Source organism: Mesorhizobium shonense (assembly GCF_040545255.1).
In the GTDB taxonomy this organism is placed as follows: Bacteria; Pseudomonadota; Alphaproteobacteria; order Rhizobiales; family Rhizobiaceae; genus Mesorhizobium; species Mesorhizobium shonense.
The window spans coordinates 54,610-162,046 of sequence record NZ_JBEPLM010000001.1; the positions used below are offsets into that span (position 1 = coordinate 54,610).

Genomic DNA, 107,437 nt, shown 5'->3' on the forward strand with positions numbered 1-107,437 from the left:
TCCAAAAATCCGGCCACTCGGGCCTCTGCAGTGCAAGGTGAGACTTCAGTCGCAGAGGCGCTACGGACCGTAGCCCCCAGGCGCAACCAGTTGAGCGGGAACACGTTGACCGAGCGGCTACTCCAGCACTGGCCCGCGTCGGAAGGCGCGGGCCCTTTTTCTCGCCGGCAGCTCTCAGCCGTCCATTTCCATCGGCTTATGCCCGGGCCTTTGATGCCAGACGACCTGGCGGAAATCCGTCAGTTCGACGACCTGGTCGCAGACCGGACAAATGTAGCTGTCACAACACTGGCGAAGCGCCGGCGGGTCACGACGGGTGCCGAGGACCCGCGGATGGGTTTGCGTTTTCGGAGCCTGATGAAGCATCGGTTTCCTCCCTGTTTTTTTAGTTTGATTGCCTCCGTCCGATGATCCTCCCCACCACGGCTACGTCCCTGCCTGCCCAGCGTGCGGCGCACACTTGGCGAAGCTCGAGACTGTTCTGGTTGGGAATTGCGACAGCGGCGACGGGATCGTCCAGACCGGTTGCCGAGGATTCATCGAATTCTCCCTTTGGGGGCGAGAACGGATGGCCCCCCAACCATCGTCGTGCCGACGCTCCGAGCAGCAAATCACCGGCAGGGCATGCTTGCAATAGCCGCTGCGCGGCAAAATCGATTTCCCGCCGCGCCTCGCAATTACATTAGCAATCACTCATTGAAAGGCGTATGAATCCGGCAGCGGTCGCCGGCGATCGCGGCGTCAGGCTCCGCTTGGACTCATGGAATATGGGAGGATGCCATGGCCGAAGCTGCAATGAACGTCACCAAGCTCGAATCCAAGTCGCACAACAACCCCGATGAAGTCCGCTCGCCCGCCAAGACACGTGTCGAAATCGTGCGGCTGCCGGGCTACACGCTCGGGCGGCTCAACATGGAGCCCGGCTGGAAATGGTCCGAATGCGTGAAGCCGGTGGTCAAGACAGACAGCTGCCAGGTCTCGCATGTCGGCTATGTCGTGTCCGGGACGATCACTGTGCGCATGAACGACGGGACCGAGAAAACCTTCACCGAGGGCACGTCTTATACGATCCCGCCCGGCCATGACGCCTGGGTGGTAGGCAATCAGCCGTTTCAATGCATCGAGGTGCTCAGCGCAGAACAATACGCCAAGCCGGCGTAGGGTTGCGGCTGGCGCCGTAGCGTTGCAACAGCCAAATCCCCAAAGGGGAGATCGGCAGCTTCGGGCGTCACGCGCAACCTTTCCAATCGCTTCGGTTGCAACCGATTGTAAACGTTCTCTTGTGCAGTGCGGCGGCTTGACAAGAAACTGCTTTTGTTCTCTTTATGTTCCGATGAACGCCGCTTACAACAGCCGCTGCTAATGCTGCAATGCCAAAAGCGGATGGGATGGAAGACGGGAGCGCGCGATGCCCGCCACGAACGCCGCTTCAGCCGCCACCATCCTGCATGCCGATCTCGACGCTTTCTATGCCTCCGTCGAGCAGTTGCTCGATCCTTCGCTGCGCGGCAAGCCGATCGCGGTCGGCGGCGGCGTCGTGCTCGCCGCCTCCTATGAGGCCAAGGTTTTCGGCGTGCGCGGCGGCATGCCCGGCCGCAAGGCGCGCGAACTCTGCCCGCAGCTGATCTTCGTCGGCGGACGTTTCAGCGAATACCAGCGCCTTGGCGACGCCGCGATCAAGGTGCTCGACGATTTCACGCCGCTGGTCGAGCGCATCTCGATCGACGAGGCCTTCGCCGACGTCGCCGGCTGCACGCATCTGTTCGGGCCGCCGGAGGAAATCGCCAAGACCATCCGCGGCCGCGTGAAGAGCGAGCTGGGCCTGCCGATCTCGATCGGGGTGGCGCGGACGAAGCATCTGGCCAAGATCGCCTCGCAGGTGGCCAAGCCCGACGGGCTGGTGGTGGTCGAGCCCGGTACCGAGCTCGCCTTCCTGCACGACCTGCCGGTGTCGCTGATGTGGGGCGTCGGCCCGGCGACCAAGGCCAGGCTCGCCGAGATCGGCGTCGAGACCATCGGGCAATTGGCGCGTACGCATAGCGGCGCGCTGGAACGGCTGATCGGCCATGCCGCCGGCCAGAAGCTCGCGGCGCTTGCCTGGAACCGCGACCCGCGAAAACTCCAGACACATCGCCGCGCGATTTCCGCCGGCGCGCAATCGGCGCTCGGCCGCAAGCCCGCGCTGCCGCGCGTCTTCGTGCCGACGCTTCTGCACCTGGCCGACCGCGTCGCCAGCCGCCTGCGCGCCAAGAACCGGCCCGGCCGCACGGTGACGGTGCGGGTGCGCTTTGCCGACATGCACGCGGTCACCCGCTCGGTGACGCTGGAGCAGCCGATTTCGGCCACCACGATGCTGGCCGAGATCGCCGGGGAGCTGGTGCGCGGCGTGCTCGCCGCCAACGCCCGGGAGAAGGAGATATCGCTGCTGGCGATCTCGGTCTCGCATCTGGAAGAGCATGCCGAACTGCAGCTCGAACTGCCGCTCGGCCTGACGGATGAGAAGCTGAAGCCCGGCAGCCGCAAAGGTCTCGCCCGCTTCGGCGCCGACCGCGCCGTCGACAAGATCCGCCAACGCTTCGGCAAGGAGGCCGTCGGCTACGGCACCGTGGCGCTGGAAGCGGGGCGCTCTGTGCCCGATGAATTCAGGGAGCTGGCCGAGAAGGAGTTGTAGAGGGGGGGCGCGTAATCTCCCCCCTTGAGGGGGAGATGTCGCCGAAGGCGACAGAGGGGGTTGCCGCGCGTGAAGCGCCGGCGCTTGCGCGACGAAAGCTGAGGCCGGCGTTTTATGTGAGACGACCCCCTCTGGCCTGCCGGCCATCTCCCCCTCGAGGAGGGAGATTATGCGCTCCGCTTGCGCGCCCTCAATCGGTCTCCGCAATCTCCCAATCCAGCCGCATCTCCGCGCTCATCGTCTCCCCGTCATCCAGCGGCGTCAGCCCCTCGCCGTGATGGGCGTCGACGGGGTGCGAGACCGGCTCGAAGCAGAAGAAGCCGGCATCGGGCGACGGCGAATAGAGGATGTAGAAGTCGAGCTCCGGCGAGGCGTTGAGCGTAATCTTGATCCCGTCCTCGAGCTGCGTGATCGAGGCGCGGCCGTTCCAGCCGTCGAAGGCGTTGTTCACCCAGTCGAGCGGCAGCGGGATGGGGCGCTCGAAATCCCAACCCGGGCGCTCGCTCACCGGCACGACGCCGACCGGCAGATGGCGCTCGTCCTCCAGCCAGACGCGCTTGGCCTTCGCGTGCAGCAGGGTCGTGTCGCCGCGCGGGAACCAGGGATGGAAACCGAGGCCGTAAGGCAGCCGCATGCCGGCGCGGTTCTCCACCGTCAGCCACGCTTCCAGCGCGCCGTCGCGCAGCGAATAGGTGACGGAGGCCGCGTAGCGGTAGGGTCCGATGGCGCCGTCCTCGAGCACCAGTTCGGCCTCGGTATCGGTGCGATCGACAAGCCGCCACGGCTTCTGAAAACCGTCACCATGGATCGGAAAGGCCTCGCCAGGCACATTCGGCGCGACGGCATGGAAGCGGCCGCCGAAGGTGAAGCCGCCGCCGGAAATGCGGTTCGACCACGGCACCAGGAGCTGGCAGCCGGACGCGCCGGTGCCGTCCCCCGGCTTCAGCAGCGCGATCGGCGCGCTGCCGATGACCAGCGCGTCATAGCGGGCGATCGCCGCGCCGTTTTCCGGCGCCAAAACCAGCCTCGATTGTCCGTCGTTCAGCTCGATCGCGCCAGCCATGCTCTCACCAGCCGCCATCGATGGCGATGTTCTGGCCGCTGATCATGTCGGAAGCCGGCGAGACGAGGAACAGCACGAGCTCGGCGACGTTCTCAGGCTCGATGCGCTTCTTAAGGCTTTGGTTCTCCAGGATCCAGTCATTGTACTCTCTCAACCGGTCGCCGAAGACGCGCTCCTCGGCCTCTGAGACCACCGCGCCGGGCGACACCGCGTTGACGCGGATGCCGTGCGGCCCGAGCTCGCGCGCCAGCGATTTGGTGAGGCCAAGCATGGCGCCCTTCGATGCGACATAGGGCACGTAGCCGTCCCAGCGGCCGTTGAGCGTGATCGAGCAGAAGTTGACGATCTTGCCGTAGCCCTTGGCCTTCATGCCCGGCGCGCAGGCCCGCGCCAGCGCAAACGCCGCCGAAGAGTTGACGCGGATCTGGTCCTCATATTCGGCCAGCGAGAATTCCTCGAACGGCCGGTTGATGATCAGCGCCGCGTTGTTGATCAATATGTCGATGCCGCCTTCGCTCGCGGCCAGCGCGGCAACGGCCGCTTCCGCCTTGGCCAGCCGGTTGAGATCGCAGCCGACGAAAGCGATATCGCCCTTGGCCTGCCGGGCAAGTGCCGCCACCGTCTGCTCGGCATCGCTGATGTCGGGGCGGTCGAGCACCAGCACGCGCGCGCCGGCTCGGGCCAGCGTTACCGCCTGGGCCCGGCCGAGCGAGCCGAGGCCGCCCGTCAAAAGCACGACACGACCGGCAAGGACTTTCATTGCCGCCATTGCCGCCTCCTATTCCGATATGGAAAGCACTTCATCACAGGATGCCCTGGACCTCGTCGATCGAGGTGTCCTCCATGCGCTTGTCCAGCACCACTTCGCCGCGCGCCATGGCCACCACGCGGTCGCAGCATTCGAAGACGTGGTGCATGTTGTGGCTGATGAAGACGGTGGTGATGCCCTGTTCCTTCAGGCCGCGCACGAAGCCGATCACCTTGTTCGTCTCCTTGACCGAGAGATGGTTGGTCGGCTCATCGAGGATCATCACCTTCGACTTGAAATGCATGGCGCGCGCGATCGCGACGCCCTGGCGCTGGCCGCCGGAGAGCTCGCCGACCAGCGCATCGGGCGAGCGCAGATGCAGGTCGACATTGGCGATGGCGCGGATGCTCTCCTCGGCCATCTTCTTCTGGTCGAGAATACCGACACCGAGCACCGAAAAGCGCGTTGGCTCGCGGCCGATGAACAGGTTCCTGGCGATCGACATGGTGGGGACCATGGAGTTGTACTGGTAGATGGTCTCGATGCCGAGAGCCATCGCGTCGCGCGGCGTCGCGATGCTGACCGCCCTGCCCTCGACCTTGATCTCGCCCTGGTCGGCGCGATGGACGCCGGACAGGATGTTGATCAAGGTCGACTTGCCGGCGCCGTTGTCGCCGACCAGGCCGAGCGCTTCGCCGCGGCGGAAGTCCAGCGTGACGCCTTTCAGCGCATGCACGCCGGAATACCATTTGTGCAGATTGCGCACCGAGATGATCGCGTCGCTCACGGCTTCAGCCCTCCATCTTGATGGCCTTGGCGCGCTTGCGCATCCAGGCATTGGCGACGACGGCGAAGATGGTGAGGAAGCCGATGGCGAACTTGAACCAGTTGGCGTCGACGTGGCTCAGCACCAGGCCGTTGTCGATGACGCGGATCAGCGTGGTGCCGATGATGCCGCCCATGACGGTGCCAATACCGCCGGTGAGCGAGGCGCCGCCGATGACGGCGGAGGCCACCGCCTGAAGCTCCATTCCCTCGCCGATCGACGGCAGCGGCGAGCCCAGCCGCAGCACCTGCAGCATGCCGGCGAAGCCGGACAGCACCGAGCACAGCATGAAGCAGACGATCTTGACCCTGGCGGTCGGGATGCCCATCGAAGCGGCGGCAGGCAGGAAGCCGCCGGTCGCCTTGATCCAGTTGCCGAAATTGGTGCGCGACAGCATCAGCGAGGTCAGCACCGCAACCGCCACGAACCACAGGAACGACATGCGGAACATGTTGCCCGGTCCGACGAAGGAGGTGAACAGCCAGTTGGGCAGGTCGGCTGGCAGCAGCGGCGGGAAGCCGCCGGAGACGACGACGGTGAGCGAGCGCGCCATGAACAGCATGCCGAGCGTGGTGATGAAGCTCGGTATGGCGAAGCGGATGGTGACGTAGCCGTTGATGAAGCCGATGCCCGCGCAGACCATAAGCCCGGCAAGCAGCGCCAGCGGGAACGGGGCGCCATGCACCATCAGCACCGCCATGGTCATCGGCATCAGGGCGAAGACCGAGCCGACCGAGAGATCGAACTCGCCGCTGATCATCAGGATGGTGACGCCGATGGCGACGAGGCCGGCCTCCGGCAGGATGCCGAGGATGCCGCGCAGATTGTCCTGGTTGAGGAACACGCCATGCGAGCGGACCTGGAACAGGACGATGAGCAGCAGCAAAAGGATCAGCCCGGCCAGCTCCGGCTTTTCGAGATAGGTCTTGAACAGGCGCTTCAACGAAAGGCTCCGGGTTCGGGATTTATGCAGCGTATCGGCGGCGCCTAGAACCGTCGAAGGTACTGTGGCGCCGCGTTCCTTCACACCCCCCTCTGTCCTGCCGGACATCTCCCCCGCAAGGGGGGAGATTGGCAGCTCCGGCGCTTCGCTCATTCCTGCAACATTGACGATTGGCGAAAGCCGGCGCGACATCCGATCTCCCTGCGGGGGAGATGTCTGGCAGGACAGAGGGGGGTGCTGTCCCGCCAACGTTTCGGCGACGGGCGTTTCGGCCAATCTCCTGCGTATGCGTCTCAGCGCATCCCCTGGGCGGACAGCGCCATGATGCTGTCCGCCTCCTTCGGCCGCACGATGCCCTGGCCTGTGTCGATGTCCGATGGGGCAAGGCCGATCTTCTTGCTGAGATAGGCTTCCATCACCGGCATGAAGCCCTGCATGTAGGGCTGCTGGTCGACCAGCGCCTGGACGTAGCCCTTCTGCATCTGCTGCAGCACCTCTGGCACGAGGTCGAAGCCGCCGAGCAGCACCTTGCCCGGCGCCACGCCGCGATCGGCCAGCACGCGCGCCACGCCGGCGCACCAGAAGCCGGTGTCGAAATAGGCCGTGGTGTCGGGATGGGCGTTCAAATAGGCGCCGACGCGATCGGAGGTGATGGCGAGATCGGTGCCGCTGTCGATGCGCTCCCACGACACGTCGCGGTCCTTATGGGCGGCCTTGTATTCCTCGAGGAATTGCATCACGCCGGCGCCGCGGGTTTCCGACCAGTTCTGGCCGGGGGCGGAAATGCCGACCAGCACCTTGATCGGACCGTCCTTCGGAAAACTCTCGGAAATCGCCTTGGCGAGCGAATAGCCGGCGGGCTTGAAACCCTGGCCGACGAAGGCTTGCCGGGCATTGCCCTTGGCGCCTTCGGTGTCGTCGACATTGACGGCGATCACCAGCACGCCGGCGTCGCGCGCCTCCTTGATGACGTCGTCGAAGGCGTGGTCGTCGACGATCGAGGTGAGCAGCGCGTCGGGCTTGGCGGCAAGCGCCGCGCGCATGTTGGCGACCTGCTGCTCGATCGAGCCCTCGGTCTGGGTAAAGACCATATTGCAGGTTGCCTCGACCTTGGCGCAGCCGTCGTCAAAACCTTTCTTCACCGCCTGCCAGAAGGTGTTGGAGGCCGAGGAATGGTGGGTGAAGACGATGTTGAGCCCGTCGGCTTTGGCAGCCGACTGCCCGCCGATGAGGGCGGCGCCGAGCAATAGCATTGCGGTGAGTTTTCTCATGTCTGTTCCTCCCTTTGGATCTTTCTAAATGTCTGACCGGTCGCTGACGCGGCGGTGGACGGTGTAGGCCTTGCCAAGATCGGGACTGAGCGCCAGCCCCAGCCCAGGCCCCGGCGGCACGGTGATCATGCCGTCTTTCACCTCGGGCAGCGCCGTCACCAGGTCGCGGTACCAAGTGCGGTAGAAGGCGCGCACGCTTTCCTGGACGAGCGCGTTGGGGGCGTTGAGCGACAGATGCGTCGAGGCGGCGAGCACGACCGGACCGGTGCAGTCATGCGGCGCCACAGGCAGCCGCCAGGCCTCGGCCATCGAAGCGATCTTGCGCGCCTCCGACAGGCCACCGCACCAGGAGATGTCGAGCATGACGATGCCAGCCGCGCCGGTTTCCAACAGGTCACGGAAGGCCCAGCGGCTGCCCAGCGTCTCCGAGGCCGAGATCGGCGCCGGGCTGGCGGCGGCGTAGCGCTTGAGGTCGCCGAGGCTGTCCATGCGGATCGGGTCCTCGTGCCAGTATGTGGCGAAGGGCCTCAGCGCCTCGGCGATCTTGATCGCCGGCAAGAGCTGCCACATCGAGTGGAACTCGACCATGACGTCCATCTTGTCGCCGACGGCTTTGCGAATCTTCTCAAAGGGTTGCAGCGCCGCCTTCAGGTCGGCCGCCGAGATGTCGTTGCCGCGCATCTTTTCCGCCGCGTGGTCGAACGGCCAGATCTTCATGCCGGTGATGCCGTCTTCGAGCAGCTCCTCGGCCAGCTCACCGGCGCGGGTGAGGAAGGCATTGAGGTCGTCATAGTCCCGCCCGGCGCCGATGCCGTAATTGGCCGTGGTCTGGCCCTTGGCGTCCTTGATGTATTCGGTGCCGGCGCAGGTGTTGTAGGTGCGGATGGAGCGGCGGCTGAAGCCGCCAAGCAACTGCGCGACCGGCTGGCCGGTCGCCTTGCCGAAAATGTCCCACAGCGCGATGTCGAAGGCCGAGTTGCCGCGCACCTCGGCGCCGCTGGAACGGAAGCCGAGATAGCCGACGAGGTCGGCGGCCAAGAGGTCGATCTGCAGCGGATCGCGGCCGATAACGCGTGGCGCGACGTGTTCGTGCAGATATTCCTCGACCGTGCGCGACAGGTAGAAGGTCTCACCCAGCCCGGTGATGCCCTCGTCGGTATGGACCTCGACCCAGAGCAGGTTGGGCCGCTCCTCGATGCGGATGGTCTCGATGGCGCGGATCTTCATCAGGCAATCCCCATCTCAGGCAATTCCCGCGTCGAGCAGCGCCTTGACGCTCTTGTCGAAATGTTCGGCCATGTGCTCGGCCGCCAGCCGCGGATCGCCCTTGAGGATAGCGTCGGCGATGTCCTCATGGCCCTTGATCATCTTGAGCTGGTCCTCGTCGGAGGAGCGGGTGCGCCAGCCGATCACCCAGGTGCGTCGCGTGACGCCGCTGAAGGCGGTGACGATGAGCGAAAAGACCGGATTGTGCGAGGCCGCCGCGATCGCCTCGTGGAAGGCGATGTCATGCTCCATGACGGTCTCGGGGTTCTTGAATTTCTCGCGCATCAGCCGGGCCGACCGGGCAATCGCCGCGGCTTCCTGATCGGTGCGGCGCAGAGCCGCGAGCGCCACGGTGCGCATCTCGATCGTGCGCCGGACGTCATAGACCTGCTGCACGCTGATCTGCTGGGTCGTGATGCCGTGCTCGATCACCATCGACATGGCGCCGGTGTCGAGCTTGGCGACGGTGGCGCGGCGCCCGGCGCTCATGTCGATCAGACGCATCGCCGACAGCGAGCGGAAGGCCTCCCGCACGACGGTGCGGGAAACGTTGAGCTGGCGCGTCATGGCGGCTTCGCTGGGCAGCGGATCGCCCGGCGCAAGGCCTTCCGAGCGGATGTGCTGGGTGATCGCCTGGATCGCCGTGCTGACCAGGCCAGGATTCGGCTCATCCGGTGGGTCCGTCTGCTCCTGCATTCTGCTCCCTCGAAACCTGTATGATAGGTTGTTATTGAATTGCTCATAGTTCAGGCAAAAGATATATGTCAAGCGCATTTCCGGGGGAGGAACCTGATGAACGAAACGGAAGCCAGCCTGGTTTTCGATGCGCGCGACGTGGTCGGCGAGAGCCTGGTGTGGGACGAGCGCCGCGAAAGGCTGGTCTGGGTCGACATCATCGGCCGCAGGATCCATCGGCTGGACCCGCTGACCGGAGCGCATGAGAGCTGGCCGACGGGCGACCTCGTCACCTCGGTCGGCCTGCGCGCCAACGGCGGCGCCATCGTCGGCCTGCGCAAGGAGATCGCGCTATGGGATTTCGGCGGGCCGTTCCGGACGCTCGCGGCAATCGAGGCCGACCGGCCGGAAACGCGGCTCAACGAGGGCGTCGTCGCGCCGGACGGCTCGTTCTGGATCGGAACGATGGCCAACAATATCGGGCCGGACGACGCGCCGGTGGCGATCACGAGCGATGAGGGCCAGCTCTACCGGGTCGGTCCGGACGGCGATGTGCAGAGGCTGAGCGAAGACCGGTTCGGCATCACCAACACGATGGCGTGGACGGCGGACGGTCGCTTCGTCACCGCCGACACGACGAAGAACGCGCTCTACAGCTATAGCTGGGACAAGAAGGCGGGGCGTCTCGGCGAACCGCGTCCCTTCTTCACCGGTTTCGAGCGCGGCCTGCCGGACGGCTCCTGCATGGACGCCCAAGGCCATGTCTGGAACTGCCGGGTGGTGGGCGGAAGCTGCCTCGTGCGTATTTCGCCCGACGGCAGGCTGGAGCGGATCGTCGAGCTGCCCTGCAGCTGGCCGACGAGCTGCGCCTTCGGCGGCCCCGGCCTCGACACGCTGTTCGTCACCTCCGCGCGCTTCACGATGAGCGCGGAGCATCTTGCAGCCAGCCTCTTCGAGGGCGGCCTGTTCGCGCTTCGGCCGGGCGTGCGGGGAATAGCAGGCAACCGCTTCGGATAATCTCCCCCCTCGAGGGGGAGATGGCCGCGAAGCGGCCAGAGGGGGTCGGTCCGACTGGGCTCGACATGCTTCTGCCGATTGAGGTCGGCGCTCCACGCGAGGCGACCCCCTCTGTCGCGTTTGGCGACATCTCCCCCTCAAGGGGGGAGATCGGCGGCACTATCGCAAAAAATCTTCTACTCACTGTCGGGCTGGCCAAACCTCGTCCGTCATAGGAGCATAGACCGGCAATCAACAGGAGAAACGACATGCCCAGCACTGTCCGCCTGCATCGCGTCCTCGCTACCAAGCCCGAGAAAGTCTATCGCGCCTTCATCGAGGCGGACGCGCTGGCGAAATGGCTTCCGCCGAACGGCTTCACCTGCACCGTCCATCACTTCGAGGCAAAGGTCGGCGGCAATTTCAAAATGTCCTTCCGCAACTTCACCACGGGCGAGAGCCACGCCTTCGGCGGCGACTACGTCGAGCTCGTCCCGGGCGAACTCGTGCGTTACACGGACAAGTTCGACGATCCCAACCTGCCCGGCGAGATGCAGGTGACCGTGAGCTTGAAGAAGGTCTCGGTCGGCACGGAGATGGAGATCACCCAGGCCGGCATTCCGGACGCCATTCCGGCCGAAGCCTGCTATCTCGGCTGGCAGGAATCGCTCAAGAATCTGGCAAGGCTCGTCGAGCCCGAGATCAATCAGTAAAGGTTTCATCCACCTGTCATAATGGTGGTGCAAATTGGTAGCCGCCGAACGAAGGATCCTCGCTCGGCGTCCCATAACCTCTCCGCCCGGCTTGCGACCGGGCTTTCTTTTTCTGGAGCAGTTCCAGGAAAGATGTGAAGCGGTTTTCGTCGTTTCCAAAAGACAGATCGGTCTGGCGTTTCACCGAAACGCCACACCGATCTAGGCTTCAGCCGCTGCCAGCTTGGACCGGATAGTGCCGATGGCGTTCACGATGGCCTCGGCGGCGTGTCTGTCCAGAGCGATATCCAACAGGCCTTCCGTTGTCCGGATCGAGAGGATGCCGATAGCGCCCTTTTCATCCGTGGCCGTGCCAACGTGGATTTCGGTCGGCACAAAAGGCCGCGCCTTGTCCGTACGCTTCATCGTTCACCTATGTTGATGGGCGACAATCGCACAATTTCAGCCACGTGTTCAAGCGCGCTCAGGTGGTATCGGCCCGGTGCCGCTCCACCCGATCAAGGCATCACAGCGCTTGGATCTGGACAGGTGCCTGGTCGCTGACTTAGCTCTCCGTACGGCCACCAATCAGCGGGAGAGCAAATCGGTGAAGGGATATTGGCTAATCATCGGGACTGCGATTTCGGACCAGGAAGCGCAGGCCGAATATGGCCGGTTGTGGAAGCCGATCGGCGAAAAATATCAGGCGCGCATCAACCCATCGAAAGAACCGCCGCTGCTGATGGAAGCGCGTGATGCACAACGCTTGATCGTTGTCGAATTCCCTTCATTGGAGATCGCCAAAGCGTGCTACAGCGACCCGGCCTACGGCGAAGCGATGCGGTTTGCGCTCCAAGCATCAAAACGCGTGCTCGTCATCTTCGAAGGGGACCTCGGGTAAGAGACGGACTAGTCGCCGACGTTGGGCTCGAGAGCACGCCGCGACGGAGCCATTAGGCTTCCGCGTTTCCACCGCTTGCCAGAATAGCCGCGCTGGGCTGGATTGGGCCAAGCTCGAATGCACCGGGTGCAAAGGCGGAGGGGACTGCGATGGAGTTGCAGGCATCGTCGCAAGCTGACGAGACGGTCGAGCATTACGATCTCGGTCTTTGCCTATCGGGCGGCGGCTACCGCGCCATGCTGTTCCATGCCGGCGTGCTTTGCCGGCTGAACGAGGCCGGCCTGCTTTCGAAAATCGACATGGTGAGCTCGGTCTCGGGCGGCTCGATCGCCGCTGGGCTGCTGGCCGTTCTCTGGCCACGCCTCAGCTTCGTCAACGGCGTCGCCGTCAATTTCCGCGAGCTTTACCTGGAGCGGATCCTGGCTTTCTCGCAGGTCTTCCTCGACGCGCCCTCGATCCTCAAGGGCGTCTTCAAGCCTTTTTCGAGCGCGGCGCGTGAAGTCGCCGCTTGCTACGAACGGCATCTGTTCGACGGATCGAGGCCGATGCTGAAAGGCCTGACCAGGCGGCCCTGGTTCGTCTTCTGCTCCAGCAATCTCAGCACCGGCTCGCTGTTTCGCATGTCCAACCGCTACATTGCCGATTACCGGATCGGCGTCGCCTACCGTGCCGACCTGCCGGTCGCGGCGGCGATCGCCGCCTCCTCGGCCTTCCCGCCATTCCTCTCCCCGCTGAGGCTCGACCTTAAGTCCTTCGAATGGAAGAACGACAAGCTCGATGCGAGCGTCGGTCCGCCGGTGCCGGCCGGCCACGCGGTGCTCACCGATGGCGGCGTCTACGACAATCACGGCATCGAGCCGGCGCTGAAGCGCTGCCGCTGGCTCTTGGTAAGCGATGCCGGGGCGCCCTGGCAGGCGTCCAGGTCCGGCTACTGGAACTGGTTCTCGCAGTTGAGGCGGGTGCTCGACACCACCGACAACCAGGTGCGGTCGCTCAGGCGGCGCGATCTCGTCGCCCGCTTCCAGGCGGCCAAGGATGCCGAGCACCTGCCCAATGACGCGCCCCGCCCCGACTATGCCGCCACCCGCGGCGTCTACTGGTCGATCGCCACCAAGCCGGACGCCACCGAGCCGACCTTCGTACAGAGCGCCGCCACCGCGCCCGCCGATATCGGCACCTCGCTGCATTTCCTTGGCGCCAAGGAAACGATCGATCTCGTCAACTGGGGTTACTGCGCCAGCGACCAGGCGCTGCGCGCCTGGTACGAGCCGACAGTGCCGGCCGGCAGGGCCGTGCCGCTGCAGGCGGGCGCGGTGAAGCCGGGGCGCTGCGCGGTGGTGTCGAAGACGCTGATGAGTGCGTTCAAGGTTTGAGCTGACAATCTCCCCCCTCGAGGGGGAGATGTCGCCGAAGGCGACAGAGGGGGTCGCCGCGCGTAAAGCGCCGGCCCCCTCTGCGAGGCCGGACGAGGTTGGCGATCTATGTGAGACGACCCCCTCTGCCTGCCGGCCATCTCCCCCCTCGAGGGGGGAGATTGCGCGCTCCGGCGCTTTCGCCAATCGCCATCGTGGCGCAATCCAAACCGGTTCGTGCCCTCCCCTGTCCATGCTAACAAAGCCGCTTTCAGCAATAGGCGGCTCCCCGCCCCAACGAATGGATTGAGACATGGCAGAAAAAGTAGCTCTGGTGACGGCGGGCGGCAGCGGCATGGGCGCGGCGGCGGCGAAGCGGCTGGCGGCCGACGGCTTCAAGGTCGGCGTGCTCTCCTCCTCCGGCAAGGGCGAGGCGCTGGGCAACGAACTCGGCGGCTTCGGCGTCACCGGCTCCAACCAGTCGAACGAGGATTTGAAGCGCCTCACCGACGGCGCGATTGCGCGCTGGGGACGCATCGACGTCTTGGTCAACAGCGCCGGCCACGGACCGCGCGCGCAGATCATCGAGATCAGCGACGAGGATTGGCACAAGGGCATCGACACCTATTTCCTCAACGTGGTGCGCCCGACCCGGCTTGTGACGCCGGCGATGCAGAAGCAGAAGTCGGGCACCATCATCAACATCTCGACCGCCTGGGCGTTCGAGCCGAGCGCGATGTTCCCGACTTCGGCCGTGGCGCGCGCCGGGCTTGCCGCCTACACCAAGATCTTTGCGGACACTTACGCGGCTGACAACATTCGCATGAACAATGTGTTGCCGGGCTGGATCGACAGCCTGCCCGCGACCGAAGAACGACGCGGCAGCGTGCCGATGAAGCGCTACGGCACTTCCGAGGAAATCGCCGCGACGATCTCGTTCCTGGCCTCGGATGGGGCGGCCTATATCACCGGCCAGAACATCCGCGTCGATGGCGGGATAACGAGGGCGGTTTAAGGTAAAGCCGGCGTCGCCTCAAGTCATCCGGGTCTGCGGGAATTGAGCACCCATAGAAAGGCTATCGAAGCCACCAGGACAATCGAATTGCCGACCACGATGTTCCAAAATCGCGTCGGATCGTCTGCCAGGGCGACCCAATGCGAACTGCCGCGGACTTCGCCTGTCTTGATGCCGCAGGCAATGTTGTAGATCGCCATGGCAGCGAGCGCTGCCATCAGGACAAAGATGTCGTTGTTCTTGTTGCGATCCATGAGAGCGGCTTCTAACAGCGCTTGGTGAAATTTCGCTTACCCAATGCATGTCGCCCAGAGGTGTACACGGCTCCGGGATCACGACATGCATCAAAACAAGGACCTAAAGCGCATGGAGCGAATCTGAAAGATCGCGACGCGCTTTAGGGTAAGGCGGCGGTCGCGGCACAGGCCGCCGCGCTTTCGCTGTCAAATTGTTTGCCCGACGGCTACCGTGCGGCCCTGCAACGGAGGCAAAAATGAACGCTTCATTCAAGCTCGGCATTGTCGGTGGCGCGGGCTGGCTGGGTGGCGCCATTGCGGATGCGGCCCTCTCGGCGGACGTTATGCGCCCTGAAGACCTTGCCCTCTCCTACCGGAGCGAGAAGCCCGACCGCCTCCCCGGCGCCTTCTGGACCGACGACAACCAGGCGCTCGCCGACCGCTCGGACATCATCATGCTTTCGGTGCGGCCGCAGGACTGGCCGTCGCTCAAGCTGGACGCCAAAGGCAAGCTGGTCATCTCGGTGATGGCCGGCATCCGTATCGCCGAGATCGGCGAGAGGCACGGCACGCGCCGCGTCGTGCGCACGCTGCCCAACGCGGCGGCCGAGGTCGGCAAATCCTACACGCCGTGGATCGCGAGCAGCGACGCCACCGGGGAAGACCGCGCCATCGTGCGCGCGATCTTCGACGCCTGCGGCGTTGAGGACGAGGTGGCGACCGAGCGCGACATCGACTATCTCACCGGCCTGACGGGCTCGGGCCCGGCCTTCCCTGCCCTCTTGGCCGAGGCGATGATGCGCGACGCCGTTGCCTTCGGCCTCTCGCCGGAGGTCGCGCGGCGCGCCGTCAACACGGTGCTGACCGGTACCGGCCGGCTGCTGGAGCTCAACAACGCTTCACCTGCAGACACGGTGGCGGCCTTCCTCGGCTATCGCGGCACGACAGCGGCCGCGATCGAGACGATGCGCGAAGCAGGCTTCGACGAGGCAGTGGCGAAGGGATTGGCGGCGGCATTCCTGAAGTCGATCGCGATGGGCAAGGCGTGAGCGGACGACTGTCCATCACGCCATCCATCCGCTGTTTCCGAACCGTCTCTCAGATCAGACGGCTGAGCCGCAATAAATGCATTCGTCCGCGTCGATCTGCTCAATCTTTTGGCAGAAGTTCTTGCAATATTGAGTAAAATTTACCGAGCCTCGCGTTTAAATTGTATTAGAAATCCCTTATTCTATCTGTCTTAAAGAATTGATCGCTGAAATATAATTTTTCTCTGTACTATAGGACAATTCCTTGGAACGATAACCTGAATTAGAAGTTGATCCGGAATCGACCGGTTGAACTCGCATCGACCGATTCTAGCAGACCGTGCATCGCAAGGAGGACTGTCCTATGGCCACCGTCATCAACGCCAAGGGTGTCCCTCTTCCCTATACCGGCACATCCACCCACTGGTTCTCGGCAAGCGGGGCCGGACCGGAAATGCACGGCACCTCCGGCAACGATTCCTTCTGGGGCGACACCAGCGTCAACGTCACCATGTATGGCGGCGCGGGCGACGACTATTACCACCTCTATTCGGCGATCAACCGGGCGGTCGAGTTGCCCGGCGAGGGCATCGACACGATCGACACCTGGATGAGCTACAAGCTGCCCGACAATTTCGAGAACCTCGTCGTCACCGGCAACAACCACTACGCGTTCGGCAATTCGCTCGACAACATCATCAAGGGCGGCACCAGCAGCCAGACGTTTGACGGGGGCCTCGGCAACGACGTGCTGATCGGCGGCGGCGGCGCCGATACTTTCATCATCACCAAGGGCCATGGCAGCGACCTGATCACCGATTTCGGCGCGGACGACACGGTGCGCCTCAATGGCTACGACTTCATGTCCTTCGCGGACGTCAAGTCGCATATGATCCAGGCCGGAGCTAACCTGTTGCTCAACCTCGGCTCCGACGAGGTGCTGGTGTTCAACAACACCACCGCAGACAAGATGCAGGCCAGCCAGTTCGAGCTGCCGATCGACAAGTCGGGCATGACGCTGTCCTTCTCCGACGACTTCAACACGCTGAGCCTCCACAACGGGCAGAGCGGCACCTGGGACACCAACTTCTGGTGGGGCGCGCCGAACGGCAGCACGTTGACGCAGAACAACGAGTTGCAGTGGTATATCGACGCCAATTACGCGCCGACCAGCTCCGTCCATCCGTTCAGCGTCGACAGCAACGGCGTGCTGACCATCACCGCGGCGCAGGCGCCGGCGGACATCAAGCCGCTGATCAACAACTATGAATACACGTCCGGCTTGCTCACGACGCATGACACCTTCTCGCAGACCTACGGCTATTTCGAAATGCGGGCCGACCTGCCTGAAAACGCCGGCGCCTGGCCGGCCTTCTGGCTGCTGCCGGAAGACGGCTCATGGCCGCCGGAGCTGGACGTCGTGGAAATGTACGGACAGAACCCGAACCAGCTTCTGATGACCGCGCACACGAATGAGACGGGAACCCACACCAAGGTCGGGTCGACGGTGAATGTCTCCGACACCGACGGCTTCCATACCTATGGCCTGCTGTGGACGCCGGACAAGCTTATCTGGACCTATGACGGCGTGCAGGTCGCGGAAGCGGCGACGCCGTCGGACATGAACAAGCCCATGTACATGCTCGTCGATCTCGCGATCGGCGGTCAAGCCGGCGCGCCGCCGGACCATCTGGCGACGCCGGCTCAGATGAAGATCGACTACATCCACGCCTACACGCTGGACGATCTGCAGCAGAGCAATTTGAACATCACGGGCGAGCATACGACCTAGGCGGCCGGCGCGCCATGTTCCGGGAGAACGATCCGCCAGGGAAACGCGCCGGGCAGTCGAGCCTGCGGCGGGTGTTCATGCGCGCCATCGCCGATGTCGGCGTCTTCTCGCTGCTGATCAACATCCTGCTCCTGGTGATCCCGCTCTATCTGCTGCAGGTCTATGACCGCGTCCTGCCCTCCTCCAGCGTCGAGACACTGCTTTACCTGTCGGCCATCGCGGTGATGGCGCTCGGCTTTCTCGGCTTTCTCGACGCAGTCCGCGCCGTCTACACGCAACGCGTCGCGGCGACCGTCGATAAAAAGCTGGGCGCGACGACATTTGCCGCATCACTTGCACCCAGATATGCCGGCGGCCTGTCGCCGCTGCGCGACCTCGCCTCGGTCTGCGCCTTCATCCGGTCGCGCGGCGTGGCGGTGCTGTTCGACCTGCCCTTCGCACCCGTCTTCCTCGCTCTGCTCTACCTCATCCATCCGGTGCTGTTCTGGGTGACGCTCGCCGGCACGGTACTCCTCGTTCTCCTGGTCGTGGCGAACCAGCTTGCCATTGGCAGGAACGATGCGCTTTCCGCGGAACGCTCGGCGCTGGCTGCCCAAGCCGAACAGGTCTTTGCCCGCAATGCCGAAACGCTGCGCGCCATGGGCATGGTCGAGAACGCAGCGCGGGCCTGGGGACGCCATGTCGCCGATGCGCTCGTCCTGCATGACCGCTCCGCAGGCGCCAACGCGATCTTCAGCGGCGCATCGCGGGCGCTGCGCATGGTGCTGCAGCTCGCGATCCTCGGCGCCGGTGCATGGCTGGTGCTGCAAGGCCAAATGACGGCAGGCATGATCTTCGCATCCTCGCTGGTGTCGTCTCGCGCGCTGCAGCCGCTCGATCAGCTGATCGGCTCCTGGCGGCAGATCGTCGATGCCCGGCGGGCCTGGAAGCGGCTGGAGACGGCGCTAGCGGCGCATCCGGCGCAAGCGCGGAAGCTGACCTTGCCCGATCCGTCCGGCGCGATTTCGATGCAGGACGTTTTCTTCATGGCGCCGAATGCCCAGCCCGGCACCGAACCCATCCTCAAGCGCCTGAATTTCCAAATCGGCGCCGGCGAGGCGGTGGCGATCGTCGGCCCGAGCGGCGCCGGCAAATCCACGCTGGCGCGGCTGCTTGTCGGTGCCGCCCAGCCGACCGGCGGCGCGGTCAGGATCGACGGCGCCGATCTCAGGACCTGGGACGAAAACCAGCTCGGAAGAAAGATCGGCTACCTGGCGCAGGAAGTGGAGCTCTTTCCCGGATCGATCGCGCAAAATGTCGCCCGCTTCGACGCGCATGCGGAGGACGCCGCGATCATAGAAGCGGCAAGGCGCGCCGAGGCACATGAGCTGATCCTGGCGCTGAGCGACGGCTACCAGACCAGGGTCGGCCCGTCGGACAGGACGCTGTCGGGCGGCGAGCGCCAGCGGATCGGGCTGGCGCGCGCCTTCTACGGCAATCCGCGCATCCTGGTGCTCGACGAGCCCGGCGCCCACCTCGACGGCAGCGGCGAGGCGGCGCTCGAGGCGGTGCTTGCCGCCGCGCGGGCGGCCGGCGTCACGACGATCGTGATCACGCACCGCCCTTCGATCGCCGCCGCCTGCGACCGCGTAATGCTCTTGCGCGGCGGCGTGATCGAGGCCTTCGGTCCGAGCGGCGAGCTACTCAGGCAGCCAATTGCCGGCAACCCAGCACAGCAGGGCACGGTGGTGACCGGCTCGTTCGCGCCGACGATCCGCGCCCACGGCATCCGCTTCGGGTCGTAGACGATGACGGTGGAGAGCCTCGCCTGGGATCGACAGCCACGCACCGACTTCCGGCGCGTGGCATTGGCCGGATATGCGGCAATCGCAATCTTCGTGGGTTGCTTCGGCTATTGGGCGATGAGCGCGCCGCTGTCCGGCGCGGTGATCACGCAAGGCACGATCTCGGCGACCGGCGGCAACATCCTCATCCAGCAGCCCGAGGGCGGCATCATCCAGCAACTGCTCGTCCACGAAGGCGACCGCGTGCGGCAGGGCCAGGATCTCATCCTCCTCGACCGGACGGCCGCGCAGGCCGACCTCAACCGGCTGACCAGACAGTCGATCGCGCTCAAGGCAAGCGCCGCGCGGCTGGAGGCCGAACGCGACGGGCTGGACAGGCTGGCGCCGATCGCCGACGCCGCGCCCGCGCCGTTCCAGCAAGACTTCCAGAACCTGCTTCGCGAACAGCAGAAGGAGTTCGACGCCAGGCTCGCCCGGTTCCGGTCGGAGCAATCGATCATGGCGCAGCGCGTCGCCATGCATCGCGAGTCGGTGGTGGGCTTGAACGCCCAGAAGCTCGCCATCGAACAGCAGTCCGAAGTGGTGAAGAAGGAACTCGGCATCAAGACCGGCCTTTTGGACAAGGGGCTCACCAACCGCACCGAATATTCGCAGCTTCTGCGCTCAGAGGCCGATCTCGTCGGCCAGGCTGGCGCGCTGGAGGCAAACCTCGCCGCGGCCAACAGCCAGATCGTCGAAGCTCAGGTGCAAGTCGAGCGCCTGACCACGCAGCGCGTGGAAGAGGCGCTGAGCAAGCTCGACGAGGTCCGCACCAACCTCGCCGACATCGGGGAACAGATGCGGGCGGCCGGGGCGGTGCTTCAGCGCACGACGATCAAGGCGCCGGCCGCCGGCATCGTGGTGTCGTCGACCTATAATTCCAAGGGCAGCGTGATCGCGCCCGGCGAGAAGATCATGGAGATCCTGCCCACGGCATCCGGTCTCAACGTCGATGCGAAGCTGCGGCCGAAGGACGTCGACCAAGTGCGCGTCGGCCAGCCGGCCAAGCTCAGGCTGTCCGCGCTCAACATGCGCCTGACGCCCGAGGTGTCGGCCACGGTCACGCAGATCTCCGCCGATCGGCTAGTCGACGCGACCACCCACGAACCCTATTTCCGCGCCAAGCTGAAGATCGCGGATGCCTTACCTCCCGGCGTGAAGGCAGAGCAGCTTTATCCAGGAACGCCGGTCGAAGCCTTCATCAGCACCGGCGACCGGACTTTCTTCGAGTACCTGGCACGGCCGATGATCGATTCATTCGCGCGGGCGTTTGCGGAAAGGTAGCTTATGCGCCAATTCACATAAGTCCGTTTTATGGTCTACTTCCGATTAATCTACTTTATGCGCCAAATCCGATATCTCAGTTTATCAAAGCAGTGGGCGGTCGCCACCAGCGTGCACAGCTTTCCCTCCGCAGCAGCAGCAGCGTGACGCGCTCAGACGGCGATTTGAAGCGCTCCGTAACGTTTTACTTCGGCTTCGATTTCCCTGACCAAAGTCTCCAGCGCGGGATTTCGAGCGTTGCGCGCGCGCCTGACCACATAGGCCAGGTCCGGAGGCTTGGGGAAGTCCCTGTCGACGATCTCCATGTCGGGCTGAAGGTGGCGCTGGCTCAACAGCGCGACGCCGAGCCCAGAGGTCACGCCTGCGATGATTCCGGCAGCGCTTGAGCATTCGAACACGGTCTCGAACACCGTCCCTTCGTCCTGCCCAAGATCGAGGCCCCAGCGCCGATAGAAACAGTCCTCATCGAAGGAAAGGAACGGGATCGGCTTGTCCTTCGACAGGACCAGGTCCGGAGACTTCACCCAGTGCAGCGTTTCGCGGTACAGCACGATGTCGGCGGGGCGGACCTCGTGCTGGAACACTTGCACGATGGCCGCATCGAGGGCTCCCTGGCTGAGCTGCTCCTGCAGGACGAGGCTCATGCGCACTTGCGTGCGGACGCTCACCTCGGGGTAGAGCCGGCGGAACCGGCCAAGAATGCGTGAGAGGTCCGTGCAGGTCGTATCCTCGGTCATTCCGAGTGCGATCTTGCCTTGCAGCGTGCTTTTCGAGAGGCTCAGGATCGCTTCGTCATGGATTCCCAGGATGCGCCGTGCATAACCCAGGAGATCGTGCCCGGCCGTGGTGAACATCGGCGCATTTGCCTTCCGGCTGAGGATCTCGCAGTCGAGGCTCGCTTCCAGCCTCCTCATCTTGTGGCTGACGGCCGATTGCGACAGGCCGAGCACCTCGGCCGCACGCGTGACACCGCCATGCTTCTCGATCGCGACCAGCGCCCGCAAGGCATCGACATCCAGGCGGCGACTCATAACTCCAGCCATGACAATCCTCGTTCGAAATGAAAGCAACGCGCCAACCTCTGACGCAGAACCGATATTCAGGCAAACTCATATGCCAAGTTTCATGGCTATTTCATGGGTGTATCGAAATTTGTCATGTGCAACCGCGCGTGCGTGTCGACATAAGTCAGCGCCGAAGATTGCCCGTGGTCCGCTTCCGGAACATGGACCCGCCTGAAAAAGACAACCCATGACGCTCCTCAAGAACCAGACCCATCCCCTCGCATGGCCGATCATGGCGACGGCCCTGGTCCTGAGTTGGAGTTCCGGCTTCGTCGGCATCCGCTACGCCAGCGAGAACGCCGATGTCATGCTGGTCCTGTTCTGGCGGACCCTGTTATCCGGGTTGATCCTTCTGCCATTTGCTCTCCTGATCGGGCCGCGCATCGGCGCGCGCGCGCTGATCCAGCAGATGATGTTCGGCGTGGCGATGATGTTCCTCTATCTCGGCGGCTTCGCTTTAGCGATCGGCCAGCGCGTGCCGACCGGCCTGGTCGCGCTCATTTCCGATCTCGTCCCTCTCGCCATCGCAGCCTTGTCGCAGCCGGTTCTGGGTCAGCGGTTGAGCGGGAGACAATGGATCGGAACGGCTCTCGGAGTGACCGGCGTGCTCATCGTCTCGCTGGACAGCCTGACGCTGGGGACGGCCCCGGCCTGGGCCTATGTCCTGACGGCCGCGTCGATGATGGTTTTGGCGCTGGCAACGGTGGTGCAGAAGCGACTGGGGACGATCAATATGCCGATCCACCGGAGTCTCTGCATTCAATGCCTGACCGCCTCTGTCCTTTTCGCCGCCTGTGCCGGATGGAACGGCGGGCTGATGCCGCCTCTCGACACCCGTTTCCAGTTCGGCATCGCGTGGCTGGTGCTGTTTTCGACCTTCTTCTGCTACGGCACCTATTACGCAAGCCTGCGCCTCTACCCGGCCGCGCAGGTCAGCAGCGTGATCTATCTCAGCCCGCCGGCGACGATGCTCTGGGGCTGGTCGATGTTCGCCGAGCCGCTTTCGAAGGCGATGTTCGTCGGCCTTGCGGTGACGCTGTTCGGGGTCTGGCTCACATCATCGAGGGGCGCCGCATCGAAGGACGAGCGCGTTTGGGCTCATGCGAGCAGCCTGTCGGATAATCGCTCACCATCAACAACAAGGAGGGTAATCCCATGAAGCTGACAGATTTCAAGGCCCTGACTTTCGACTGCTACGGCACGCTCATCGACTGGGAAACCGGCATGATCGACGGTCTGAAGCCGCTGACCGAGCGGACCGGCCGCAGCTTGAGCCGCAACGAGATACTCGAGGCGCACGCCCGGCACGAATCCAGTCAGCAGAAATGGACTCCGGAAAGGCGCTACAGCGACCTTCTGGCGATCGTCTACAGGCGGCTTGCCGAGGAATGGAGCGTCGTCGTCACTCGAGAGGAATGCATCACCTACGGCGAAAGCGTGAAGGACTGGCCGGCCTTTGCCGACTCCGCGAAGGCCTTGCAGTATCTCAAGCAGCACTACAAGCTGATCATCCTCTCCAACGTCGACAATAAGAGCTTTTCGTTCAGCAACGAGAAGCTCGGCGTCTATTTCGATGCGATATACACGGCGGAGGATATCGGCTCCTACAAGCCTTCCGAACGCAACTTCGACTATATGCTCGAAAAGCTCGGAACCATCGGCGTCGCGAAGGGACAGATCCTGCACACGGCCGAAAGCATGTTCCATGATCACGTTCCGGCCAGCCGCCTGGGTCTCAAATCGTGCTGGATCTACCGTCGTCACGCCGACCAGGGTTTTGGCGCCACGATGCACCCCGGCGACATGCCAAAGGTCGATTTCCGCTTCGACAGCATGGCCGACTTCGCGAAGGCGCATGCGCAAGAATTGCGTGGCTGATAGCCGAGCCGTTGAACCGGACTTTCTTCCAGTACGTCACCCGGGCAATGTTGGATTCTTTGGCGCGGGCGTTCACGGAGCGGTGGGCGCGGCGACAAGCTGCGGGCCACCGTTCTCACAGCCAAGACCATGTTCGCCATCGGCCTCGTTTCGTGGCGGTCTTCTCGCGACCGGATTCAGTCCGCAAGCCTTGGAACCAAAGGCGTGCAAGACTGTTCAGCTATAGCTTTGGTGCGACGCTGACGTGCCCGGCCGGATGGGCAAGCGGCGCTTTTGAGGAGTCTCTCATCATGAAGATTTCGTCCAGGTTCCGTTCAGCCGCGTTTGCCGTCATCGCGGCCGCGGGCGTCAGCTTTGCCGGCGCCGCGCACGCCGACAGCGGCACGATCCGCTTTTCCGTCTACAAGGCGGCCTTCTTTATCGGCGGCTCCGGCGGCGAGGGCACGCTGACCTTCCATGGTCGCCGCTATCCGATCTCGATCGGCGGCATCTCGGGCGGCCTCGCCTTCGGGGCCTCCAAGACCTATTTCCAGGGTAAGGTGCGCAATATTCGCCGCGCCCGGGATGTGACGGGGGTGTACGGCGCGGCCGGCGGCGGCGGCGCGCTCGGCCGAGGGGCGCAGGTAATTGTCATGACCAACGACAAGGGCGCCCGGCTCGAACTCACCGGCAGGCAGGTCGGCCTGCAGGTCAACGCCGATCTCAGCGGCATGAGCATCGGACTGAAGAGGTAAGGGCCGTCGCTGCGTTCGTCATCGATGAACCCGATTTGCCAAGATGAGCCGCTGGCGGCATGGTCTGCCCCGGCTCCCCCGCACTGCCTTTGGCGCAATCGCGAGCACCCGTCTGGCAGAATGGAATTTGGACCGCCGCCTGTGGACATCGCGGCGGCAATGAAACAATCTTCACCGCGGGAACACCAAGCGCTTCGAAGAAAGCGCGGACCTCCGGGTGCGCATGAAAAATCGATGGACCTTGTATGATCCACGGCTGGCCTGGATGCTGATCGCGCCGGTGCTGTTGCTGCTGATCTTCTTCCTGGTGCTGCCGATCGCCGTGATGGCGGCCTATACCTTCTTCACCTTCGTCACCGCCGGCGTCGAGACGAGCGCGCTGACAAGCGCTAACTGGCACGAATTCCTCACCGACAGCTACTATCACGGCTTCCTGTTGAAGACGCTGAGGGTCGGCGCCATCACCGCCCTTCTCTGCGGCGTGCTCGGTTATTTTCCGGCCTATTTCATCTGGGCCACGAGCTTCAAGCACAAATGGCTGCTCCTGCTTCTGCTCATCGTGCCGTTCTGGATCAGCTTCACCATCCGGACCTTTTCCTGGATCAACATCCTCGGCGAACAGGGCGTCATCAACGTCGCGCTCATGAAAATGGGCATCATCAGCGAGCCGCTGCCTATGCTCTACACCGAGGGCGCGGTCATCATGGGGCTGCTGCACTTCCTTTTGCCCTACATGATCCTCAACGTCTATGTCAGCCTGGAGAGCATCGACCGCACGCTGATTGCGGCGGCCCGCTCGATGGGCTGCACCAGCGCGCAGGCGTTCCGCGAGGTCACGCTGCCGCTCTCGCTGCCGGGCCTGGCGGCGGGCCTACTGCTCTGCTTCGTGCTGGCCGCCGGCAGCTATGTGACGCCGCAGCTGCTGGGCTCGGGCCGCGACGCGCTGTTCGGCAATCTGATCTACGACACCATCATGAGCGAGCTGAACTGGCCGATGGGCGCCACGCTCTCCATCGTGCTGTTCGTCGTGCTCGGTTTCTTCGCCGCCATCTACACCCGCTACATGGGCATGTCGCAGATCGTGAAAGGCCTTGGTGGATGATGGAAGGGACTGGTTAGATGAAAGCGGCGCGGCCGAACAAGGAAGGCAAATGGGCGTGGCGGCTCACCGGCTTCGTCACGCTCTGCGTCTATATCTTCATGTTCGCGCCGATCGCGGCGACCGTCATTTTGTCGTTCAACGCCTCGATGTTCGGCGGCTTCCCGATGACTGGATTTTCCTTGCAATGGTACGGCAAGCTGATGGCCAACGAGGCGGTGCTGGCCGCCTTCCGCACGTCGCTATGGATCGCCCTGGTCACGGCGATAGCCACAACGGCGATCGGCGTCGTCACCTCGTTCGCGCTGGTGCGCTTCGAATTCCCCGGCAAGCAGACGCTGAGCACGCTGGTGATCCTGCCGGCGCTGGTGCCGGAAACCATTCTGGGCGTCGGCCTCCTGGTGCTGATCAAGGCAGTCGACCAGCCGCGGACGCTGCTTTTGCTGGTGCTCGGCCATATCCTGCTCGCGGTGCCCTATGTCGTGCTGATCACCCAGGCGCGCATGGTCGGCATCCGGCGCGTCTATGAGGAGGCCGCCCTTTCGCTCGGCGCCTCGCGCTTCTCGTCCTTCCGCGAGATCACGCTGCCGCTGCTCATCCCGGCGGTCGTTGCGGGCGCGCTGCTCGCCTTCACCATCTCGTTCGACAACACCTCGGCCAGCCTGTTCTGGCGGCCGGCCGGAGTCGAGACCATGCCCACCCAGATCCTTTCCATGCTCAAGATTTCGATCAGCCCGGAGATCAACGCGCTCGGCACCGTCATGATCCTGGTGACCGTCGGCATCCCGCTGATCGGCGGCGTGCTCATGCAAAGCCTGACCAGATTGAAAAGACGAGGCGAACCAAAGGAGGAAGCACGATGAAACTGACCACCACCAAGCGGCTGGAACGGCTGCACGACCGCTACGTCAACGGCGATCTCAGCCGCCGCACTTTCCTGAGCCTGACCGCCGCCGCCGCGGCCTCGGCTGGCCTCTCCATGCCGTGGATGAGCCGGGCGCTCGCCGCGGTCGAGCAGGTGCGCTTCGACGGCTGGGGCGGGACGGTGCAGGACGCGATCGACAAATACGCCTTCCAGCCCTACACGGCCAAGACCAAGATCAAGGTGGTCCAGGGCACGTTCGGCGACGAGAACGAGATCATCACCAAGATCAAGACGGCGAAGCCCGGCGACTTCCAGATCGTGCATTCGTCCGGCGTCAACTACTACATCAAATACATCAACGCCGGGATGAACTCGGAAATCAACGAGGCCAACATTCCCAACATGGCGAATGTGCTGCAGCCGATGATCGAGCCGTTCCGCAAGCTGACGCCAAAACTCTCGGCCGTGCCTTACGACTACGGCACCACCGGCATCGCCTACAACACCAAGGTGATCTCGCCGGAGGAGGCGAAGGAAAAGGGTGCTGCCCTGCTGCTCGACAAGAAATATGCCGGCAAGGTCGGCGGCTATGCCGACATGACCACGCGCGTCTGGTACGCGGCTCTCGCCACCGGACAGGATCCCAACAACATCAAGGACATGGACACGATCTGGGCCAAGGTGCGCGAGACGCGCGACCTCGCCAAGAAGTTCTGGAGCTCCGGCGCCGAGCTGATGGACCTGCTCTCCAAGGGCGAGATCGTGGTGACCGATGCCTGGTCCGGCCGCGTCGCCGCGTTGCAGGATCAGGGCCATCCGATCGGCTATCTCGATCCGGCCGGCTCCTATGCCTGGATGGAGGACATGCTGATCCTGAAAGGCTCGCCGATGGCCGAGTGCGAGGAGCTGATCAACTTCATGCTCGATCCGGCGACCTCCATCGCGGTGGCCGAGGGTCAAAGCTATCCGCCGTCGCTCGACCCGACAAAGGTCAAGCTCACCGAAAAGATCGAGAAGCTGCCGGCCTTCGACAAGACCGGCTCGATGAAGGCGCTGACCTTCGCCGACCCGGTCTACTGGGCGACCAACGAGGACGCCTGGACCAAGCAGTGGGACAGGATCGCGAAAGGTGCCTGACAGCCGCGCATCGTCATCAGCCCCCCGGCCGGTCTCGGCCGGGGCACCCTCCCCCGGCGCCGTCTCCGGCGTGGGCGCGGATAAGCCGGCGGTCGAGTTCCGCGACATCGATATCGCCTATGGCAAGTTCGTCGCGGTGCGCGATTTCTCGCTGTCGATCCGCAAGGGCAGCTTCGTCACGCTGCTCGGGCCGTCGGGCTGCGGCAAGACGACGATCCTGCGCTCCATCGCCGGGCTGGTCGACATTTCGGGCGGCCAGATCATGATCGACGGAAGGCGGGTCGACGACGTGCCGATCTACAAGCGCAATATCGGGCTGGTGTTCCAGAGCTATGCGCTGTTCCCGCACAAGAGCGTGTTCGACAATGTCGCCTTCGGCCTGAAATACCGCAACGTGCCGAAGGCGGAGATTGCCCGCAGGGTCGGCCAGGCGCTCGACATGGTGCGGCTGCCGGGCAGCGAGAGGAAACTGCCCTCGCAACTGTCGGGCGGGCAGCAGCAGCGCATCGCGCTGGCGCGAGCCATCGTCTTCGAGCCGCAGGTGCTTTTGCTCGACGAGCCGCTGTCGGCGCTCGATGCCAATATGCGCGAGGAAATGCGCGTCGAGATCAAGAAGATCCAGAAGGCAACCGGCATCACCGCCATCTTCGTCACGCACGACCAGGAAGAAGCGCTCTCCATGTCGGACCGCATCGTGGTGATGAATGCCGGCTCTGTGGAACAGATCGGCACGCCGGAGGAAGTCTACGAGCGGCCTGCCACTGCCTTCGTCGCCGATTTCCTCGGCAAGGCCAACATGCTTGCCGGGACCGTCAGCAAGTCCGATGGACCGACAGCGATCACGCTTGCCGCAGGCCAGACGGTCCATGTGACGTCGCCGAGGCCGCTGACGCAGGGAAGCAAGGTCACCGTCGTGGTCCGGCCGCAAAAACTGTCGGTGGGTGCGACAGCGGGCGCCAACCGGCTGTCCGGCCGCGTCGTCTCCACCTCGTATCTCGGCGGCAGCGCCATCTACGAGATCGACATCGGCGGCAAGACGAGCGTGCGGGCCAACGCCTCGATCAACGGCCGCGTCGTCCGCGAGGGCGAGGCGATAGAGGTCGGGTTCGATCCGGCCGGCTGCGTTTTGCTCGATGAGAACGGGCAACGGATTTCGTAGAACGCCTTGCGTCCGCGCGGCTCCGTCATCGCAGGGGCGATCGGCTTCACCGCCGGGCAAGCGGCCGGTGCCATCGGCAAGCTGGCCCGGATCTGAGGCAAGCGTCACGGCCGCGACCGATCAATGCCTCGCTTTCAGAAATCGGGCTTCTCGCAGAAGCGAATGGCGGTCGTGCCCGACCTCCTTTATCAGCTTGCAGGCTTCAGCCTCCGAGATACCTGCCTTTTCCTTCAACAGAGCGACCAACTGCTTGTCATCAGTTCGGACTTGGGAACCGTCTCCTACATGTTCTCTCATATGCCGAATCCTCCCCAACAAAAACCAGGAGGGCACGCTGAACGTTGCATCAAATGTCAGTGTCCGAATTGAAATGCCCGCCGGTTGCTGCCACAAGGGCCAATGACAGGCGGAACGATTTTCGACGTTTGCGCTTTCTGGGTGCATGGCTGCGATACCGCCGATTGAACCTCCCTTGCTTTCTGAAGGCAGCCCCGATCGCGCCGTCAACTGCGAGGTCGCCCTCGAGCCCGCGTTTCGGGCATTGGTGAAGGCCTCCGTTCTTAAAGGCTGGTCGGCGCAGGAAGTCGCGGAAACGTTGCTCAAACTTGCAACAGAACATGCAGAGACGATTATGGGGCGGCAAAGAGTGGCCGTGCGATTATACCGTTGGCGCGTCGGCAGCTTGGTCGATATGTACGTTAGCCAATTCCTTGACAAATTTAGGTGAATGGCCACCGAGCAGGCGGTCAAATGCGCCTCGTCAAAGGCGCTCCGTCAGCGCCTCAGACACAATTCAGAAACACAGCAGAAAAACTCCAGAAATGGTTCAGGCGTAGAATTGCCTGGAGAGGGTCAGTCATCGGCTGCAGTGCAGCAGCACTTGTTCGGATTGGCGACAAGCGATGCAAAGGTTCTCGATCAGCTTGATGGGTGCGTTGCTCGGCGTGTCGCTCGTCACCGGCCCGGTCGAAGCTGGCGGGGCAAAGGTTGCGACCACCCGGACCGAACGCTGCACCAATCTCAGCCGCCAAGTTGACGAAGCCCTCGAAACCCATGCCGCGTCAATGCAGGTCACCGCGGCGAAAGCACTGCAAAGAAAGGGAAACCGGTTCTGCGCCAACAAGAAGCAGGCACAGGGAATCCGGATGCTTGCGAACGCTCTGAAACTGCTTGGCGTGACACCGATCGACCCGGATGCAGTGGCACCCAAACCCGACCTGCACAGCAAGGAGAAAAAACCATGAAAAAGTCCCTCCTTTCCGCCCTCGGCCTCGCCGTTGCCCTCGCCTTCTCGATGCCGGTGCTCGGCAACGCGGCCGCTACCATGACTACTGCTCCGGCTGCCACCGCACCGGCGAAGGCTGCTCCGAAGAAGGTCGCCGCCAAGAAGGTCTGCAAAGTGACCAAGACGCACAAGTGCCCGATGAAGCACAAGAAGCACGCTGCGAAGGCCGCGGCCAAGACAGCAGCTCCCGCAACGGCAGCGCCCAAAACATCTTATTGAGACTCCGCTATACCGTGAGAAGGCCGTCCCACCCGCCTGGGACGGCTTTTTTTGTTGGGAGAAGCGATCAACTTCCTATTGGACACGGGACGGAAGCTGTGACTGCGCAGTACGGTTGACCGCGATAATCAAGATACTCATCCGTCCCGCACCAAACCGCGTCGCGCAGACATGGGTTTCAGGCGACGCGCTTCAGTCTTTGTTTCGATGCATGTCGTTCTCCCAAAACCGCTGCGCACTTTTGGGCGACATGCAATAGGACCATTGCTCAGAGACAACAGACCTCTGTTGCAATTGTCGAATCGCCAGCAAACGAACACTTTGTCCCGGCGCCGGCTACCCCGCCCCCCAGCCCAACGCCGGCGCACAGCCCGGCTTGCTGCCATGTGCCGATTTTATCCGCCAAAGCAGGCCGGGCTATTTGAAGCGCGTCGCGTCGAAACGGATTCAGGCGGCGCGCTTCAAGTCTCTTGTTTTTGTGCACGTCGTTCAACGGTGCAGTTTTGGCGACATGCATCGGTCAAAACGGCGGAACATCGAGCGATGACGGCTGTTGAAAAACTGTTTTGTTTACGGGACGTATCAGAATCAGACCGAGCACAAACCAGATTCAAAACGGGTATCTCCGATCCTTTTTCCACAGCCTGTTAGGTCCTCTTCACCGGCCCTGTCTGACGCGACCGGATGAATTGCGCATTGCTTTGGGCTTGGTTGCCGTGGCGAGTACGATGCCGGCGACGATGAAGGCGGCGCCGAGCAGGTCGTAGTCATGCAGGCTCTCGCCGAGCAGCAGATAGGCGAGGATGGCGACGAACAGCGTCTGCAGATAGAGCAGCATGCTCGCCCGGCTGGCGCCGAGCGTTTCGACGCTGCGGTTATAGAGATAGTACATCAGGGCGCCGCCGGGGCCTGCCAGATAGGCGAGCGCGAGCAGGCCGTTGGCGTTCATGGCGGAGCGCTCGTCATTGAAGATCTCCCACAAATGGAAGGGCAGCGCGACCAGCGCGCCGGCGCCGAGCAGGAGCACGACCAGTGGCAGGAGCTCGATGCCGAATTTGGAACGGCGTACGAGCACCGTGTAGAGCGCCCAGCAAAAGGCGCTGCCGACGATCCACAATTCGCCGGGATTGAACTGGAGCTGAAGCAGCGCCGCAAGATCCCCGTGCGCGACGATGACCAGCATGCCGGCGAGCGCGGCCAGCGCGCCGAGCGACTTCCCAAGCCCGAGCGGCTCGCCAAGCACGAAACGCGCGAGCACCATCGTCATGACCGGGGACAGCGCCATGATGATGCCGGCCGTGGTCGCGTCGGTGGCCGCGAGGCCATGGTAGATCAGGCCCTGGCAGAGCGTCAGGCCGATCGCTCCGACGGCGACGATCTCCAGGGGCCGGGATTTGAGAAGCGCGATCATCGCGCCGTGATGGCGGTGCACGATCGGCAGCAGGATGGCGCAGGCGAGCGTCAGCCGCCAGAAGCAGAGGCCCCAGGGCGGCATTTCCGGCGCCACCCACTTGGCCGCGATGTAGACGCCGGCCGACAGAAGCCAGCACAGCACGGCGGCCGGATAGCCGGTCAGCGAGGGTATCGAGGCGAGAGCAGGTTGCTCCACGTCATGCGCTATCGGCACTGCCTGCATGTCATCCCCGGTCGATGAACGTCAGACGCGAACGTGGGCCGCAATATATCTCAATCTGCGGGTGTCACATATATGGTTCCGGATGGAGGGGTCGCGACGCGCAATGCTCCGACGTCGGGCAGTAACCCGCCTTCTTGGCCGGCGTTGCTGCTTACGCTACGATTTTCTTGCCGCTGGCGCTTGGCGGCATTGTCCAGGCCTTGCGGTCTCCGGCGCGAATCGGCCGCAGGCGAATTCCGGCTGCGATCATTTGAGAGCTGCTACTGCATGTGCCCGCCGCTGGAGCCATGCATGAACGACTGGATCTCGCCCAGGTCGACGCTGCCATCGCCGTCCTCGTCGGCAGCGTTGAATATCCTTCCGACCGCATCCTGAACCTCGCTCTGCGACAGTGCGCCATCGCCGTCGGCATCCACTATCGCGAACAGGATTTGCATCCTGGCGCCATGCATCGTGCGAGGTCCCATCCAATTGGATCTTCCAGCCATCCCGTGGCCCATATGCGGGCCTCCTCCGGCATTTCGGCGCCAACGTTCGCGGTGCCGAGGCCCTCGTTCAGGCGCACGATCTTCCTGCAGCTTTTCCTGAAGTGCTTCGTCGATCATCTGGCGGATCATGTCGCGCGTAGGGCCTCCGGCTTGACCGCTGGCCTCCGGCAGCGGTGTGGGTCCGGGCTGCTGCGTCGTGGTGGGCGCTGGCGTCCCGGTCGTCTGGCCCAAGGCCGGGATGCTCGCGAATATCAAAGCAGCGGCAGCTGCTGTCGCTCCGTGTGGAAATTTCATCGGGCTCTTCCTTGATCGGTGACTGTGCCTCAAGCTGAGGCTGCACAGCCAAACCCTGCTCTTGGCCCTATGGTTCCCATGGACTATTGCAATTTGCGAGCATGGCACGGCACGGGCAAAACCCTATTGTGTTTGTGTGAGCTGCAAGCACAAGCGGAGCCGAACACCATGACCCTGACCAATCGAGATCTCGTCGAACTGACGGCATGGCGGCGCAAGCTGCACCAGCAGCCGGAGATATCCAACGAGGAGGAGAAGACGGCACGAGAAGTCGTCGACTTCCTCGCCGAAACAAGCCCGGACAAGGTGCTGACCGGATTGGGCGGCCACGGCGTGGCGGCCGTCTACGACAGCGGGCAGGCCGGGCCGACGGTGCTGTTCCGCTCGGAGCTCGACGCGTTGCCCATCCATGAGCTGTCGGGCGTCGAGCATGCCTCGCAGGTGCCCGGCAAGTCGCATATGTGCGGCCATGACGGGCACACCGCGATCCTGGCCGCGCTCGGCCGCCAACTCGGGCGCCAGAGGCCCGCTCGCGGCCGCGTCGTTTTGATGTTCCAGCCGGCGGAGGAGACCGGCAACGGCGCAGCCGGCGTCGTCGCCGATCCGCGCTTTTCCGAGATCGCGCCGGATTTCGCCTTCTCGCTGCACAATCTGCCGGGCGTGCCGTTCGGCGAGGTGCGGCTCAAGGCCGGCGTGGTCAACTGCGCCTCGCGCGGCATGCGGATCGTGCTCGAGGGCAAGACCGCGCACTCCTCCATGCCTGAAACCGGCGTGTCGCCGATGCTGGCGATGAGCCAGTTGATGCCGCAGTTGCCGGCGCTCGGGCGCGGCACCTTCGCCGACGACGATTTCGGCATGGTGACCGTCACCCATTGCTCGATGGGCGAGGCGGTGTTCGGCATCGCGCCCGGATATGCCGAGATCTGGGCGACGCTGCGCACCCGGCGCGACGAGCGCATGACCTATCTCTGCGCTGCCGCGGAAGCGCTGGCGGCAAAGATAGCCGCCGAGCATGGCCTTTCCGCCCGCCACGACTATCACGAGATTTTCGTGGCCAGCGTCAATGCGCCGGATGCGGTGGAGCATCTGAACCGCGCGCTCGACGAGGAAGACGTACCGCGCGGCGAGGAAGCGCTGCCGATGCGCGCCTCGGAGGATTTCGGCATCTTCGGCCACAACGCCAAGTCGGCGATGTTCTTCCTGGGTGCGGGCGAGCGCTACCCGGCGCTGCACAATCCCGACTACGACTTCCCGGACGACCTGATCCCGATCGGCTCGAAAATATTCATGCGCACGGCGCGCAATCTTCTTGGATGAGGTTTGAAGGAAGGCGCGACCCTCACTCCTCCTTGCCGCCGTTCGGAGCCCCCCTCTTGCGGGGCCTGCGGAGATTATCGAAGCCCATATAGTGGTCGGCATCCGACGTGTTCCATCTGCCGGCGAGAAAGATGATTGCGATGACCGCTACGAACAGCAGCAAGGCAAAGAGCGTATCCATGCCTGCTATCTAGTGCGCGAAGGTCGGGCGGACACCTCTTGCCGCCATCAACCCGGCGCGCTCTACGCGTGCTCCATAGCGCGCCTGTGTATTGTTATGCCGGCTCAGCGCTTGTATGAGCGGGGATGACCTCGATCTCCCGTCTTGCCGCGCTCATCCTGCTTGCGGCCATTGCATTCGCCACGCTCTCACCGATCCAAATGCGGCCGCATCTTGGTGACGCGGATCTGGAACGCGCCCTGGCCTATGCCCTGTTCGGCCTTGCCCTGGCCTTCGGATTCCGCGCCCGCCTGGTGCAGGCAATGCTGTTTGTCTGCACCGTGGCCGGCGTATTGGAACTGCTCCAGGCGATCGATCCCGGCCGACATGCCCGTCTCCAAGATGCCCTCGTCAAAGCGGCGGCCGGCTTGATGGGGATTGCGGTAGGACGAATTGTCCTTGCCGTTGCCGGCAGGGTCCTGCGCCCGCAATCCAGGCAACCGCGATCGTCGTCCAAGCCCAAAGGTTTAGGGCTCGCCAGCGATTGACTTTCGGCGACGTAGGACGGGCAGCACCAGCGGTCTTGCCTGCCCTGGCAGCCATTCCTACTCTCACGCGGCAACGACAACATCACCTGGGACCGACCGAAACATCTCTTCGGAGGACGTTCGAATTTCAGCAAATCGTGCGAGCAGCGAGGAGCAATTCCAGGAAAAGCGTGTAGCGGTTTTCCGTCCGGAATTGCGGAGTAACAAGGAGCAGGCCATGGCACGCATCGTCGTCATTGGAGGCAGTGGTCACGTCGGGAGCTATTTGGTGCCTCGGCTCGTCGAAATCGGGCATGAGGTCGTGAATGTGAGCCGCGGCACGGCGGTGCCCTATCGCCCCCATTTTGCCTGGAGCGCAATCGAGAACGTCGCCATCGATCGCGCCGCCGAAGAGAAGACGGGGCGGTTCGGCACCAAGATCGCGGAGCTGCGTCCGGAGATCGTGATTGACATGATTTCGTTCGATCTGCCCAGCGCCCAGCAATTGGTCGAGGCGCTGCGCGACAAGGTCGAGCATTATCTGTTCTGCAGTTCGATCTGGGTGTACGGCCGTTTCTTCACGGTCCCGTCGACCGAGGCGGATCCCCCAAACCCCATCGACACCTACGGGACGAACAAGGCCGCGATCGAAGCCTGGCTGTTGCGGCAGGCACGCCTGACCGGCTTTCCGGCGACCTGCTTCCGGCCCGGCCATATCGTCGGAGAGGGATGGAACCCGATCAACCCGATCGGCAACGCGAATCCGGCTGTCTTTTCGTCGATCGCCCGTGGCGATGAGCTGGTTCTGCCCAATCTGGGGCTCGAGACGGTGCACCATGTTCACGCCGACGATGTCGCCCAGTGGATCATCCGCGCGATCGAGAACCGCGCGGCCTCGATCGGCGAGGCATTCAACACGGTTTCCGAGCAAGCGGTCACTCTGCGGGGTTATGCCGAAACCGTCTATCGCTGGTTCGGCAAGGAGCCGCGGATCGCGTTCAAGCCCTTCGACGAATGGATCCGCGATCTGGAAGGTGAGGATGCCGTCGGCTCCCGCGGGCACGTCATCCGCAGCTCATGCCACTCGATCGAGAAAAGCCGCCAGCGCCTTGGCTACAAGCCTCGCTATACGAGCCTCGAGGCAATCCAGGAGTCCGTCCGGGCGCTGATCGCCGCCCGGAAGGTTGCCGTCCCGGATGCCGGCTTTCCGGGGCAGGACAGCTGACTGTTCTGCTGCACGATTTCTTCGCCCGCGACGCCATCGCCGTGGCGCGCGAGCTGATCGGCGTGCGGCTTGGGCTCAACGGCGTCGGCGGCATCGTCGTCGAGACCGAGGCCTATCTGGCCAACGATCCAGCCTCGCACAGTTTTCGCGGCCGAACGCCGCGCAACGCGGCGATGTATGGCTCGCCAGGCACCGCCTATGTCTACCGGTCCTACGGCCTGCACTGGTGCCTGAACGCCGTGTGCCTGCCGGGCAGCGCGGTGCTGATCCGCGCGATCCAGCCGCAATCCGGCATCGCGGCCATGCGCGGCAGGCGGGGAACCGACGATGACCGGCTGCTCTGTTCCGGTCCCGGCAAGCTCTGCCAAGCGCTCGGCATCGACGGCTCGCATAACGGGCTGTTGCTCACCGCGCCGCCCTTCGAATTTGCGCGTACCGAAACCAATCCAGCCGCGATCCTCAGCGGACGCAGGATCGGGATTTCCAGGGGCGTGGAGGCCGAGTGGCGCTTCGGCCTCGGGGGATCGCCTTATCTCAGCCGCAGGTTCTGAGCGCGGCGCGCTGCTTAAACCGTATGAACGAAGACATTGAATGCCTCCGCCGGACCCGGAGGAACGAAATAGCTTGAAAACAAATCATATTCCGCTTCGCTTACCAGAAATTGGTGTGTGCGGCCTGCATTCCGCTCCTGGAGCCGCTGCCGACAAACAGCGTCAGGAATATCCAGATAGTGAAGCTCATGCAGCACGCCGGCGGTATCAGCCAGCGAACGCATCCAACGCCGGTACTCGACAGTATTGGCAGGGAAGTCGAGAACGACCGAAAGCCCGTGCCGAAGGATATCGACGACATGAGGTCCCATCGCCGCGCGAAGACGCGCGGAACACTCAACATAGTCCTCAATCGTCTTCAGTTCCCCGGCAAAAAGCGCCGAGGTCCAGTGATCTTCGCTGATGAGGAGGGTCGCCGGCCGGGCAGCCAGACGAGCGGCAAGGGTGGACTTTCCGGCGGCAATCTTCCCACAGAGCAGATAGAGCGTCGTCATCCGATCTTCCGAAACCTCGGTTTGATCAAGCGGCCGCGAGGCCGTCTCTCATTCAGCCATCGCGGCGGCGATTTCGAAGCCTTTGACGAGATGCTCGGTGTCTTCCGGTCTCTCGAATTCGATACTCGTGCGCAAGTGGCTTACCGGCGAGAAGCCTGGGTCCGATTTGCGGATAAGCATGACGCAGTCACGCGCTCCGGCCCTGTCGCCCGAGCGCGCCAGCGCAGCCGCAAGCAGCGACCACCGTCGAGGCCCGTAAGGCAGGCGCTGCATCGCTGTTGCGGCGTTGCCATAGTCGCGGGCGGCGTAGAGCGCGAGAGCTCGATCGCAATGGTACCATTCGGCGTGAAGAGGATTTGCGGCGACCGCCCTGTTCATCAGCTCCAGCCCGTCGAGCGGCCGTCCGCGCAACGACAGCACGTGACCCATCTGCATCATCGTGTCGGCGTCGTAGGGGTTGATGTCGAGCGCGCGCCGCATGTGATGCTCGGCCGCCCTATGGTCGCGCGCGGCAAGCCGCGCCTGTGACAGGATGCGATGGCAGCGGGGCTCGTCCGGCGCCAGCGCCACGGCAAGCGAGGCACGCTCGGTGCAGCTTGCGATGACATCCTCCGGCGCGCTTCCGTAGTCGGCAACCGCGAGTTCCACCAGCGCCATATAGGCTTGGGCGAGCCCATAGTCCGGGTCGCGTGAAATCGCTGCCTTGAGCAGGTTCAACGCTTCGCTGTTGTCGTCGGCACGATAGCCGCGGAAGCGCACGATCGCGCGCGTCACCAGTTCATAGGCCGCAAGGTCCCGCGTCGGCTTGCCGGCGCTTCGCCGCAACGCCGCCGCCTCCAGGTTTGAAACCAGCCGGTTCACGACACGATAGGCAATCTCGTCCTGAACCGCGAACAGGTCCGGCCCGGCCGCCGTGTAGCTCTCGCCCCAGACCAGCGTTCCGGCTTGCGCGTCGACCAGCTTGGCGCTGATCTTCAGCTGGTCGCCGCTACGAATAACGGAGCCTTGCACGAAATAGTCCGGCCGCACGGCGAGCGGTGGACCATATCCTTGAGCCTGGCGGAAGGCGGCGAGCGCCGTTTCCCGGTTCAGGACCGTCACCGTGTGGAAGCGGGCAAGCCTGTCCGCCACGTCGCCCGCGAAGGCGCCGATCACCGGATCAGACGTCTCGCCGGTCGCGCGGCCATCCTCGAACGGCACGACCGCGACGACCGGCTGCGATGCCGGCGACGGCTTGTGGCAGGGAGACGAGAGCACATAGCCGCGCTTGGGGACGGCCTTCAGGATCGCCTGATCGCCGTCGTCGAGCGCCTTCCTTATGTCCCGCACCGCCTGGGTGAGGGAATCCTCGGTGACGGCTATGTTTCCCCAGACCGCGGAGATCAGGTCCGACTTAGTGACGACCTTGCCGTCGTTTCGGGCCAGATATGAAAGCAGGCTGAACGCCTTTGAGCGCAGCGGCACCGCCGTCCCGTCCCGCAGCAGCAGCCCGCGCTCCAGATCAAGCTGGCAGTCGCCGAGTTGTAAGACCCCCTGCGAAGCGGATTCCGCCATGGAACAGCGACCTGCCCTTGCGCAATATCCAGTCACCCATTCGGCTACCATTCCGCGCCGGGGTCAAGATATCCATTGGACCGGTGGCGCGGTCGGCGGCCAGGCCCATCGCCGTGATCTCGAGCATTTCGATCAGCGCGCCGGGCGGCGCATAGCCGGGGTTGACCATTCCGCCGGCGACGATCTCGAAGAGTTCCTGGCGTGCAAGGGTGCGGGCTTGATCGTCGAACATGGCTGCCTCCTTCTATCGGAGCAGCATGCCTTAGATTGCCCGCACCGTACTGACGGAGTTCTGAAATTCTGCTGAAATCCGCATTTCGCCTCGTCGGCTTGTGGGAAGGAGGGTTCCTGTGTACTCCCACCTTGCTTTAGGAAAGGCTTAAGGATGAGATTCGCAATGGTCGTCGCGTTGAGCGCGGCGCTGGCTGGATGTGTGTCCTCACCGGTCGACTACGAAGCGAAGCTTTCGCAGCAGGACCCGAAGTGGGCGTCGCCGGCATGCCAGCAAGCCCGCTCTGCTGTCACGGACTATGCCCAACGCGAAAAGGACCACCCAGGCTGGGGTTTTGGCGTGCTGCTCGGGCCCTACAGCATGGGGATGGTGGCGGCGGTGAAGGAGCATGAGCAGCAGCAGCGAAGGCTTCTCGCCCGCCAGATGCATCTGCAATGCTCGAGCCAGCCCCTGCCGAAGGAGCTGGATTTCGACCCGGCGATCTATGCACCGAAGAAGGCGAAGTATCCATAGACGTCGCAGCCCGCCTCCTTCCAACCCAAGCGGGAGCGAGGCCTTCAGCCATCCTTCCACGCTGCAAGCAGCGGGCCTTCGCTGCCATAGACCGGGTCCTTCTCCGGACGGCCGACCTTGGGAATCGTTCGCAGCGCCTCTTCGTGCTGTTCGGCGCGCGTGCACAGGTCATAGGTGCCGAAGGGCGGATAGGCGCCGACGACCAGAAGATCGGATGACGAGGACAGGCGGTGGTGGCCGGTGCCGGCCGGGAGGATCGCCACGTCGCCGGCCTTGACGGTCAGCACCTTGCCCTTCTCGCCGCCGAAGCGCACCTCGGCCGTGCCGCGCGCGATGCCCAGCACCTCGTGGATGCGCGAATGGTAATGGACGTAATCGTAGATGCCGTTGCGCCAGCCGTCGCCCCAGCCGTTCGTGCTGAAGAGATCCTCGAAGACGCCCGCCGGATCGACATCGTCCGGCAGCGTCACAGCCCCGCGATAGACGATCATCGGCCAGCGTGGATGGTTAGGCACAAGGCCGTCATCGTTGAAGCGGAAGGTGAGCGGTTCGCGCTTCTCGACAAGCTTAGCAAGTTTCGCCGCTCCTGGCATGCCGTGACCTTTCCGCCGCTTTTCCCGCTCAAGGCAACCGACGCCCGCAGATAGACCCGCCGCTCGATTGCCGACCGTTCTCAACCAGCGGCGGCGCGCTTTGTTCCCGGCGATCGCGCCTTGCGGCGGAACTGCGACATCTCCCCCGCAAGGGGGGAGATTGGTGCTCCAACGCCTAGACCTCAAGCATCACCTTGATCGCGCGGCGCTCGTCCATGGCGCGGTAGCCTTCGGAAACCTCGGCCAGCGGCAGCTTGAGGTCGAACACCTTGCCGGGCTTGATCTTGCCCTGAAGCACGCGGTCCATCAGGTCTGGCAGGAAGCGGCGCACCGGCGCCGGGCCGCCGAGCATACGCTTCTGGCCAAAGAACAGGCGCTGGCCGTCGAAGCTCACGCCATGCGGCACACCGACATAGCCGATCGTGCCGCCGGGTCGCGAGCAGGCCAGCGCCTGGTCGAAGGATTCGGCCGTGCCGACGCATTCCAGAACCGAGTCCGCGCCGACGCCTTTGGTCAGCTCCTTGATGCGCGAGATACCTTCCTCGCCGCGTTCGGCGATGATGTCGGTCGCGCCGAATTCGCGGGCGAGTTTCTGGCGGCTCTCGTGCCGGCTCATCGCGATGATGCGCTCCGCGCCCATCTCCTTGGCCGCCAGGACGCCCATCAGGCCGACCGCGCCGTCGCCGACGACGACCACCGTCGATCCCTCGCGGACCTCGGCCGCGTCGGCCGCATACCAGCCGGTGCCGAGCACGTCTGAGACGGCCAAAAGGTCAGGCACCAGCTCGGCGGGCGGAACCTCGGAGGTGGCGACCAGCGTCCCGTCCGCCAGCGGTACGCGGGCGTAAGGCGCCTGCGCGCCGCTCATGAACTCGCGCTGCTCGCAGGAGGACTGGAAGCCGAAGCGGCAATGTGGGCAGGTGTTGTCGGAGAGGCAGAAGGAGCCGACGACGAACTGGCCGCGGCGGATCGTGCGCACCTCACTGCCGACCTCGACGACGATGCCGCAATATTCATGTCCCATGTGCTGCGGGGCATCGACCGGCTGCAGCCCGCGATAGGGCCACAGGTCCGAGCCGCAGATGCAGCTCGCCGACAGCTTGATGATAGCGTCCGTAGGGCGCACGATTTTCGGGTCGGCGACTTCCTCGCAGCGGATGTCGCCCGGCTTGTGAAGAACAGTTGCGAGCATTTTTGCTTCCTTTCGTTCGGGAGAAAATCAGACGCCGTATTCGGCGTCGGTGACATGTTCCAGCCAGGCCACGGCCTCGCCGTCCATGGGCTCCTGGACGGCGATGTGAACCATCGCGGTGTTGGGCGAGGCACCGTGCCAATGCTTTTCGCCAGGCGCGAACCAGATGACGTCGCCGGGCCTGATCTCCTCGACCGGACCGCCTTCGCGCTGGACGCGGCCGAGGCCGGAGACGACGATCAGCGTCTGCCCGAGGGGATGCGTGTGCCAGGCTGTCCGGGCGCCCGGCTCGAAAGTCACCTGCGCGCCCTGTGCCCGCGCGGCGTCGAAGGGGTTGAAGAGCGGATCGATCCGGACCGTGCCGGTGAACCAGTCCGCGGGTCCCCTGCCGGAAGGCCGAGAGCCTGCACGAAGAATGTCCATGGTGATCTCCTTGGCGTCGTCAAATGCGTTCGATGTGAAGCGGGAACTCGCCGGGTATGCGCAGGGCCTGCTCGCCCTCGTCGAAGCGGCCGAGCCCGGACGCGAGCTGGCCGCGCCGATTTGCGGGGGAAGATATTGCAGCGGACGCCGTTCGATTAGACGATATAATCCGCATGGACTTATCGACCTGTGATATGAATATGGCTCAGGGAGGACCTAATGCAGCGCGGGGACATGAAGGATCTGCTGTGGTTCGTGGCGGTCGCCCGGGAGCGCAGCTTCACCAAGGCGGCGGCGGAGCTCGGCACCTCGCAGTCGACGCTCAGCCACACCATCAAGGAGCTGGAGGCGCGGCTCGGCGTTCGCCTGCTCACGCGCACGACGCGCAGCGTGGCGCCGACCGAAGCCGGCGAGCGGCTCTACCAGTCGCTCGCGCCGCGCTTCGAGGAGATCGAGGCCGACCTTGCGGGCCTGGTCGCCTTCCGCGACAAGCCCTCGGGCACGGTCCGCATCACGCTGTCCGACCACGCGCTGCAGACGACGGTCTGGCCGAAGCTCGAGCCGGTGCTTCGCAATTATCCCGACCTCAGCATCGAGCTCTACAGCGACAACGGCATGCGCAACATCGTGGAGGAACGCTTCGACGCCGGCGTGCGGCTCGGCGAAAGCGTCGACAGGGACATGATCGCGGTGCGGATCGGCCCGGACTGGCGGCTGGTGGCGGTGGCCTCGCCGGAATACTTTTCCCGTCGCCCTGCCCCCCGGACGCCGCAGGATCTGGTCGGGCATGACTGCATCTGCCTGCGGCAGGCGACGTTCGGCGGGCTCTATGCCTGGGAATTCGAGAAGAAGGGCCGCGAGCTGCGAGTCCGTGTGGAAGGCCAGCTGACCTTCAACACGACCATCCCCATGGTCGACGCAGCGCTGAGCGGTTACGGCATGTGCTACGTCCCGGAAAACCTCGTCAGCCACCACATCGCGGAGGGGCGGCTGAGGCTCGTGCTCGACGACTGGAGCCTGCCCTTCCCGGGCTATCACCTCTACTATCCGAGCCGGCGGCAACTCTCGGCGGCAATGGTGGTGATCGTTGAGGCGATGCGGCATCGGAGTTGAGGTGGGCACGTTTGCGCGATACGCCTCAATCCGGCTTGCCGAGAGCTTTCAGGATGAAGCGAATCTGCTCGCGCAGGCTCGCCTCGGTGTCTTCGCCGTGTTGAACACAGTGCTCGATCAGAAGCGGATGGAAGAACGGCATGAACGCGGTCTTGACGGCACGCGCAGCCTCTGCCGGGTCCTTGACCTCGAGTTCGCCCGCCTCGATGCCCTCGCGAATGATCGCCTCGAAAATCGTCACCATCCGGTCGATGTGCGTTTTTACGATCGACCAGTTCTCCTGCATGACGGCGACAATCATGTCGTGCATGTGCTTCTGCTCGATCAGTGTCGCCTTGCCATGGTGGTGGACTGCGATGAAAAGCCGACTGAGTTTCTCGGGGGCCGTGGCGTTCGTGCGGGCGATCGCAAACGCGATGTCGGCAGCCTCGTTCAGCATCCGCTTGCAGATGAACCCGTTGATCGCATCCCTGGAGGGAAAGAATCGGTAGACGTTTGCCCGGCTCATACCGAGGTCGGAGGCGATGTCGGCCATCGACGTCTTATGATGGCCGATGCGGCGAAACTGCTCCTCCGCCACCTCCAGAATGCGCGCGCGCACCTCGTCGAGATCCGTTCGCATTCCGATCGGGTGGTTCATCCATGTCTCCGGAACTGATCAATCGGACGTGCCGGGCCCGTGCCGACGATCATCTGTAACGGGAAGATCGTCCCGCCCGCAGGACAAATCCTGCGGGCGGAAACTTGACCCTTGTCCTGCGGCAACCGAGCCCTATTCCGCGGCCATCGCCAGCCTCAGTTCCGGTTCATGCGTCAAATCCTCAGGGGTCTCATCCGCCGTCGGCTTGATCCGGAACCACGCGATATAGAGCGCGGGAAGGAAGAGCAGGATCAGCACCGTGCCGACCGCCGTGCCGCCGATCAGCGTAAAGGCCATCGATCCCCAGAAGACGGAGTGCGTGAGGGGTATGAAGGCCAGCACCGCGGCAAGCGCGGTCAGGATCACCGGCCTCGCACGCTGCACCGTGGCCTCGATGACGGCGTGATAGTCATCCAGGCCGGCGGCTTGGTTTTCCTTGATCTGCTCGGTCAGGATCAGCGTGTTGCGCATCAGGATACCGGCCAGTCCTATCAGGCCCAGAATGGCGTTGAAGCCAAAGGGCTGGTTGAAGGCAAGCAGCATCGGCACGACGCCGACGAGGCCAAGTGGCGCCGTCAGCACTACCATGAACATGGTCGAGAAGGATCGCACCTGCAGCATGATGACGATCAGCATGGCGGCGATCATGGCCGGGAAGATCTTGCCCAACGCGGTGTTGGCCTTCTCAGCCTCCTCGATCGATCCGCCCATTTCGATGCGATAACCGGCCGGAAGGGATGCGATCAGCGGCTGAAGAGCTTTCATGATCTGCTTGGAGACCTCCGGAGGCTGGGTCGCTTCGTTGATGTCGGAGCGGATCGTGATGACCGGCGTGCGGTCGCGGCGTTTCAGGATCGGCTCCTCCAGACGGATTTCGGAATGGCCGATCTGGTCGAGCGGAATCTGCCGGCCGTCCCGGCTCATCAGCGAGAAGTCCGCCAGACGCGATGGATCCAGCCGCTCGCCGCCGGCGCTGCGGGCCACGATGGGGACGTTGCGGATGTCCTCGCGGACCTGCGTGACCGGGATGCCGGTAAGCAGAAATTGCAATTGCTGGGCCGCCTCGGCCGGCGACAGGCCGATGAGGTTCAGCCGATCCTGGTCCGGAACGAAGCGAAGCACGGGCGTGCGATTGCCCCAGTCGCGGTTGGCCTGCCGCACGTCCGGGACGCCCCGCATGATGTCGAGGGCCTTCTCGGAGATGCTGTAGAGCTGCGCGGGATCAGGTCCCATGATCCGGAATTCGACCGGGAACGGCGTGTAGGGACCGAACACGAGCTGCGTGACCCGGAGGTTGGCTTGCGGCGCGAGCCCTTGCGCCACCGCCTCCCGGAGCCGATGCTTCAGCGCCTCGCGCGCCTCGGCGTTCGGGGTCAGCACAACGATCTTGGCAAAGGTGGGATCGGGCAGTTCAGGCGCCATCGCGAAGAAGAAGCGCGGGGCGCCCTGGCCGACATAGCTCGTGACGATCTTGGCCTCGGGCTGGCCATCCAGCCAGCGCTCGAGCTTCTCGACCGTGGCGGTCGTCGTCTCGATGCTGGTGCCTTCCGGCAGGCGAACCTCGACGAGCACTTCCGGGCGGTCGGAGGTCGGGAAGAACTGCTGCTTGACGGCGCCCATGCCGACAACGGAAAGCGCGAAGGCGACGGCGACGATACCGGAGGTCACGAACTTGTGGCGCACCGCAAAGGTGATGAGCCGCCGCAGGCGCCGATAGTTCGGCGTGTCGTAGATCGCGTGGTGACCGCCGTCGATCGGCTTGATCGCGGGCAGCATCTTGACGCCGAGATAGGGCGTGAAGACTACGGCGACGATCCAGGAGACGATGAGCGCGAACCCCACGACCCAGAAGATATTGCCGGCGTATTCGCCAGCCGTCGAGCGAGCGAAGCCCACCGGCAGGAAGCCCGCGATCGTCACCAGCGTTCCCGACAGCATAGGCGCCGCGGTATGGCTCCACGCATAGGCGGCCGCCCTGATGCGGTCCATGCCCTCTTCCATCTTCACCACCATCACCTCGATAGCGATGATGGCGTCGTCCACGAGAAGGCCGAGCGCCAGGATAAGGGCGCCGAGCGTGATGCGGTCGAAGAACCGGCCGGTCTCCAGCATGATGAGGAACACGGCGGCGAGCGTCAGGGGGACGGCGGCCGCCACGACGATGCCGACGCGCCAGCCCATGCTGAGCAGGCTGATCAGCAGCACGACGCCGAGCGCCATCGCGAACTTCATCATGAACTCGTCAACCGCCGAGGTAATGTTGACGGCCTGGTCGGACACCTTGTCGAGCGTCATCCCGAGCGGCAATGTCCGTACGATGGCCGCCGTCCTGTCCTCCAGCGCCTTGCCGAGCGCGCGACCATCCCAGCCCTCCTGCATGACCGCCGCGAGCATGATGGTGGGCTTGCCCTGGCGGCGGATGAGGTAGGTGGGAGGGTCTTCATAGCCGCGGCGGACCTCGGCGATGTCGGAAAGCTTCAGCGTCCGCCCCGCGGCGACGATCGGCGTGTCGGCGATCGCCTGGACACTGTCATAAGCGCCATTGACCCTGATGAAGACCTGCGGCCCCTCAGTGTCGATAGAGCCCGCCGGCGTGACTGTGTTCTGCCGCTGCAAGGCGGCAACGATATCCCGTGCCGACACGCCGAGCGTCGCCAGCTTGGCGTAGGAGAACTCGACGAAGATCTGTTCGGGACGTTCACCGAGAATGTTGATCTTCTTGACGCCGGGCACATGCAGGAGGTCCTGTCGGATCGCCTCGGCCTGCCTTGCCAGATCACGCATCGGCATGCCTTTGGCCTTCAGCGCGTAGAGGGCGAAGCTGACGTCCGAATATTCGTCGTTGACGAAGGGGCCGTAGACGCCGGACGGCAGGTTGCGGGCTTCATCCCCGAGCTTCTTGCGGGCCTGGTAGAACTCTTCCTGCACGGCGGACGGCGGCGTGCTGTCCTTCAGCGTGACCGTCATATACGCATAGCCCGGCCGCGTGGTCGTCTCCAGCCGGTCGTACCAGGTGAGCTCCTGAAGCCGCTTCTCCAACGGCTCGGCGACCAGGTCCTGCATCTCGCGCGCCGTCGCGCCCGGCCACGCCGTCGTGACCGTCAGGGTCTTGATGGTGAAGTTGGGGTCCTCCGCCCGGCCGAGCATGACGAAGGCATAGGCGCCGGCGGCCACCAGCAGGAGGATGAAGAACAGAGTGACGGCGCGTTCGCGAACGGCGATCGCGGACAGATTGAGGTTCATGGTCAGTTGCTCCCGCTTTCGGACGCAGTCCTGACGCGAGCGCCCTCCTGCAAGAGATGAGCGCCGAGCGAGACGAACCGATCGCTGGAGCTCAATCCGGAGATCACGGCGGATTCGCCCGTCACACGAACAAGCTTGACGGGTTGAAAGTGCACGGTCGACGTTGCGTTGTCCAAGACCCAAACGCCGGTCTTCTTGCCGTCGTCGAGCACGGCTCCCAGCGGCACCTGGACTTCCGGCTCGTTCGCCTGCGTTGCCAGCCGAATGGTTACCGTCGCGCCAAGCGGCGCTGCGGCTGCCTCGCCGTCAAGCACATAGCGGGCCTCATAGGTGCGGGTCTGGGCATCGGCGGAGTCGGACAATTGCCGCAGATGCGCCGCATGGCGCTGCTCATCACCGCCATATACGCTGGCGTCGACCACCGAGCCGATCGCCGGCCGGATCGTTTCGGGAAGCGCGACCACCGCTTCGCGGGGGCCCGCCTGGGCGACCCGGACCACAGTCTGGCCGGCGGAGACGACCTGGCCCGGCTCGCCAAGCGTATCGACCACCGTTCCATCGGCGTCCGCCAGCAGGACCGCGTAGGCCGCCTCATTCTCCGCGACCTTCGCATCCGCCTCGGCGGCGGCGAGCTGGGCCGTGGCCGTGTCCAGCGCGGCCTTTGCCTGCTCGTAGCGCTGCCGGGGAACCCATCCATCTTTCAGCAGATTGGCGTATCGCCGTTCATCCGGTTCCGTCTGAACGACGATCGCACGCGCGGCAACGACGGCATTGTGCTTTGCCGTGAGCGCCAGGCGAAGGTCGGTGTCGTCGATCCGCATCAGCGGCTGACCGGCTTTTACCTGCTGGCCGACATTGACGAGCCGTTCGACGATCTTGCCGGGGACGCGGAAGCCGAGATTGCTCTCCACCCTCGCCCCTATGATGCCCGTGAAGCTGCGTTCGGAACCGCTCACCAGCGCCGCCGTCGCCAGCCTGACGACGGGCGGCTCCTGCCTCGGGTCGCTCGCGGCGGAAGCCTCCTGCGCGGGATTGGCAAATGTGTCGAATGCCGTCGCCCCTGACACCGCGATCGCCCCTGACCCCGTGATGAGGATCGCACCCAGCATAATAACCGATCTCTTTTTCATGCCCATCGCCTCATATCGAAATGGATTGCGTTCACATTCTACGCTGTGGTCCTGCGCGTCGGCCGGCAGCGGCAGACTGCGATCAGTCGGACTGGTCAGTCCGGTTGCGCGTCGGCGCGCGGATGCATGTTCGTCTCAGTCGAGACCGTCACCTTCTCGCCGGACCTCGAGAACGCGTAGAGCGAGCCCCGGTAGCCCGGCATGGAGAAGGCCACGGAGTCGCGGTCGGCGAGGCCCATGACGACGCGCTGAGGATCGCCGCCGCCCTTCGGCGCGAAGGTGGCGGTCACCTCCAGGAGACCGCTGTCGATCGGGACGTAATAGACCACCATGTCGAGGCGTCCGTTGTGCAAGCTGCCGGCTTCAATGGGGCGTCCGATGGTGGCTTCCTCGGCAAGGGCCGGCGTCGCCATAACCAGCGCGGCCAGAAGCGAAGTGCCCAGGGTTCTGCGGGTCATCGTCGTATCTCCTCTTATTAGATTGTGATCGAACTCTATACCATTTAGATTTCAGGCGCAATCTAAAAAAGAGAGACATATTCACCCGCGGCAAACCACCACACCGATCACGCAGCGAGCCACCTGTTTCGCATCCTCCTCTTGATAGATTGCGTTCGGTCTCTAATTGAGGCATAGATTTAGTACGCAATCTAAATATGGAGATCGACGATGCGTGTGAGCCGCATTCAGGCTGAGCAGAACCGGCAAACCGTGATCGATGTGGCCAGCCGGCTTTTTCGGGAGCACGGTTTCGACGGCATCGGCCTCAAGGATCTGATGAAGGGCGCCGGGCTGACCCAAGGCGCCTTCTACAAGCAGTTCGCGTCGAAGGAGGACCTGGCCGCACAGGCGTCCAAGCGGGCGATGGAGAGCGCTGCCCACCGATGGGCGGCGGCGACGGCAGCCAACCCTGGCGATCCCCTTGGGGCGGTGGCCGCATTCTACCTCAGTATGGACCATCGCGAGGAAAGGATGGACGGCTGCCCGGTCGCGGCGCTCGGCTCGGATGCCGCCAGGCAGGGGACAGACGTGAAAGCGTCGTTCGAGGCCGGCATCAGGGAGCATCTGGAAATCATCGGCCGCATGATTGCCGCGACCGATGGCGAGCCCAATAGCAAGGCCATGGCCATTCTCTCGACGATGGTCGGTGCGCTGATGATATCGCGCGTCGTCAACGACCCTCACCTCGCTCAGGCCTTTCTGGATTCGGCGACCGAACAGGTTCGCGACGCCGTCACCGCTTGAACGGCGCGGTGGCTGGCGATCGAGATTGATAGGAGAATAGATGCGACGGATAGTCGTTACAGGCATGGGCGCGGTCACGCCCCTGGCCGCAGATGTCGAGACGTCGTGGTCGCGTCTCCTGGCCCGCCGCTCCGGCATCCGCAGGCTCGCGGACGAAATGGTGGGAGATTTGCCCGCGAAGATCGGCGGCGTGGTTCCCTCGCTGGAGGAAGATCCCGAAGCCGGCCTCGATGCGAATGCCTTCGTGGCGCCGAAGGATCAGCGCAGAATCGACCGCTTCATTCTCTTCGGGCTGGCCGCGGCGGAAGAGGCGCTTGCCCAGGCGCGATGGAAGCCGGTCTCGGAAAAGGATCGGATCCGCACCGCGACGATCATCGCTTCAGGTGTCGGAGGCTTCCCCGCCATAACCGAGGCGGTGCGGACAGTCGACCAGCGCGGCGTGCGGCGTCTTTCGCCGTTCACGGTGCCGTCTTTCCTGGTCAACATGGCGGCGGGCCACATTTCGATCCGCTACGGCTTCAAAGGCCACCTCGGCGCGCCAGTGACGGCATGCGCAGCCGGCATCCAGGCGATCGGCGATGCGGCCCGTATCATCCGCGCCGATGAAGCCGACATTGCCGTGTGCGGCGGCACGGAAGCCTGCATGAATGTCGTCAGCCTTGGCGGCTTTGCAGCGGCGCGCTCGCTTTCGACCTCCTTCAATCACCGTCCCGACCAGGCCTCTCGTCCGTTCGACATGTCGCGGGACGGTTTCGTCATGGGCGAAGGCGCCGGCATCCTGGTCATCGAGGAATTGAGCCATGCGCTGGCGCGCGGCGCGAAACCGCTGGCCGAGGTCGTCGGCTACGGAACGACGGCGGATGCGCATCACGTCACTTCCGGCCCCGAGGACGGCGACGGCGCGCGTCGCGCCATGGAGATCGCGATCGCCCAGGCCGGCATTTCACCGCGAGCGGTCCGCCACCTCAACGCGCACGCCACCTCGACGCCGGTCGGCGACCTGGGCGAAATCGAAGCGATCAAGAGCGTCTTCGGCGCGGATTTCTCGATCGCCGTCAGCGGAACCAAGTCGGCGACAGGGCACCTGCTCGGGGCAGCCGGCGGGCTTGGCGCGATCTTCACGATCCTGGCGCTCAGGGACCAGGTGGCGCCGCCGACCCTCAATCTGAGCGCCCCCGATCCGGCGGGCGACGGGATAGATTTCGTGGCCAACCGGGCCCGGCCGATGGAGATGGATTACGCGATCGCCAACGGTTTCGGCTTCGGAGGCGTCAACGCCAGCGCGCTGTTTCGGCGCTGGGATGGACAAGGCGCGAACGGTCGAGCCGCTCCCGGCTGACGCTTTCGCTCCGGACTTCCTGCTTCTCCAATCCAACCAAACCAAGGAAAGTGATCTCCATGAACAAGAGCAGTCCCGGCGTCGCCATCGTCACAGGCGCATCCTCCGGTATCGGCCATGCAACGGCCAAGGCCCTGCAGAAGGCGGGCTTTCGCGTGTTCGGAACCGGCCGTCGCGCGGTCTCCAAGAAATCCGACGGCATCACCATGCTGACCTGCGACGTGACCGATGACGCGTCCGTGGCGAAGCTGGTCGAGGAGGTGCTGGCCGATGCCGGGCGCATCGACCTGCTCGTCAACAATGCCGGCATGGGCCTGCTCGGCGGCGCCGAGGAATCCTCGACCGCGCAGGCCCAGGCGCTGTTCGACGTGAATGTCTTCGGCGTCATCCGAATGACCAACGAGGTGCTGCCGACAATGCGACGTCAAGGAACGGGCAGAATCGTGAACTTGAGCTCGGTCCAGGGGTTCATCCCGGCTCCCTATTTCGCACTCTATTCGTCGACCAAACATGCCGTTGAAGGCTATTCCGAATCGCTTGACCACGAACTGCGGCCGTTCGGAATTCGCGTCGCATTGGTCGAGCCGGCCTATACCCGTACCTCGTTCGAAGACAATCTGGCCAGGCCGGACCAGTTGCTCGATATCTATGACGCCGCGCGCGCCGGCATGACTATTGCCGTTAGGAAGGCGATGGAAAAAGGCGATGCGCCCGAAGTGGTGGCCAACACCGTTTTGGCGGCCGCGACCGATCCCGCTCCGAAGCGGCGCTATGCGGCGGGGAAAATGGCGCGCCAGGTCAGTCTCCTGCGCCGTTTCGTCCCCGCATCCGCATTCGACAAGAGCCTGCGAAAGCAGCTTGGGCTGCCGGTCTGACATCCGAGCCGCCGGCAGCTTTCGCCGGTGGCAGCATCTGGTGAGAACCGGCCTTCGAGCCCTGCCCTGCCGGCTCGGATCACTCCTCTAGCTTCTCTGCTTTCCAGGCGCGTAGGGCAATTTGTTTCAATTATTTCTTGAAACCCAGGCCGCCCAGCCTGTGCTTTGCTGGCGTCAGCCGGGAGGAGACATCATGGTCGATTTCATCGCTTTGCCGAAGGCCGAAGTGCATATCCATGTCGAGGGCTGCATCGAGACCGACGAGGTCGTCGGCAACTGCGAGACGGCCGGCATTCCGCTGCGCCGGCCACGCGAAAGCCTGTTCGAGGCGCATGACCTGAAGAGCTTCCTCGAGATGCTCGACTGGATCTGCGGCACCTTTCGCACGCCCGACCAACTGGCGCATACCGCCTACAGACTCTCCCAGCGCCTGGCGAAAAGCGGCGTCCGCTACGCCGACGTCATCGTCAACCCGACCCACTGGCGACACTGGCGCAGGAACATCCCCGGTATGATCGAGGCGTTCGACGAAGGTTTCGCCGCAGCCGAGAAAGATGGATTTCCACCGGCCGGGCTCTGCATCAGCCTGCTTCGCACGCAATCGGAGGCGGAAGCGATCGAGCTCGTGGGGTTGCTCACTGAGATCAGACACCCGCGCGTCGTCGCCCTGTCGATCGACGGAAATGAAGCTGCCGCCGGCCGCACCGGGCCACGCTTCGCGGATGCATTCCGTCGCGCCGCCGTGGCAGGCTTGCGGCGAACCGTGCACGCTGGCGAATCGAGCGGACCGGAAGGTGTGCGCGACGCGCTTGAATTGCTTGGGGCCGATCGGATCGATCATGGCGTCCGTGCGATCGAGGACCCTGAGCTGGTGAGCCTGCTTGCCGACAGGCAGATCCCGTTGGGCATCTGCCCGGTCTCCAACCTGACGCTTGGTGTCTACCCGTCGCTAGCCGAACATCCGATCGATCGGCTGCGCAAAGCCGGCGTTCCGGTATCCATCAATACTGACGACCCAGAGCTGCTCGGCACCACGCTCGAGGATTCCTATGCGCAATGCGCAGCGGCTTTCGCCTGGGACGGTGAAATCATCCGGCAGCTTGCCGCCACCTCGATAGAGGCGAGCTACGCCGAACCTTCGGTGAAAGCGCGCGTGATGGAGGAGCTTGCTGCATGGCAAGTCTGAGGCAATATAAGGAAAGTCGTTTCGACCGATTTCAGGTTAGGCCATGGATCAGGAAATCCGACTCTTTGGCGCTGTTGCGGTCCGACCCGCCGTCCTTGCCCTCATACCTCGGTTTGAAGCAGCGACTGCATACACGGTTGCGGTCAAGTTCGAGCTCAATCCGACAGTAAAGAAGCAGATTGAGGCCGGGGAGGCTTTTGACCTCGTCATCATCAATCAGCACATGGTTCAGGATCTGACCGCCTTGGGAAGGGTCAAGCCAGGGAGCCAGGTTGCGTTTGGCCGAATATCGATGGGCGTGGCAGCCAAGGCAGGCAGTCGACCGCTCGACATAGGATCCGTGAAAGCGTTCGAACACGCATTGAAGAGCGCCAGATCCATCGCCTACGCCGCTGACGGATCCAGCGGCGGCTACTTCTGCGATTTGCTGGAGCGCCTGGGAATAGCGGGTGAGGTCAAGCCCAGGCTGGTGGGCATATCAGGAGGGCAGACAGCGCAGGCTGTAGCCCGCGGGGAAGCCGAGTTGGGGGTCGTTCCCGTGACTTCGATTCTCGCCGCCGCTCCCGACGTCATGCTTGTCGGTCGGTTTCCGGCGGAACTCCAAAGTTACATCGACTTCGCCATTGGCATCAGCGCCGATCCAAGGGACACGGAAGCTGCCAACCAACTGTCGGAGTTTCTGATGTCGGCTGACGTCGATAGCAGCTTGGCGGCAACGGGCATCGAGCGCCGCTAAGGGCATGCTTGATATGCAGCGATCTATCGCGGAGATCGCTCAGGCAGCGCTGCCGGTTCGGCGCGACGGGAGCCCTGCGGGATCGAAGGAGGCTTTGGCCGAATTGTCGAAATGCCTCGGTTCGAAGGCAAGCGCATCGTGCATGGGAAGCGCAGCCGAGAAGAGAAAACCCTGCGCGATCGTGCAATCGAGCGAGCGGAGGATCAGGCGATCGGCGTCGGTTTCCACTCCCTCCGCCATCACCTCTATTCCCAGCGTTCGCCCGAGATCGATGACGGCTTTGACGAGAGCCTGATCTTCGACGGACTTGGCCAGATCGCGAACGAAGTCCTTGTCGATCTTGATCTTGCGGATACGGCTGTCTTTCAGTGAAACCAGGGTCGAAAAGCCGGTGCCGAAATCATCCAGCACGATCGATATGCCCGCGTCCGCCAGGCGCTCCAGCTTTTCGTCGACCCGGTCGCGATCCACGGGCGCTTCTTCCGTGATCTCGATCTCGAGCATGGCCGCGGGAACATTCTTTGTCTCCAGACCACCCAATATCATGTCGTCGACATTGCCTGCCTCGAGTTCGCGTGGCGACAGATTCATCGCAACGCGCACATCCTGGCGCCCCGTCCTTGCGAGCTCTTCGATCATCGAGCAGCAATTGAGAAATACGGTCTCCGTCAGCAAGGACAGCAGACCGGTTTCACGCGCCGCCGTGACGATCTGAGGCGGGGGAATGGCCCCGTGGACCGGGTGTTGCCACCGCAGCAGCGCTTCGAAGCCGACGACCGCATGCGTGTCCAGCCGCACGATGGGCTGGAACCATGAGCAAAGAGCGCCTGCTTCGACGGCTCCGCGCAGATCGCGCTCGATGCAGTGCTTGCGTTCGAGCCCATGGTCGAGTTCGGCATCGAAGAGGCAGTATTCGTTCCTGCCGCTGCGCTTGGCCGCATAAAGCGCGAAATCCGCGCGCAGCAGCATCTCCGTCAATTGCGGTTTCTCCGACACGTAGATACCGATCGAGGCGCCGACGCGTACCGAATTCAGCGCCGGGTCCGGATCCGCGATGGCCGCAATGATCAAGGATGCAAGTCCGTCGGTCGAATGCGGGGACCCGCTGGCGGGAAAGAGCAGCACGAACTCGTCTCCACCGATGCGCGCGATCGTTGCCCCCGGCGGAGCATGGTTCTCTATCCTGCGCGCGACCCTGACCAGCAGGTCGTCCCCGATATTGTGACCATAGGTGTCGTTGACGGATTTGAAGCCATCCAGGTCGATCAGCATGGCCACGAACGGGCCTCCTGAATGCCCGAGCCGGGAGATTGCCTGCTCGAGCCCGTACCTGTTGAGCAAGTTCGTCAGCGGATCGCGCCTGGAGTTCCGTTCCATTCGGGCAGCGAACTCCCTCGCCTCGTATTTGAGACGGCTCGTCTCCCGGAAGCGGGCCTGACCGAGAAGCGAGCTTCTGATCATTCCTGCGAGAAACAGCAGGATGGTGAAGCCAAGGACGTAATTTTCGACATTGCCCTTCACCAACACGCATCCGGCGGCGAGCAGAAGCGGCAGCGTCATGAAGTTGAGCGAAGCCGGTGCGTATGACGCGCTGTAGGTGACCGAACCGGCCGACAGGCCCGCAAGAACGATCAGATAAAGTGGCGCCTGGGGCGTGGTGTATCCATCCGACAGCACAGCCAGGAAAGACCACGCGATGCCGGACGCCAGAGCCAACAGCCCGTAAAGAGAAAGTCGGGCGGCGACCGGCTTTGGCCGACTATCGGGAATGTCCGGCTGGGCGGGAATGTCCGATTGGGCGATGGCAAGTCCTATGCGCGCGCCATTTATGACACTGACCGCCGCAAACCACAGCACCGCCACAAGGCCGGCACCGGAGAGCAGCTGAACGGCCAGGATCAGGGCCGAGAGCACCGTGCCGATGGGCATCGAGATAAAAAGCCCCATCCTCAGATCAGCGAACTGATCCCGCAGGATCCCGGCTTCCACGGATTGGCTTTGCCCATTGGGCGTGGAACCCGGGCCAGGCTGCTTGGAATGTCTCATAATGCCAAATGGCTAATGAAGCGGAATGAAAATCACGTTAAGATTTCAGCAGCTTATGGCGCATTCGCGCGATTGACGGCCGAGGCGCGTGGCGTTGAAAACGGATTCAGGCGACGCGCTTTACGCCCTTGTTTTGATGCATGCTGCAATACCTAAATAACCAACCGCCGGTTGACTGCAGCTGCCGTCGGCAATATTGATTTAGCGGGGATTAATTCGGGGTGGTGTCAAAGCAAATGCCTGCGGGGGCGGATCGTGCCAATTTTTGGCGCGATGCAGTACAATTTCTCGACTTAGCGAAAGTTGCGGCGTCGTTCGCGCGCCTACATTCGCATCAACTGCCGGATCGTCGCTCATTCATTTGGCGGCGCCTCAAAGGCTGCAATCTCGCGCGCCGGAAAGCCGATGCACCTGCGGTCTGCGGCCTCGACGAAACATTTGTCGAGTGGGACGCCGGGGATGCCCACCCCGTCTTCCGGCGACATGACAAGCGTATCACCCGACGACCCGGCGCCTGGGCGACGGAGATGCTGCCTCTTTGGCACACACCCGCTGATCGCAGTTGCGCCGTAGCGAACGACAAGATCGCGCTTGGCGGAATAGAGGCTGCTCACCTCGCAAACGGGCGGATCAGAAGGTGAATATTCCCAGGAATCTCGGTCACATCTGGATTGGACCCAGGGTCGCTCCGATGGAGTGGATGCAGACGTGGATCGACAAGCACCCCGACTGGAATTACACGCGATACGACAATGATTTCTTGAGCGGCGGGACGTTTAGGACTCGGCCTCAGATCAATGAGTACATGAAGCGGGGATGGTATGCGGGCGCCGCCGATTTGTTGCGGTATGAAATACTGTACAGGCATGGCGGCTACATCGCCGGCGCAGACAGTATTTGCGTCAATCCCATTGATGATTTGTTCGACGACGGCGGCGAACTCTACACCGTCTACGAGAACGAGTTTCTAAGGGGACAACTGGTTGCCCCCATCGTGGCGTCGGCGCCAAAGCATCCTTTCCTGAGGGAAATCATCGACCGCCTGTCGAAAATACCGCCGCAGCGGCTTGATCATCCTTGGCGCCAAACAGGCAACCTTTTCGTTGCCGAGCTTATAGAAGAACTCCGCCCCGAGATTGTTATCTGGCCGTCTCATACCCTTATTCCGGAGCATTTCCTTGGTCGAAAATACACCGGGTCAGGGAAAATATATGCCCATCAGAAATTCGGAGAAACAACAGGCGCTTATAGATTCGGATCTCTGTTTGCCAAAATTCGCGAAATTCCCCGCTCGCTCTATGCGTCTTCCGCGAGGAAAAAGCTACGGGCTCTGAAGGCATCGGCGGCCAAAGACCATGGGTAGCTCTTCTCTTCGTGCAATCGACTTTCCGAACCTAGGCGTATTCGTTCTTACCGTAGAGCCTCCAGGCGGAGCCCGCAGGACGCACGCCGCCAACGAATTGGGCCGCGTCGGCATTTCTTTTGATTTCGTGCAGGGCATCGATCAAAACAGCGCCGACATCGACCGGGCATACTCACGCCTTCTGAATTGGACTCTTCACAAGCGCTCACTGACGAGGGGCGAGATTTCCGTCTATCTCGGACATCGCAAGATCTGGCAGGAAGCGATGCGCAGGGGGCTCGATTTTGCGTTGATTTTTGAGGACGATTTCAGAATCTGCAATGACGAGCAATTCATCCAGGCGATAAACGATGCCATTTCTCATCGAGGCACTTGGAGCATCGTAAAGTTCTTCGATTTTAACCATAAGAAAGTGTTTGAGTCGGTCAAGATTGGAGCAACGCAGTTGGTCGGATACAAGTACCCGGCCTCGGGTGCGGTAGCCTATCTGATCAACAGGCAGGCAGCACAGTCGCTTCTACATCGCCGCCATTTGTTCAGGCCTATCGATGAGGATTTTTCTCATCCATGGGAGTTTTCCATGCGCGTGTGGTCGACTTCTCCCAATCTGGTCGACGAAGTAAGCTTCCAACTCGGTGGATCCATTCTGGAAAGAGAACGATGCGACCTGAGACGCAAGAGGGTTGTAATTCGGTCCATATGGGGGAATTTCCTGCAGGCGAGAAAACTCGTGCGGTCGCTTTGGTATCGCCGAGCGAGTGCGGCTAACGTGCGGGAGACTGTAAACGCAGGTAGCCGTGAACGACACGGCCAAACCTATAAAGACGCCTGACTACGGCGGTTCACACCCGGATCAGCCTGAACGGCGCGGCGACCAGACGCCTGATCTTTTCCCTGCGCCGACGTCGTTTCTCGCGGCGCCGAATTTGGCCATGTTCGTGGAAAGGGTAGGTATAGAGACCGCAATTTACACAGCCGATAGTGAAACCACATCGCTTTGTTGACAGCTCATGCGGCCCGGGCAATCGTCTTCGCCATGCTCAGCGAGGAAGAAAATCTTGAGCGCTTCGAAGTCTCCAGCCTACCTCAACGCTCTCAGGGCCTTTGAAGCGAGCGCCAGGCACAGGAGCGTTTCCGGCGCGGCCGGCGAGCTCAACGTCACCGCGGCCGCCGTCGGGCAGCTGGTGCGGGGGCTGGAGGACTGGCTTGGCGTGCCGCTGTTCCACCGCGGCGCCGGCAGATCGCGGCTTCTGGCCGGCCTCGCGCCGCAGGGCAGGCTCCTGCAACTCGCCGGTGGCAAGGATCCCCTGGCCGTTGCTCCCGGGCCGCTGATGGTGGGCGAGCGCGGAGTGCTCGGCTCGATCACCGGAACGCCTTTCGAAAACGAGAAGACGCTCGATTCAGCGTGCTGGCGGGCGTGCGCCCGCTCATTGAGACGGTGCCGCTGGAAGCGGCCGCAGATGCCGTGCGGCGCATGCGATCGGGCGACGTGAAGTTCCGGATGGTGCTCGCGATGAAGGACGCAGCTCATGCGCATCAATGACGATTTCTCCCGCCCTACAATCGTTCACGCCGCACGGCAGGACTGGGTGCCCAGCCCGGCGGCTGGCGTCGACCGGCGCATGCTTTTCAGGATCGGCGACGAGGTGGCGCGCGCCACCTCCATCGTCCGTTATGCCCCGGGCAGTGCCTTTCCGCGGCACACCCATGGCGGCGGCGAGGAGATCGTCGTTCTCGACGGCGTCTTCCAGGACGAGCACGACGACTATCCCACCGGCAGCTATTTTCGCAATCCGCCCGGAACCTCGCATGTTCCCGCATCGCGCGATGGCTGCACCATCTTCGTGCGCCTCTGGCAGTTCCGCGCAGGCGATGTCGAGCAGGTCGTCCGTCAGCCCGGAGAAGGCCGCAGCGTTCCACCCCGCGCCGGCGCGGCTTCGGCCACGGTGCTGTTCGACGACGGCCGTGAAGAGGTCCGTCTGGAAGAATGGCGAGCGGGCGAGCGGGTGACGGTCGAGAACACCCGCGGGCTCGAATTCCTCGTGCTTGCAGGGGAGCTTGGCGCCGGCGGAGAGCGGCTGGAGTCGCAGAGCTGGGGACGCCTGCCCGCGGGAACAAAGCTCGACGCTACCATCGGCCCGCAGGGTGCAAGACTCTGGATCAGGAACGCGCCCCTGCTGCACCCTGACGTTCTGTCCCTCCCCGAGCCCTGAATATGACCAGATGGCGTGATCGTTAACTCGAGGTATCGGAGAGGATCCGGTTACCTTTGCGCAGCGTGATCCGTCGCTGAGGATGCTCGTCTCTGGCGGCTTGAAAAATGGCGCGGGCAAGCTGGGCGGTGACCGCCCGGGCGAGGACCCGTTCGATGGTCTCATGACTTTCGGCATGCCAGAGTTCGACGCGATAAGGCAGCGCTTCAGCCGAGCGGGAAGAGTTGGCGCTCCGTGTCATAGACAGGCCCCTGCCTAGTTCGTCGGACCGTTCCATCTCGAAACAAAATTGTTCTTGTGCCGCAGGGTGACGTAGCGGTCTGGATGCTCGCGCGTCGCGGCGTAATAGGCTGCGTAGCCGATGCTGGCGTTTGCCGTGACGGCCAGGACTTGCTCGACGCCGTTCTTGTCGGCGTTCCACAACTCGACCCTATAGGGCAGTTCGTCGTGCTCGGCCGAACCGAGTTCGTGCGAGGCCGGATTCTCTTCATCGTCTCCAGGCTCGTTTTCCGGAGCAAAATTGTAGAGATAGCCCGGGCTTTTGAGGTTGAATGCGAGAGCAGATGAGTATGTTGCCATGGGTCCAAGCTTGTTGCCATGTCAGATCGCCACGCCTATGCTGCGAGACGTGCCGTCCGACGAACTGCTGAATGCTAGCGCACAACGCGGGTTCGACAATGCCACTGACCACAACCGACGCGCAACATCTTTCCGACAGCCATCGCCTCGAGCTTTTCATCGACGCCGTTGCTGACTATGCGATCTACACCCTCGACGCCGACGGCTACATCACAGGTTGGAATGCGGGCGCCGAGAAGATCAAGGGCTACGCCGCGTCCGAAATCCTCGGCCAGCATTTCTCCCGGTTCTTCACAATCGAAGATCAGGCGAATGCCGTGCCGGAAAGGATGCTTGCCGCGGCGCGGGCAGACGGACGGTACGAGGCCGAAGGCTGGCGGGTACGCAAGGACGGTACCCGGTTTTGGTCGAACGCCGTCGTTCAACGGGTCGTCGACCAGAACGGCGTCTTCTTGGGCTATGCAAAGATCACGCGCGATATCACGGAGCGCGTCGCCGCGCACGAGACGCTGCTGCAAAGCGAGCGGCGTTTCCGCATCCTGGTCGACGGCGTGGTCGACTACGCCATTTATATGCTCGATCCAAGCGGCATGATCACCAACTGGAATGCGGGCGCCGAGCGGCTCAAAGGCTATACCGCCGACGAAATAATCGGCCAGCATTTCTCCAAATTCTACCCGCGCGAGGAGCGCGCAAAAGGCACGCCGCTCCGTGTCCTCGAAACCGCCGCCCGGGATGGACGCTATGAAGGCGAAGGCTGGCGTGTACGCAAGGATGGCAGCCGTTTCTGGGCTTCCGCCGTCGTCCACCCGATCCGCGACGACGCAGGCCGACTCGAGGGGTTCGCCAAGGTTACCCGCGACATCACGGAGCGTCGGGCAGCGCACGAAGCTTTGCGGGAAAGCGAGCGCCAGTTCCGCCTTCTGGTGAGCGGCGTGACCGACTATGCGCTTTACATGCTTGATCTCAACGGGCTGGTGACCAGCTGGAACGCCGGCGCGGAGCGCATCAAGGGCTATACCGCCAATGAGATCATCGGTCAGCACTTCTCGCGTTTCTACACCGAGCACGACCGCGCTGCGGGTTTACCTGCACGCGCACTTTATATGGCGACACGGGAAGGACACTTCGAAATCGAGGGCCATCGCGTTCGCAAGGACGGGTCGCTGTTCTGGGCGAATGTCGTGATCGATACGATCCGCGACGAGCGAGGAGAGCCGATCGGCTTTGCCAAGATCACGCGCGACATTACAGACCGACGCGATGCGGAGATCGCGCTCCGCCAGGCGCAAGCGCAACGCGCGCATGCGCAGAAAATGGACGCTCTCGGCCAATTGACGGGCAGCATCGTGCATGACTTCAACAACCTGCTCACGGTGGTCGACAGCTACGTTCGCAAGGTGAAGAAAGCCGGTGCCGATCCCGAAATGAAGCGGGCGACCGAATCCGTCGAGCTTACGCTCGAGCGCGGCGCCGCTTTGACGCGCCAGTTGCTGGCCTTCTCGCGCAAGCAATCTGCCCGTTCCGAACTCGTATCGCTTGCGGAGCGGGTGGAAGCCGTCCGCGGGATGGTGGCCGGTTCCATCCGCAGAGCAGTGAAGCTGGTCGCGGCCGTCGGGCCCGACATCTGGCCGGTCAGCGTCGATCCAGGCGAGTTGGAGCTTGGCCTCGTCAACATCGTCTTCAACGCGCGCGATGCCATGCCCGAGGGTGGTTTGATCACGATTACCGCGGAGAACATGCAGCTTTCGAGCGACGATAGCGCGGCCGGATTGGAAGGTGAGTTCGTCACAATGCGGGTAACGGACACGGGCATCGGGATTGCGCCAGATGTGTTGCCGCAAGTTTTCGAACCGTTCTTCACGACCAAAGGGCCTGAGAAGGGCACGGGCCTCGGCCTCGCCCAGGTCTACGGCTTTGCGCAGCAGTCCGGCGGTGCGGTCACGATCGACAGCGAAGTGCGCAAAGGCACCACCGTGACGATCTATCTGCCACGAGCCGATATGGCGACCGCGCTACAGAGTGCCGAGGCGGAACAGCCGACCGTTGCCAATGTGGTGCCGTTGAGGACAAAAGGCCCTTTCGCCAATCCAAGCGGAACTGATTGAGGTTTTGGCGCCATGGGCCGAATTGAGATCGATCGGCAGTCGCCAATTGCTTACGAAAAGCATAACGACGATGAAACCTTCAGGGCTTCGTCCAGTTCAGTTGGAGGAGGATCCCACGATGACCGAACCCGGCGAAAGCAGTTCCCATAACCGCATCGACGACAAACAGCTCGTCATTCTGCTGAAAGAAAAAACAGGCATTTCGGACGCACAAGCCAAGAGGCTGATAAAGGCTGTTGGACGCGATCGCCCTACGCTGTTGCGGGAAGCCCGAATTATCAAGGCGAGGCATTCGGGCGTCTAGTCTAAGGAAACGCCGCCCAAGCTGCCCGGCGCGCGGCTGCTCTGGTCGCGATAGCATTCTTCAGCTCCGGAGGCCGGCCGCAATTGCGATCGCACCTTACAGGTCATGCGATCAGCGTTTGGGCAATCCCGCCCGGATCAAGGCTTCGACCACCTGGTCCGCCCATTCCGGCGTGTTCCGGAAGATAGGCAGCGCCCGGTATCGCTCGATCGTGAAGCCCGGCTGGGCGGCGAGCAACTTTTGCGCGGCCCAGCGGGCGGTCTCCAGGTCCCCGCTCATCGCCGACCAGGCGGCGAGGTATCGATAGGACATGATGATGTCGGGATGGGCGGCGATGACCTCGCGGGCAATCGCGACAGCCTCGGAAAGAGAGCCAGCCTTGGCCATGGCTGTGGCCATTCCCAGTTTCATGTTGAATGCGAGTGGATCCATTGGGCTCAGCGTCATCGCCCGGTGGAACCATTCCGATGCGCGGACGGCTTCGCCCCGGTAGATCGCGATCCAGCCACGGCGCGCCCATGCCCACGCATTGTTCGGATCAAGCGCGAGCGCTTTTTCGATAAAGGTGGCGGCACGCTCCTGTTCGCCGGCCATGCTCATGGCCGAGCCGGCGGCGGTCAACGCCGTTGGATCGTCGCCGATCGAGCCGGCAGCCTCAACTGCCGCGAGCGCCTTTTCCAGCTCCCTTTCCGGCTGCTCGGCCCACAGATATGCGGCATTCGAGGCGTGGCACCATGCTAGAAGCGCATGCGCGCGGCCGTAGGCAGGGTCGATGGCGATCGCTTTCGTAAGCAGCTCTGTCGCCCGGTCATTGGTGTCCTTGCGGCGACCCCAAAGGTTCGGGAAGGCCCGCATGACGAGGTCATAGGCCCGCAGGTTGGTCGGCGGCTTGCGCTTTGCCAGCTCGATCTCGGCACCGCGGATGGCCGGATGGATGGCGCCGGCCACCTGCGCAGCGATCCTGTCCTGGAACTCGAAAACGTCCTCGGTCGCGCCCTCGTAGCGCTCGGACCACAATTGTGTCCTGGTGTCGGCGTCGACCAGCTGCACAGAAATGCGCAGGCGGTCGCCGCCCCGCCGCACGGTGCCTTCGACCACGTAATTGACGCCGAGCTCCAGGCCAACCTCGCGCACATCGGCGAAGCGCCCCTTATAGGTGAAGGCCGACTGGCGCGCGATGACGAAGAAGTTGCGGATGCGCGAAAGTGCTGCGGTGATCTCCTCGACAACGCCATCGGCAAAATATTCGTCATCCGCCCCGCCAAGATTGTCGAAAGGCATCACCGCAACCGATGGCTGGTCATGCGGTCTCGCCGACGCGGCGATAGGCTGGGCGGTACCGAGCGTCGACGCCGTCTGGCGATTTCCGCTTCGCGTTTGCAGCGACGCCGCCAGTGACAGCGTCTGTGCCTCGGGTTCCACACCCAGATGCTTTTTCAGCAACGCGCGGCAGCTCTCAAACTGACGCAAGGCCGCGTTTTCATGGCCCCTCGCGGCATGGATGCGCATCAATGCCCGATGCGCCGGCTCCGCAGTCGGATCCGAGGCAAGCAGCCTTTCCGCCAGCCCTTCGCAAGCGGCTTCAATTCCGGATCCGGATTCGGGCAGCGCGAGGCTCAGCCGCTCCACCAGTTGCTGCGCCTTCTGCCGGTATTTCGCCTGATAAGGGCCGAACCATTCGTCCAGTCCGTCGGGAATGGCTTCGCCCGCAAGCACATCGCCACGGTAGAGATCTGCGGCGAAGGCGAGCTCCGCCGTCCCGCCTTCGGCGAGCTTCCGCTCGAAGAGCCAGATATCGGCTTCGTCCGGGCCGGCCGTAAGCGCAACCGCTTCCTGATCCCCGTCGATGGAAATGGCCGCGTTGCCGGCGGCGGGGAACCATCGCCTGATGTCGGCCAGCGCCTGCCGCAGGCTATTGCGCGACTGCGCATCGCCTCGTCCCGGCCAAAACCCTTCGCAGAGCCGTTCGCGAGCGTGGCCGCGGCGACCCGCCAGGACCAGGGCCGCGAAAAGAAGCGTCGACTTGCGCGTCGCGAAGCGGACGGACTGGCCTTCCGCGGATGTCACCTCGAGACCGCCAAGCAGCCGGATATGCACGAGCCCCTCTCCAGATTTCGAACGCGTCGGCAGAATAGCATCTTCGCCGGTCGATTTAACGCGGATTTAACGGCGGACCACCGGACTTCCCGCGACGGTTCACGCCCGGCTGAACAGCCGCAGATCGCGTGTGTGACAAGCTGCGACCGTAATCTGGAACGGGAGAGCAAAATGGCTCACACGGAAGTTCACGCGGAGACCCGCGCATCGAAACACCGGCTGCTTGGGGCAGCGTCGAAAAGTGCTGCGAAAGCAGTCGCTGCCTTCACAGCCTGGCGGCGCACCATTGCAGGGCGCAGGGCGTTAGCAGACCTGACGCCCGATCAGTTGAGGGATATCGGCCTTTCGCAGCCCCGGGCACCACAGTTCCTCGTTAGCGTCGGCGTCGGCCTGATGACGGACCTGATGTCAATGAGATGAGGTCGGCGACGATTCAAACGACCTGCGGCGCGATTGCCTGGGTGAGCCGGGTCGGCTGCGCGGCGCACCTGCCGCTTGATCGCGTCCCTCAACGCGGGAGCAGTCGAGAAATCTCGACCCGGGGCGCGAAAAAGCAGCGCAAATAGGGCTGATTGGTTATGACGTAATTATTCTCGCAGATATGGTATTGGCCGTCCGGCGATTCCTGCACCCGGTCTCGCGGGATGTTGAAACCATCGGGCAAATAAGTATAGCCGCCGTCAACCCTCGACTGCACCGACGACTGAGGTATGGCGCGGCAATCATGACCGCCGCAACACTTGAACTTCGTTACCGGATCAACCTTGTTTTCGTACCAATCATGGGCGTTGACGCCTGTTGCGGCGGCAATGCACACGGCTGTGAAGACGAACCTTCGCATGGCATTTCCTCGTATGCGGAGGCGCTGCTCATCGAACGTCTTGTATATTAGCGTTTGGCTGAAAATGCTATCGGTCCAGGCATGCCGACAGCCCCAGCAAGCAACGCCCGGCCTGAATCGCGGCAGTGGGTGAGACGAATTTCGAACCAGCCTGTGCCTTTCCCGCTCACACCAATCTCTGTCCGCCGTCGATGTGGATGGTCTCGCCGGTCATGAACGCGTTCTGCATCAGATAGAGATAGGCCGGCGCCACGTCGGCCGGTGTCGCGATCCTTCCCGCCGGGACGCGGGCGCCCATCTGGTCGAAATAGCCGGCTTTGGCCTCGCCGACGATCTCGTCCCACATTTCGGTGTCCACCCAGCCGGGCGAGACGACGTTGACGCGCGTCGGCGCCAATTCCAGCGCCAGCGCGCGGGCGAAATAGGTGAAGGAGCCGGCGATCGCCGAGACGACCGAGCCGCCGGGGACCGGCGGACGGTCCTTGTTGATGCCGGAGGTGAAGGTCATGGAGCCGCCCTTCTTCAGCGTGCGCACCGCGTGCTTGGCGAGCATCACGGCGCCGACCAGCTTGCTGTCGACGAACTGGCGCACGAAATCCATGTCGGTCCCGCCGATCGGATAATTGGGCGGCGGCGTGCCGGCGGTCGCCACCAGATGATCGAAGGCGCCGACTAGGTCGAACAGGCGGGCGACGTCCGCCTCGTTGGCCATGTCGGCGGCAATGCCCGTCACCCGCCCTGCCCCGGCGAGCCTTTTCTCGGCGGCCTTCAGCTTCTCCACCGAGCGCCCGACGATCGTAACTTCCGCGCCGCTTTCGAGCGCGGCCGCCGCCACGCCGAAACCGATGCCGGAGCTGCCTCCGACGACGATGATCTTGCTTCCCGCGAGCGTAGCCATGGGTGTCCTCCGTCTTCCAGCAATGGGTTGAAAATTACGCGCGGCCGGCGTGGGCCGCTTCGAGATCGGCGAGGATGATCCTGCTCATCCTGTACATCGCCTGCCGCGCCCGGTCGGCCTTCTCGCGGTCCGGGTCGCTCATCAGGCGCAGCGCCGGCTCGGGAATGACTTGCCAGTAGACGCCGAACTTGTCCGTCAACCAGCCGCAGGGCTTTTCCGAGCCGCCGCCTGCCGTCAGCGCATTCCAGTAATAGTCGGTCTCGGCCTGGTCCTTCGTCTCGATGTAGAGCGAGATCCTTTCGTTGAAGGGCGGCATCGAGCCGGCATTGAGCGCAGTGAAGCGCTGGCCTTCGAGCTCGAAGTCGAAGATCGCGTGCGGCACGGTCCTGTTGGTGCCGCCGACGAAGTCGGTGAACTCGATCGACCCAAGCGCCCGGCCGTTCCTGAAGACGGACAGATAGAAGTCGCGGGCCTCTTCGGCGTTGAGGTTGAACCAGAGGAAGGGGTGGATGGTAGCCATGGCGTCCTCGTTGATCTTTGATCACAAATCCTGTGAGGATTTTTGGTTGGAAAATGCGCAATGGACAAACCAAAATTTGGCAAGTATTTGTTACCAAATCTCACAAATAGAATTTCGCGCCATGGCCCGCAGACTGCCGCCGCTCAACGCATTGCCGGCCTTCGAGGCCGCCGCCCGGCACCTGAATTTCTCCAGGGCGGCGGACGAGCTCAACGTCACGCATGGCGCCATCAGCCGCGCCATAAAACATCTCGAGGACCAGCTCGGCGTGCAGCTCTTCGAGCGCGCGACACGCTCGGTGCGGCTCACTCCTGTCGGTGAGCCCTATGCGCGGGCGGTGCGCGAAGCGCTCGACCAGCTCTCTTTAGCCACCCAGACCGCCACCTCGCGCCTTTCGGGCTCGACGCTCAATGTCAGCACGTCCGACGGTTTTGCCGGAAAATGGCTGGTGCCCCGGCTCTACCGCTTCCACCGCGCGCACGGCGACATCGACGTGCGTGTCTCGACCACCGGCAAGCTGACAAATTTCCGCGGCGACGGCATCGACGTCGCCATCCGCTACGGCGCCGGGAACTATCATGGACTGACCTCCGAGTTCCTCACCGGCGAGGAGGTCTTTCCCGTCTGCAGCCCGAAGCTGCTGGAGGGCCCGCATCCTCTCAAGAAGCCCGAGGACCTCAAGCATCACACGCTGATCCGCGACGGCTACCGCATCGACTGGGCGGCCTGGCTTGCCAGCGCGGGGGTCGAAGGCGTCGACCCGAACAGCGGGCTCACCTTCGATTCCGCCACCTTTGCAGTTGAGTCAGCCGTGCAGGGCGAAGGCGTGGTGCTCGGCCGCACCATGCTGGTTTCAGCCGATCTCGCCACCGGCAGGCTTGTCCGGCCTTTCGACCACGCTCTGAAAGCCATTTCCAGTTTCTACCTCGTCTACCCGCCGGAAGCGATCCGCCAGCGAAAGGTCAAGGCGTTTCGGGATTGGCTGCTGTCGGAGATCGATCCGGGCTGAGTTGAGCGCCCGTCCACGCACCGCCTTGCGCGCGTGATGCCTTTGAGACTGCGCCCTCCTCCAGCAATCCAGCGCCTTCTCGCCGAAATATTAGCAATCGCTTCTTTGCAGGACAGGCTCGTGTTATCGTGGTTGCGGGAACGGCGGACGCGCCGTGAGCGCCCCCGTTTCCCTTGTGGGAGGAAACCAATGGCTCACTACGTATTACTGTCGAATTTCACCGATCAAGGTATCAAGACAATAAAGGACACTCAGAAACGGGCTGAGGCCTTCAAGGCGATGGCCAGCAAAAGCGGGGTCAAGGTTCACACTCTGTTGTGGACGCTTGGCAAACATGATGTCGTGGTGATTGCCGAAGCAGAGGACGACATTGCTGCGACCGCATTAGCCTTATCAATCGCATCAATGGGCAACATCAGAACCGAGACGCTGAGGGCATTCGACACGGCAGATATGACCAAGATATTGGCAAAGATGGCCTGACCGTTACTTTACCGACGTGCACTGCTGATCGAGGCTGGCGCCGGGCTGGGTGCTCGGCGCCTACCGCTTCCAGTTATGTCTCGTCACGCCAGATTTTGTCCGCTTCTCCCATCGGGTCTCGGCTAGGCGCGGATTAGCTAACCGCGAATGGACCGCCACGCGATTCGGCGAGGTTCCGACATGGAGCCTGCGCGATTGCGCTTTCCGCAGAAGGATACCGGCACTCGGTCCATCGACAGCGCTACCTGCTCGGCTTGGGCTCTTGGAATTCTCAAACAGGGCAACCGACGGCATGGGCGGGGGGCGTTGGGGAGCCGTCGGTCACCAGGACAGGGGGCCATGGAATCAGAAAATGCATAGGCCCTTATATAAGCATGCCAGCAATTCGCGTTCTTGGGAACTGCTTCCAGCTTAAAATTCAACCGCATATGGCCAAGAGTGCACGTTCGCGATGATCGTCATGCGGGCCGACAGGAACCAGATCGGCCGTTCCGCGTCATAGAGAGAGGCTCTTGTCGCGATCCCGGAGTGACGTCGATGGTCAGGGTCCTTCTTGTCGTTGCGATGGCGCTCGCACTCGCTTGCGGCGGGTCGCAGGCCGCCAAGCTGGACATGGACGCGGTCAATCAGGCCCAGTTCAGCGAGGGCGAGCCGAAGGGCGTCGATCCGATGCTGCTCAAGGCGCAGATCCTCCTTGATCGCGCCCGCTTCTCGCCCGGCCTGATCGACGGCCGCCTTTCCGACAATTTCGCCAGGGCCGTCTCGGCCTTCCAGGCGGCGAACGGGCTGCCGTCCGACGGCAAGCTCACGCGCGAGACCTGGGACAAGCTCGCGGCGACCTTCGCCAGGCCGGTGCTGATAAACTATGAGGTCACGGCCAAGGATGTGCGCGGGCCTTTCACCAGGCGTATCCCGGCCCGCATGGAGCGGATGGCGCGTCTGAAGCGGCTCGGCTACCGCAATGCGCGGGAAAAACTGGCGGAGCGTTTCCATGTCAGCGAACAGGTGCTGCGAATGCTCAATCCCAAAACCGGTTTCAGGAAGGCCGACATCACCTTGGTGGTGCCCGATGTCGGCCGAGGCGATCCTCCCGCGGCCGTCGGGAGCGTCGAGATCGACAAGGCGTCCCGCCAGGTGCGCGCGCTCGACCCGTCAGGCAAAGCGCTCGCGGTCTATCCCGCCTCGATCGGCAGCGAGGAGAAGCCGGCGCCGAGCGGCGCGGCGGAGGTGAAGCGCGTAGTGCACAATCCGACCTATCACTACAATCCGAAATTCGCCTTCAAGGGGGTCAGGAGCAAGCGGCCCTTCACGATCGCCAAGGGGCCGAACAATCCGGTGGGATCGGTCTGGATCGACCTCTCGATCGAAAGCTACGGCATCCACGGCGCCCCCGAGCCCGGCAAGATCGGCACCACCTTCTCGCATGGCTGCATCCGCTTGACCAACTGGGACGCCGAAGACCTCGCCGCCATGGTCAAGCCGGGCACGAAAGTCGACTTCAAGGACGAGACTGCGCAGGAAGGGCAAGTTCAGTGAGAGGCTGCCGGCTAGCGAGGCTGGCTGCATAAGCCCAATTTATCACCACGCCTAGTTTTTCAAGACGTTACATGGCCTTGCGCCGCCTGTAGCTTCGGCGGCGCGCTTTTGAAACCGGTCTGGAATTGGTGGTTCGATGCAAGCATATGCGAGAGTGGTGATCGTTGGCGGAGGCTGCGTCGGCGCCGGTATCCTGTACGGCTTGGCAAAGCGCGGCTGGACCGATGTGGCGCTGCTCGAGCGCACCCAGTTGACGGCCGGCTCGACCTGGCACGCCGCGGGCCTTGTCCCATCCTATGCCCGCAACATCAACGTCGGGCGGATGATCAAGAAGACCATCGAGATCTATGAAGGGCTGGAAGTCGAGACCGGACAGCCGGTCGGCTGGCACAAATGCGGCCAGTTGCGCATCGCCAATTCCAGGGACCGGCTCGACGAGTTCAAAAGCTACATGAGCGTCGCCGACGTGCAGGGCATGCGGGCGCATTTGCTGACGCCGGCAGAGGCCAGGGAGCTCTGCCCGCTGCTCGACAACGACCACATGCTCGGCGCCCTCTATCATCCGGATGACGGCCACATCGCGCCGGCCGACGTGACGCATGCCATGGCCAAAGGCGCGCGCGACCTCGGCAGCAAGGTCTATCTGAACACCGAGGTCACCGGGTTCAAGCGGACACCCGGGGGCGAGTGGCTGGTCGAGACCAACAAGGGCGACATCACCTGCGAGCACGTGATCTCAGCCACCGGCAATTACGCGCGCCAGACCGGCGCGCTGCTCGGCCTCGAAATCCCGGCGATCCCGATCCTGCATCAGTACTGGATCACCGAAGCCGTGCCGGAGATCGTGGAGCGCAAAAAGCAGGGACGGCCCGAGATGCCGATCCTGCGCGACGAAGGCTTCGAGGGGTATCTCCGCGAGGAAGGCGACGGCTTGATGTTCGGGCCTTACGAGCGCACCGCGAACCTGAAACTGTTCGCCGAGGACGGCGTGCCCGCCTGGTTCGGCGCCGACCTCGTCGAAGAAGATTTCGAGGCGGTGTCGTGGAACTGGGAGCAGGCTCTGCAACTGGTCCCGGCCTTGGGGCGCGTCGGCATCAAGGCCAATGTCCGCGGCCCCTTCCAGATGACCGCCGACGAGCTTCCCCTGATGGGACCGGCCTGGGGCCTGCCCAATGTGTGGCTGGCCGAGGGCGTGCCGGGCGGCATCCTGTGGGGCGGCACGATCGGTTATTATCTGTCGGAGCGGATCGTCGAGGGCGGCAACAGCCTCGACACCTCCGATCTCGATCCGCGCCGGTTCGGCGACTATGCCAACAAGGCCTGGACGCGCGAGAAGGTGCGCGAGGCCTGGGGCACGCATGCGGAGCAGAAATATCCTGGGCAGGACATGCCCGCCGCCCGCCCGCAGAAGACAGCGCCGTCCTATGACCGGCTGACCGAGCTCGGCGCCGTCTGGGGCGTGCTCAACGGCTGGGAGATGCCCAACTGGTTCGCGCGCGACGGCGTCGAGGCCAGGGACCAGTATAGCTGGCGCTGGACCCCCAAGGGGAACTTCGTCGCCGAGGAAGTCCAGGCGGTGCGCAACGCCGTCGGGCTGGTCGAGATGACGCCGATGACCAAGTTCGAGGTGTCGGGGCCGAACGCGGCAGCCTGGCTCGACAGGATCCTGGCCAACCGCCTGCCCGCGGTCGGCAAAGTGACGCTGGCGCATCATCTGACGGCGGGAGGCGGCGTGCAGGCGGAGTACATGGTGGCCCGCCTCGGTGACGACAGCTTCTACCTCATCTCGACGCCGCGCGCGGAGCGCTGGAATTTCGACGACCTCTCAAGAGTGCTTCCCGCTGACGGCAGCGTCAGCCTGAAGAACGTCACCAACGATCGCGGCTGCTTCACGGTGGTCGGGCCGAACGCCCGAGACGTGCTGCAACCCCTCACCGAGATCGATCTCTCGAACGCTCAATTCCCGTGGTTCAGCGCGAAGACCGGCAGCGTCGCTTTGGCCAGCGACGTGCGGCTGCTGCGCGTCAACTACGAAGGCGAGCTCGGCTGGGAGCTCTACCACCCCATGGCCTACCAGCGGCAATTGCTGGATGCAATTCTCAAGGAAGGCGAAAGGCACGGCATGCGCCTCGTCGGGCTGCATGCGCTGGAGTCGCTCAGGCTGGAGAAATCCTATCGCGCGATGTATCGCGACATGAACCCGGAGCTCAATGCGCTGGAGAGCGGGCTCGAACGTTTCATCCGCCTCGACAAGGCCGATTTCGTCGGGCGCGACGCGGTCCTGAAATACAAGGCGAGGAACGACCAGCGCCGCTCGGTCACGCTGAAGATCGAAACCGACGGCGCCAGCACGCTTGCCTCCGAGGGGCTCTACATCGATGGCGCGCTGGTCGGCCGTATAACGTCGGGCGGATACGGCTACACGCTCGGGCATGATGTGGCGCTGGCGCTGTTGCCGGAGCGTCTGAGCAAAGCCGGCACGAAGCTCGACGTAACCATTCTCGGGGAATGGAAGGTCGCCGAAGTTGTTGCGGATTCGCCCTACGATCCCGGAAACGAAAGGGCCCGGATGTAGCGGCTGGTCGGGGCGCGGTCGGCCCGATCATCACTTCACAATGCCACGGATCGTTCCGCCTAGCCCTGCGTTGATGACAACGCAGAGAGGAAACGGCAATGGACGACGATCGGATCGAGAAGATCAGGCAGCGCGCCTATGAGATCTTTCAACGCGAGGGCGGTATCCTCGGCAATCACGAGCGGCATTGGCATCAGGCCGAGATGGAAATCGACCGCGAGGCGGCCCTGCCGCTGACTGCGGACGATGCGCTGCCTGAGACGCGCGAGATCGACAGCGCAGATGTGCTGACGGTCGAGGCGCTTGCGATGCGCACCGGCATATCGGGCGAAGAAGCGCAGGAGTTGCTCGACAGGCTGGGCAACGACCGCGCCGCGATCGAGCAGGCAGCGCGGAGCCTTAAGGCGCGGAAGGGGCTGTAGGTTCGGAACCGCAACGCGACCGGTTGGGGGCCGGCCCTGACGCAAGCGGCAGCTTATCCACCGGGCAAGCGCCGGCGGCGCGCGGCCGTCACGCCGGCATGCGCGTCGCATTGGCCGTGATCAGGACCGTTGCGCCAAGTGTCGGCGAGGATCGTGCCCGCCAGGGGCGGCTGCGGGACGGTCGGCCGGCCGTCGTCGCCTATCGCCAGGCCGCCTCGTTCTTCTTTTCGTAGTCGCTGAACGCCTTTTTCAGCCCACCCAACACTTCGGCGGCGGTTTCGAACATTGCCTTAAGCTGAGGTTCATCCACTTTGAGGATATCGGCGCGCAGGTGGTCCATCGTCTCCTGCAGGCGGGCCTGCATATTGCGCGTGTGGTGGCGCGGGTTCCTGTCGTCTTCGCTGGCCATGTGAGTGCTCCTTTCGTTGCTGATCCAACGCACCCGCCGTTTGGCGGTTGCCAAGCCAACTCACAAGGTTATTATCGGTTCTCGATATCGAAATTCGATTATGATGAATTGCCGGCGGTGGAGAGATGCAGCATCAGGAGCTGTTGGCAGGCTTCATACGGCTTCACATCCTGCATCATGCGGCCGTGGGCGATCTCTACGGTCAATGGATGATCGAGGAGCTGGCGCGCCACGGCTATCGCGTCAGCCCCGGCACGCTCTATCCGATGCTGCACGCCATGGAGCGCAAGGGCTATCTCGAATCCCGCATCGAGCGGACCGGCCGGTCGCAACGCCGCCTCTACACCGCCACGCCCTATGGCCTCGAGGGCCTGGCGGCCGCGCAGGGCAAAATCAGGGAGCTGTTTCGTGAAGTCGTGTCAGGACGCAGCGATGGCTGAACCCGCACTGGAATCCGAGCCTCGGGTCGGCGCGGCCTGGGAGGTGCTCGCAGCGTTCACAAAACTGGGCGTGACTTCGTTCGGCGGGCCGATCGCCCATCTCGGCTATTTCCGCGACGAGCTGGTGACCCGGCGCAAATGGATCGACGAGGAAGGCTATGGCGACGTCGTGGCGCTCTGCCAGTTCCTGCCGGGCCCCGCAAGCAGCCAGGTCGCGTTCGCGCTTGGAATGCTGCGCGCCGGCCCGTTGGGCGCGGTGGCCGCCTGGACCGCCTTCACGCTGCCGTCCGCTATCCTGCTCCTTCTCTTCGCCTATGGATCGTCGGCTTTCGCGGGAACGGCCGAAGCCGGTCTGCTGCATGGCCTGAAGGTGGTGGCGGTGGCCGTCGTGGCGCAGGCGGTGTGGGGCATGGCGCGAAACCTCACGCCCGACCGGGAACGCGCCGCAATCGCGCTTGCGGCAGTTCTGGTCGCGACCTTCGCGGCCAGTTCCATCGGCCAGATCGCCGCCATCGCCTTCGGAAGCCTGGCGGGACTGTGGCTGTACCGAAGCGGTGGCACGCCGGCGATCGGCCGGTTGCATTTCCGCGTTTCGAAGGGGTTCGGCACACTGGTGCTCAGTGCCTTCGCCCTGCTGTTCCTCCTCTCGACGCTGCTTGCCGGGCAGGCTCAGGCCATTGCGCTGTTTGCCTCCTTCTATCGCGCGGGCTCGCTGGTCTTCGGCGGCGGCCATGTGGTTCTGCCCTTGCTGCAGGCCGAGGTCGTCCCACTCGGCTGGGTAAGCAACAATGCCTTCCTCGCCGGCTACGGCGCCGCCCAGGCGGTGCCGGGCCCGCTTTTCACCTTCGCGGCGTATCTCGGAGCGGCATGGGGCCGGCGCCGAACGGCGTCGCCGGAGCGGCGATCGCGCTTGTCGCGCTCTCTTTGCCCGGGCTGCTGCTGGTGGTCGGAGCGCTGCCGTTCTGGGACGATTTTCGCTCCAGGCCCACGGCCCAGGCTGCCATGCGCGGCGCGAACGCGGCCGTCGTCGGAATTCTCGGCGCAGCGCTCTACAGCCCCGTCTGGACAAGCGCCATCCTCGCGCCACGCGACTTCGCGCTGGCGCTTGCGGGCTTTCTCCTGCTCACCGTCTGGAAGGCACCCCCGTGGATCGTTGTCGTTTCGCTGGCGGCGGCGAGCGCGATCCTTTTTTGAAAGGAGCAATGCCATGACAACAGTGAATGTTCGCTACATCGTCGATGATGTGGACGCGGCAATCGCGTTCTACACCCAGGCTCTCGGTTTCTCCGTCGCCATGCATCCGGCGCCGAGCTTCGCGATGCTGGCCAAGGGCGACCTTCGGCTGCTCATCAACGCAACGACCGGACCGGGCGGCGCATCGCAGCCGATGCCGGATGGCCGCAAACCGGAACCCGGCGGCTGGAACCGGATCCAGATCGAAGTTGCGAAGATCGAGGACGAAGTCACCCGTCTGAAGACCCTCGGCGCCAAGTTCCGCAACGATATCGTGGCCGGGATAGGCGGCAAGCAGATCCTGCTCGACGACCCCGCCGGCAATCCGATCGAGCTGTTCGAGCCGCCGGCCAAATAGGGGTCCGGACCGGCCAAGATTGCGGAGTGTCGGCCACTCCAAGTTGACAGGGCGGGTACATCACTCTAAGTTCGCGTTAGTGACGACTAACGCGAACTACTGGACAGCGCTCGGAGACCCGACGAGGCGCACGATCTTCGAACTGCTGGTCGAACAGCCTTGTTCGGTCAGCGGACTCGCCCGTGCGCTGCCTGTAACCCGGCCGGCGGTCTCTCAGCACTTGAAGGTGCTCAAGGACGCCGGGCTCGTGGCCGACACGCGCTCCGGCAAGGAACGCATCTACCGGATCGATCCGGACGGCCTGGCGAGCCTGCGCGCGGAAATCGACCGGTTCTGGAGCAAGACCTTGGCCGGCTACAAACTGGCCGTCGAGCAACCAACGGAGGACCAGGCATGACCAAGCAACCTGCACCCGCGCCCGTAAGGCACTCCGTCGTCGTCGAGGCGCCGATTGCGCGCGCCTTTCAAGGTCTTCACCGAGGACTTCGGCAGCTTCAAACCCCGCGAGCACAATCTTCTCGCCGTGCCGATCGCGGAGACGATCTTCGAGCCTCGGGTCGGAGGCCATGTGTACGACCGCGGCGTGGACGGCAGCGAATGCCGGTGGGCCCGGGTGTTGGCTTACGATCCGCCCGACCGGTTGGTTCTGAGCTGGGACATCAGCCCGCGATGGCAGATCGAGACCGACCCGAACAAGACCAGCGAATGGGAAGTCCGGTTCACGGCCGAGACGGAGAACCGAACCCGGGTCGAGATCGAGCACCGGAATCTCGAGCGGCATGGCGAAGGCTGGGAAGGCGTGCGCAGTGGCGTCGACAGCGATCAGGGCTGGCCGCTGTACCTGCAGCGCTTCCAAGACCTTTTTCCCGGCAAGGCAGCCTGACCCGCGCAGCGGTCTAGGGCATCGCATCACGGAGCGAAGACAAGATGGAAGCCTATTGGCTCAGCATCCTCGGCGTGCTCGCGCTCTGCCTCCTGTCCGTGCTGCTGGCGGTCTATTCGGGCTCATCCAAGGGGTTCGCCGGAATGCTTTCAGGGCCGGTGATCCCGGCGGACGACGACAACCGGCTCTACAGGATCGACCGCGTGCACATGAATTCGGTCGAGGCGCTGGCGCCTTTTGTCGTGCCGGCGGTGCTCGCGATGATGGTTGGCGTCGGGCCGGCCACCTTGGCGACGCTCGTCTGGCTTCACCTGGCGACACGCCTCGTTCATTTGGCGATCTACCTGCGTGGCGGCAATGCGGCCAAGGGAGGCAACATAAGGACGATCCTCTACGTCTCCGGAGCGCTGGTCACGCTTGCCCTCATCGTTGTGACCGGGTGGGCCGCTGCCGTCTGATGCCGCGGCTCTTCGACTGGCACTTGTTTGTGACACCCGCCTGCATTGTACTTTCCAGGGTCGAAACAAGTAGGCACAGGAGGAACACGGCCCTCGCTGATCTTGTTGCCGCCCAGCCGCGGATGCATAGTGCGGGGTGCCTGGTTTTGAGGGCCGGCGGAAATGGCCATGAACGATGAGAAGGACAGTCCGGGCGTCGCGGTATTCCCGCCGCTGCTGTTCCTTGTGGCGCTGATCCTGATGCTGGCGCTGCGCTATGTCTGGCCGCTCACGATCGGCGGCAGGCCGCTGACCATGGTGCTGGGCATCGTGCTTGCGGCGCTTGCGATTGCCGTCATCGCCTGGGGACGCATGACGATGCAGCGCGGCGGCACCAATATCGATCCGACGAAGCCGACGCTGGCCATCGTCACCGGCGGCCCGTTCCGCTTCACCCGCAACCCGCTCTACATCGGCCTGATGGGCCTGCTCCTCGGCATCGGGCTCATCTTCGACACCTGGTGGAGCGTGCTTGCCCTCGTTCCGGTCTCCCTCATCCTGCATTCCGGCGTGGTGCTGCGCGAGGAAGCCTATCTGGAGCGCAAGTTCGGCGAGCCCTACCGCAGCTACAAGGCGAGCGTGCGCCGCTATCTTTGAATGTGGTGCGGCTCGCCTGATCCCTGTGATCGGGAATCGACGGCGAGTTGGACGTCAGCCCTTCATCGAATTGCTGTAGACCTGCACGCCGACGCGCTCGTTGCGCCGCCACCGCACGACGGCGCGATAGACGGCATCGTCGTCGGGAACAATGAGCGTGAAGCGGTCCGGCAGGTCCACATGCGAACCGACGCGCAGCTCGGCGCCATGTTCGTGCTGGTTGCGGATGGAGCACCTGATGCTGGCGTCGCCGGTGACGATCGTGGCCTCCTTCAGCACGAATTCTCGCGCATAAAGGCGACGCTCGACATGGGGAAAGGTGGCCATGGTATACTCGTCCCGAACTTCCTCGGCAGTGTTCAGCCTCCCCTGCCGCAACGTAGCACCATAGCAGCGAGGCGTTTCCGTTCCGTTAGCGTTTTCTAATCGCGGCCGGCGGACCGGTCCCGTTTCCGCACACCCGCGGCGCTTGCGATCGAACCAGAGCGGTCAGGTCTGGTCTCCAGCATTTTCATCGCCTTCAAATTTCTTCCGCAGTGCCTTCATGACGCGGCCAGCCATTCGGATGTCTTCTAGGGGAAGCCCATCCGCAAGTGCGTTGACCCGTGGGTCGTAAAAGCTGATGGCGTCGTCGAAAGTTTGCTGTCCCCTGTCGGTCAGCACGACAAGCTGCGCGCGGCGGTGATGCGGATTGGGCTCGAACCTGACGAGCCCTTCCGCCGCCAGGTCGTTGACGATGCGCTGCACGTTCTGCCGATTGGCGCCAAGATCGCGCGCGAGCCACGCCACCGGCTGTGGCCGATCCGCCGCAACGATGGCCCCCAATATTTGCCAGCGAGCGCTTGTGAGCCCCAGCGGCGCCACAAGCCTGTCGCCCCAAGTCAAGATCAGGTTGTTGACCCTGAACAGGTCGAGAATGAGGTCGGTTAAGGCATCCCCAGCGGGGGTTCGTATGTTTGCATCCATTTTGTCACCATAAAATCTGCTTGACATGATGATGTCAATATATTATGTATCGCTCATACCAGATTGACATCATATAACCAACTTACCGGAGACTGTCATGTCGCACAGGCGTCCCCTTGATCCCGCCTTCCCGATCGAACATCAGCTTGGCCTCGAAGCCGCCCCCCTCGTACTCGTGAATGTCTTCACGCTGGACAGGGCGGACGAACGGACTCTCCTCCAGGCCTGGCAGAATGATGCGAACTTTATGAAGCGGCAGCCGGGTTTCATCTCAACCCAGCTACACCGAGCGATCGGACAGAGCCCGACTTATCTGAACTATGCAGTCTGGGAATCGACTGCGGACTTCAGGGCCGCGTTCACGCATCCGGAGTTCATTGCAAAACTCTCGGCCTATCCATCCTCGGCAATGGCCATGCCGCATCTCTTCCAGAAGGTCGGAGTGCCGGGCATCTGCGTCGCCTAGAGGTCGACTAGAGAGGGCAAGCCATGACCAAGCTCATCCATCCGTTGGCCAGCACACTCGCGCTCCTCACGATCGCGACCTTTTGGCTCTCGACGGCACTCAGCGAGCTGTTTGCGTCCGAAGCAAGCGTTGTCGCGGTAAAGACGGCCATACCGTGGAGTTTCCTATTGCTGATCCCCATGTTGGCGGTGACGGGGGGCTCGGGCTTCGCCTTGGCGAAAGGTGTGCGAACCGGCGTGATCGGCAAGAAGTTGAAGCGAATGCCGTTCATTGCTGCGAACGGTCTGCTGGTTCTGATCCCGGCGGCGCTGTTCCTCGCCTCCAAGGCCAAGGCAGGAGAGTTCGATACGGCCTTCTACACGGTGCAGGCGCTCGAGCTGATAGCGGGCGCGACGAACATCACGCTGCTCGGTCTCAACATGCGTGACGGCATGAAGCTCACGCAGTGGCGGCGGAAAAGCTCTTCGCGACATCCACTGAGGTGATCGCTCGGGCTGGAGCCGGGAGCGAGGGCACATCACACGAGAAATGATCACGAAACATGCCGGCGAGATCGCGGCGCCGGTCTATTGCGTGGCCGGACTGCCCGCCTCCTCAAAGCAACCATTGCTCAAAGAGGCTGGGGTTAAATGCAAGGACACGTTCTTGTGTTATTGAAAGACCGATTTCGCCGCGGGCAGGCATAACCGGCCGAAAGGCGAGAAGCACAGCCGGCGGCGCGACCGGCGGAGTGCGTATCACAATTGCGCGAGCGCAATGGCATTTCGGAACGGCAGACGTTTTCCATTTGGGCACCTGGGGCTCAGAGCACAGGAGCAAATCATGCATGGAAAAATCATAGCTGGGCTCGCATTTGCGGCCTGCCTTGGAATTGCCCAGCCTTCCCTTGCCGCACCTGACTGGAAGACGGTGGCGCAGGCGCTCGGGAAATCCGGCACAGAGGCGTCAGGTGGCGTCTATCGGGTCGGGCTCCCTCGTTCGGACCTGAAAGTCACGCTTGACGGAGTAGAGCTCAAACCGGCCTTGGCGCTCGGCTCGTGGCTCGCATTCAAACCCATGGGCGATCACGATGTCATGGTGATGGGCGATCTGGTGCTGACTGTATCCGAGATCGGCCCGGTGATGACGAAACTGATCGAAAGCGGTATCGAGGTCACGGCGCTTCACAATCACCTGCAGAGGGCGCAGCCGGAGACGATGTACATGCACGTCCTGGGGCATGGCGACCCGGAAAAGTTGGCCACAGCGCTGCATTCGGCACTGCAGCAGAGCGCGACGCCGCTTTCAGACGCACCGGCGAGTGCCACCGCTGCTTCGAAGACGATCGATCTCGACACATCGACCATCGACCAGGCGCTTGGCCGCAAAGGCAAGGTCACTGGCGGGGTCTATCAGGTCAGCATCCCACGCGCGGAGTCTATCAAGGATGACGGTATGGAAGTGCCGGACGCAATGGGCTCTGCGATTGCCATAAACTTTCAGCCGACCGGGAGTGGCAAGGCCGCGATTACCGGCGACTTCGTTCTGATCGCTTCCGAAGTGAATCCGGTGCTAAGAGCCTTGCGGGAGAGCGGGATAGAGGTGACGGCCGTGCACAACCATATGCTCGACGACGAACCCCGGCTGTTCTTCATGCATTTCTGGGCGAACGACGACGTTGGGAAGTTGGCCAAAGGGCTGAAGCTGGCGCTCGATCAAGTACACCTCAGGACAGGTAGCTGATCCTTGACACAGTCCCTTCGAAATTCCGAAGGCAACTACGTTGGCCCGGGCGACGTCAAGGACCAGAGGAAAGGAGGCCGTGCTGCGGATATATACGCGGCGCGGGCCTTTCGTGATTTTGGCGATGGCTTTGCCGCGGTGCTCCTGCCGGTATACCTGGCAGCGATCGGGCTTGGCCCCTTGGAGATTGGCGTTGTCGCCACCGCCGCTCTCCTGGGTTCGGCGCTGTTGACGCTAGGCATCGGGTTCCTTGCCGTGAGGGCAGACCGGCGCATCCTGCTTATGGCCGCATCCGGCCTGATGGTCGCAACGGGGCTGGCCTATACGCAGTCGAGCACCTACGCGCTTGTTCTGCTCGTGGCCTTCATCGGCACGATCAATCCTTCTTCCGGCAGCGTCAGCATCTTTGTACCGCTGGAGCATGCCGTGTTGTCGCGTCTCGTCGCGGATGCACACCGCACGAAGGCATTCGCGCGCTATAGCTTGCTGGGTGCACTGGCGGCATCCGTTGGCGCGCTCGCCGCAACCAGCCCAGACTTCCTAGTCACAACCGGCATGTCGCGTCTTGCCGCGCTCAAGGCAATGTTTGTCCTTTATGCGGCTCTGGGCGTGGCCGGAGGACTTACCTATGCGCGCATTCCCGCTGGTCCGAAAACCTCTCCTCAGGAAGAGCCCGCCGCGGCGCTTGGGCCGTCGCGTGTCATTGTCTACAAGCTCGCGGCCCTGTTCAGCATCGATGCATTCGCTGGTGGCTTTGCCGTGCAGTCGCTCATTGCTTTGTGGCTGTTCAGCAAGTTCGGCCTTTCGCTGTCGACGGCCGGGGTGTTCTTTTTCTGGTCGGGTGTTTTGTCGGCGGTTTCATTTCCAATCGCCGCATGGCTGTCGAGCCGCATCGGCCTCGTGAATACGATGGTGTTCACCCATATTCCGTCGAGTGTCTGCCTCATCGTGGCGGCCGTCATACCGAGCCGCGACGCGGCCCTCGCGTTTCTGCTCCTACGCTCGGCGCTGTCCCAGATGGACGTGCCGACACGCTCATCCTACGTGATGGCTGTCGTCACGCCACCGGAGCGGCCTGCGGCGGCGAGCGTTACGTCGGTGCCGCGAAGCCTTGCAGCCGCTGCGAGCCCGGCAATCGCCGGCGCGCTCTTTGCTGCGGGGCTCGAAGCCTGGCCGCTGGTGATCTGTGGCGCCCTCAAGATCCTTTACGACCTGGCCTTGCTTTGGGCTTTCCGCCACATCAAGCCGCCTGAAGAAAGGTGAAGCTGCATCCAGTCGCGAAGACGATGCTGCGCCACCGCCGAGCAAATCTCGCACCGGAATTCAACCAGCGCCTTCCTCACCAGTGCGCATGCTCGTGGTGGTGGCCTTCCGGCTCGGCCATGGCGAAGGGCAGATCCTCGCTGTCGGGGCCGGCCGAAAGCTGCAGCCTGGCGCTGAACTCGTGCGGCTCGGCCGGGGCGACGAGGCTCTGCAGATAGTGATGGTCGCCGCCGACCGGCGACAGCGGCAGGCGCTCGACCGTACCGCCCGGCCGCTCGATGGCGACGTTCGCCTGCAGGCCCTCGGCATGGCTAGACACGCGCAGGCGCATACGCTCGCCCTGCGGCGTGTCGATTATCTCCAGCAGCCCGCTCGCCAGCTTGCCCGATACCAGGAACGGGTCGGGTGCATGATGGTTGGCACCTTCGGCCTGCGGCTCGGTGAAGCGGACCGTCGCGACGTCGAGCGCGGGAATGTGGGCAAAGAGCTCGGCTTTCAGCGATGCGGCGATGTTGTTCGCGGCGGCGAGCAGCAGCCCGTCATTGACCGCGATCGCCACGTCGACATGCAGCTTGTGGCCGAGCCAGCGGGCCTTCGCCTCGGCCACCTTCTCGATGCCCACGACATGTTCGGCAGCGTGATGGATCTCGTCGACCAATCCGGGCTCCACCCCGTCGAGCATGCGGGTCAGCACAGACCGCGCCGACTGCCAGACGATACCGAAGATGGCGACGGTGATGACGAGGCCGATGATCGGGTCCGCCAGCTGAAAGCCGAGCCAGACGCCGATCGCGCCTACGACGACGGCGAGGCTGGTCAATCCGTCGGTGCGGGCGTGATAGCCGTCGGCGATCAATGCGGCGCTGTTGATCTCGCGGCCGACACGGATTCGGGACACGGCCACCGCCTCGTTGCCGAGGAAACCGACAGCACCGGCAGCCGCGAGCCAGCCGAGGAACTGCGCCGGCCGGGGATTGAGCAGGCGGTCTATCGCCTCATATCCGGCGACCAGCGCGCTCGCCAGGATGATGAGCACAATGACGATGCCGGCCAAATCCTCCACCCGGCCCAGGCCGTAGGTAAAGGTCCGGGTCGGCTTGCGGCGCGCCAGCACGAAGGCGATCCAAAGCGGTATGGCGGTGGTCGCGTCGGCTATGTTGTGGATGGTGTCGGCGAGCAGCGCCACGCTGCCGGAAAACACGACGACGACAACCTGCAAGGCGGCCGTGACCGCCAGAATGACGAACGACCATTTGATCGCCCAGATGCCGCGATCGGTCGTCGCGATCGTGGCGTCGATCACGCCGTGAGTGTGGCCGTGCGGGCCATGATGATCATGGCTGTGCCCGCCATGGTCATGACCATGCGCCCCGAACCCGAACCAGTCCAGAATTCTTGCCCACATGGCGGCCTCACAGATATTTTGTGAGCTGCTTCAGCTCCTTGAGCGTGTCCCTGGTGGGCTCGCCGCCTTCGACCAGGCAATGCTCCATGTGGTCGTGGATCAGTTCGCGTTTGGCATTGCCGACCGCGCTTTCGACGGCATGAAGCTGTTGCGCGAGGTCGAGGCAGGAGCGCCCCTGCTCGAACATGGCGAGCACGGCGGCCAGATGGCCATGCGCGCGCTTGAGCCGGGCGATGATGTCGGGATGAGAGCTGTGTATCGTCATGCCGCTATCCTATCCCCCAGGGTAGGATAATTCAATGGACCACCAGAGCCGCTGCCGACGCCTGATGGATTTGACCGCGGATCTCGAGCGTCTGATAGATATCGCTTGTGAACAACTCGGAACCATGCCGTCGCGCACGCCTTTCTTCTGGCAGGAGGAATTTTCCGATGTCAGACAATGAAAGCTCACGCGATGCCGCTGATCACCTCTCGATCGGCGAGGATTTCGACGTCGCCCATTTCGCGAGGAAGTTCCAGCTTACGATCCCTGAAGCTCGGCAACTCTTTGCGAAATACGGCAATGATCGCGCGGTGCTGGAGCGGGAAGCCCATGCGCTTGGTTCGCGCTCGAACGGCGACGACACGACGGACTAAGCGCCTCTCGCTTTGCTGCCCGCGAAGTGCTGCGAATGGGAGATGACGCTGCTCATTCAAAGGGCCGAGCATCGCCGGCATCGACAGCTGGAACCCGAGAAGACTGAAAAGCTGCGGACTTCAATGCCGCTTGAAGTACTGCACCTCGCGTTCGTGTTTCTCGGCCGCCTCGCGCGACTTGAAGGTGCCGAGGTTCCGGCGCTTGCCGGTCCTGGGGTCGACTTTGCGCGAATAGAGGCGGTATTCGCCGGATTTCAGCTTGCGGATCATGGCGGCCTCCTGTGCGATTTCATAGCTCTAACCCGCTGGAGCCGTCCGGGTTCCGGCTGGCCGAACGTGATCCATTTCACGGAAGCGCCGGACCGAATGTCGGAATCGACGTGTCAGCGACATAATTCGGTCGGATTATTTGTACTCAAATGACTTCCGCAACGTTATGGGTACGTCGCGGGCATGCCGGACTGGAGGAGGGAGAGATGGTAATGGCGAAGCTTCACGGTGTTGAACTCGTCAAGGGCCAGAAGTGGACGGTGCGCGTCACCGCCTACGGCACCACGCTGACCTTCCCCTTCGAAGCCGAGCAATATGCGCGCTCCTACGCCGACGGCCAGGCCTTCCGCCTCGGCGTCGAGGTGGTCGAGCTGAAGGACTGCGCGTAGAGGTCCAACGTCAAATTCCGACAGGCCGAAACGAACCACCATACAAGTAGTTCAGCCGTTGTCGTCCTTCTCGGTCAGGGCACGAACTTTCGTGGGCGTCATGCCGTAGCGCAGCCGGAACTGCCGGTAGAAGGTGGATGGCTCGGTAAAGCCGACCTCAAAAGCGATGTCGGCGATGCGCCGCAGCAACTGCCGGCGATCGGTCAGGCAGCTATGGATGTAGGCGAGCCGCTCCCCGTTGACATAGTCGGAAAAGCTTGTGCCTTCCTCGGCAAATAGCTGGCGGACATAGCGCTCGCTGATGCGGAATTTGCGCGATATCTGCCCGGCGTTGAGCCCGGGATCGGTGAGATTTTGGGCGATGTGCTGCTTGATGCCCGCAAGCCTTGCTGCGCGGACCCCGGGGGGATGCGTATAGGCCTCCATGCCACCGAAGGAGACGGCGAGCAGATCGGTGATATGGCGGGAAGCGAGGGGCGCGAGCGTCTCGGGCCCCTCCATGTGCAGGAGTGACCAGAGGTAATCGAAAAGCAACCGGTGTGCCGGGAGCGTGCGGCCGAGACTGTCGGGACGCACATCGTCGAGATTCTTCACCAGCGGGGCCAGCAGCGAGCGCTTGAACTGAAGCGCTACGGTCCATTGCGAATCCTCGCTGGCGACTGAGTAGCGGCGGTCCATCGGAAAGATGGCGGCGGTGCCGGGTTCGGTGCTGAAGTCGCCGCGCCCAGGCATGGTGAAGCAGTAGCCGCCCTTATTCCAGGACAGGATGATATCGTCATTGCCGTCGGCCATCAGTCCGCTATTGCGCTCCCAGACCATGGGAGAGACGGAACCTTTGCTGAGGCTCATCTCGGGCAGAATCAGGGTACGGGCCGAGAATCTGAGAGGCGCGTCGAGATGCGGCGTGATGTCCAACCGCATCTGGATGCGACCGTAGAAATCGCGGATGAACTCGTCGCGATGATGCTCGGGAATGTCGTCGGTCGAGAATGTGGCTACCCGATCAGCGCTCGACATCATACCCCCCCGTCAGAGACCGCCTGGAACCGGACAGTGTCGGGCTGCAAACGGCGTTTCGCTGCGTTTCGGTGCTCGAGAAACATCGTTTTCCGCTTCGGTCCGATCCGATTCCAAGTGGCCTCGCATCTTTCTGAACGTGAGTTAAGTGTGACAAAGTTGCAAGACTGAAATTCCGGAACAAGAACTGTTCCGTTATTGCAATTGTGACTTCCGTATCCGCCATACGCACCCGGATTTTCTCTGCTAGCGGTGCATCGAAGGGGCGGTGATCGGTTTTCATGTCCGGCGCAGACGGACATGTCTTCGCAAGCTAACCGACGGTCCCTGAGGCCCGCTCATGCATGAGCGGGAAGAAATGCGGACGCGATTTTAATTGGCAATGCAGCGAGGAAAGTTCCGATGAAGATTGTACCTAGGTCCATGGCCGCCATGGCGATCGTTCTTGCCGCCGGCAGGGCGTTCGCGGCCGATCCGATCGCCCTGGAAGCGGCCCCGGCGCCACCGCCGGCGGAGGAGAGCTTCAGCTGGACGGGGCCCTATTTCGGTGGGTTCGGTTCGTTTGCCGTGGGTGACATGAAACTCGATTCGCGGCAGATCTTTGCCGACGGGAATCCGCCGCCGATCAACGGCGCCTTCGAGATTTCCGCGAGCGGTTTCCTCGGCGGCGTCCAGGCCGGCTATGATTGGCAGTTTGCCGACCGCTGGGTGATCGGTGCGGTGGCAGACATTGCCGCATCCAGTTACGGCGCTTCGGTTACGGCCTCGGTGGACGGCACCGAGATCTTCAATGGCGAGGTGGACGTCAAATATCTTGGCACCGTGCGCGCGCGACTGGGGCGGGCTTGGGACCGCACGCTCCTCTACGGCCACGGCGGTTTTGCCTTCGGCAAAACGGAGCAGACGCTGACCGTTGGCGGCACGACTGTTTTCAACGAGGAGCAGACACGAGCCGGCTGGACCGCCGGCGCAGGCATCGAGCATGCCATTACCGATCACCTCTCCTTCGGCACCGAATATGCCTATGTGGACCTGGGCTCGAAGCAGATACTCGACAATGGCGAAGGGCTGACAATCAAAGACGATGTGGCTTTCCACACGCTGAAGGCCTTCGTGAATTTCCGTTTCTAAAGCGCGTCGCGTTGAGACGGATTCAGGCGAGGCGCTGGACCTTTGTTTTGATGCATGTCGTTGTCCCAGAACCGCTGCACACTTCTGGGCGACATGCATTAGCGTAACGCCAGGGAAAAGTGCGCGGCGGTTTTCCGTCCGGAATTGCGTAAAGACAAATGCTCAGGACGGGTCGGCGATTCCATCGAACGCCGAACCGCTCTGACGCTCACCGGCGCACGAGCGCAACCAGACAAACACAGAGCCCCAGATTTAGGGTCGCGGCCAGCGCGAGCGTCGTCAGCACGAGGTTGCCGCCGCCGGCGCCCAGAAGCAGCGCGCCGATCGACGGAGCCGCCGCCTGGACGATGAGGCTCGGCGTCGCGAGCTTGCCCATCAGCGCGGCGTATCGTTGCGGATCGAACAGCACGAGCGGCAGGGCGCCGCGCGCGATGGTGTGGATGCCGTTGCCGGCGCCGTAGAGGATCAATGCCAGGGCGATGGCGCTCCGGCTTGCAAGCAGCAGCCAGACGCCGGTCGCGAGCAACGATACGGATGCCAGCATCGTCCAGATCGGATGATGCCGGTTGCGGCCGATCAGCATTTCGGCCGCGCGCGCGCCGACCTGCGATGGCCCGACCAGGGCGCCAAGCCCGACCGCGACCGCAAGGCTCACCCCGCGCAGTTGCAGGAGAGTGAGCAGATGGACGGAAAGCATGGACGCGATCAGCGCGGCCACTGTCTGGATGGAGGCAAGCAGGATGAAGCGCGTCCTCTCCCGCCCTGTGGCCGACGCCTGCCTCAACTCGATTCTTGCCGGCGCAGGCGCCGCGGCTGGAGGCGGTGGTATCACCCAAAGGTGAAGCGGCAGGCAGATCAAAAGGTGGATCGCAGCGTAGCAAACGCACGTGAAGCGCCATCCTTCATGCTGGACGAGGAAGGCGCTGAGCGGCCAGCAAATCGTGCTGGCGAAGCCGCCGAAAAGCGTCAGGTTGGTGATCGCGCCGCGGGCCCCCAGTCCATAGAGGCGGCCGAGCGTGGCGAAGCCGGCATCGTAGAGGCCGCTCGACATGCCCAACCCCATCAGCAGCCAGGCAAGCAGGTAAAGCGGATAGATGTTGGCCGCCGCTAACAGCAGGTGGGCGGCGGCCAGCAGCAGCGAACTCGCGGCAAGCACCGGCCGGCCGCCGTGACGCTGGATCAGCCGCCCGGTGATCGGCGACACCAGCCCGGCAAGCAGGAGGCCGCAGGAGAGCCCGGCAACGACCGAGGCCAGCGACCAGCCCGTGTCGGCGGCGATCGGCGCGGCAAGCACGGCAGGCAGATAGTAGGACGATCCCCAGGCGAGGATTTGCGTGACGCCAAGCGCCGAGACGAGGACGTGGCGATTGCGGGCGACGGGTGCCGCGGCTTCCATTCAGGCCCGCCCCGGCACGTAGACGACCTTCTCGCCGTCTTCCTTGACGAACTCCGCCACCGGATGGTCGAGCAGCGGCAGCACCGCCTCCGACGGCCGGCAGAGCCTGGTGCCTTTCGGCGTCTCGACGATCGGCCGGTTGATGAGGATCGGGTGGGCGAGCATGAAGTCGACCAGCTCGCCGTCGTTCCATTTCGGGTTGCCAAGCCCAAGCTCGGCATAGGCCGTTTCTTTCTGCCTCAGCAGCTCGCGCGGAGTGATGCCCATTGCCGCGATCAACTCGAGTAGCCGCTCGCGGCTTGGCGGCGTCTTCAGATATTCGATCACCACCGGCTCCTCGCCGCTGGCGCGGATCATGGCGAGCGTGTTGCGCGAGGTGCCGCAGGCGGGGTTGTGATAGATCGTGACCGTCATGGCTTGCCTTTGAATGGCTGGGCTTTCAATGCTTGGGATTGCTTGATGGTTTCGGGCCGCAACAGCCAGCCCATCAGCGCCAGCGCGATCAAGGCGCCGAGCAGTTCGGCGACAATGAAGCCCGGCAGATCGGCCGGCCTGATGCCGGAAAACGTGTCGGTGAGCGAACGCGCCACCGCGACTGCCGGATTGGCGAAGGAGGTGGAGGCGGTGAACCAGTAGGCGGCGGTGATGTAGAGGCCGACCAGCCACGGTACGGCGCGCCGCTCGAAGCGAAGGCCGGCGAGGATGACGGCGACCAGCCCGAATGTCGCGACAGCCTCGGAGAACCATTGCGCGGGTCCGGCACGCAGCTTCGTCGCGACCTCCAGCACCGGGAGCGCGAACATGAGATGCGCGGCAATCGTGCCGGCGATGCCGCCGGCGAACTGCGCGGAGAGATAGGCCGGCAGATCGCGGGCCGGCAGCGCCCGGTTGAGACAGAAGACCAGCGAGACGGCCGGATTGAAATGCGCGCCGGAGATCGGCCCCAGCATGGTGATCAGCACCACCAGCATGGCGCCGGTTGCGAGCGTGTTGCCGAGTAGCGCCAGCGCCACATCATGCGTCAGCGTCTCGGCCATGATGCCGGAGCCGACCACTGTTGCGACTAGGAGACCGGTGCCCAGGGTTTCGGCGACGGCCCGCCGCGGCAGATCGTAAGAGGTCATTGCCGGGTCCCCTCACCAGGCCGGCAGCAGGGCGCGGCAAGCGCCGGCACGCAGATTTCCGGACGGCCAGAGCAGCAATCCTCCATCAGGAACCGGATCAGGCCGGAAAGCGCATCATACTCCGCACTGTAGACGATCGAGCGCGCGTCGCGCCGCGCGCGCACGAGGCCGGCGCGCTCCAGCTCCTTGAGATGGAAGCTGACGTTGGACGGCGAGACCTCGACCTGTTCGGCGAGCGAACCGGCGGCGATGCCGTCCGGTCCGGCAACCACCAGCAATCGCAGCAGCCGCAGCCGTGTCTGCTGCGACAGCGCGCCAAAGGCAATCAGGGCTTGACGTTCATCCACGTTTCAATAATCCTTGAAATATTGAAATGAGGAGTAGCCGACATGCTCTCTCCTGACAACCGGAAAAAAATCACCCCTGCCCTCGCCATCGACCCGTCGGATCTCACCATCGGCGATCTGCTCGGCGCGCTGGCCGCCTACCAAGACAAACCGCTGGTGTTCCGCTATGGCGACCGGCCGGTAAAGCCGGGCTATCATGTGACCGAGGTCAAGGCCGGGCAATTCTCGGCGCTGGATTGCGGCGCCAACCCGGAATCCTGGTCGGAAATCTTCGTGCAGCTGTGGGACGTCGACGAAGGCGGCCCGATCCACATGCCGGCCGGCAGGTTCACAGCGATCATCCGCAAGGTCGCAGATCACGTGGCTCTCGATCAGTCGGCCAGGCTGACCTTCGAAATCAGCGACGGCATCCGGCCGATGGAGTTGCACCGGGCAAGCCAACCTGCCTTGGTTGGCGGCACCGTCGAGGTCGAGCTGTCGCCACGACCGGCAAGCTGCAAGCCGCGCGACCGCTGGCTGGAAGAACAGAAGGCGGCGAGCGCATCATGTTGCTCGCCCGCGAGCGGCAAGGCTTGTTGCAGCTGAGCGGTTGGTCTGCGCGGGCCGAATCGTCTCCGACCTATCTGCCCGTGCTCCGATAGCGGTGCACCCGTACCCCGCTCCCGTTTGTCCCATGCCAAGGTTCGCAGGCAATGCCGTCATGGTCGGCATCATGCGTCGGCCAATAGCCGGGCTGCCCGGCGCGCGCCGGCGCGAGACCGACCAATCGGGCGGTGGCGCAGTTGGGAAAGGCAGCAACGTGCCGCAGCGCCGACCAAGGCGACGCGAAATGGATGCCGATCGAGCCATAGACGATGTAGCCGGACAGAAGAATGAACGGTGCAAGCAAGGCCACCCATCTCCATCCGCCCAACGGGCGGCGCTGATAGGCCGAAGGCCAATAGAAAAACGGCAGAAACATCCGCCACCCCGGCTGATAGCGCCCCCAATTAAATTAGCGGTCCCTTGTATTTCTTGCAAATGAGGATCATGCTCAGGTCAGTGTGTGGCAACCTGATGCGCAATGGGTGGGTATAAAAAGGGTAAGGCGTCATGGGATATGCAGTATGCTATGATCACAGTGGGATCGATCTGGTTTGGTCGATCTTCCTCGACATCACGGCGTTTTTCATGCTCATGGCGCCGTTGGCCGTTGCGCGGCTGATAGCGATATCGCGTGCGAATGGCACAACGCAACTTCAAGCCGCGTAGAGGCTTGGAGATCCGTTTCTAGCCCGGGCGCGGGACCTTCCGGGGGGCTTCGCCGAACAGTGCCGAGCAGTCGATCTCGTCGCGGAAAAGCGCGTTCGGATCGAGGACCAGCCACGACGTGTGCGTGCGAAGGCTCCTCAGCCTGGCGTTCTTTTCCGCGCGCGCCTGACGCTCCGCCTCGGCGAGCGAGGCCGGGGACGCCTTTTCGGCCCTGTAAGGGTGAGAGCCCTTCGACATAGCGACACAAAACGCGGCGGCCCTCTCTTGCGTTCCGTCGCAAGTGGAGCGGTCGATGCATCACGGCCGGCTCATTCTTTTTTCAATCGCGCCGACGATGCGTGCCGGGCGACCGAACGCCGACAAGGAACTTTCCATCGGCCGAAACAGTTCCTGATCGGGTGCGAACATGAAAAGGGCGTCGCTTCATCTCCTAAAAGGGACCGGTTACCTGGTCTCGACGGTCAGCGTCGTTCTTCTGGCGATCGTCAGCTGGTCGAACGCATCGAAAGACCTATTGTTGACGGCGTGCCTTCTTGCGGGCGCCGCGACATCGGTTGTCGGCATGTTTTGCCGCTGGCTCTCCTACGAGATCGAAAAGCGACAAGAGGAGCATTTCGAGAAACCGAACGATCAGGCGATGAAAATGCCCATGGCAGACCATGGCGCGGACGCTTAAAGCGCGTCGCGCTTAACGGATTCAGGTGACGGGCTTTGCACATCTGAGCTAAGCCCGGGCAGGCGTTTTTCTGACGAGCGTACTTGCTATCCGAGACCTCAGATCGACAAAAGCGGACCTGTGAAATCGCGCGGTGAGCGAAGCTCGGCCAGCGAGCGGACCTGCCGCCCTTCCCTGAAATTACCGGGATCGAGCCAGGCTTCGAAAGCCGCACGGTTAGCCGGCCATTCGCTGGAAAGCATCGAATACATCGGGATGTCGCAGGGCTTGCCCTTCAGGAACAGGCCCTGGCGGTGCGTACCCTCATAGACGAAGCCTAACCGGAGGGCGGCGCTGCGCGATCGCTGGTTGGTTGAGGTGCAGGTCCATTCGAGGCGGCGGTAGCCGAGATCGTCGAAGACGTGGCGCATAATAAGATAGAGCGCTTCGCTGGCAAGGCGCGTGCGCTGCAGCGGCGGCGTGTAGAGCACATAGCCGAGTTCGACGACATGGTGCGCCGGCCTGGCCTCCATCAGGCAGAGCCATCCAAGCGCTTCGCCGTCGGGGCCATCGACGGCGAAGAAAGCGCGCTTGGGGTCCGCCACCAGCGCGGCGACATGCTCGGCGAAGGCCTGCTCGGTGGCAAAGGGTCCGACCTTCATGTCGACCCAGGTGGCCTCGGTGTGCTCGTCATGCGAGAGCCGATAGAGCCTTGCCGCATCGCGTTCGGCGTCGAGCGGGCGCAGCCGCCCCCAACGGCCCTCGAGCACGACGGCGACCGGAACCGGCGCATCGCCCGACGCGACCTGAGTCGCCTTCGGCGTTGACCCGACGACCGGTTGATCTGTCTCGGTATCGAAAGCCATTGTGCGCGCTCCCTAAGGATTGAGCCACTTTATGCCGTATTTGCGCGCCGCTGCCGCATAGGCCTCGGGCATCGAGGAGCCGCTCGCCTCGGCTTGGGAAAGATCGCGGAAGAAGCCTTCGAATCCGGCGGGTGACGTCATCGTCAGGAAACGGCCGGTGCGCGACACGATGCGTCGATGCGCATGCGGGCCACGCGGAGCGAACACCGTTCCGCCTGGCCCGACGTGAAATTCTTGGTCGCCACAGCGGAACACGTGCTCGCCCTCGATCACGTAGAAGAGCTCGTCCTCATTGGCATGGCTGTGTAGCGGCGTATCCAGAGGATCGATCTCCTCGACGATCGAGAAGGCGCCGCCTGTGGTATCAGCGGACGCCTTGACGAGGAAGTCGGCGCCGCTGAAATGCAGCCGCTCGCCCTCACCAGCTTCGAGCTTGTACCCCGCAACCGTCCTCATGGCATGCCTCCCTTCTTCCAGCGATGGATAGATATCGCACAGTTCTCCGGAAAATGGCTGCTCGGCCAGCCATCGGCGGCCAAGATGATCGACCGCGCCGGCCAGACCGGTCAGAAGCCGGCCTTTCAGGATCTTCAGCACCGGAGCGCCTCCCCCCGTATGACGTGTTTCATTCCGGCCGCCGGTCCGATTCACTTGGACGCATAGCAGCCCGCCCCAATGCGCCGATTAGTTCCAGTAACGGAACACCCTGCCCATTCGATTGGGCATCAAGTAAATGTCCTCCGCATGCGAAAAGCCGGCATCGCGCCCCAAGCGCAGCCATGTCTGCGAGGTTTCGGGGAAATCGGCCAGAAGCATATGCCGTTCCATCGATGCGAATTCCTCGTCGGAAACGGCCGACCATTTGTCGCGTAGCAAGGAGAAGCGCGCGAGCCAGGCGGCGCGATCCTCGCCTTCGAACAGCGCCGGTTCCCAGATGACGAACAGGCCCATCCCTCCCAAGGCCCGGTGGGCGTTCCGCATCAGCCTTGCCTTGGCCGCCGTCGGCAGATGGTGCAGCGACATGCCGATCCAGATGACGTCAACTGGTTCCGACCATTTCGCCATCGCTGGCGCGAAATCGCAGCAGCGGAGTTCGACGGGACAAGGGAGGCCTTCAAGGGCTTCAGCCGCCAATCGCAGCGACGCCTCCGACAAGTCGATGCCGACATAGCTGCCTATCGCCGTCGTCTTCAGCATCGCGGCGGAGGCGCTGGCATCTCCGCACGCCACGTCGAGGAACCGGAATGACGCCGGCGCCTGCTCGACAAGCAAGTCGCGAAGAACGTCATAGACTTCCCGATGGAACATCAGGTTCGCACCGACGATCCTGCGGTAAGTCTCGAGTTCCCTATTGAACATGTCTTGCGAGCCAGAGGCCTTCGTGCCCATCGTCACCGGCATGCTTTCAGTCGACGCATTTGCCATGATGTCCTCCCACCGAATCTCGATGGATCACCGCCAAGGGACGGCACCCGCTGCATGGAGATGCAAGGCGCGGAACACCGCCGTGTGACCAGGGGTCGCAAGGCCGAACTTCATGCCCAGTTCATGCATGCGCCCGGAGAGCCAGACGACCTCGATGGGCTTACCTCTTTCGAGGTCGTTGGCCATCGACGATTTCACATGCGGAGGGAATGCCGTCCACCTCTTGATGACGCGGTCCTCGAACCCTTCCGCCATCGGATGGCCGGCTGCCGCGGCAACCGCCATCCCTTCGTCCCGCAATTGCTCGACGAAGATGCGGGCCTCGGGATCGCCAAGGATCGGACCAATGCCTGAGCGCATGAGCGACGTTGCGCCGGAGAAGGCTGCAAGCGTCACGAACTTCTCCCAGAGCACGCTGTCGATCTCGGCGACCGACTTCAGTTGGAGACCAATCGCCCGATCGCAAAGCGCGTGAAGCTCGTGTATCACAGGATCGCGATGCCCGCCGACGAGAATGTCCGTTAGCCCGCCCGCATGGACGACCTCCCCTGGCTTGTTGATGAAACCGGAAAGGTAGGTGGCGCCGCCGATCACCTTGTCGCCGCGAACATGGCGACGCAGAATCTCGATGCCGTCGATGCCGTTTTGCAGCGTCACGACGCGGGTGTTCCCGGCAATCAGCGGTCCGAGCGCGGCGGCGGCCTTCTCACAATCGTAGAGCTTGACCGCGAAGATCACGAGATCGACGGGACCGATGTCGGCCGGCGCATCGCTTGCTGAGACGTCACGCAGAAGCAAGTCGCCGGCCGGACTTTTGATGCGCAATCCGTTCTGGCGCATTGCCTGCAGATGTGCCCCACGGGCAACGAAGCTGACATCGCCTCCCGCCTCGACAAGCCTGGCCCCGATATATCCGCCGATGGCGCCCGCACCCATCATTGCGATCCGCATGCCGATCCCTCGACGCCAGCCGGTGCTATGGCCACGTAACGCCGGAGCGGACCCGCAGCCGACATAATATTAGCAGATCCTCAATAAGCCGACCAGCCGCGCCATTAACCTTCCCCCGGGGCACCGGACCAAGGTCGGTGTCGCAATTGCCGCGACTGGCCTATAATCTTGCAGGCGGGTGGGGTGAATCACGCGTATGCTCAGGGAGACCTTGAAGCGACTTGTGCAAGTCTGGAGCGGGCTGTCGCTGGCCTGGCAGTTCGTGATCGCCGGCGGCATCGGGCTTTTGGCGGTGATGCTCGTGGTTGGCCTTTGGGTAACGTCGCAGATCCGCGAAGGTGTGATGCACAACTCCGCCACCACGACAGCGCTCTATGTCGACAGCGTGATTGCACCGCTGCTGCCGGACCTGCGCAAAAGCCGGGAGCTCGACGATACCGTCAAGCGGGCGTTGGACGAGACGCTCGGACAGGGCGCGCTCGGCAAGAGGCTGGTGTCGTTCAAGCTGTGGCGGCGGGACGGCTTGGTGCTCTACTCCGACGACTCGGCTCTGATCGGCAAAACCTTTGCGCCGAATCCCAATCTCGTTTCCGCCTTCGCCGGCAATGTCGTAGCCGAATACAACGACCTCAACGACGACCCCGAAGCCGGCGAGGAGAAAGCCGTGAACGCGCCGCTGTTCGAGATCTACAACCCGGTGCGCGAGCCGTGGTCGGGCCAAGTGGTGGCGGTGTCGGAATTCTACGAAATCGCCGACGATTTCCAGGAGACGCTGAACTCGGCGCTGAGGTGGAGCTGGCTGGTGGTGGCCGGCGCCACGGCGGCCTCGCTGGCGCTTCTATCGGGAATCGTGTTTCGCGGCAGCCGTACCATCCAGACACAGCGCGCAGCGCTCGAGGCCAAGGTCACCGAACTGCAGGCGGCGCTAGCGCAGAACTCGTCGCTGCGCCAGCGCGTGCAGCGCGCCTCGCGCCGCGCCACCGCCATCAACGAACGCTATCTGAGACGCATCGGCGCCGACCTGCATGACGGGCCTGCGCAACTGGTGGCGCTTGCCGCGCTTAGAATGGACAGCCCGGTGCTCGTCGACCCCGCCACCCCGAAACCGCGGCGCGAAGCCGAGATCGCCGGCATCCACAAGACGCTCGGCGAGGCGATGCGAGAGATACGCGGCATCTGCAACGGCCTGGTGCTGCCGCAGATCGAGACCCAGGCTGTGGCCGACAATTTGCGGCTGGCGGTGGCCGAGCATGAGCGCCGCACCGACACCAAAGTGTTGCTGACGCTGCCGGAGCGCTTGCCGGAACTCGGCACCTCGGAGAAGATCAGCATCTATCGTTTCGTGCAGGAAGGGCTGAACAACGCCTACCGGCACGGCAAGGGCAAGGGCCAGCAGGTGAGAGCCACGATGAAGGGCGGCAAGCTGTTGGTCGAGGTGCAGGACACCGGTCCGGGCTTCGATCCGGCGAGGAGCGAAGGCCTCGGGCTTGCCGGCCTCAGGGAGCGCATCGAAAGCATCGGCGGGCAGTTCGAGACGCTCTCGGGTCCAGGAGGAACGAGACTGGTAATCACATTGTCTGTCGAGGAGCAGCCGTGACCGCACCGATCCGCATCGCCATTGTCGACGACCATCCACTGTTTCGCGAGGGCGTGGCGCGCAGCCTCGGCGAGATCGGTGGCTTCGAGCTTGTGGGCGAAGGCGCCAGCGCCGAGGACGCCGAAAGGCTGGCGCGCGCCAGCGCTCCAGATATCCTGATGCTCGACATCAGCATGCCGGGCGGCGGCCTCAATGCGCTGACCAGCATCCTTTCGGCAGTCCCCGAGCAGAAGATCGTCATGCTGACGGTTTCGGAAGCCAATGCCGACGTTGCCCAGGCGCTGAAGGCCGGCGCGCGAGGCTATGTGCTGAAGGGGGTCGGCTCCAAGTCGCTGGCCGAGATCCTGCGCGATGTCGCCAACGGCCAGAGCTATGTCTCGCCGACGCTCTCGGCCAGGCTGTTGTCAGATCTGTTGCAGCCCACCAGCCGCAAGCCAGACCCGCTCAGCCAGCTTACCAGCCGCGAGGCCGAGATCCTGAGACTGGTGGCCGAGGGCCTGAGCAACAAGGAAGTCGCCGCCCGGCTGTCGCTGCAGGAAAAGACCGTCAAGCACCACATGACCAGGGTGCTGGCCAAGCTCAACGTGCGCAACAGGACGGAAGCGGCGCTGCTGATGCATGAGGCGAAGGACAGGCAGTAGAGAGTAGGCAGTAGGGAATAGAAAAAAGAGCACCCAGCTGCCTACTGCCTAATCCCTACTGCCTATTCCCTAAAAGCAATCACCCCCGCCTCCGGAAGGCGGGGGTGACATGCGAGGGTGCGGGAAAAGGGGGTAGCTTCTCTCAACCCTCACAAGCTTAGCAGGCGGGCCAGATCCGCCTGGGTCGCCTTGCGCTCGACGATGGTGCGGCCTTGCGCATCCGTCATCTCGAAGCGGCCGTTCTCGATTTCCTCCTTCATGCCGTTGCGGTGGACGACGGTGATCTTGGTGCCGTCGACCTCGACCGTATCGCCAGTCGTGGCGTTGACATGATTGGCCTTGCTGCCCGGACTGGTGTTGCCTTTGCCGCTGTTGTTGCCAGGGCCGGCATTGGCATTGCCGCCACCGGCATTGCTGTTGCCCGAATTGCCGCCGCTGTTGCCGCCGTTACCACCGCCATTGCCGCCACCGCCATTACCGCCGCCGCCATTGCCATTGCCGGCATACGCGGTGGTCACGAGGAGCTTGGCGGCGCCATCGGGCGTGAAATGATAGGTCGCGACAACAACCGCCAGCGCGGCCGTGGCGCGCAGCGTAAGGCGGACAAACCTTTTGGAGGCGGGTTCGAGCATGCTGTCCTTGGTTCATGCCGGTTCCGCCTCGGCCCTGCCGAAGTTCCGCTCTCAGCCCGGCCAAGGCGGAACCGGTGTCTTGACCAGAAAAGATTCACGGTTTGGTAAGGCTACGGAAGCGGCCCACGACCCATGCCATGCCCGGTCGGACCTTTTTTGCCGTCGCTTGGGGACCAACGTCGCAACCACTGGGAGAAACAGCTCGACGCTGTTGCTGCCCCTGCGTAACCAAAACGCTTGGAAATTGTCCGGCAATTCTTTATGACTGTCGCCTGCGACAACCACGCGGACGCCCAACGAGCCGCGGCATGCTACGGCGCAGACGTCTCTACTTAGACGCGAAAAGCACCGTAACACTTAGATTTGCGGATGGATTGTTTCCCCGATCTGCGGGGCCATCCGCCAAGAGCCCGCCTTACCCGGCAGCCGTCCTTAGGGCCCCAAAAAGTACCCCCGCCAAAAGGCGGGGGCAAGGTGAGCAGCGGGAGTTCTGTCGTAAGACGATCAGGACCGAAGAGACGAAGCAAAAGGTGGCAACCTGATTTTGCAGCGCTGGCCTTTGGTCCCTTAAAGATCTAATCCAGATAGAACCTCGCTCTCACAAACTTTTCAGGCGATTGAGATCGGCCATTGTGGCCCTGCGCTCGACGATGGTGCGACCAAACTTGTCCTCCATCCTGAACCTGCCGTTCTCGATCGTCTCCTTCATTCCATTCCGGTGCGTGACCTGGATGCTGTTGTTGCTTACCTCGACCTTGTCGCCGGTCAGCGCATTCACGTGATCATCGACGTCGGCGGTGCTGCTGCTTGCTGCACTGTTGGAGGCGCTGTTCGCTGCGCCCTTACTGTTACCGCTGTTTCCACCGCTATTGCTGTTACCGCTGTTTCCGCCGCTATTGCTGTTACCGCTGTTTCCGCCGCTATTGCTGTTACCGCTGTTTCCGCCGCTGTTGCTGTTACCGCTGTTTCCGCCGCTGTTGCTGTTGCCGCTGCTATTGCCCCCAGAATTGCCGTTCCCACTATTGCCGCTGCCGTTACCGTTCCCGCCGCCGCTGTTCCCTCCGCCATTGCCATTGCCGCCGCCGCCTTTACCGGCGTAGGCCTTGGCCACAACAAACCCTTCGACGGAGAGATGAAAAGGCGCGACAACAAGCGCCAACGCAGTGAGCGCTCGCAAGACTAGCCTGCAGCCCATGCGCGCTACGCGCATCCCATTCTCCCCATACCGGCCATCCGGCCCTTCGGCCGAACTACCCCACCGGCAATGTCGCAGCATCAGCATCCCCAATCAGCGCGCCGTGTGGAAGTGGCCCACGACCCTTGTCTTGTTTGCTCAGACCTTTTTGGTGACAATATCGGACTAAAGTCCTATCTCAACCACCAGATGTGGTCCGGCATGGCTGCGCGCACAGCTTTTTTCTAGCGCGGCCAGCGGTTTAAAGCAGGTCGCGCCGAAACGGATTCAGGCGACACGCTCTTAGTTTCACTTTTACGTATGTCGTTTTCCCAAAACCGCTGCCCACTTTTGGGCGACAAGCGTGTTAGTTTCACTTTTACGCATGTCGTTTTCCCAAAACCGCCGCGACAAGCGTCAACCTGGCGACGGAACAGGCGCTCTCGCCGTCACGGCCGCGCCGAGGGCGGCGGCGATCACGGCGGCGATGCCGGCGCACTGCAAGGCGCTCAGGCTCTCATGCAGGAACAGGAAGCCTGTCAAGGCGCCGCCCGCCGGTTCCAGACAAACGATCATGCCATAGACCTTGGCCGGCATTCTGGCCAGCACCATCATCTCCAGCCAGAAGGGCAGCGCGCTGGAGAACAGCCCGACGACGACCGCGCCCGCCATGACATTTGGATCGGTGAGATAAGGCTCCGCCGCGGTAAAGCCGAAAGGCAGCGCAACCAGCGCCGCGATCGCCATGCCGTAGGCCGAGGTGCGGGCGCCGAGCTCGGCGCCGGCCTTCTGCGCGAAGATGATGTAGAGCCCCCAGCAGCCGCCTGCGGCAAGCGCAAGCAGCACGCCCACCGGATCGAGTCCCCGGCTGACATCGGCCCCATGGTTGACGTCAGCAAATGGCGAGAGCAGCACGATGCCGGCGACCGCCAGCCCCACCCAGACGAGGTCGAGCAGGCGCCTGGAGCCCAGCGTCGCGACGAAGAGCGGGCCGGTGAACTCGAGCGCCACGCAGATGCCCAGCGGAATGCGCTCGAGCGCGGCATAAAAGAGCAGGTTCATGACCGAAACGGTGACGCCATAGGCGGCGAGCCAGGGCAGCCCCCTTCGTATAGGCATTATTTTCCAGGGCCTGAGCACCGCCGCCAGCATCAGCGCGCCGATGGCGAGCCTGAGCATCGTCGTGCCCTCCGCGCCCAGAACCGGAAACAGGCCCTTGGCGAAAGCGGCACCCACCTGCACCGATAGAATGGCGGCAAGCAGGCCGAAGATGGGCAAGGCCGCCGCCTCTGGTTTTGCGATCGGTGTCGACGTCACTTCTTCTCCATTCCCCTGCCCGCACGGTCCGGAGTGGAGATACAGCCTGATGTTTCCCGTGTCGTGAGGCAGCGGCAGGCTGATAGTGTGACAGGGCGGGGCGATGGCCATCATCGCCACCCGGCACGCATATTGCGGCGCACAAGGCTTTGAAACTCAAGGCGCTTTCGCGGATGATGCGCAAGAGTCAACAGCTATGTCCGGATCTTCCTTCCAGTACCGTTCGCTTCGCGTCATGGTTGACGGTATTATTATTTAGCATCCTTTACGATAGATACTTCTAAAAAATCAGACCAAATGCCTAAAATATATGAGACCATCGGACCGCCGCTCCAATAGTTCAGTCCGACAACTTTTCCTCCTGGTTGTCGTTATCACGTCTTTATTTCAAGCCCGTAAGCATTGTGTGTTGCGATGCAACATCCCATGCTACAGTCCTTTAGCCAAGGTGAATATACCGTGGAGGAGTCGGCGAGTTTGGGTTGCCCGTTGACCGGTACCAATTTCGCAGCCGTCGCCTCGGCCGATGTCGGCGCCGGTGGAAGCCGCTGATGGCGAAGGCGCGCGACATCCAACTGGACGCGCTGCGGGCCGTTGCCGTGACGCTGGTGCTCTACGCGCATTTCCTTGCGCCGAACGGCACGTCCTTCCTCGGACATCTCGGGGTCAGGCTGTTCTTCGTGCTCTCCGGCTTTTTGATCACACGGCTTTTGCTGGATGCGCGTGACACCAATGCATTCGCTTCCGGATCAGCGCTGCGGTCCTTCTATGCCAGGCGCGTGATCCGGATCTTCCCACCCTATTTCGCGGTGCTAGGGCTCGTCTGGCTCACCGACCTGGAACAGGCCAGGTCCTCGCTCGCCTGGCATGCGCTCTACCTCTCGAACTTCTGGTACGCGCTGCGCAACGACTGGAACCCCTGGCTGCTCTGCCATTTCTGGAGCCTCAGCATCGAGGAGCAGTTCTATCTCGCCTGGCCGCTGATCGTGCTTCTGGCGCCGCGCAAACGCATCGAGGCGATCACCATCGGCGTCATCTGCTTCTCCCTCGCCTACCGCTTCTACTGGCCCATTGCCGCGGACCCGGCGCTCGCCAGGGACCTGTTGCCGCCGGCCTCGATGGATGCGCTCGCCTGCGGCGCCCTGCTCGCCGTCCGCCGCGCCAGGGGCGCCGATGTGCCGCGATGGATGCGACCTTGCTGGCCGGCCCTGGCAGCGTTTTTCCTGCTCGTCGTCTGGTCCGATCCGGGGCCGGCGAGCTCGACCTGGGAGTGGCCGCGCTGGCTGCTGGTGCAGGTGCTGCCGCTGGTGCCGTTGACGGCGATCGTCGCCGCCTGCTCGACCGGCCTCGGCGGCTGGCTCGGCAGGCTCGCCGAACAGCGGCCGCTGCTTTCGCTCGGCCGCATCAGCTACGGCGTCTATCTCTACCACCCGATCCTTCTGGCCTATGCCGTCAAAGCGCAGCCATGGATCCCGCTCAACGTCTCGGAGCAGGGGCCGGGCCGGTTCCTGGTCGCGGGCACCGCCACGATCATCGTGGCCTCGCTCTCCTGGGCGTTTTTCGAGAAGCCGCTCAATGGCCTCAAGCGCTATTTCCCCTATGTGGCGCGGCCAGTTGCGTCGGGCGACGCCAAATGGACCAGCCGCACGGCTGCCGCGCTCGAGCTGCCGCGAACGGAGGCGAGGCAATGAGGGGCGGCGCCAATATCGGCGATTGGCCGGCACCAACAGGCTGCCACCTGAAACGGTGGGGATATCGATGACCGCCGCCCCTCTCATCTCCGTGCTTTTGCCCGTCTACAATGCCGAGCCCTATGTCGGCGCCGCGATCCAATCGATCCTGCGCCAGGACTACGGCGGGCTCGAGGTCATCGCCATTGACGACGGATCGACCGACCGGTCGCTGGAGATCCTCGAGCGCTGCCGCCGGGACGACAGCCGCGTGTCCATCATTTCGCGCGAGAATCGCGGGCTCGTCGCCTCGCTCAACGAGGGGCTGCAGGTAGCGCGGGGCGAGCTCGTCGCGCGCATGGATGCCGACGACTTCGCCTATCCCTGGCGGCTGTCGCGCCAGGCGGCACTGTTTGCGGCACGGCCCGAGCTCGGCTTCTGCGGCTCGGTCGTCGATCTGCTGCTGCACGGCCGCATCGCCCGGGGCAGGCTCGATCCGGTGTTCCGCCTCGCCCTCCCGGTGCTGTCAAAATTCTTCACGATCTTCATGCATCCGACGGTGATCTACAACCGCCGGGTCATCGGCGAGGCCGACCTCCGCTATGACGGCGCTTACCGGCATGCCGAGGATTTCGACCTCTTCAGGCGGCTCGCCGACCGCTATCCGGCGGCCATGATAGAGGAGAGCCTGCTGGTCTACCGCGTCCATGCCGGCAGCGTGACCAGCCGGCACACCGGCGACATGCGGCGCACGCATCTCAGGATCGTGGCAGAGAATCTCGAGCGCGATGGCCTGGCGGAGGAGAGCGAGGATTTGCGCGCCATTGGCGATCAAGTCTCGTTCGACACTGTGGCCCGGGCGGCAGCCTTCATGCGCGCGCTGGAAGAGCGGATCGCCGCCCTGCCCGACACGACGCGGCCGAGCTTCGAGGCCGGCGCGCTGAACCTCTTCTATTTCCTCTACCAGCTCGTCAACGACGAGGAGCAGCCGGCCCTGACGCACGAGCTGTTGACGCTGACGGCGAAATGGAACGCCATCCGCCGCCGCGAGAAATACGCGCTCAGCCCCGGCGCCTGGGCGCCCTGGCTCAGCCATGTCTCGATGTGGGCGGGCAAACGCGCGGACGGGCTGGCCTACCGCCTCAAATCCGCGCCGGCGGCGTCGGTGCTTGCGCCTTATCGGATGGGGGCGGCATGAGAGTGATACGCGAGGTTGTCTTAAAGGGTGGCAACCGCCAACGCTGGCGGGACAGCACCCCCCTCTGTCCTGCCGGACATGTCCGGCAGGACAGAGGGGGGTGTGAAGGATCGCGACGCATCGCATCCATTTATCGGGCTGACGCAGCCGCGGAGCCCTCGCCGTGAACGCCGAGCGCCATCCGCCGCTGCACTTCCGCCCGGCCCTGCCCGCCCCGCCTTGGCCCAGGCAGCGGCCGCAGGTCTCCTTCATCGTCTGCACGCGCGACCGCGTCGCGGTGCTGGAAGCCTGCATAGGCTCGATCCGCGCCGCCTGCCGGGCCCACCCCGGCTTCGCCGCCGAGCTGGTGGTGGTCGACAATGGCTCGCGCGACGGCACGGCCGAATACCTTTCAAGGGTCGCCGCGACGTCCGACATCGCGCTGACCGCGATCTCGGAGCCGCGGCCCGGATTGGCGGCGGCGCGCAACGCCGGGCTGGCGCGGGCGCGCGGACGCGTGCTGGTCTTCGTCGACGACGACTGCCGGCTCGACCGCAGCTATCTAGCCGACCTTCAGCGCCATTATGCGAGCGGTGAGAAATGGCTGATCCGCGGCGGCCGCGTCGAGATCGGCGATGCGCGCGACCTGCCCTTCACCATCAAGCGCTGCGACAAGCGCGAGCGGCTGACACGTGCCGTCCATCCGGGCGGCTTCGTGCTCGGCTGCAACATGACCATGCATCGCGACGTCGCCGCCCGCATCGGCCCTTTCGACGAGCGCTTCGGCGCCGGCGGAGCGCTGCGCTCGGCCGAAGACACGGACTATCTGGTGCGCGCCATGCTTGCCGGCATGGCAGTGGAATATGTGCCTGACATGACGATCTTCCACCATCACGGGCGGCGCGACCGCAAGGCGGTCGACCAGCTGCACCGCGACTATCATTTCGGCAATGGCGCGCTGTGTCTGAAACATTTCCGCCGCGCGCCCTTCCTGCTTCGCCATTTCTACTGGGCCGCGCGGGCCGCGATGCGCGAACTTGCAGGCGGGCCGCGGTTCGACAGCGATCTCAGGCTGTCGCACTGGCCGATCGTTTTGATGAACCTCGCGGGCGCGGCGAAATTCGCGCTGGTTGCGCTTGCCGGACGGCCAGACCGGCAGGCGCAGCCGGCCCAGGAAACCACCGAGGCCAGCGCGGAGGCCGGCGCGCGATGACCGGGTTTCCGACGCTGTCGATGCTGCACCAGGCCCTCGGCCGTCGGCAGATCGCCCTGCTGCCCGGCGTCGTCGCGCTCGGGCTTGCCAGTGCCGCACTCGAAGGGTTCGGCATCGGGCTCATCATCCCGCTGCTCGGCATCATCATGGGACATGGTGAGGCGAACGGTATGGCCGGCCTCTCCGCCCTCCTCCAGAAGGTCGACGCCGGACTTGGTGAGCGCGAGCGGGTAGTCGCGATTTCGGCCGCGATCCTCGGCTCGATCCTGCTCAAGAACCTGCTCGCCTACGCCAATTCGGTGCTGACCGCGCATATCTACGGCAAGGCCAGCCAGGCGATCCGCGCTGCGCTGGCAGGGCAGCTGCTTGGAGTGGGCTATCCGTTCTTCCTGAAGGAGAGCCCGGGCCGGCTGCTCAACATCATCTCCAACGAATCCTGGCGGGCGTCGGACGCCATCCAGGGGATGCTAGGCGCCATCGTCAGCGCCTCGGCAGCTATCATCCTGCTCGCCTTCCTGCTGCTGCTCTCCTGGCAGATGACGCTTTTGGTGATGCTCGGCCTTGCGCTGGTGCAAGCGGCGCATATGGCGCTGTCGGCGCATCTCAGGGCGCCCAGCCGCGGTGTCGCCGCGCGCAACAGCGCCTTGGCCTCGCGGATGCTGCATCTGGTGCACGCCGGCCGGCTGATCCGCATCTTCGGCCAGGAGCAGCGCGAGAAGGCGGCGTTCGAGAAGGCATCGGATGGAGTGCGGCGGGCGGCCTTCCTGCTCTCCAATCGCCAGGGCGCGCTGGCGCCGCTGACGGAAGTGCTGCACGCCATGCTGTTCCTGGCGGTGGTGATCGGCGCCTGGCTTGCCGGCTTGAGCTTCCCGCTGGTCGCCGCCTTCCTCATCCTGCTCTACCGCCTGCAGCCGCATGTCCGGGCGCTGCAGATGACCTGGAGCCAGTTGCAGGGCCTTTCCGGCTCGCTGGAAGAGGTGACCTGGCTGCTCGACCCGACGGGCAAGCCGGCGCCGCCGCAAGGCAGCCGGCCGTTTGCAGGCTTGAACGAGAAGATTGCCTTCGAGGGCGTGAGCTTCAGCTATGCCAATGAGGAGCAGCGCGCGGCGGTGCTGCACGCGGCGAGCTTCGATATCGTGAGCGGCCGCTCGACGGCGCTGATCGGCCGCTCCGGCGCCGGCAAGACGACGATCGTCAACCTGCTCTGCCGCTTCGTTGAGCCGGACGGCGGCCGCATCCTCGTCGACGGCGCGCCGCTAGGCGACATCGACCCGGTCGCATGGCGGGCCCATATCGCTTTGGCCAGCCAGGAGCTGGAGCTGGTCGACGGCACCATCCTCGACAACATCACCTACGGCAAGGACACGGCGAGCGCCGAAGAGGCGCGCCAAGCGGCCGAGCTTGCCGAGGCGCATGAATTCATCGAACGCCTGCCGCAGGCTTATGAGACGGTGGTCGGCTATCGCGGCGTCAACCTGTCGGCCGGGCAAAGGCAGCGCATCGCGCTCGCCCGCGCGCTGCTGCGCGACCCCGACATACTGATCCTCGACGAAGCCACCAACGCGGTGGACGGGCTGTCAGAAGCGGCGATCGTCGAAACGCTGAAATCGCGCGCCGGCCGCCGCACCACGATCGTCATCAGCCACCACCACTCGACGATCTCGTTCTGCGACGACCTGGTGATCCTGGAGCATGGACGGGTGAAGAAGCAGGCCCCGTTCGCCGAACTGGCGGCGCGCAGCATGGATGAGCTGTATCAGCCGGAGTGAACGCTGGTAATCTCCCCCCTTGAGGGAGATGTCGCCGAAGGCGACAGAGGGGGTCGCCGCGCGTGAAGCGCCAGCGCCTTGCGCGCCCAGAGATGAGGTCGGCGCTCTACGTGAGACGACCCCACCCAATCCGCTTCGCGGATCGACCCTCCCCTCGAGGGGGAGGGTAAGGCTCACCCCGCCATCGCCAGCGGCACGGCGCTCTTGTTGGGGATCTGGATGTCGATCTCCAGCGTCGACATCGTCGCGCCGCGGTCCATCGAGACCTGGAGGTAGTCCTGGTCGATCTGCACGTGCTTGGCGATGACCGCCATGATCTCCTCGCGCAGGATGGAGACGAGGTCGGGCTGGCCGCGGCTCTGGCGCTCATAGGCGAGCAAGAGCTGCAGCCGCTCGCGCGCCACAGGCGCACTGGTGCGCCGCTTGAAGAGGTCGAGGATGCTCATGCCGCCCTCCTTCCGAGCAGCCGGTCGAGGAAGCCCTTGCGTTCGAAGGGGACGACCACCGGCAGGTCCTCGCCTTCCAGGCGTCTTGCCGCTTCGAGATAGGCTTTTGCGGCTGAATTGGTCGGTTCCGACAGCGTCACCGGCGCGCCGAGGTTCGAGGCCCTCAGCACATCCTGGCTTTCCGGGATGATGCCCAAGAGCGGCGTCGACAGTATCTCCAGCACGTCATCGATGGAGAGCATCTCGCCGCGCGAGGCGCGCGCCGCGTCATAGCGCGTGACCAGCACGTGCTTCTGGATCAGCTCGCCCTGCTCGGCCTTCATGGTGCGGGCGTCGAGCAGGCCGATGATGCGGTCGGAGTCGCGCACCGAGCTGACTTCCGGGTTGGTGACGATGACCGCCTCGTCGGCGAAGCGCATGGCGAGCTGGGCGCCGCGCTCGATGCCGGCCGGGCTGTCGCAGAAGACATAGTCGAAGACGGAACGCAGCCGGGCGATGACTTCGGCCACGCCTTCTTCGGTCAGGGCGTCCTTGTCGCGCGTCTGCGATGCCGGCAGCAGGTAGAGCGTTTCCAGCCGCTTGTCGCGGATCAGCGCCTGCGAGAGCTTCGCCGAGCCCTGGATGACGTTGACGAGGTCGAACACCACGCGCCGCTCGGCGCCCATGATGAGGTCGAGGTTCCTCAGGCCGACGTCGAAATCGACCAGCGCCACCTTCTTGCCGGTCTTGGCCACGGCAGCGCCGAGCGCGGCCGTCGAGGTCGTCTTGCCGACGCCCCCCTTGCCCGAAGTGACCACGACTACCTTGCCCATATATCCAGCCTCCATTGGCGTTTGTTGTCTTGCGCCGTGGCCAGCACGGCGGATTCAGTCTTTGTTTCGATGCATGTCGTTTTCCCAAAACCGCCGCGCACTTTTGGGCGACATGCATTACGACCATCACACACGAAACAGGCCCGAACCTTGCGTCGGCCCTGAACTCAGATTCAGCCGAGCGGCACCACGCACAGCGCATCGTTGTCGAGGAAGGCCTGCACGGCCTTGCCGCGCGACACGCCTTCCATTTCCTCGGCCGTGGTGTACCAGCCGTCGACGGCGAGCAGCTCGGCCTCGTTCTTGCGGCAGAAGATACGCGCCGAAACATTGCCTTCCGAACCGGCGATCGCCCGGCCGCGCAGCGTGCCATAGACATGGATCGAGCCGCCGGCGACAATCTCCGAGCCGGACGCGACCGAGCCCAGCACGATGACATCGCCATGCGGGTGGAAGACCGATTGTCCCGAGCGGATCGGCGCCTTGATCATCAGCGTGCCGGCGGACGGCTCGTGCCGAGGCGACTCGACCGCCCTGCCAGGCTCTGGCTGCAGCGCCTCAGGCTTTGCCTCGTCGAGCTTCAACAGCTCATCCTGCTGCGCCCGCACCTGTCCCTGCTGCACATCCTCAACGGTGGCCGTCTCGACCGTGATTTCCTCCGCCTTCGCCTTGCGCGCAGCCCTGCCCAGCAGACCCTCGGCGGTGGCTTCCTTGGCGCCGGCGAGCAGCGGCGGCAAATCGGGCCCGAGCTCGGCGCCGTCGAGCTCGACGGCGTAGACGCGGATGCCGCGCGAGCCGAGCACGCCAACCAGCGCCGCGATCTCCTCCGGCCCCGGCTTCAAAGTGTTCAGATCCAGCACCACCGGGCGGCCGGCGAAATAGCCCGGCGAGTTGCCGATCCAGTGATCGAGTCCCTCCAGCCAGTCGTCGATGGGAGCTTCCGGGGTGAGCGTGAAAGCGACGAAGGAGCGGGCGCGGAAGCGGATGGATTTGTTGTGCAAAGGGGCGGCGAAGGTCACGGCCAGGCGAATCCTTACTCAATGGTTAAAGGGTGCCGGGCTAATGGTTAACAAAAGGTTAATTTCGGGAGGCTTGGCCGTTAAGGAACTGGCGCGGCTAAGTTTTGTGGCGGAGCGGTCACACGGCCCGCCGAGGGCCCGGACGAATCGAGCGTGTGAAGCTCCTAATATACGAAGGGGTGCGACAGCGAGCACCATCTGGACCGCCTTCCAGAGCAAAGGAGACGGGCATGGGCCTCGGTCGGGAAAGCAGCAAGCGAGCAGGCAGCAAGCGGGCAGGCAGCAAGCGGACAGGCAGGGCAAGCGCGGCAATCGGCGTGCTGTTGCTGCTTGCAGGATGCATGACGAGCGGCAGGGCCACATACCAGACGAGCGGCATAGACCAATGGCTGACAACGGAAAATGCCGACGCGGTCGTCAATGCAATGGCGGCGAAGGGCATGATACCGGCGACCATCGACTGCCGGTTCGCCGACACCGCGCCGGGCCAACTGGCCTACGTCTCGAAATTCACCTGGAAGCGCGCCCCGGCAAACACGCGCTACCATT

At 63.6% G+C, this 107,437-nt stretch carries 125 protein-coding genes and 1 pseudogene (1 of these 126 cut by a window edge); 70 read left to right on the plus strand and 56 right to left on the minus strand.

The features are described from left to right. Positions 1-174: 174 nt before the first annotated feature. The gene (locus ABID26_RS00305; RefSeq protein ID WP_354413244.1) at positions 175-366 is read right to left on the minus strand and encodes a hypothetical protein; all 192 of its coding nucleotides are present in this window, start codon (positions 364-366) and stop codon (positions 175-177) included. A 414-nt stretch (positions 367-780) separates the two neighbouring features. On the opposite strand from ABID26_RS00305, the gene ABID26_RS00310 reads away from it, so the two are divergent. Both ABID26_RS00310 and dinB read left to right on the plus strand, forming a co-directional pair. Continuing rightward, complete coding sequence (locus tag ABID26_RS00310; RefSeq protein WP_292303299.1) at positions 781-1,161, plus strand: cupin domain-containing protein; 381 nt, start codon at positions 781-783, stop codon at positions 1,159-1,161. A 247-nt stretch (positions 1,162-1,408) separates the two neighbouring features. After that, the gene (gene dinB, locus ABID26_RS00315) at positions 1,409-2,671 is read left to right on the plus strand and encodes a DNA polymerase IV (RefSeq protein WP_292303300.1); all 1,263 of its coding nucleotides are present in this window, start codon (positions 1,409-1,411) and stop codon (positions 2,669-2,671) included. Positions 2,672-2,861: 190 nt separating this feature from the next. Here the strand turns inward: dinB and ABID26_RS00320 are convergent, their stop codons facing one another. The 7 genes from ABID26_RS00320 to ABID26_RS00350 all read right to left on the minus strand — a co-directional run bounded on the left by ABID26_RS00320 (position 2,862) and on the right by ABID26_RS00350 (position 9,484). Beyond that, positions 2,862-3,734: an aldose 1-epimerase gene (locus ABID26_RS00320; protein WP_292303301.1), complete on the minus strand. Its 873-nt coding sequence runs from the start codon at positions 3,732-3,734 to the stop codon at positions 2,862-2,864. A gap of 4 nt (positions 3,735-3,738) precedes the next feature. Continuing rightward, the gene (locus ABID26_RS00325; RefSeq protein WP_126102762.1) at positions 3,739-4,494 is read right to left on the minus strand and encodes an SDR family oxidoreductase; all 756 of its coding nucleotides are present in this window, start codon (positions 4,492-4,494) and stop codon (positions 3,739-3,741) included. 43 nt (positions 4,495-4,537) lie between these two features. Continuing rightward, positions 4,538-5,269, minus strand: coding sequence for an ATP-binding cassette domain-containing protein (locus tag ABID26_RS00330; RefSeq protein WP_126100876.1), 732 nt, complete (start codon positions 5,267-5,269; stop codon positions 4,538-4,540). A 4-nt stretch (positions 5,270-5,273) separates the two neighbouring features. Beyond that, positions 5,274-6,251, minus strand: coding sequence for an ABC transporter permease (locus ABID26_RS00335; protein WP_292303302.1), 978 nt, complete (start codon positions 6,249-6,251; stop codon positions 5,274-5,276). A 293-nt stretch (positions 6,252-6,544) separates the two neighbouring features. Further along, positions 6,545-7,522: a sugar ABC transporter substrate-binding protein gene (locus ABID26_RS00340; RefSeq protein WP_126100878.1), complete on the minus strand. Its 978-nt coding sequence runs from the start codon at positions 7,520-7,522 to the stop codon at positions 6,545-6,547. A 24-nt stretch (positions 7,523-7,546) separates the two neighbouring features. Further along, positions 7,547-8,749 (minus strand): mandelate racemase/muconate lactonizing enzyme family protein, encoded by a 1,203-nt coding sequence (locus tag ABID26_RS00345; protein WP_354413248.1) that lies wholly within the window; start codon positions 8,747-8,749, stop codon positions 7,547-7,549. Positions 8,750-8,764: 15 nt separating this feature from the next. Further along, positions 8,765-9,484 (minus strand): FadR/GntR family transcriptional regulator, encoded by a 720-nt coding sequence (locus tag ABID26_RS00350; RefSeq protein ID WP_126100879.1) that lies wholly within the window; start codon positions 9,482-9,484, stop codon positions 8,765-8,767. 96 nt (positions 9,485-9,580) lie between these two features. Here ABID26_RS00350 and ABID26_RS00355 point away from each other — a divergent pair, with 96 nt between their 5' ends. After that, the gene (locus tag ABID26_RS00355) at positions 9,581-10,480 is read left to right on the plus strand and encodes an SMP-30/gluconolactonase/LRE family protein (RefSeq protein WP_292304767.1); all 900 of its coding nucleotides are present in this window, start codon (positions 9,581-9,583) and stop codon (positions 10,478-10,480) included. Positions 10,481-10,728: 248 nt separating this feature from the next. Beyond that, positions 10,729-11,172 (plus strand): SRPBCC family protein, encoded by a 444-nt coding sequence (locus tag ABID26_RS00360; protein ID WP_292304768.1) that lies wholly within the window; start codon positions 10,729-10,731, stop codon positions 11,170-11,172. 16 nt (positions 11,173-11,188) lie between these two features. Here the strand turns inward: ABID26_RS00360 and ABID26_RS00365 are convergent, their stop codons facing one another. Further along, entirely contained in the window at positions 11,189-11,356 is a 168-nt protein-coding gene (locus tag ABID26_RS00365; protein ID WP_292304769.1) for a hypothetical protein, read from the minus strand. A 17-nt stretch (positions 11,357-11,373) separates the two neighbouring features. After that, entirely contained in the window at positions 11,374-11,577 is a 204-nt protein-coding gene (locus ABID26_RS00370; protein WP_126100882.1) for a hypothetical protein, read from the minus strand. Positions 11,578-11,758: 181 nt separating this feature from the next. Here ABID26_RS00370 and ABID26_RS00375 point away from each other — a divergent pair, with 181 nt between their 5' ends. From ABID26_RS00375 to ABID26_RS00385, 3 genes are all read left to right on the plus strand, one after another. Next, positions 11,759-12,052 carry a DUF1330 domain-containing protein gene (locus ABID26_RS00375; RefSeq protein WP_292304770.1) on the plus strand — a complete coding sequence of 98 codons (294 nt, stop codon included), beginning with the start codon at positions 11,759-11,761 and terminating at the stop codon, positions 12,050-12,052. 149 nt (positions 12,053-12,201) lie between these two features. Beyond that, a complete protein-coding gene (locus ABID26_RS00380; protein ID WP_292344323.1) occupies positions 12,202-13,425 on the plus strand; it encodes a patatin-like phospholipase family protein in 1,224 nt (407 codons plus the stop codon). 292 nt (positions 13,426-13,717) lie between these two features. Beyond that, complete coding sequence (locus tag ABID26_RS00385; protein ID WP_292300823.1) at positions 13,718-14,419, plus strand: SDR family oxidoreductase; 702 nt, start codon at positions 13,718-13,720, stop codon at positions 14,417-14,419. Positions 14,420-14,442: 23 nt separating this feature from the next. Here the strand turns inward: ABID26_RS00385 and ABID26_RS00390 are convergent, their stop codons facing one another. Next, positions 14,443-14,673, minus strand: coding sequence for a hypothetical protein (locus tag ABID26_RS00390; protein ID WP_126100886.1), 231 nt, complete (start codon positions 14,671-14,673; stop codon positions 14,443-14,445). Positions 14,674-14,912: 239 nt separating this feature from the next. On the opposite strand from ABID26_RS00390, the gene ABID26_RS00395 reads away from it, so the two are divergent. From ABID26_RS00395 to ABID26_RS00410, 4 genes are all read left to right on the plus strand, one after another. Then, positions 14,913-15,704 carry a pyrroline-5-carboxylate reductase family protein gene (locus ABID26_RS00395; protein ID WP_292300825.1) on the plus strand — a complete coding sequence of 264 codons (792 nt, stop codon included), beginning with the start codon at positions 14,913-14,915 and terminating at the stop codon, positions 15,702-15,704. A gap of 343 nt (positions 15,705-16,047) precedes the next feature. Then, a complete protein-coding gene (gene eglC, locus ABID26_RS00400; protein ID WP_292300827.1) occupies positions 16,048-17,475 on the plus strand; it encodes an endo-1,3-1,4-beta-glycanase EglC in 1,428 nt (475 codons plus the stop codon). 14 nt (positions 17,476-17,489) lie between these two features. After that, positions 17,490-19,259: a type I secretion system permease/ATPase gene (locus ABID26_RS00405; protein WP_292300830.1), complete on the plus strand. Its 1,770-nt coding sequence runs from the start codon at positions 17,490-17,492 to the stop codon at positions 19,257-19,259. A gap of 3 nt (positions 19,260-19,262) precedes the next feature. After that, the gene (locus tag ABID26_RS00410; RefSeq protein WP_292300833.1) at positions 19,263-20,582 is read left to right on the plus strand and encodes an HlyD family type I secretion periplasmic adaptor subunit; all 1,320 of its coding nucleotides are present in this window, start codon (positions 19,263-19,265) and stop codon (positions 20,580-20,582) included. Positions 20,583-20,734: 152 nt separating this feature from the next. On the opposite strand, the gene ABID26_RS00415 is transcribed toward ABID26_RS00410, so the two are convergent. Continuing rightward, the gene (locus ABID26_RS00415; RefSeq protein ID WP_292300835.1) at positions 20,735-21,625 is read right to left on the minus strand and encodes a LysR family transcriptional regulator; all 891 of its coding nucleotides are present in this window, start codon (positions 21,623-21,625) and stop codon (positions 20,735-20,737) included. A 208-nt stretch (positions 21,626-21,833) separates the two neighbouring features. On the opposite strand from ABID26_RS00415, the gene ABID26_RS00420 reads away from it, so the two are divergent. The 10 genes from ABID26_RS00420 to ABID26_RS00465 all read left to right on the plus strand — a co-directional run bounded on the left by ABID26_RS00420 (position 21,834) and on the right by ABID26_RS00465 (position 30,022). Next, complete coding sequence (locus ABID26_RS00420; protein WP_292300837.1) at positions 21,834-22,805, plus strand: DMT family transporter; 972 nt, start codon at positions 21,834-21,836, stop codon at positions 22,803-22,805. Next, complete coding sequence (locus ABID26_RS00425) at positions 22,802-23,524, plus strand: haloacid dehalogenase type II (RefSeq protein WP_292300839.1); 723 nt, start codon at positions 22,802-22,804, stop codon at positions 23,522-23,524. The genes ABID26_RS00420 and ABID26_RS00425 overlap by 4 nt, the downstream gene beginning before the upstream one ends. A 290-nt stretch (positions 23,525-23,814) precedes the next feature. Continuing rightward, positions 23,815-24,258 carry a lipid-binding SYLF domain-containing protein gene (locus tag ABID26_RS00430; protein WP_292300840.1) on the plus strand — a complete coding sequence of 148 codons (444 nt, stop codon included), beginning with the start codon at positions 23,815-23,817 and terminating at the stop codon, positions 24,256-24,258. Positions 24,259-24,481: 223 nt separating this feature from the next. After that, a complete protein-coding gene (locus ABID26_RS00435) occupies positions 24,482-25,360 on the plus strand; it encodes an ABC transporter permease (protein ID WP_292300842.1) in 879 nt (292 codons plus the stop codon). Positions 25,361-25,377: 17 nt separating this feature from the next. After that, positions 25,378-26,220 (plus strand): ABC transporter permease, encoded by an 843-nt coding sequence (locus ABID26_RS00440; RefSeq protein ID WP_126100894.1) that lies wholly within the window; start codon positions 25,378-25,380, stop codon positions 26,218-26,220. Beyond that, entirely contained in the window at positions 26,217-27,359 is a 1,143-nt protein-coding gene (locus ABID26_RS00445; RefSeq protein WP_126100895.1) for an extracellular solute-binding protein, read from the plus strand. The genes ABID26_RS00440 and ABID26_RS00445 overlap by 4 nt, the downstream gene beginning before the upstream one ends. Continuing rightward, positions 27,352-28,518: an ABC transporter ATP-binding protein gene (locus ABID26_RS00450; RefSeq protein WP_292300845.1), complete on the plus strand. Its 1,167-nt coding sequence runs from the start codon at positions 27,352-27,354 to the stop codon at positions 28,516-28,518. The genes ABID26_RS00445 and ABID26_RS00450 overlap by 8 nt, the downstream gene beginning before the upstream one ends. Positions 28,519-28,960: 442 nt before the next feature. Beyond that, positions 28,961-29,245 carry a hypothetical protein gene (locus tag ABID26_RS00455; protein ID WP_292300847.1) on the plus strand — a complete coding sequence of 95 codons (285 nt, stop codon included), beginning with the start codon at positions 28,961-28,963 and terminating at the stop codon, positions 29,243-29,245. A gap of 175 nt (positions 29,246-29,420) precedes the next feature. Beyond that, a complete protein-coding gene (locus tag ABID26_RS00460; protein ID WP_292300848.1) occupies positions 29,421-29,762 on the plus strand; it encodes a hypothetical protein in 342 nt (113 codons plus the stop codon). After that, entirely contained in the window at positions 29,759-30,022 is a 264-nt protein-coding gene (locus tag ABID26_RS00465; RefSeq protein WP_292300850.1) for a hypothetical protein, read from the plus strand. The genes ABID26_RS00460 and ABID26_RS00465 overlap by 4 nt, the downstream gene beginning before the upstream one ends. A gap of 658 nt (positions 30,023-30,680) precedes the next feature. Here the strand turns inward: ABID26_RS00465 and ABID26_RS00470 are convergent. Further along, on the minus strand, positions 30,681-31,658 hold the full coding sequence (locus ABID26_RS00470; RefSeq protein ID WP_292300851.1) for a DMT family transporter: 978 nt from the start codon (positions 31,656-31,658) through the stop codon (positions 30,681-30,683). Positions 31,659-31,918: 260 nt separating this feature from the next. Beyond that, entirely contained in the window at positions 31,919-32,275 is a 357-nt protein-coding gene (locus tag ABID26_RS00475; protein ID WP_292300853.1) for a hypothetical protein, read from the minus strand. Between the two features lie 333 nt (positions 32,276-32,608). Here ABID26_RS00475 and ABID26_RS00480 point away from each other — a divergent pair, with 333 nt between their 5' ends. Beyond that, positions 32,609-33,757, plus strand: a complete 1,149-nt coding sequence (locus ABID26_RS00480) for an amidohydrolase (protein WP_292300856.1) — start codon at positions 32,609-32,611, stop codon at positions 33,755-33,757. A gap of 22 nt (positions 33,758-33,779) precedes the next feature. Here ABID26_RS00480 and ABID26_RS00485 read toward each other — a convergent pair whose 3' ends face one another. Beyond that, positions 33,780-33,938, minus strand: a complete 159-nt coding sequence (locus tag ABID26_RS00485; protein ID WP_292300858.1) for a hypothetical protein — start codon at positions 33,936-33,938, stop codon at positions 33,780-33,782. Between the two features lie 125 nt (positions 33,939-34,063). On the opposite strand from ABID26_RS00485, the gene ABID26_RS00490 reads away from it, so the two are divergent. The 3 genes from ABID26_RS00490 to ABID26_RS00500 all read left to right on the plus strand — a co-directional run bounded on the left by ABID26_RS00490 (position 34,064) and on the right by ABID26_RS00500 (position 36,220). Then, the gene (locus ABID26_RS00490) at positions 34,064-34,465 is read left to right on the plus strand and encodes a VanZ family protein (RefSeq protein ID WP_292300859.1); all 402 of its coding nucleotides are present in this window, start codon (positions 34,064-34,066) and stop codon (positions 34,463-34,465) included. Positions 34,466-34,682: 217 nt separating this feature from the next. Further along, on the plus strand, positions 34,683-35,669 hold the full coding sequence (locus ABID26_RS00495) for an NAD-dependent epimerase/dehydratase family protein (RefSeq protein WP_126100903.1): 987 nt from the start codon (positions 34,683-34,685) through the stop codon (positions 35,667-35,669). Between the two features lie 5 nt (positions 35,670-35,674). Beyond that, the gene (locus ABID26_RS00500) at positions 35,675-36,220 is read left to right on the plus strand and encodes a DNA-3-methyladenine glycosylase (protein WP_292300916.1); all 546 of its coding nucleotides are present in this window, start codon (positions 35,675-35,677) and stop codon (positions 36,218-36,220) included. 14 nt (positions 36,221-36,234) lie between these two features. Here the strand turns inward: ABID26_RS00500 and ABID26_RS00505 are convergent, their stop codons facing one another. From ABID26_RS00505 to ABID26_RS00515, 3 genes are read right to left on the minus strand one after another with little or no spacing between them, the layout of a single operon-like run. Next, positions 36,235-36,714, minus strand: coding sequence for an AAA family ATPase (locus tag ABID26_RS00505; protein WP_292300862.1), 480 nt, complete (start codon positions 36,712-36,714; stop codon positions 36,235-36,237). A 48-nt stretch (positions 36,715-36,762) separates the two neighbouring features. Beyond that, entirely contained in the window at positions 36,763-38,268 is a 1,506-nt protein-coding gene (locus tag ABID26_RS00510) for a winged helix-turn-helix domain-containing tetratricopeptide repeat protein (protein WP_292344325.1), read from the minus strand. Then, positions 38,216-38,500: a hypothetical protein gene (locus tag ABID26_RS00515; RefSeq protein WP_189521262.1), complete on the minus strand. Its 285-nt coding sequence runs from the start codon at positions 38,498-38,500 to the stop codon at positions 38,216-38,218. Before ABID26_RS00515 ends, ABID26_RS00510 begins: the two co-directional genes overlap by 53 nt. A 165-nt stretch (positions 38,501-38,665) precedes the next feature. Between ABID26_RS00515 and ABID26_RS00520 the strand changes: the two genes are divergently transcribed. After that, positions 38,666-39,013 (plus strand): hypothetical protein, encoded by a 348-nt coding sequence (locus ABID26_RS00520; protein WP_435528530.1) that lies wholly within the window; start codon positions 38,666-38,668, stop codon positions 39,011-39,013. Between the two features lie 44 nt (positions 39,014-39,057). Here the strand turns inward: ABID26_RS00520 and ABID26_RS00525 are convergent, their stop codons facing one another. The 3 genes from ABID26_RS00525 to ABID26_RS00535 all read right to left on the minus strand — a co-directional run bounded on the left by ABID26_RS00525 (position 39,058) and on the right by ABID26_RS00535 (position 41,221). Beyond that, complete coding sequence (locus tag ABID26_RS00525; protein WP_292300867.1) at positions 39,058-39,606, minus strand: cupin; 549 nt, start codon at positions 39,604-39,606, stop codon at positions 39,058-39,060. 175 nt (positions 39,607-39,781) lie between these two features. After that, positions 39,782-40,798, minus strand: coding sequence for a zinc-dependent alcohol dehydrogenase family protein (locus tag ABID26_RS00530; RefSeq protein ID WP_126100907.1), 1,017 nt, complete (start codon positions 40,796-40,798; stop codon positions 39,782-39,784). A 27-nt stretch (positions 40,799-40,825) separates the two neighbouring features. Then, positions 40,826-41,221, minus strand: a complete 396-nt coding sequence (locus ABID26_RS00535; RefSeq protein WP_292300871.1) for a (R)-mandelonitrile lyase — start codon at positions 41,219-41,221, stop codon at positions 40,826-40,828. Here ABID26_RS00535 and ABID26_RS00540 point away from each other — a divergent pair. Both ABID26_RS00540 and ABID26_RS00545 read left to right on the plus strand, forming a co-directional pair. Further along, on the plus strand, positions 41,220-41,414 hold the full coding sequence (locus tag ABID26_RS00540; RefSeq protein WP_189521263.1) for a hypothetical protein: 195 nt from the start codon (positions 41,220-41,222) through the stop codon (positions 41,412-41,414). The genes ABID26_RS00535 and ABID26_RS00540 overlap by 2 nt on opposite strands. Positions 41,415-41,440: 26 nt before the next feature. Continuing rightward, entirely contained in the window at positions 41,441-42,334 is an 894-nt protein-coding gene (locus tag ABID26_RS00545) for a LysR family transcriptional regulator (protein ID WP_292344327.1), read from the plus strand. A 25-nt stretch (positions 42,335-42,359) separates the two neighbouring features. On the opposite strand, the gene ABID26_RS00550 is transcribed toward ABID26_RS00545, so the two are convergent. From ABID26_RS00550 to ABID26_RS00565, 4 genes are all read right to left on the minus strand, one after another. Continuing rightward, positions 42,360-42,974, minus strand: a complete 615-nt coding sequence (locus ABID26_RS00550; protein ID WP_292344328.1) for a TetR family transcriptional regulator — start codon at positions 42,972-42,974, stop codon at positions 42,360-42,362. Positions 42,975-43,106: 132 nt separating this feature from the next. Next, a complete protein-coding gene (locus tag ABID26_RS00555) occupies positions 43,107-46,217 on the minus strand; it encodes an efflux RND transporter permease subunit (RefSeq protein WP_354413268.1) in 3,111 nt (1,036 codons plus the stop codon). 2 nt (positions 46,218-46,219) lie between these two features. After that, complete coding sequence (locus ABID26_RS00560) at positions 46,220-47,347, minus strand: efflux RND transporter periplasmic adaptor subunit (RefSeq protein WP_292344330.1); 1,128 nt, start codon at positions 47,345-47,347, stop codon at positions 46,220-46,222. 95 nt (positions 47,348-47,442) lie between these two features. Continuing rightward, a complete protein-coding gene (locus ABID26_RS00565) occupies positions 47,443-47,805 on the minus strand; it encodes a hypothetical protein (RefSeq protein WP_292344331.1) in 363 nt (120 codons plus the stop codon). A gap of 210 nt (positions 47,806-48,015) precedes the next feature. Here ABID26_RS00565 and ABID26_RS00570 point away from each other — a divergent pair, with 210 nt between their 5' ends. The 5 genes from ABID26_RS00570 (at position 48,016) to ABID26_RS00590 (ending at position 52,727) form a co-directional block, all read left to right on the plus strand. Further along, positions 48,016-48,591 (plus strand): TetR/AcrR family transcriptional regulator, encoded by a 576-nt coding sequence (locus ABID26_RS00570; protein ID WP_292344332.1) that lies wholly within the window; start codon positions 48,016-48,018, stop codon positions 48,589-48,591. 40 nt (positions 48,592-48,631) lie between these two features. Continuing rightward, entirely contained in the window at positions 48,632-49,930 is a 1,299-nt protein-coding gene (gene fabF, locus ABID26_RS00575) for a beta-ketoacyl-ACP synthase II (RefSeq protein WP_292344333.1), read from the plus strand. 59 nt (positions 49,931-49,989) lie between these two features. After that, on the plus strand, positions 49,990-50,805 hold the full coding sequence (locus ABID26_RS00580) for an oxidoreductase (RefSeq protein WP_292300879.1): 816 nt from the start codon (positions 49,990-49,992) through the stop codon (positions 50,803-50,805). 193 nt (positions 50,806-50,998) lie between these two features. Beyond that, positions 50,999-51,991 (plus strand): adenosine deaminase, encoded by a 993-nt coding sequence (add, locus tag ABID26_RS00585; RefSeq protein WP_292344334.1) that lies wholly within the window; start codon positions 50,999-51,001, stop codon positions 51,989-51,991. A gap of 43 nt (positions 51,992-52,034) precedes the next feature. Next, positions 52,035-52,727 carry a molybdate ABC transporter substrate-binding protein gene (locus ABID26_RS00590; protein WP_292344335.1) on the plus strand — a complete coding sequence of 231 codons (693 nt, stop codon included), beginning with the start codon at positions 52,035-52,037 and terminating at the stop codon, positions 52,725-52,727. A gap of 39 nt (positions 52,728-52,766) precedes the next feature. Here ABID26_RS00590 and ABID26_RS00595 read toward each other — a convergent pair whose 3' ends face one another. Beyond that, positions 52,767-54,716, minus strand: a complete 1,950-nt coding sequence (locus tag ABID26_RS00595) for a putative bifunctional diguanylate cyclase/phosphodiesterase (RefSeq protein ID WP_354413273.1) — start codon at positions 54,714-54,716, stop codon at positions 52,767-52,769. Between the two features lie 757 nt (positions 54,717-55,473). Between ABID26_RS00595 and ABID26_RS00600 the strand changes: the two genes are divergently transcribed. From ABID26_RS00600 to ABID26_RS00615, 4 genes are all read left to right on the plus strand, one after another. Continuing rightward, positions 55,474-56,136 (plus strand): glycosyltransferase, encoded by a 663-nt coding sequence (locus ABID26_RS00600; protein ID WP_354413275.1) that lies wholly within the window; start codon positions 55,474-55,476, stop codon positions 56,134-56,136. Beyond that, the gene (locus ABID26_RS00605) at positions 56,129-56,968 is read left to right on the plus strand and encodes a glycosyltransferase family 25 protein (RefSeq protein WP_354413278.1); all 840 of its coding nucleotides are present in this window, start codon (positions 56,129-56,131) and stop codon (positions 56,966-56,968) included. Before ABID26_RS00600 ends, ABID26_RS00605 begins: the two co-directional genes overlap by 8 nt. Before the next feature lie 226 nt (positions 56,969-57,194). Then, a complete protein-coding gene (locus ABID26_RS37055; RefSeq protein ID WP_435528531.1) occupies positions 57,195-57,629 on the plus strand; it encodes a LysR family transcriptional regulator in 435 nt (144 codons plus the stop codon). Positions 57,630-57,665: 36 nt separating this feature from the next. Beyond that, a complete protein-coding gene (locus tag ABID26_RS00615) occupies positions 57,666-58,349 on the plus strand; it encodes a cupin domain-containing protein (protein WP_354413280.1) in 684 nt (227 codons plus the stop codon). 22 nt (positions 58,350-58,371) lie between these two features. Here ABID26_RS00615 and ABID26_RS00620 read toward each other — a convergent pair whose 3' ends face one another. The 3 genes from ABID26_RS00620 to ABID26_RS00630 form a co-directional block, all read right to left on the minus strand. Beyond that, positions 58,372-58,590, minus strand: coding sequence for a hypothetical protein (locus ABID26_RS00620; RefSeq protein ID WP_354413283.1), 219 nt, complete (start codon positions 58,588-58,590; stop codon positions 58,372-58,374). Positions 58,591-58,604: 14 nt separating this feature from the next. Continuing rightward, a complete protein-coding gene (locus ABID26_RS00625; RefSeq protein ID WP_292339512.1) occupies positions 58,605-58,928 on the minus strand; it encodes a hypothetical protein in 324 nt (107 codons plus the stop codon). Between the two features lie 74 nt (positions 58,929-59,002). Beyond that, entirely contained in the window at positions 59,003-59,206 is a 204-nt protein-coding gene (locus tag ABID26_RS00630) for a hypothetical protein (RefSeq protein WP_292300921.1), read from the minus strand. Here ABID26_RS00630 and ABID26_RS00635 point away from each other — a divergent pair. Together ABID26_RS00635 and ABID26_RS00640 are read left to right on the plus strand one after the other, a co-directional pair. Then, entirely contained in the window at positions 59,111-61,036 is a 1,926-nt protein-coding gene (locus ABID26_RS00635; protein ID WP_354414207.1) for a PAS domain S-box protein, read from the plus strand. The genes ABID26_RS00630 and ABID26_RS00635 overlap by 96 nt on opposite strands. Before the next feature lie 118 nt (positions 61,037-61,154). Next, entirely contained in the window at positions 61,155-61,340 is a 186-nt protein-coding gene (locus ABID26_RS00640) for a hypothetical protein (RefSeq protein WP_126100925.1), read from the plus strand. A 111-nt stretch (positions 61,341-61,451) separates the two neighbouring features. Here the strand turns inward: ABID26_RS00640 and ABID26_RS00645 are convergent, their stop codons facing one another. After that, a complete protein-coding gene (locus tag ABID26_RS00645) occupies positions 61,452-63,437 on the minus strand; it encodes a BTAD domain-containing putative transcriptional regulator (protein ID WP_126100926.1) in 1,986 nt (661 codons plus the stop codon). A gap of 171 nt (positions 63,438-63,608) precedes the next feature. Here ABID26_RS00645 and ABID26_RS00650 point away from each other — a divergent pair, with 171 nt between their 5' ends. Next, entirely contained in the window at positions 63,609-63,857 is a 249-nt protein-coding gene (locus tag ABID26_RS00650) for a DUF1127 domain-containing protein (RefSeq protein ID WP_126100927.1), read from the plus strand. A gap of 88 nt (positions 63,858-63,945) precedes the next feature. Here ABID26_RS00650 and ABID26_RS00655 read toward each other — a convergent pair whose 3' ends face one another. The 3 genes from ABID26_RS00655 to ABID26_RS00665 all read right to left on the minus strand — a co-directional run bounded on the left by ABID26_RS00655 (position 63,946) and on the right by ABID26_RS00665 (position 65,696). Further along, positions 63,946-64,278, minus strand: a complete 333-nt coding sequence (locus ABID26_RS00655) for a hypothetical protein (RefSeq protein ID WP_126100928.1) — start codon at positions 64,276-64,278, stop codon at positions 63,946-63,948. 166 nt (positions 64,279-64,444) lie between these two features. Next, positions 64,445-65,176 carry an SDR family oxidoreductase gene (locus ABID26_RS00660; RefSeq protein ID WP_126100929.1) on the minus strand — a complete coding sequence of 244 codons (732 nt, stop codon included), beginning with the start codon at positions 65,174-65,176 and terminating at the stop codon, positions 64,445-64,447. Between the two features lie 34 nt (positions 65,177-65,210). Then, positions 65,211-65,696, minus strand: coding sequence for a VOC family protein (locus ABID26_RS00665; protein ID WP_126100930.1), 486 nt, complete (start codon positions 65,694-65,696; stop codon positions 65,211-65,213). A gap of 121 nt (positions 65,697-65,817) precedes the next feature. Here ABID26_RS00665 and ABID26_RS00670 point away from each other — a divergent pair, with 121 nt between their 5' ends. From ABID26_RS00670 to ABID26_RS00690, 5 genes are all read left to right on the plus strand, one after another. Beyond that, positions 65,818-66,705 (plus strand): transcriptional regulator GcvA, encoded by an 888-nt coding sequence (locus ABID26_RS00670; RefSeq protein ID WP_126100931.1) that lies wholly within the window; start codon positions 65,818-65,820, stop codon positions 66,703-66,705. A 189-nt stretch (positions 66,706-66,894) separates the two neighbouring features. Continuing rightward, the gene (locus ABID26_RS00675) at positions 66,895-67,188 is read left to right on the plus strand and encodes a GYD domain-containing protein (protein WP_126100932.1); all 294 of its coding nucleotides are present in this window, start codon (positions 66,895-66,897) and stop codon (positions 67,186-67,188) included. Between the two features lie 537 nt (positions 67,189-67,725). Further along, on the plus strand, positions 67,726-68,724 hold the full coding sequence (locus tag ABID26_RS00680; RefSeq protein ID WP_126100933.1) for a L,D-transpeptidase family protein: 999 nt from the start codon (positions 67,726-67,728) through the stop codon (positions 68,722-68,724). A gap of 136 nt (positions 68,725-68,860) precedes the next feature. Continuing rightward, positions 68,861-71,299 (plus strand): GcvT family protein, encoded by a 2,439-nt coding sequence (locus ABID26_RS00685; RefSeq protein WP_292300897.1) that lies wholly within the window; start codon positions 68,861-68,863, stop codon positions 71,297-71,299. A 98-nt stretch (positions 71,300-71,397) separates the two neighbouring features. Further along, the gene (locus tag ABID26_RS00690; RefSeq protein ID WP_126100934.1) at positions 71,398-71,721 is read left to right on the plus strand and encodes a DUF2934 domain-containing protein; all 324 of its coding nucleotides are present in this window, start codon (positions 71,398-71,400) and stop codon (positions 71,719-71,721) included. Positions 71,722-71,920: 199 nt separating this feature from the next. Here the strand turns inward: ABID26_RS00690 and ABID26_RS00695 are convergent, their stop codons facing one another. Continuing rightward, complete coding sequence (locus tag ABID26_RS00695) at positions 71,921-72,130, minus strand: hypothetical protein (protein WP_126100935.1); 210 nt, start codon at positions 72,128-72,130, stop codon at positions 71,921-71,923. Between the two features lie 125 nt (positions 72,131-72,255). Between ABID26_RS00695 and ABID26_RS00700 the strand changes: the two genes are divergently transcribed. From ABID26_RS00700 to ABID26_RS00730, 7 genes and pseudogenes are all read left to right on the plus strand, one after another. After that, positions 72,256-72,570, plus strand: coding sequence for a PadR family transcriptional regulator (locus tag ABID26_RS00700; RefSeq protein WP_126100936.1), 315 nt, complete (start codon positions 72,256-72,258; stop codon positions 72,568-72,570). Further along, positions 72,563-73,764: pseudogene (gene chrA / locus ABID26_RS00705) on the plus strand (chromate efflux transporter). The gene ABID26_RS00700 and the pseudogene chrA overlap by 8 nt, the downstream one beginning before the upstream one ends. 13 nt (positions 73,765-73,777) lie before the next feature. Then, positions 73,778-74,161: a VOC family protein gene (locus ABID26_RS00710; RefSeq protein ID WP_126100938.1), complete on the plus strand. Its 384-nt coding sequence runs from the start codon at positions 73,778-73,780 to the stop codon at positions 74,159-74,161. Between the two features lie 79 nt (positions 74,162-74,240). Next, positions 74,241-74,558, plus strand: a complete 318-nt coding sequence (locus ABID26_RS00715; RefSeq protein ID WP_189521267.1) for an ArsR/SmtB family transcription factor — start codon at positions 74,241-74,243, stop codon at positions 74,556-74,558. A 54-nt stretch (positions 74,559-74,612) separates the two neighbouring features. Continuing rightward, positions 74,613-75,044 (plus strand): SRPBCC family protein, encoded by a 432-nt coding sequence (locus ABID26_RS00720; RefSeq protein ID WP_354413292.1) that lies wholly within the window; start codon positions 74,613-74,615, stop codon positions 75,042-75,044. A 44-nt stretch (positions 75,045-75,088) separates the two neighbouring features. Continuing rightward, entirely contained in the window at positions 75,089-75,502 is a 414-nt protein-coding gene (locus ABID26_RS00725; protein ID WP_292300901.1) for an MAPEG family protein, read from the plus strand. Positions 75,503-75,670: 168 nt separating this feature from the next. Beyond that, positions 75,671-76,138, plus strand: a complete 468-nt coding sequence (locus ABID26_RS00730; RefSeq protein WP_292300903.1) for a methyltransferase family protein — start codon at positions 75,671-75,673, stop codon at positions 76,136-76,138. A gap of 54 nt (positions 76,139-76,192) precedes the next feature. Here the strand turns inward: ABID26_RS00730 and ABID26_RS00735 are convergent, their stop codons facing one another. Continuing rightward, complete coding sequence (locus tag ABID26_RS00735; RefSeq protein WP_126100943.1) at positions 76,193-76,465, minus strand: PilZ domain-containing protein; 273 nt, start codon at positions 76,463-76,465, stop codon at positions 76,193-76,195. Between the two features lie 162 nt (positions 76,466-76,627). Then, positions 76,628-77,104: a MarR family winged helix-turn-helix transcriptional regulator gene (locus ABID26_RS00740; protein WP_292300906.1), complete on the minus strand. Its 477-nt coding sequence runs from the start codon at positions 77,102-77,104 to the stop codon at positions 76,628-76,630. A 97-nt stretch (positions 77,105-77,201) separates the two neighbouring features. Between ABID26_RS00740 and ABID26_RS00745 the strand changes: the two genes are divergently transcribed. From ABID26_RS00745 to ABID26_RS00760, 4 genes are all read left to right on the plus strand, one after another. Beyond that, the gene (locus ABID26_RS00745) at positions 77,202-77,570 is read left to right on the plus strand and encodes an antibiotic biosynthesis monooxygenase family protein (RefSeq protein ID WP_126100945.1); all 369 of its coding nucleotides are present in this window, start codon (positions 77,202-77,204) and stop codon (positions 77,568-77,570) included. Between the two features lie 23 nt (positions 77,571-77,593). Continuing rightward, positions 77,594-78,055: a hypothetical protein gene (locus tag ABID26_RS00750; RefSeq protein ID WP_292300908.1), complete on the plus strand. Its 462-nt coding sequence runs from the start codon at positions 77,594-77,596 to the stop codon at positions 78,053-78,055. A 337-nt stretch (positions 78,056-78,392) separates the two neighbouring features. Continuing rightward, positions 78,393-79,292 (plus strand): DUF1259 domain-containing protein, encoded by a 900-nt coding sequence (locus ABID26_RS00755; protein WP_292300912.1) that lies wholly within the window; start codon positions 78,393-78,395, stop codon positions 79,290-79,292. 90 nt (positions 79,293-79,382) lie between these two features. Then, positions 79,383-80,555 (plus strand): MFS transporter, encoded by a 1,173-nt coding sequence (locus tag ABID26_RS00760; protein ID WP_292300919.1) that lies wholly within the window; start codon positions 79,383-79,385, stop codon positions 80,553-80,555. Positions 80,556-80,631: 76 nt separating this feature from the next. Here the strand turns inward: ABID26_RS00760 and ABID26_RS00765 are convergent, their stop codons facing one another. Both ABID26_RS00765 and ABID26_RS00770 read right to left on the minus strand, forming a co-directional pair. Beyond that, positions 80,632-81,960 (minus strand): cation diffusion facilitator family transporter, encoded by a 1,329-nt coding sequence (locus ABID26_RS00765; protein ID WP_292344351.1) that lies wholly within the window; start codon positions 81,958-81,960, stop codon positions 80,632-80,634. 7 nt (positions 81,961-81,967) lie between these two features. Beyond that, the gene (locus tag ABID26_RS00770; protein WP_071036188.1) at positions 81,968-82,225 is read right to left on the minus strand and encodes a metal-sensing transcriptional repressor; all 258 of its coding nucleotides are present in this window, start codon (positions 82,223-82,225) and stop codon (positions 81,968-81,970) included. Positions 82,226-82,259: 34 nt separating this feature from the next. Here ABID26_RS00770 and ABID26_RS00775 point away from each other — a divergent pair, with 34 nt between their 5' ends. Further along, positions 82,260-82,406, plus strand: coding sequence for a hypothetical protein (locus ABID26_RS00775; RefSeq protein WP_292303638.1), 147 nt, complete (start codon positions 82,260-82,262; stop codon positions 82,404-82,406). Further along, entirely contained in the window at positions 82,393-82,599 is a 207-nt protein-coding gene (locus ABID26_RS00780; RefSeq protein ID WP_292303637.1) for a DUF3606 domain-containing protein, read from the plus strand. Before ABID26_RS00775 ends, ABID26_RS00780 begins: the two co-directional genes overlap by 14 nt. A 120-nt stretch (positions 82,600-82,719) precedes the next feature. Here ABID26_RS00780 and ABID26_RS00785 read toward each other — a convergent pair whose 3' ends face one another. Then, positions 82,720-82,869 (minus strand): hypothetical protein, encoded by a 150-nt coding sequence (locus ABID26_RS00785; RefSeq protein WP_095770090.1) that lies wholly within the window; start codon positions 82,867-82,869, stop codon positions 82,720-82,722. A gap of 212 nt (positions 82,870-83,081) precedes the next feature. On the opposite strand from ABID26_RS00785, the gene ABID26_RS00790 reads away from it, so the two are divergent. Continuing rightward, positions 83,082-83,258 (plus strand): hypothetical protein, encoded by a 177-nt coding sequence (locus ABID26_RS00790; RefSeq protein ID WP_292303636.1) that lies wholly within the window; start codon positions 83,082-83,084, stop codon positions 83,256-83,258. Between the two features lie 51 nt (positions 83,259-83,309). On the opposite strand, the gene ABID26_RS00795 is transcribed toward ABID26_RS00790, so the two are convergent. Then, on the minus strand, positions 83,310-84,275 hold the full coding sequence (locus ABID26_RS00795) for an AraC family transcriptional regulator (protein WP_292344352.1): 966 nt from the start codon (positions 84,273-84,275) through the stop codon (positions 83,310-83,312). Positions 84,276-84,677: 402 nt separating this feature from the next. Here ABID26_RS00795 and ABID26_RS00800 point away from each other — a divergent pair, with 402 nt between their 5' ends. Beyond that, positions 84,678-85,406 (plus strand): outer membrane protein, encoded by a 729-nt coding sequence (locus tag ABID26_RS00800; RefSeq protein ID WP_126100951.1) that lies wholly within the window; start codon positions 84,678-84,680, stop codon positions 85,404-85,406. Between the two features lie 208 nt (positions 85,407-85,614). Here ABID26_RS00800 and ABID26_RS00805 read toward each other — a convergent pair whose 3' ends face one another. The 4 genes from ABID26_RS00805 to ABID26_RS00820 are packed head-to-tail and all read right to left on the minus strand — an operon-like array spanning position 85,615 to position 88,273. Continuing rightward, positions 85,615-86,802, minus strand: a complete 1,188-nt coding sequence (locus ABID26_RS00805; RefSeq protein WP_292303634.1) for an MFS transporter — start codon at positions 86,800-86,802, stop codon at positions 85,615-85,617. Next, positions 86,803-87,216, minus strand: coding sequence for an arsenate reductase (glutaredoxin) (gene arsC / locus ABID26_RS00810; protein ID WP_126100952.1), 414 nt, complete (start codon positions 87,214-87,216; stop codon positions 86,803-86,805). Then, positions 87,213-87,926, minus strand: coding sequence for an aquaporin (locus ABID26_RS00815; RefSeq protein WP_126100953.1), 714 nt, complete (start codon positions 87,924-87,926; stop codon positions 87,213-87,215). Before ABID26_RS00815 ends, arsC begins: the two co-directional genes overlap by 4 nt. Continuing rightward, complete coding sequence (locus ABID26_RS00820) at positions 87,923-88,273, minus strand: ArsR/SmtB family transcription factor (RefSeq protein ID WP_292303633.1); 351 nt, start codon at positions 88,271-88,273, stop codon at positions 87,923-87,925. The genes ABID26_RS00815 and ABID26_RS00820 overlap by 4 nt, the downstream gene beginning before the upstream one ends. Before the next feature lie 42 nt (positions 88,274-88,315). On the opposite strand from ABID26_RS00820, the gene ABID26_RS00825 reads away from it, so the two are divergent. Then, positions 88,316-88,858, plus strand: a complete 543-nt coding sequence (locus ABID26_RS00825) for a DUF6428 family protein (protein ID WP_292303631.1) — start codon at positions 88,316-88,318, stop codon at positions 88,856-88,858. Between the two features lie 34 nt (positions 88,859-88,892). On the opposite strand, the gene ABID26_RS00830 is transcribed toward ABID26_RS00825, so the two are convergent. Beyond that, the gene (locus tag ABID26_RS00830) at positions 88,893-89,168 is read right to left on the minus strand and encodes an excalibur calcium-binding domain-containing protein (RefSeq protein ID WP_292303630.1); all 276 of its coding nucleotides are present in this window, start codon (positions 89,166-89,168) and stop codon (positions 88,893-88,895) included. A gap of 374 nt (positions 89,169-89,542) precedes the next feature. Beyond that, positions 89,543-89,761, minus strand: a complete 219-nt coding sequence (locus tag ABID26_RS00835; protein ID WP_292303629.1) for a hypothetical protein — start codon at positions 89,759-89,761, stop codon at positions 89,543-89,545. Positions 89,762-89,930: 169 nt separating this feature from the next. Between ABID26_RS00835 and ABID26_RS00840 the strand changes: the two genes are divergently transcribed. Then, a complete protein-coding gene (locus tag ABID26_RS00840; protein WP_126100958.1) occupies positions 89,931-90,200 on the plus strand; it encodes a hypothetical protein in 270 nt (89 codons plus the stop codon). 98 nt (positions 90,201-90,298) lie between these two features. Here ABID26_RS00840 and ABID26_RS00845 read toward each other — a convergent pair whose 3' ends face one another. From ABID26_RS00845 to ABID26_RS00860, 4 genes are all read right to left on the minus strand, one after another. Further along, positions 90,299-91,045, minus strand: a complete 747-nt coding sequence (locus ABID26_RS00845; RefSeq protein ID WP_354413306.1) for a GNAT family N-acetyltransferase — start codon at positions 91,043-91,045, stop codon at positions 90,299-90,301. A gap of 12 nt (positions 91,046-91,057) precedes the next feature. Beyond that, positions 91,058-91,642 carry a cupin domain-containing protein gene (locus ABID26_RS00850; RefSeq protein ID WP_292303625.1) on the minus strand — a complete coding sequence of 195 codons (585 nt, stop codon included), beginning with the start codon at positions 91,640-91,642 and terminating at the stop codon, positions 91,058-91,060. Between the two features lie 87 nt (positions 91,643-91,729). Beyond that, positions 91,730-92,470, minus strand: a complete 741-nt coding sequence (locus ABID26_RS00855; protein ID WP_126100961.1) for a class I SAM-dependent methyltransferase — start codon at positions 92,468-92,470, stop codon at positions 91,730-91,732. A gap of 27 nt (positions 92,471-92,497) precedes the next feature. After that, on the minus strand, positions 92,498-93,421 hold the full coding sequence (locus ABID26_RS00860; RefSeq protein ID WP_292344355.1) for a ketopantoate reductase family protein: 924 nt from the start codon (positions 93,419-93,421) through the stop codon (positions 92,498-92,500). A gap of 196 nt (positions 93,422-93,617) precedes the next feature. Here ABID26_RS00860 and ABID26_RS00865 point away from each other — a divergent pair, with 196 nt between their 5' ends. Both ABID26_RS00865 and ABID26_RS00870 read left to right on the plus strand, forming a co-directional pair. Continuing rightward, positions 93,618-95,018 (plus strand): sensor histidine kinase, encoded by a 1,401-nt coding sequence (locus ABID26_RS00865; protein WP_292303620.1) that lies wholly within the window; start codon positions 93,618-93,620, stop codon positions 95,016-95,018. Then, positions 95,015-95,659 carry a LuxR C-terminal-related transcriptional regulator gene (locus ABID26_RS00870; RefSeq protein WP_292339546.1) on the plus strand — a complete coding sequence of 215 codons (645 nt, stop codon included), beginning with the start codon at positions 95,015-95,017 and terminating at the stop codon, positions 95,657-95,659. The genes ABID26_RS00865 and ABID26_RS00870 overlap by 4 nt, the downstream gene beginning before the upstream one ends. 149 nt (positions 95,660-95,808) lie before the next feature. Here ABID26_RS00870 and ABID26_RS00875 read toward each other — a convergent pair whose 3' ends face one another. The 3 genes from ABID26_RS00875 to ABID26_RS00885 form a co-directional block, all read right to left on the minus strand. Continuing rightward, positions 95,809-96,291 (minus strand): hypothetical protein, encoded by a 483-nt coding sequence (locus ABID26_RS00875; RefSeq protein WP_354413309.1) that lies wholly within the window; start codon positions 96,289-96,291, stop codon positions 95,809-95,811. A 598-nt stretch (positions 96,292-96,889) separates the two neighbouring features. After that, entirely contained in the window at positions 96,890-97,501 is a 612-nt protein-coding gene (locus ABID26_RS00880) for a hypothetical protein (protein ID WP_354413311.1), read from the minus strand. 381 nt (positions 97,502-97,882) lie between these two features. Then, positions 97,883-98,782, minus strand: coding sequence for an EamA family transporter (locus ABID26_RS00885; RefSeq protein WP_292344358.1), 900 nt, complete (start codon positions 98,780-98,782; stop codon positions 97,883-97,885). Between the two features lie 103 nt (positions 98,783-98,885). On the opposite strand from ABID26_RS00885, the gene ABID26_RS00890 reads away from it, so the two are divergent. The 5 genes from ABID26_RS00890 (at position 98,886) to ABID26_RS00910 (ending at position 104,611) form a co-directional block, all read left to right on the plus strand. Continuing rightward, positions 98,886-99,041 (plus strand): hypothetical protein, encoded by a 156-nt coding sequence (locus ABID26_RS00890; RefSeq protein ID WP_292344359.1) that lies wholly within the window; start codon positions 98,886-98,888, stop codon positions 99,039-99,041. A 292-nt stretch (positions 99,042-99,333) separates the two neighbouring features. Then, complete coding sequence (locus ABID26_RS00895; protein WP_292344360.1) at positions 99,334-100,473, plus strand: acyltransferase family protein; 1,140 nt, start codon at positions 99,334-99,336, stop codon at positions 100,471-100,473. Between the two features lie 67 nt (positions 100,474-100,540). Next, complete coding sequence (locus tag ABID26_RS00900; protein WP_292344361.1) at positions 100,541-101,650, plus strand: glycosyltransferase family 2 protein; 1,110 nt, start codon at positions 100,541-100,543, stop codon at positions 101,648-101,650. 205 nt (positions 101,651-101,855) lie between these two features. Beyond that, positions 101,856-102,842, plus strand: coding sequence for a glycosyltransferase family 2 protein (locus ABID26_RS00905; protein ID WP_354414210.1), 987 nt, complete (start codon positions 101,856-101,858; stop codon positions 102,840-102,842). Continuing rightward, the gene (locus ABID26_RS00910; RefSeq protein ID WP_354413315.1) at positions 102,839-104,611 is read left to right on the plus strand and encodes an ABC transporter ATP-binding protein; all 1,773 of its coding nucleotides are present in this window, start codon (positions 102,839-102,841) and stop codon (positions 104,609-104,611) included. The genes ABID26_RS00905 and ABID26_RS00910 overlap by 4 nt, the downstream gene beginning before the upstream one ends. A 173-nt stretch (positions 104,612-104,784) precedes the next feature. Here the strand turns inward: ABID26_RS00910 and minE are convergent, their stop codons facing one another. The 3 genes from minE to minC form a co-directional block, all read right to left on the minus strand. Further along, positions 104,785-105,057, minus strand: a complete 273-nt coding sequence (gene minE / locus ABID26_RS00915; protein WP_040973218.1) for a cell division topological specificity factor MinE — start codon at positions 105,055-105,057, stop codon at positions 104,785-104,787. Further along, the gene (minD, locus tag ABID26_RS00920) at positions 105,054-105,869 is read right to left on the minus strand and encodes a septum site-determining protein MinD (RefSeq protein ID WP_126100968.1); all 816 of its coding nucleotides are present in this window, start codon (positions 105,867-105,869) and stop codon (positions 105,054-105,056) included. The genes minE and minD overlap by 4 nt, the downstream gene beginning before the upstream one ends. 173 nt (positions 105,870-106,042) lie before the next feature. After that, complete coding sequence (minC, locus tag ABID26_RS00925) at positions 106,043-106,888, minus strand: septum site-determining protein MinC (protein ID WP_354413320.1); 846 nt, start codon at positions 106,886-106,888, stop codon at positions 106,043-106,045. Positions 106,889-107,118: 230 nt separating this feature from the next. Between minC and ABID26_RS00930 the strand changes: the two genes are divergently transcribed. Continuing rightward, positions 107,119-107,437 carry the 5' portion of a hypothetical protein gene (locus ABID26_RS00930; RefSeq protein ID WP_354413323.1) on the plus strand. It continues 137 nt past the right edge of the window, so 319 of the gene's 456 nt are visible here — the first part of the coding sequence; its start codon is at positions 107,119-107,121; the stop codon falls past the right edge of the window.

Coding starts and splice junctions, on each gene's coding strand:
- ABID26_RS00305 (WP_354413244.1), bottom strand. CDS start 366: ATGCTTCATCAGGCTCCGAAAACGCAAACCCATCCGCGGGTCCTCGGC.
- ABID26_RS00310 (WP_292303299.1), top strand. CDS start 781: ATGGCCGAAGCTGCAATGAACGTCACCAAGCTCGAATCCAAGTCGCAC.
- dinB (WP_292303300.1), top strand. CDS start 1,409: ATGCCCGCCACGAACGCCGCTTCAGCCGCCACCATCCTGCATGCCGAT.
- ABID26_RS00320 (WP_292303301.1), bottom strand. CDS start 3,734: ATGGCTGGCGCGATCGAGCTGAACGACGGACAATCGAGGCTGGTTTTG.
- ABID26_RS00325 (WP_126102762.1), bottom strand. CDS start 4,494: ATGAAAGTCCTTGCCGGTCGTGTCGTGCTTTTGACGGGCGGCCTCGGC.
- ABID26_RS00340 (WP_126100878.1), bottom strand. CDS start 7,522: ATGAGAAAACTCACCGCAATGCTATTGCTCGGCGCCGCCCTCATCGGC.
- ABID26_RS00345 (WP_354413248.1), bottom strand. CDS start 8,749: ATGAAGATCCGCGCCATCGAGACCATCCGCATCGAGGAGCGGCCCAAC.
- ABID26_RS00350 (WP_126100879.1), bottom strand. CDS start 9,484: ATGCAGGAGCAGACGGACCCACCGGATGAGCCGAATCCTGGCCTGGTC.
- ABID26_RS00355 (WP_292304767.1), top strand. CDS start 9,581: ATGAACGAAACGGAAGCCAGCCTGGTTTTCGATGCGCGCGACGTGGTC.
- ABID26_RS00360 (WP_292304768.1), top strand. CDS start 10,729: ATGCCCAGCACTGTCCGCCTGCATCGCGTCCTCGCTACCAAGCCCGAG.
- ABID26_RS00370 (WP_126100882.1), bottom strand. CDS start 11,577: ATGAAGCGTACGGACAAGGCGCGGCCTTTTGTGCCGACCGAAATCCAC.
- ABID26_RS00380 (WP_292344323.1), top strand. CDS start 12,202: ATGGAGTTGCAGGCATCGTCGCAAGCTGACGAGACGGTCGAGCATTAC.
- ABID26_RS00385 (WP_292300823.1), top strand. CDS start 13,718: ATGGCAGAAAAAGTAGCTCTGGTGACGGCGGGCGGCAGCGGCATGGGC.
- ABID26_RS00390 (WP_126100886.1), bottom strand. CDS start 14,673: ATGGATCGCAACAAGAACAACGACATCTTTGTCCTGATGGCAGCGCTC.
- ABID26_RS00395 (WP_292300825.1), top strand. CDS start 14,913: ATGAACGCTTCATTCAAGCTCGGCATTGTCGGTGGCGCGGGCTGGCTG.
- eglC (WP_292300827.1), top strand. CDS start 16,048: ATGGCCACCGTCATCAACGCCAAGGGTGTCCCTCTTCCCTATACCGGC.
- ABID26_RS00405 (WP_292300830.1), top strand. CDS start 17,490: ATGTTCCGGGAGAACGATCCGCCAGGGAAACGCGCCGGGCAGTCGAGC.
- ABID26_RS00410 (WP_292300833.1), top strand. CDS start 19,263: ATGACGGTGGAGAGCCTCGCCTGGGATCGACAGCCACGCACCGACTTC.
- ABID26_RS00415 (WP_292300835.1), bottom strand. CDS start 21,625: ATGGCTGGAGTTATGAGTCGCCGCCTGGATGTCGATGCCTTGCGGGCG.
- ABID26_RS00420 (WP_292300837.1), top strand. CDS start 21,834: ATGACGCTCCTCAAGAACCAGACCCATCCCCTCGCATGGCCGATCATG.
- ABID26_RS00425 (WP_292300839.1), top strand. CDS start 22,802: ATGAAGCTGACAGATTTCAAGGCCCTGACTTTCGACTGCTACGGCACG.
- ABID26_RS00430 (WP_292300840.1), top strand. CDS start 23,815: ATGAAGATTTCGTCCAGGTTCCGTTCAGCCGCGTTTGCCGTCATCGCG.
- ABID26_RS00435 (WP_292300842.1), top strand. CDS start 24,482: ATGAAAAATCGATGGACCTTGTATGATCCACGGCTGGCCTGGATGCTG.
- ABID26_RS00440 (WP_126100894.1), top strand. CDS start 25,378: ATGAAAGCGGCGCGGCCGAACAAGGAAGGCAAATGGGCGTGGCGGCTC.
- ABID26_RS00445 (WP_126100895.1), top strand. CDS start 26,217: ATGAAACTGACCACCACCAAGCGGCTGGAACGGCTGCACGACCGCTAC.
- ABID26_RS00455 (WP_292300847.1), top strand. CDS start 28,961: ATGGCTGCGATACCGCCGATTGAACCTCCCTTGCTTTCTGAAGGCAGC.
- ABID26_RS00460 (WP_292300848.1), top strand. CDS start 29,421: ATGCAAAGGTTCTCGATCAGCTTGATGGGTGCGTTGCTCGGCGTGTCG.
- ABID26_RS00465 (WP_292300850.1), top strand. CDS start 29,759: ATGAAAAAGTCCCTCCTTTCCGCCCTCGGCCTCGCCGTTGCCCTCGCC.
- ABID26_RS00470 (WP_292300851.1), bottom strand. CDS start 31,658: ATGCAGGCAGTGCCGATAGCGCATGACGTGGAGCAACCTGCTCTCGCC.
- ABID26_RS00475 (WP_292300853.1), bottom strand. CDS start 32,275: ATGATCCGCCAGATGATCGACGAAGCACTTCAGGAAAAGCTGCAGGAA.
- ABID26_RS00480 (WP_292300856.1), top strand. CDS start 32,609: ATGACCCTGACCAATCGAGATCTCGTCGAACTGACGGCATGGCGGCGC.
- ABID26_RS00485 (WP_292300858.1), bottom strand. CDS start 33,938: ATGGATACGCTCTTTGCCTTGCTGCTGTTCGTAGCGGTCATCGCAATC.
- ABID26_RS00490 (WP_292300859.1), top strand. CDS start 34,064: ATGACCTCGATCTCCCGTCTTGCCGCGCTCATCCTGCTTGCGGCCATT.
- ABID26_RS00495 (WP_126100903.1), top strand. CDS start 34,683: ATGGCACGCATCGTCGTCATTGGAGGCAGTGGTCACGTCGGGAGCTAT.
- ABID26_RS00505 (WP_292300862.1), bottom strand. CDS start 36,714: ATGACGACGCTCTATCTGCTCTGTGGGAAGATTGCCGCCGGAAAGTCC.
- ABID26_RS00510 (WP_292344325.1), bottom strand. CDS start 38,268: ATGGCGGAATCCGCTTCGCAGGGGGTCTTACAACTCGGCGACTGCCAG.
- ABID26_RS00515 (WP_189521262.1), bottom strand. CDS start 38,500: ATGTTCGACGATCAAGCCCGCACCCTTGCACGCCAGGAACTCTTCGAG.
- ABID26_RS00520 (WP_435528530.1), top strand. CDS start 38,666: ATGGTCGTCGCGTTGAGCGCGGCGCTGGCTGGATGTGTGTCCTCACCG.
- ABID26_RS00525 (WP_292300867.1), bottom strand. CDS start 39,606: ATGCCAGGAGCGGCGAAACTTGCTAAGCTTGTCGAGAAGCGCGAACCG.
- ABID26_RS00530 (WP_126100907.1), bottom strand. CDS start 40,798: ATGCTCGCAACTGTTCTTCACAAGCCGGGCGACATCCGCTGCGAGGAA.
- ABID26_RS00540 (WP_189521263.1), top strand. CDS start 41,220: ATGGTGATCTCCTTGGCGTCGTCAAATGCGTTCGATGTGAAGCGGGAA.
- ABID26_RS00535 (WP_292300871.1), bottom strand. CDS start 41,221: ATGGACATTCTTCGTGCAGGCTCTCGGCCTTCCGGCAGGGGACCCGCG.
- ABID26_RS00545 (WP_292344327.1), top strand. CDS start 41,441: ATGCAGCGCGGGGACATGAAGGATCTGCTGTGGTTCGTGGCGGTCGCC.
- ABID26_RS00550 (WP_292344328.1), bottom strand. CDS start 42,974: ATGAACCACCCGATCGGAATGCGAACGGATCTCGACGAGGTGCGCGCG.
- ABID26_RS00555 (WP_354413268.1), bottom strand. CDS start 46,217: ATGAACCTCAATCTGTCCGCGATCGCCGTTCGCGAACGCGCCGTCACT.
- ABID26_RS00560 (WP_292344330.1), bottom strand. CDS start 47,347: ATGAAAAAGAGATCGGTTATTATGCTGGGTGCGATCCTCATCACGGGG.
- ABID26_RS00565 (WP_292344331.1), bottom strand. CDS start 47,805: ATGACCCGCAGAACCCTGGGCACTTCGCTTCTGGCCGCGCTGGTTATG.
- ABID26_RS00570 (WP_292344332.1), top strand. CDS start 48,016: ATGCGTGTGAGCCGCATTCAGGCTGAGCAGAACCGGCAAACCGTGATC.
- fabF (WP_292344333.1), top strand. CDS start 48,632: ATGCGACGGATAGTCGTTACAGGCATGGGCGCGGTCACGCCCCTGGCC.
- ABID26_RS00580 (WP_292300879.1), top strand. CDS start 49,990: ATGAACAAGAGCAGTCCCGGCGTCGCCATCGTCACAGGCGCATCCTCC.
- add (WP_292344334.1), top strand. CDS start 50,999: ATGGTCGATTTCATCGCTTTGCCGAAGGCCGAAGTGCATATCCATGTC.
- ABID26_RS00590 (WP_292344335.1), top strand. CDS start 52,035: ATGGATCAGGAAATCCGACTCTTTGGCGCTGTTGCGGTCCGACCCGCC.
- ABID26_RS00600 (WP_354413275.1), top strand. CDS start 55,474: ATGCAGACGTGGATCGACAAGCACCCCGACTGGAATTACACGCGATAC.
- ABID26_RS00605 (WP_354413278.1), top strand. CDS start 56,129: ATGGGTAGCTCTTCTCTTCGTGCAATCGACTTTCCGAACCTAGGCGTA.
- ABID26_RS00615 (WP_354413280.1), top strand. CDS start 57,666: ATGCGCATCAATGACGATTTCTCCCGCCCTACAATCGTTCACGCCGCA.
- ABID26_RS00620 (WP_354413283.1), bottom strand. CDS start 58,590: ATGACACGGAGCGCCAACTCTTCCCGCTCGGCTGAAGCGCTGCCTTAT.
- ABID26_RS00625 (WP_292339512.1), bottom strand. CDS start 58,928: ATGGCAACATACTCATCTGCTCTCGCATTCAACCTCAAAAGCCCGGGC.
- ABID26_RS00630 (WP_292300921.1), bottom strand. CDS start 59,206: ATGCTGGCCGAGGATTTCGGACGCGGCGTAGCCCTTGATCTTCTCGGC.
- ABID26_RS00640 (WP_126100925.1), top strand. CDS start 61,155: ATGACCGAACCCGGCGAAAGCAGTTCCCATAACCGCATCGACGACAAA.
- ABID26_RS00650 (WP_126100927.1), top strand. CDS start 63,609: ATGGCTCACACGGAAGTTCACGCGGAGACCCGCGCATCGAAACACCGG.
- ABID26_RS00655 (WP_126100928.1), bottom strand. CDS start 64,278: ATGCGAAGGTTCGTCTTCACAGCCGTGTGCATTGCCGCCGCAACAGGC.
- ABID26_RS00660 (WP_126100929.1), bottom strand. CDS start 65,176: ATGGCTACGCTCGCGGGAAGCAAGATCATCGTCGTCGGAGGCAGCTCC.
- ABID26_RS00665 (WP_126100930.1), bottom strand. CDS start 65,696: ATGGCTACCATCCACCCCTTCCTCTGGTTCAACCTCAACGCCGAAGAG.
- ABID26_RS00670 (WP_126100931.1), top strand. CDS start 65,818: ATGGCCCGCAGACTGCCGCCGCTCAACGCATTGCCGGCCTTCGAGGCC.
- ABID26_RS00675 (WP_126100932.1), top strand. CDS start 66,895: ATGGCTCACTACGTATTACTGTCGAATTTCACCGATCAAGGTATCAAG.
- ABID26_RS00680 (WP_126100933.1), top strand. CDS start 67,726: ATGGTCAGGGTCCTTCTTGTCGTTGCGATGGCGCTCGCACTCGCTTGC.
- ABID26_RS00685 (WP_292300897.1), top strand. CDS start 68,861: ATGCAAGCATATGCGAGAGTGGTGATCGTTGGCGGAGGCTGCGTCGGC.
- ABID26_RS00690 (WP_126100934.1), top strand. CDS start 71,398: ATGGACGACGATCGGATCGAGAAGATCAGGCAGCGCGCCTATGAGATC.
- ABID26_RS00695 (WP_126100935.1), bottom strand. CDS start 72,130: ATGGCCAGCGAAGACGACAGGAACCCGCGCCACCACACGCGCAATATG.
- ABID26_RS00700 (WP_126100936.1), top strand. CDS start 72,256: ATGCAGCATCAGGAGCTGTTGGCAGGCTTCATACGGCTTCACATCCTG.
- ABID26_RS00710 (WP_126100938.1), top strand. CDS start 73,778: ATGACAACAGTGAATGTTCGCTACATCGTCGATGATGTGGACGCGGCA.
- ABID26_RS00725 (WP_292300901.1), top strand. CDS start 75,089: ATGGAAGCCTATTGGCTCAGCATCCTCGGCGTGCTCGCGCTCTGCCTC.
- ABID26_RS00730 (WP_292300903.1), top strand. CDS start 75,671: ATGAACGATGAGAAGGACAGTCCGGGCGTCGCGGTATTCCCGCCGCTG.
- ABID26_RS00735 (WP_126100943.1), bottom strand. CDS start 76,465: ATGGCCACCTTTCCCCATGTCGAGCGTCGCCTTTATGCGCGAGAATTC.
- ABID26_RS00740 (WP_292300906.1), bottom strand. CDS start 77,104: ATGGATGCAAACATACGAACCCCCGCTGGGGATGCCTTAACCGACCTC.
- ABID26_RS00745 (WP_126100945.1), top strand. CDS start 77,202: ATGTCGCACAGGCGTCCCCTTGATCCCGCCTTCCCGATCGAACATCAG.
- ABID26_RS00750 (WP_292300908.1), top strand. CDS start 77,594: ATGACCAAGCTCATCCATCCGTTGGCCAGCACACTCGCGCTCCTCACG.
- ABID26_RS00755 (WP_292300912.1), top strand. CDS start 78,393: ATGCATGGAAAAATCATAGCTGGGCTCGCATTTGCGGCCTGCCTTGGA.
- ABID26_RS00765 (WP_292344351.1), bottom strand. CDS start 81,960: ATGTGGGCAAGAATTCTGGACTGGTTCGGGTTCGGGGCGCATGGTCAT.
- ABID26_RS00770 (WP_071036188.1), bottom strand. CDS start 82,225: ATGACGATACACAGCTCTCATCCCGACATCATCGCCCGGCTCAAGCGC.
- ABID26_RS00775 (WP_292303638.1), top strand. CDS start 82,260: ATGGACCACCAGAGCCGCTGCCGACGCCTGATGGATTTGACCGCGGAT.
- ABID26_RS00780 (WP_292303637.1), top strand. CDS start 82,393: ATGTCAGACAATGAAAGCTCACGCGATGCCGCTGATCACCTCTCGATC.
- ABID26_RS00785 (WP_095770090.1), bottom strand. CDS start 82,869: ATGATCCGCAAGCTGAAATCCGGCGAATACCGCCTCTATTCGCGCAAA.
- ABID26_RS00790 (WP_292303636.1), top strand. CDS start 83,082: ATGGCGAAGCTTCACGGTGTTGAACTCGTCAAGGGCCAGAAGTGGACG.
- ABID26_RS00795 (WP_292344352.1), bottom strand. CDS start 84,275: ATGTCGAGCGCTGATCGGGTAGCCACATTCTCGACCGACGACATTCCC.
- ABID26_RS00800 (WP_126100951.1), top strand. CDS start 84,678: ATGAAGATTGTACCTAGGTCCATGGCCGCCATGGCGATCGTTCTTGCC.
- ABID26_RS00805 (WP_292303634.1), bottom strand. CDS start 86,802: ATGGAAGCCGCGGCACCCGTCGCCCGCAATCGCCACGTCCTCGTCTCG.
- arsC (WP_126100952.1), bottom strand. CDS start 87,216: ATGACGGTCACGATCTATCACAACCCCGCCTGCGGCACCTCGCGCAAC.
- ABID26_RS00815 (WP_126100953.1), bottom strand. CDS start 87,926: ATGACCTCTTACGATCTGCCGCGGCGGGCCGTCGCCGAAACCCTGGGC.
- ABID26_RS00825 (WP_292303631.1), top strand. CDS start 88,316: ATGCTCTCTCCTGACAACCGGAAAAAAATCACCCCTGCCCTCGCCATC.
- ABID26_RS00835 (WP_292303629.1), bottom strand. CDS start 89,761: ATGTCGAAGGGCTCTCACCCTTACAGGGCCGAAAAGGCGTCCCCGGCC.
- ABID26_RS00840 (WP_126100958.1), top strand. CDS start 89,931: ATGAAAAGGGCGTCGCTTCATCTCCTAAAAGGGACCGGTTACCTGGTC.
- ABID26_RS00845 (WP_354413306.1), bottom strand. CDS start 91,045: ATGGCTTTCGATACCGAGACAGATCAACCGGTCGTCGGGTCAACGCCG.
- ABID26_RS00855 (WP_126100961.1), bottom strand. CDS start 92,470: ATGGCAAATGCGTCGACTGAAAGCATGCCGGTGACGATGGGCACGAAG.
- ABID26_RS00860 (WP_292344355.1), bottom strand. CDS start 93,421: ATGCGGATCGCAATGATGGGTGCGGGCGCCATCGGCGGATATATCGGG.
- ABID26_RS00865 (WP_292303620.1), top strand. CDS start 93,618: ATGCTCAGGGAGACCTTGAAGCGACTTGTGCAAGTCTGGAGCGGGCTG.
- ABID26_RS00875 (WP_354413309.1), bottom strand. CDS start 96,291: ATGCTCGAACCCGCCTCCAAAAGGTTTGTCCGCCTTACGCTGCGCGCC.
- ABID26_RS00880 (WP_354413311.1), bottom strand. CDS start 97,501: ATGCGCGTAGCGCGCATGGGCTGCAGGCTAGTCTTGCGAGCGCTCACT.
- ABID26_RS00890 (WP_292344359.1), top strand. CDS start 98,886: ATGGCCATCATCGCCACCCGGCACGCATATTGCGGCGCACAAGGCTTT.
- ABID26_RS00895 (WP_292344360.1), top strand. CDS start 99,334: ATGGCGAAGGCGCGCGACATCCAACTGGACGCGCTGCGGGCCGTTGCC.
- ABID26_RS00900 (WP_292344361.1), top strand. CDS start 100,541: ATGACCGCCGCCCCTCTCATCTCCGTGCTTTTGCCCGTCTACAATGCC.
- ABID26_RS00910 (WP_354413315.1), top strand. CDS start 102,839: ATGACCGGGTTTCCGACGCTGTCGATGCTGCACCAGGCCCTCGGCCGT.
- minE (WP_040973218.1), bottom strand. CDS start 105,057: ATGAGCATCCTCGACCTCTTCAAGCGGCGCACCAGTGCGCCTGTGGCG.
- minD (WP_126100968.1), bottom strand. CDS start 105,869: ATGGGCAAGGTAGTCGTGGTCACTTCGGGCAAGGGGGGCGTCGGCAAG.